Annotated in this window: 109 protein-coding genes and 6 tRNA genes (2 of these 115 running past the window's edge); 41 read left to right on the top strand and 74 right to left on the bottom strand. The window is 40.3% G+C overall.

What is annotated here, in order from left to right; genetic code table 11:
- Both rpoC and rpoB read right to left on the bottom strand, forming a co-directional pair.
- Positions 1-1965, bottom strand: the 5' portion of a protein-coding gene (gene rpoC / locus AC3IRX_RS08970; RefSeq protein ID WP_489209826.1) for a DNA-directed RNA polymerase subunit beta'. The gene continues 2301 nt to the left of window position 1, outside the view; only the first 1965 of its 4266 coding nucleotides appear in the window; the start codon lies at positions 1963-1965; the stop codon falls past the left edge of the window.
- Between the two features lie 89 nt (positions 1966-2054).
- Positions 2055-5891: a DNA-directed RNA polymerase subunit beta gene (gene rpoB, locus AC3IRX_RS08965; protein WP_459084677.1), complete on the bottom strand. Its 3837-nt coding sequence runs from the start codon at positions 5889-5891 to the stop codon at positions 2055-2057.
- Positions 5892-6562: 671 nt separating this feature from the next.
- On the opposite strand from rpoB, the gene AC3IRX_RS08960 reads away from it, so the two are divergent.
- Both AC3IRX_RS08960 and AC3IRX_RS08955 read left to right on the top strand, forming a co-directional pair.
- Positions 6563-7081 (top strand): TetR/AcrR family transcriptional regulator, encoded by a 519-nt coding sequence (locus AC3IRX_RS08960; protein WP_489209823.1) that lies wholly within the window; start codon positions 6563-6565, stop codon positions 7079-7081.
- Between the two features lie 80 nt (positions 7082-7161).
- Positions 7162-7752 (top strand): TetR/AcrR family transcriptional regulator, encoded by a 591-nt coding sequence (locus AC3IRX_RS08955; RefSeq protein ID WP_489209821.1) that lies wholly within the window; start codon positions 7162-7164, stop codon positions 7750-7752.
- Between the two features lie 70 nt (positions 7753-7822).
- On the opposite strand, the gene rplL is transcribed toward AC3IRX_RS08955, so the two are convergent.
- From rplL to rpsU, 15 genes are all read right to left on the bottom strand, one after another.
- On the bottom strand, positions 7823-8194 hold the full coding sequence (gene rplL, locus AC3IRX_RS08950; protein ID WP_489209819.1) for a 50S ribosomal protein L7/L12: 372 nt from the start codon (positions 8192-8194) through the stop codon (positions 7823-7825).
- Positions 8195-8242: 48 nt separating this feature from the next.
- A complete protein-coding gene (gene rplJ / locus AC3IRX_RS08945) occupies positions 8243-8815 on the bottom strand; it encodes a 50S ribosomal protein L10 (RefSeq protein ID WP_489209817.1) in 573 nt (190 codons plus the stop codon).
- 11 nt (positions 8816-8826) lie between these two features.
- Positions 8827-9519, bottom strand: a complete 693-nt coding sequence (rplA, locus tag AC3IRX_RS08940) for a 50S ribosomal protein L1 (protein WP_489209815.1) — start codon at positions 9517-9519, stop codon at positions 8827-8829.
- 11 nt (positions 9520-9530) lie between these two features.
- On the bottom strand, positions 9531-9974 hold the full coding sequence (gene rplK, locus AC3IRX_RS08935; RefSeq protein ID WP_459084685.1) for a 50S ribosomal protein L11: 444 nt from the start codon (positions 9972-9974) through the stop codon (positions 9531-9533).
- 307 nt (positions 9975-10281) lie between these two features.
- Complete coding sequence (gene nusG, locus AC3IRX_RS08930; RefSeq protein WP_459084806.1) at positions 10282-10824, bottom strand: transcription termination/antitermination protein NusG; 543 nt, start codon at positions 10822-10824, stop codon at positions 10282-10284.
- A 14-nt stretch (positions 10825-10838) separates the two neighbouring features.
- Positions 10839-11045: a preprotein translocase subunit SecE gene (gene secE, locus AC3IRX_RS08925; protein ID WP_459084686.1), complete on the bottom strand. Its 207-nt coding sequence runs from the start codon at positions 11043-11045 to the stop codon at positions 10839-10841.
- Between the two features lie 12 nt (positions 11046-11057).
- Positions 11058-11128, bottom strand: a tRNA-Trp gene (locus AC3IRX_RS08920).
- A 50-nt stretch (positions 11129-11178) separates the two neighbouring features.
- On the bottom strand, positions 11179-12366 hold the full coding sequence (tuf, locus tag AC3IRX_RS08915; RefSeq protein WP_459084687.1) for an elongation factor Tu: 1188 nt from the start codon (positions 12364-12366) through the stop codon (positions 11179-11181).
- Positions 12367-12637: 271 nt separating this feature from the next.
- Positions 12638-12709 (bottom strand) — tRNA-Thr (locus AC3IRX_RS08910).
- A 48-nt stretch (positions 12710-12757) separates the two neighbouring features.
- Positions 12758-12830, bottom strand: a tRNA-Gly gene (locus AC3IRX_RS08905).
- 71 nt (positions 12831-12901) lie between these two features.
- Positions 12902-12982 (bottom strand) — tRNA-Tyr (locus tag AC3IRX_RS08900).
- Positions 12983-13000: 18 nt separating this feature from the next.
- A tRNA-Thr gene (locus AC3IRX_RS08895) sits at positions 13001-13074 on the bottom strand.
- 101 nt (positions 13075-13175) lie between these two features.
- The gene (locus tag AC3IRX_RS08890) at positions 13176-13466 is read right to left on the bottom strand and encodes an HPF/RaiA family ribosome-associated protein (RefSeq protein ID WP_459084689.1); all 291 of its coding nucleotides are present in this window, start codon (positions 13464-13466) and stop codon (positions 13176-13178) included.
- A 42-nt stretch (positions 13467-13508) separates the two neighbouring features.
- On the bottom strand, positions 13509-14390 hold the full coding sequence (locus AC3IRX_RS08885; RefSeq protein ID WP_489209812.1) for a tyrosine-type recombinase/integrase: 882 nt from the start codon (positions 14388-14390) through the stop codon (positions 13509-13511).
- A gap of 72 nt (positions 14391-14462) precedes the next feature.
- Positions 14463-14660 carry a 30S ribosomal protein S21 gene (gene rpsU / locus AC3IRX_RS08880; protein WP_459084691.1) on the bottom strand — a complete coding sequence of 66 codons (198 nt, stop codon included), beginning with the start codon at positions 14658-14660 and terminating at the stop codon, positions 14463-14465.
- Positions 14661-14788: 128 nt separating this feature from the next.
- Here rpsU and AC3IRX_RS08875 point away from each other — a divergent pair, with 128 nt between their 5' ends.
- Positions 14789-17932: a UvrD-helicase domain-containing protein gene (locus tag AC3IRX_RS08875; protein ID WP_489209810.1), complete on the top strand. Its 3144-nt coding sequence runs from the start codon at positions 14789-14791 to the stop codon at positions 17930-17932.
- A gap of 68 nt (positions 17933-18000) precedes the next feature.
- On the opposite strand, the gene AC3IRX_RS08870 is transcribed toward AC3IRX_RS08875, so the two are convergent.
- The 7 genes from AC3IRX_RS08870 to folE form a co-directional block, all read right to left on the bottom strand.
- Positions 18001-18510, bottom strand: a complete 510-nt coding sequence (locus tag AC3IRX_RS08870) for a ferritin (RefSeq protein ID WP_489209808.1) — start codon at positions 18508-18510, stop codon at positions 18001-18003.
- A 217-nt stretch (positions 18511-18727) separates the two neighbouring features.
- The gene (locus AC3IRX_RS08865) at positions 18728-19198 is read right to left on the bottom strand and encodes a hypothetical protein (RefSeq protein WP_489209806.1); all 471 of its coding nucleotides are present in this window, start codon (positions 19196-19198) and stop codon (positions 18728-18730) included.
- 103 nt (positions 19199-19301) lie between these two features.
- Positions 19302-20285 (bottom strand): glycosyltransferase family protein, encoded by a 984-nt coding sequence (locus AC3IRX_RS08860; RefSeq protein ID WP_489209804.1) that lies wholly within the window; start codon positions 20283-20285, stop codon positions 19302-19304.
- A 110-nt stretch (positions 20286-20395) separates the two neighbouring features.
- The gene (locus AC3IRX_RS08855) at positions 20396-21433 is read right to left on the bottom strand and encodes a hypothetical protein (RefSeq protein WP_489209802.1); all 1038 of its coding nucleotides are present in this window, start codon (positions 21431-21433) and stop codon (positions 20396-20398) included.
- 142 nt (positions 21434-21575) lie between these two features.
- Positions 21576-24236, bottom strand: a complete 2661-nt coding sequence (locus AC3IRX_RS08850; protein ID WP_489209800.1) for a 4-alpha-glucanotransferase — start codon at positions 24234-24236, stop codon at positions 21576-21578.
- Between the two features lie 240 nt (positions 24237-24476).
- Positions 24477-25943, bottom strand: a complete 1467-nt coding sequence (gene cysS / locus AC3IRX_RS08845) for a cysteine--tRNA ligase (RefSeq protein WP_489209798.1) — start codon at positions 25941-25943, stop codon at positions 24477-24479.
- A gap of 11 nt (positions 25944-25954) precedes the next feature.
- The gene (folE, locus tag AC3IRX_RS08840) at positions 25955-26617 is read right to left on the bottom strand and encodes a GTP cyclohydrolase I FolE (RefSeq protein WP_489209796.1); all 663 of its coding nucleotides are present in this window, start codon (positions 26615-26617) and stop codon (positions 25955-25957) included.
- A gap of 188 nt (positions 26618-26805) precedes the next feature.
- On the opposite strand from folE, the gene AC3IRX_RS08835 reads away from it, so the two are divergent.
- Genes AC3IRX_RS08835 through pyk form a run of 5 tightly spaced genes read left to right on the top strand, consistent with a single transcriptional unit; the run spans position 26806 to position 30977 of the window.
- Positions 26806-27045: an acyl carrier protein gene (locus tag AC3IRX_RS08835; RefSeq protein WP_002976354.1), complete on the top strand. Its 240-nt coding sequence runs from the start codon at positions 26806-26808 to the stop codon at positions 27043-27045.
- Between the two features lie 33 nt (positions 27046-27078).
- The gene (gene fabF / locus AC3IRX_RS08830; RefSeq protein WP_489209793.1) at positions 27079-28323 is read left to right on the top strand and encodes a beta-ketoacyl-ACP synthase II; all 1245 of its coding nucleotides are present in this window, start codon (positions 27079-27081) and stop codon (positions 28321-28323) included.
- Positions 28324-28335: 12 nt separating this feature from the next.
- Positions 28336-29094, top strand: coding sequence for a ribonuclease III (gene rnc / locus AC3IRX_RS08825; protein WP_489209791.1), 759 nt, complete (start codon positions 28336-28338; stop codon positions 29092-29094).
- A complete protein-coding gene (locus AC3IRX_RS08820; RefSeq protein WP_489209789.1) occupies positions 29069-29539 on the top strand; it encodes an IPExxxVDY family protein in 471 nt (156 codons plus the stop codon). Before rnc ends, AC3IRX_RS08820 begins: the two co-directional genes overlap by 26 nt.
- Positions 29532-30977, top strand: a complete 1446-nt coding sequence (pyk, locus tag AC3IRX_RS08815) for a pyruvate kinase (RefSeq protein ID WP_489209787.1) — start codon at positions 29532-29534, stop codon at positions 30975-30977. The genes AC3IRX_RS08820 and pyk overlap by 8 nt, the downstream gene beginning before the upstream one ends.
- A 78-nt stretch (positions 30978-31055) precedes the next feature.
- Here pyk and AC3IRX_RS08810 read toward each other — a convergent pair whose 3' ends face one another.
- From AC3IRX_RS08810 to hutI, 3 genes are read right to left on the bottom strand one after another with little or no spacing between them, the layout of a single operon-like run.
- A complete protein-coding gene (locus AC3IRX_RS08810; protein ID WP_489209785.1) occupies positions 31056-32351 on the bottom strand; it encodes an aldehyde dehydrogenase family protein in 1296 nt (431 codons plus the stop codon).
- 28 nt (positions 32352-32379) lie between these two features.
- Positions 32380-33306, bottom strand: coding sequence for a formimidoylglutamase (gene hutG, locus AC3IRX_RS08805; protein WP_489209783.1), 927 nt, complete (start codon positions 33304-33306; stop codon positions 32380-32382).
- Complete coding sequence (gene hutI / locus AC3IRX_RS08800) at positions 33293-34531, bottom strand: imidazolonepropionase (RefSeq protein WP_489209782.1); 1239 nt, start codon at positions 34529-34531, stop codon at positions 33293-33295. The genes hutG and hutI overlap by 14 nt, the downstream gene beginning before the upstream one ends.
- 106 nt (positions 34532-34637) lie before the next feature.
- Between hutI and ruvB the strand changes: the two genes are divergently transcribed.
- From ruvB to coaE, 3 genes are all read left to right on the top strand, one after another.
- The gene (gene ruvB / locus AC3IRX_RS08795; RefSeq protein WP_459111839.1) at positions 34638-35660 is read left to right on the top strand and encodes a Holliday junction branch migration DNA helicase RuvB; all 1023 of its coding nucleotides are present in this window, start codon (positions 34638-34640) and stop codon (positions 35658-35660) included.
- 98 nt (positions 35661-35758) lie between these two features.
- Positions 35759-36625 (top strand): MBL fold metallo-hydrolase, encoded by an 867-nt coding sequence (locus AC3IRX_RS08790; RefSeq protein ID WP_489209780.1) that lies wholly within the window; start codon positions 35759-35761, stop codon positions 36623-36625.
- 83 nt (positions 36626-36708) lie between these two features.
- Positions 36709-37347: a dephospho-CoA kinase gene (coaE, locus tag AC3IRX_RS08785; protein ID WP_489209778.1), complete on the top strand. Its 639-nt coding sequence runs from the start codon at positions 36709-36711 to the stop codon at positions 37345-37347.
- A gap of 72 nt (positions 37348-37419) precedes the next feature.
- On the opposite strand, the gene AC3IRX_RS08780 is transcribed toward coaE, so the two are convergent.
- From AC3IRX_RS08780 to lpxB, 9 genes are all read right to left on the bottom strand, one after another.
- Positions 37420-38076, bottom strand: coding sequence for a DUF6048 family protein (locus AC3IRX_RS08780; RefSeq protein WP_489209776.1), 657 nt, complete (start codon positions 38074-38076; stop codon positions 37420-37422).
- On the bottom strand, positions 38042-38506 hold the full coding sequence (locus tag AC3IRX_RS08775; protein WP_489209774.1) for a DUF6452 family protein: 465 nt from the start codon (positions 38504-38506) through the stop codon (positions 38042-38044). The genes AC3IRX_RS08780 and AC3IRX_RS08775 overlap by 35 nt, the downstream gene beginning before the upstream one ends.
- A gap of 8 nt (positions 38507-38514) precedes the next feature.
- On the bottom strand, positions 38515-41034 hold the full coding sequence (locus AC3IRX_RS08770) for a zinc-dependent metalloprotease (RefSeq protein WP_489209773.1): 2520 nt from the start codon (positions 41032-41034) through the stop codon (positions 38515-38517).
- 39 nt (positions 41035-41073) lie between these two features.
- Positions 41074-42477, bottom strand: a complete 1404-nt coding sequence (gene rlmD / locus AC3IRX_RS08765) for a 23S rRNA (uracil(1939)-C(5))-methyltransferase RlmD (RefSeq protein WP_489209771.1) — start codon at positions 42475-42477, stop codon at positions 41074-41076.
- A gap of 315 nt (positions 42478-42792) precedes the next feature.
- The gene (locus AC3IRX_RS08760; RefSeq protein WP_489209769.1) at positions 42793-44289 is read right to left on the bottom strand and encodes a TlpA family protein disulfide reductase; all 1497 of its coding nucleotides are present in this window, start codon (positions 44287-44289) and stop codon (positions 42793-42795) included.
- A gap of 139 nt (positions 44290-44428) precedes the next feature.
- Positions 44429-45196 carry a succinate dehydrogenase/fumarate reductase iron-sulfur subunit gene (locus tag AC3IRX_RS08755; protein ID WP_489209768.1) on the bottom strand — a complete coding sequence of 256 codons (768 nt, stop codon included), beginning with the start codon at positions 45194-45196 and terminating at the stop codon, positions 44429-44431.
- A gap of 135 nt (positions 45197-45331) precedes the next feature.
- On the bottom strand, positions 45332-47344 hold the full coding sequence (locus tag AC3IRX_RS08750) for a fumarate reductase/succinate dehydrogenase flavoprotein subunit (protein WP_489209766.1): 2013 nt from the start codon (positions 47342-47344) through the stop codon (positions 45332-45334).
- 16 nt (positions 47345-47360) lie between these two features.
- Entirely contained in the window at positions 47361-48014 is a 654-nt protein-coding gene (locus AC3IRX_RS08745) for a succinate dehydrogenase cytochrome b subunit (RefSeq protein ID WP_489209764.1), read from the bottom strand.
- Positions 48015-48207: 193 nt separating this feature from the next.
- Complete coding sequence (gene lpxB, locus AC3IRX_RS08740; protein ID WP_489209762.1) at positions 48208-49326, bottom strand: lipid-A-disaccharide synthase; 1119 nt, start codon at positions 49324-49326, stop codon at positions 48208-48210.
- 423 nt (positions 49327-49749) lie between these two features.
- Here lpxB and AC3IRX_RS08735 point away from each other — a divergent pair, with 423 nt between their 5' ends.
- Entirely contained in the window at positions 49750-50268 is a 519-nt protein-coding gene (locus tag AC3IRX_RS08735; RefSeq protein WP_489209760.1) for a DUF2480 family protein, read from the top strand.
- 71 nt (positions 50269-50339) lie between these two features.
- A complete protein-coding gene (locus AC3IRX_RS08730; protein WP_489209758.1) occupies positions 50340-50990 on the top strand; it encodes a DUF937 domain-containing protein in 651 nt (216 codons plus the stop codon).
- Between the two features lie 23 nt (positions 50991-51013).
- On the opposite strand, the gene AC3IRX_RS08725 is transcribed toward AC3IRX_RS08730, so the two are convergent.
- Positions 51014-51184, bottom strand: a complete 171-nt coding sequence (locus AC3IRX_RS08725; protein ID WP_489209756.1) for a 30S ribosomal protein THX — start codon at positions 51182-51184, stop codon at positions 51014-51016.
- Between the two features lie 207 nt (positions 51185-51391).
- Here AC3IRX_RS08725 and aspS point away from each other — a divergent pair, with 207 nt between their 5' ends.
- Both aspS and AC3IRX_RS08715 read left to right on the top strand, forming a co-directional pair.
- Positions 51392-53140 (top strand): aspartate--tRNA ligase, encoded by a 1749-nt coding sequence (gene aspS, locus AC3IRX_RS08720; protein WP_489209754.1) that lies wholly within the window; start codon positions 51392-51394, stop codon positions 53138-53140.
- Between the two features lie 68 nt (positions 53141-53208).
- Positions 53209-55488, top strand: a complete 2280-nt coding sequence (locus tag AC3IRX_RS08715; protein ID WP_489209752.1) for a GH92 family glycosyl hydrolase — start codon at positions 53209-53211, stop codon at positions 55486-55488.
- An 89-nt stretch (positions 55489-55577) separates the two neighbouring features.
- Here the strand turns inward: AC3IRX_RS08715 and yajC are convergent, their stop codons facing one another.
- From yajC to nusB, 3 genes are read right to left on the bottom strand one after another with little or no spacing between them, the layout of a single operon-like run.
- Positions 55578-55907, bottom strand: a complete 330-nt coding sequence (gene yajC, locus AC3IRX_RS08710; RefSeq protein WP_459084734.1) for a preprotein translocase subunit YajC — start codon at positions 55905-55907, stop codon at positions 55578-55580.
- A 3-nt stretch (positions 55908-55910) separates the two neighbouring features.
- Entirely contained in the window at positions 55911-56354 is a 444-nt protein-coding gene (locus tag AC3IRX_RS08705; RefSeq protein WP_489209749.1) for a DUF1573 domain-containing protein, read from the bottom strand.
- Between the two features lie 5 nt (positions 56355-56359).
- Positions 56360-57268, bottom strand: a complete 909-nt coding sequence (nusB, locus tag AC3IRX_RS08700; protein ID WP_489209746.1) for a transcription antitermination factor NusB — start codon at positions 57266-57268, stop codon at positions 56360-56362.
- Between the two features lie 200 nt (positions 57269-57468).
- Between nusB and AC3IRX_RS08695 the strand changes: the two genes are divergently transcribed.
- Positions 57469-59118 (top strand): ABC transporter ATP-binding protein, encoded by a 1650-nt coding sequence (locus AC3IRX_RS08695; RefSeq protein ID WP_489209744.1) that lies wholly within the window; start codon positions 57469-57471, stop codon positions 59116-59118.
- A 125-nt stretch (positions 59119-59243) separates the two neighbouring features.
- Positions 59244-59579: a DUF3276 family protein gene (locus AC3IRX_RS08690; RefSeq protein WP_459084742.1), complete on the top strand. Its 336-nt coding sequence runs from the start codon at positions 59244-59246 to the stop codon at positions 59577-59579.
- Between the two features lie 72 nt (positions 59580-59651).
- Here AC3IRX_RS08690 and AC3IRX_RS08685 read toward each other — a convergent pair.
- From AC3IRX_RS08685 to AC3IRX_RS08620, 14 genes are all read right to left on the bottom strand, one after another.
- A tRNA-His gene (locus tag AC3IRX_RS08685) sits at positions 59652-59725 on the bottom strand.
- A gap of 36 nt (positions 59726-59761) precedes the next feature.
- On the bottom strand, positions 59762-60481 hold the full coding sequence (gene bshB1, locus AC3IRX_RS08680; protein ID WP_489209742.1) for a bacillithiol biosynthesis deacetylase BshB1: 720 nt from the start codon (positions 60479-60481) through the stop codon (positions 59762-59764).
- Between the two features lie 64 nt (positions 60482-60545).
- Positions 60546-62207, bottom strand: coding sequence for a tetratricopeptide repeat protein (locus tag AC3IRX_RS08675; RefSeq protein WP_489209740.1), 1662 nt, complete (start codon positions 62205-62207; stop codon positions 60546-60548).
- Between the two features lie 73 nt (positions 62208-62280).
- Entirely contained in the window at positions 62281-63159 is an 879-nt protein-coding gene (locus tag AC3IRX_RS08670; RefSeq protein ID WP_489209738.1) for a PstS family phosphate ABC transporter substrate-binding protein, read from the bottom strand.
- Positions 63149-63346 carry a C4-dicarboxylate ABC transporter gene (locus tag AC3IRX_RS08665; RefSeq protein ID WP_489209736.1) on the bottom strand — a complete coding sequence of 66 codons (198 nt, stop codon included), beginning with the start codon at positions 63344-63346 and terminating at the stop codon, positions 63149-63151. Before AC3IRX_RS08665 ends, AC3IRX_RS08670 begins: the two co-directional genes overlap by 11 nt.
- Positions 63347-63409: 63 nt before the next feature.
- Positions 63410-64252 (bottom strand): energy transducer TonB, encoded by an 843-nt coding sequence (locus AC3IRX_RS08660; protein WP_489209734.1) that lies wholly within the window; start codon positions 64250-64252, stop codon positions 63410-63412.
- 26 nt (positions 64253-64278) lie between these two features.
- Entirely contained in the window at positions 64279-64863 is a 585-nt protein-coding gene (locus tag AC3IRX_RS08655; protein WP_489209732.1) for an ExbD/TolR family protein, read from the bottom strand.
- 7 nt (positions 64864-64870) lie between these two features.
- Positions 64871-65470 carry an ExbD/TolR family protein gene (locus tag AC3IRX_RS08650; RefSeq protein ID WP_489209730.1) on the bottom strand — a complete coding sequence of 200 codons (600 nt, stop codon included), beginning with the start codon at positions 65468-65470 and terminating at the stop codon, positions 64871-64873.
- Between the two features lie 86 nt (positions 65471-65556).
- Positions 65557-66423: a MotA/TolQ/ExbB proton channel family protein gene (locus AC3IRX_RS08645; protein ID WP_489209728.1), complete on the bottom strand. Its 867-nt coding sequence runs from the start codon at positions 66421-66423 to the stop codon at positions 65557-65559.
- 257 nt (positions 66424-66680) lie between these two features.
- Positions 66681-69491, bottom strand: a complete 2811-nt coding sequence (gene leuS / locus AC3IRX_RS08640; RefSeq protein ID WP_489209726.1) for a leucine--tRNA ligase — start codon at positions 69489-69491, stop codon at positions 66681-66683.
- A gap of 87 nt (positions 69492-69578) precedes the next feature.
- On the bottom strand, positions 69579-70832 hold the full coding sequence (locus AC3IRX_RS08635) for a 3-deoxy-D-manno-octulosonic acid transferase (protein ID WP_489209724.1): 1254 nt from the start codon (positions 70830-70832) through the stop codon (positions 69579-69581).
- 12 nt (positions 70833-70844) lie between these two features.
- A complete protein-coding gene (locus AC3IRX_RS08630) occupies positions 70845-71558 on the bottom strand; it encodes a C40 family peptidase (protein WP_489209722.1) in 714 nt (237 codons plus the stop codon).
- A gap of 39 nt (positions 71559-71597) precedes the next feature.
- Positions 71598-72245 (bottom strand): O-methyltransferase, encoded by a 648-nt coding sequence (locus AC3IRX_RS08625; RefSeq protein ID WP_489209720.1) that lies wholly within the window; start codon positions 72243-72245, stop codon positions 71598-71600.
- A gap of 93 nt (positions 72246-72338) precedes the next feature.
- The gene (locus AC3IRX_RS08620; protein ID WP_489209718.1) at positions 72339-73172 is read right to left on the bottom strand and encodes an OmpA family protein; all 834 of its coding nucleotides are present in this window, start codon (positions 73170-73172) and stop codon (positions 72339-72341) included.
- 90 nt (positions 73173-73262) lie between these two features.
- Here AC3IRX_RS08620 and tilS point away from each other — a divergent pair, with 90 nt between their 5' ends.
- The 4 genes from tilS (at position 73263) to AC3IRX_RS08600 (ending at position 78051) form a co-directional block, all read left to right on the top strand.
- A complete protein-coding gene (gene tilS / locus AC3IRX_RS08615) occupies positions 73263-74594 on the top strand; it encodes a tRNA lysidine(34) synthetase TilS (protein WP_489209717.1) in 1332 nt (443 codons plus the stop codon).
- An 18-nt stretch (positions 74595-74612) separates the two neighbouring features.
- Positions 74613-76688, top strand: coding sequence for a protein-disulfide reductase DsbD family protein (locus tag AC3IRX_RS08610; RefSeq protein ID WP_489209715.1), 2076 nt, complete (start codon positions 74613-74615; stop codon positions 76686-76688).
- 69 nt (positions 76689-76757) lie between these two features.
- Positions 76758-77261: a hypothetical protein gene (locus tag AC3IRX_RS08605; protein ID WP_489209713.1), complete on the top strand. Its 504-nt coding sequence runs from the start codon at positions 76758-76760 to the stop codon at positions 77259-77261.
- A 13-nt stretch (positions 77262-77274) separates the two neighbouring features.
- Complete coding sequence (locus AC3IRX_RS08600) at positions 77275-78051, top strand: alpha/beta fold hydrolase (protein ID WP_489209711.1); 777 nt, start codon at positions 77275-77277, stop codon at positions 78049-78051.
- On the opposite strand, the gene AC3IRX_RS08595 is transcribed toward AC3IRX_RS08600, so the two are convergent.
- Complete coding sequence (locus AC3IRX_RS08595) at positions 78025-79050, bottom strand: DHH family phosphoesterase (protein ID WP_489209709.1); 1026 nt, start codon at positions 79048-79050, stop codon at positions 78025-78027. The two genes, AC3IRX_RS08600 and AC3IRX_RS08595, sit on opposite strands and share 27 nt — an antisense overlap.
- A gap of 221 nt (positions 79051-79271) precedes the next feature.
- Here AC3IRX_RS08595 and rpmH point away from each other — a divergent pair, with 221 nt between their 5' ends.
- Both rpmH and AC3IRX_RS08585 read left to right on the top strand, forming a co-directional pair.
- Positions 79272-79430 (top strand): 50S ribosomal protein L34, encoded by a 159-nt coding sequence (gene rpmH / locus AC3IRX_RS08590; RefSeq protein WP_459084761.1) that lies wholly within the window; start codon positions 79272-79274, stop codon positions 79428-79430.
- 146 nt (positions 79431-79576) lie between these two features.
- A complete protein-coding gene (locus AC3IRX_RS08585) occupies positions 79577-80290 on the top strand; it encodes a cell division ATP-binding protein FtsE (protein WP_489209706.1) in 714 nt (237 codons plus the stop codon).
- 52 nt (positions 80291-80342) lie between these two features.
- On the opposite strand, the gene AC3IRX_RS08580 is transcribed toward AC3IRX_RS08585, so the two are convergent.
- From AC3IRX_RS08580 to AC3IRX_RS08570, 3 genes are read right to left on the bottom strand one after another with little or no spacing between them, the layout of a single operon-like run.
- The gene (locus AC3IRX_RS08580; RefSeq protein ID WP_489209704.1) at positions 80343-81041 is read right to left on the bottom strand and encodes a tRNA1(Val) (adenine(37)-N6)-methyltransferase; all 699 of its coding nucleotides are present in this window, start codon (positions 81039-81041) and stop codon (positions 80343-80345) included.
- On the bottom strand, positions 81041-82495 hold the full coding sequence (locus AC3IRX_RS08575; RefSeq protein WP_489209702.1) for a sensor histidine kinase: 1455 nt from the start codon (positions 82493-82495) through the stop codon (positions 81041-81043). The genes AC3IRX_RS08580 and AC3IRX_RS08575 overlap by 1 nt, the downstream gene beginning before the upstream one ends.
- The gene (locus AC3IRX_RS08570; RefSeq protein ID WP_489209700.1) at positions 82482-83081 is read right to left on the bottom strand and encodes a riboflavin synthase; all 600 of its coding nucleotides are present in this window, start codon (positions 83079-83081) and stop codon (positions 82482-82484) included. Before AC3IRX_RS08570 ends, AC3IRX_RS08575 begins: the two co-directional genes overlap by 14 nt.
- Positions 83082-83139: 58 nt before the next feature.
- Here AC3IRX_RS08570 and pdxA point away from each other — a divergent pair, with 58 nt between their 5' ends.
- The 8 genes from pdxA to AC3IRX_RS08530 all read left to right on the top strand — a co-directional run bounded on the left by pdxA (position 83140) and on the right by AC3IRX_RS08530 (position 90403).
- Entirely contained in the window at positions 83140-84222 is a 1083-nt protein-coding gene (gene pdxA / locus AC3IRX_RS08565) for a 4-hydroxythreonine-4-phosphate dehydrogenase PdxA (RefSeq protein WP_489209698.1), read from the top strand.
- Positions 84223-84360: 138 nt separating this feature from the next.
- Positions 84361-84918, top strand: a complete 558-nt coding sequence (locus AC3IRX_RS08560; protein ID WP_489209696.1) for a YceD family protein — start codon at positions 84361-84363, stop codon at positions 84916-84918.
- 76 nt (positions 84919-84994) lie between these two features.
- Entirely contained in the window at positions 84995-85198 is a 204-nt protein-coding gene (gene rpmF, locus AC3IRX_RS08555) for a 50S ribosomal protein L32 (RefSeq protein WP_459084768.1), read from the top strand.
- Positions 85199-85309: 111 nt separating this feature from the next.
- A complete protein-coding gene (gene accB / locus AC3IRX_RS08550) occupies positions 85310-85792 on the top strand; it encodes an acetyl-CoA carboxylase biotin carboxyl carrier protein (protein ID WP_489209694.1) in 483 nt (160 codons plus the stop codon).
- Between the two features lie 71 nt (positions 85793-85863).
- Positions 85864-87219: an acetyl-CoA carboxylase biotin carboxylase subunit gene (gene accC / locus AC3IRX_RS08545; protein WP_459084770.1), complete on the top strand. Its 1356-nt coding sequence runs from the start codon at positions 85864-85866 to the stop codon at positions 87217-87219.
- A gap of 125 nt (positions 87220-87344) precedes the next feature.
- Positions 87345-88598 (top strand): ornithine--oxo-acid transaminase, encoded by a 1254-nt coding sequence (gene rocD / locus AC3IRX_RS08540; protein WP_489209692.1) that lies wholly within the window; start codon positions 87345-87347, stop codon positions 88596-88598.
- A 9-nt stretch (positions 88599-88607) separates the two neighbouring features.
- Positions 88608-89369: a glycosyltransferase family 2 protein gene (locus AC3IRX_RS08535; RefSeq protein ID WP_489209690.1), complete on the top strand. Its 762-nt coding sequence runs from the start codon at positions 88608-88610 to the stop codon at positions 89367-89369.
- A complete protein-coding gene (locus AC3IRX_RS08530) occupies positions 89351-90403 on the top strand; it encodes a WaaS/CpsH family glycosyltransferase (RefSeq protein WP_489209687.1) in 1053 nt (350 codons plus the stop codon). Before AC3IRX_RS08535 ends, AC3IRX_RS08530 begins: the two co-directional genes overlap by 19 nt.
- Here the strand turns inward: AC3IRX_RS08530 and AC3IRX_RS08525 are convergent.
- Entirely contained in the window at positions 90349-91314 is a 966-nt protein-coding gene (locus AC3IRX_RS08525) for a glycosyl transferase family 90 (RefSeq protein WP_489209685.1), read from the bottom strand. The genes AC3IRX_RS08530 and AC3IRX_RS08525 overlap by 55 nt on opposite strands.
- A gap of 81 nt (positions 91315-91395) precedes the next feature.
- Between AC3IRX_RS08525 and gltX the strand changes: the two genes are divergently transcribed.
- From gltX to trmB, 5 genes are all read left to right on the top strand, one after another.
- Positions 91396-92904, top strand: a complete 1509-nt coding sequence (gene gltX / locus AC3IRX_RS08520) for a glutamate--tRNA ligase (protein ID WP_489209683.1) — start codon at positions 91396-91398, stop codon at positions 92902-92904.
- Between the two features lie 50 nt (positions 92905-92954).
- Positions 92955-93911 carry an acetyl-CoA carboxylase carboxyltransferase subunit alpha gene (locus tag AC3IRX_RS08515; protein WP_489209681.1) on the top strand — a complete coding sequence of 319 codons (957 nt, stop codon included), beginning with the start codon at positions 92955-92957 and terminating at the stop codon, positions 93909-93911.
- A gap of 214 nt (positions 93912-94125) precedes the next feature.
- The gene (gene tsf / locus AC3IRX_RS08510) at positions 94126-94950 is read left to right on the top strand and encodes a translation elongation factor Ts (protein ID WP_489209679.1); all 825 of its coding nucleotides are present in this window, start codon (positions 94126-94128) and stop codon (positions 94948-94950) included.
- A gap of 185 nt (positions 94951-95135) precedes the next feature.
- Positions 95136-95945 (top strand): hypothetical protein, encoded by an 810-nt coding sequence (locus tag AC3IRX_RS08505; protein ID WP_489209678.1) that lies wholly within the window; start codon positions 95136-95138, stop codon positions 95943-95945.
- A gap of 21 nt (positions 95946-95966) precedes the next feature.
- Positions 95967-96647, top strand: coding sequence for a tRNA (guanosine(46)-N7)-methyltransferase TrmB (trmB, locus tag AC3IRX_RS08500; protein WP_489209676.1), 681 nt, complete (start codon positions 95967-95969; stop codon positions 96645-96647).
- A 344-nt stretch (positions 96648-96991) separates the two neighbouring features.
- Here trmB and rpsB read toward each other — a convergent pair whose 3' ends face one another.
- The 4 genes from rpsB to AC3IRX_RS08480 all read right to left on the bottom strand — a co-directional run bounded on the left by rpsB (position 96992) and on the right by AC3IRX_RS08480 (position 99350).
- On the bottom strand, positions 96992-97753 hold the full coding sequence (rpsB, locus tag AC3IRX_RS08495; RefSeq protein ID WP_459084783.1) for a 30S ribosomal protein S2: 762 nt from the start codon (positions 97751-97753) through the stop codon (positions 96992-96994).
- 187 nt (positions 97754-97940) lie between these two features.
- Complete coding sequence (gene rpsI / locus AC3IRX_RS08490) at positions 97941-98327, bottom strand: 30S ribosomal protein S9 (RefSeq protein WP_459084784.1); 387 nt, start codon at positions 98325-98327, stop codon at positions 97941-97943.
- A gap of 5 nt (positions 98328-98332) precedes the next feature.
- A complete protein-coding gene (gene rplM / locus AC3IRX_RS08485) occupies positions 98333-98788 on the bottom strand; it encodes a 50S ribosomal protein L13 (protein WP_459084785.1) in 456 nt (151 codons plus the stop codon).
- Between the two features lie 229 nt (positions 98789-99017).
- Positions 99018-99350: a hypothetical protein gene (locus AC3IRX_RS08480; RefSeq protein ID WP_459084786.1), complete on the bottom strand. Its 333-nt coding sequence runs from the start codon at positions 99348-99350 to the stop codon at positions 99018-99020.
- Positions 99351-99493: 143 nt separating this feature from the next.
- Between AC3IRX_RS08480 and AC3IRX_RS08475 the strand changes: the two genes are divergently transcribed.
- The 3 genes from AC3IRX_RS08475 (at position 99494) to AC3IRX_RS08465 (ending at position 104509) form a co-directional block, all read left to right on the top strand.
- Positions 99494-102874, top strand: coding sequence for a methylmalonyl-CoA mutase family protein (locus AC3IRX_RS08475; protein ID WP_489209674.1), 3381 nt, complete (start codon positions 99494-99496; stop codon positions 102872-102874).
- A 151-nt stretch (positions 102875-103025) separates the two neighbouring features.
- Complete coding sequence (locus AC3IRX_RS08470) at positions 103026-104138, top strand: serine hydrolase domain-containing protein (RefSeq protein ID WP_489209673.1); 1113 nt, start codon at positions 103026-103028, stop codon at positions 104136-104138.
- A gap of 89 nt (positions 104139-104227) precedes the next feature.
- Positions 104228-104509, top strand: coding sequence for a hypothetical protein (locus tag AC3IRX_RS08465; RefSeq protein ID WP_489209671.1), 282 nt, complete (start codon positions 104228-104230; stop codon positions 104507-104509).
- Positions 104510-104577: 68 nt separating this feature from the next.
- Here the strand turns inward: AC3IRX_RS08465 and AC3IRX_RS08460 are convergent, their stop codons facing one another.
- The 5 genes from AC3IRX_RS08460 to AC3IRX_RS08440 form a co-directional block, all read right to left on the bottom strand.
- Positions 104578-106008, bottom strand: coding sequence for an outer membrane beta-barrel protein (locus tag AC3IRX_RS08460; protein WP_489209670.1), 1431 nt, complete (start codon positions 106006-106008; stop codon positions 104578-104580).
- Between the two features lie 201 nt (positions 106009-106209).
- Positions 106210-106620, bottom strand: coding sequence for a hypothetical protein (locus tag AC3IRX_RS08455; protein ID WP_489209668.1), 411 nt, complete (start codon positions 106618-106620; stop codon positions 106210-106212).
- Positions 106592-107395 carry an HTTM domain-containing protein gene (locus AC3IRX_RS08450; protein ID WP_489209666.1) on the bottom strand — a complete coding sequence of 268 codons (804 nt, stop codon included), beginning with the start codon at positions 107393-107395 and terminating at the stop codon, positions 106592-106594. Before AC3IRX_RS08450 ends, AC3IRX_RS08455 begins: the two co-directional genes overlap by 29 nt.
- Positions 107396-107474: 79 nt before the next feature.
- Positions 107475-108077: a hypothetical protein gene (locus AC3IRX_RS08445; protein WP_489209664.1), complete on the bottom strand. Its 603-nt coding sequence runs from the start codon at positions 108075-108077 to the stop codon at positions 107475-107477.
- A 61-nt stretch (positions 108078-108138) separates the two neighbouring features.
- A complete protein-coding gene (locus tag AC3IRX_RS08440) occupies positions 108139-108459 on the bottom strand; it encodes a hypothetical protein (protein WP_489209662.1) in 321 nt (106 codons plus the stop codon).
- Positions 108460-108703: 244 nt separating this feature from the next.
- On the opposite strand from AC3IRX_RS08440, the gene ruvC reads away from it, so the two are divergent.
- Both ruvC and AC3IRX_RS08430 read left to right on the top strand, forming a co-directional pair.
- Positions 108704-109258 (top strand): crossover junction endodeoxyribonuclease RuvC, encoded by a 555-nt coding sequence (ruvC, locus tag AC3IRX_RS08435; protein WP_489209660.1) that lies wholly within the window; start codon positions 108704-108706, stop codon positions 109256-109258.
- Between the two features lie 124 nt (positions 109259-109382).
- Positions 109383-110495 carry a DUF4407 domain-containing protein gene (locus tag AC3IRX_RS08430; protein WP_489209658.1) on the top strand — a complete coding sequence of 371 codons (1113 nt, stop codon included), beginning with the start codon at positions 109383-109385 and terminating at the stop codon, positions 110493-110495.
- A gap of 71 nt (positions 110496-110566) precedes the next feature.
- Here AC3IRX_RS08430 and AC3IRX_RS08425 read toward each other — a convergent pair whose 3' ends face one another.
- The 6 genes from AC3IRX_RS08425 to AC3IRX_RS08400 form a co-directional block, all read right to left on the bottom strand.
- Positions 110567-111016: a DUF6759 domain-containing protein gene (locus tag AC3IRX_RS08425; protein WP_489209657.1), complete on the bottom strand. Its 450-nt coding sequence runs from the start codon at positions 111014-111016 to the stop codon at positions 110567-110569.
- Complete coding sequence (gene guaB, locus AC3IRX_RS08420) at positions 111017-112477, bottom strand: IMP dehydrogenase (protein WP_489209655.1); 1461 nt, start codon at positions 112475-112477, stop codon at positions 111017-111019.
- Positions 112478-112592: 115 nt separating this feature from the next.
- A complete protein-coding gene (locus AC3IRX_RS08415; RefSeq protein WP_489209653.1) occupies positions 112593-113129 on the bottom strand; it encodes a DUF4252 domain-containing protein in 537 nt (178 codons plus the stop codon).
- Positions 113130-113137: 8 nt separating this feature from the next.
- Complete coding sequence (locus AC3IRX_RS08410) at positions 113138-114379, bottom strand: DUF4252 domain-containing protein (protein WP_489209652.1); 1242 nt, start codon at positions 114377-114379, stop codon at positions 113138-113140.
- A 10-nt stretch (positions 114380-114389) separates the two neighbouring features.
- On the bottom strand, positions 114390-115073 hold the full coding sequence (locus AC3IRX_RS08405) for a hypothetical protein (RefSeq protein WP_489209651.1): 684 nt from the start codon (positions 115071-115073) through the stop codon (positions 114390-114392).
- Positions 115042-115343, bottom strand: partial view of an RNA polymerase sigma factor gene (locus AC3IRX_RS08400; protein ID WP_489209650.1) — the 3' portion only. Its footprint extends 214 nt past the window's final position; only the last 302 of its 516 coding nucleotides appear in the window; its start codon lies beyond the right edge, outside the window; its stop codon occupies positions 115042-115044. Before AC3IRX_RS08400 ends, AC3IRX_RS08405 begins: the two co-directional genes overlap by 32 nt.

Below are 115343 nucleotides of genomic sequence, written 5' to 3'. Positions count from 1 at the left end.
ATCTCCAAGGGAGAAGGACAGACCTCCTTTAAATGCATTCGCATATCCAAGGTCTTTCATATCGTCAAGGAATTGAACAGTGGTTGGGAAATCGGTTTCATCAAGAATACGACCAATTACGTTTCTTAAAGATTTCTTCGTTAAAAGTTCATTCACAAAACCAACTTCTTTTGGCACAATTTGGTTAAACAAAATACGACCTACGGTAGTTTCTGTTAAACGAGCCACGAGTTGATCTTCTTCTTTCACCGGCACACGACATCTTACTTTCGCATTTAACGAAACTTTTCCTTCGTTGTAGGCAATTTCTGCCTCTTCCGAAGAATAGAAAGCAAGACCTTCACCTTTTACAGGCTTCTCTTTTGTGGAAGCTAGTTCTTTGGTCATGAAATAGAGACCAAGAACCATGTCCTGAGACGGTACTGTAATTGGAGAACCGTTTGCTGGATTCAGAATGTTCTGAGACCCAAGCATAAGAAGTTGAGCTTCTAAAATAGCTTCCGGTCCAAGAGGTAAGTGAACCGCCATCTGGTCCCCGTCAAAGTCGGCGTTGAAGGCCGTCGTTACTAGCGGGTGCAATTGAATGGCTTTCCCCTCAATCATCTTAGGTTGGAAGGCTTGAATACCTAAACGGTGAAGAGTCGGTGCACGGTTAAGTAGCACAGGGTGACCTTTCATTACGTTTTCAAGTATATCATATACCACTGGCTCTTTACGATCAATGATACGTTTTGCAGATTTTACTGTTTTTACAATCCCTCTCTCAATTAGTTTTCTAATGATAAACGGTTTGTAAAGTTCGGCTGCCATGTCTTTCGGAAGTCCACATTCGTGCAGTTGCAGATTTGGACCTACGACGATTACAGAACGAGCAGAATAATCCACCCTTTTTCCTAAAAGGTTTTGACGGAAACGTCCTTGTTTTCCTTTTAAGGAATCAGATAAGGATTTTAAAGGTCTGTTAGACTCTGATTTTACCGCCGAAGATTTTCTTGTGTTATCGAATAAAGAATCCACTGCTTCTTGCAGCATTCTTTTTTCGTTTCTTAAGATTACTTCTGGTGCTTTAATTTCTAGAAGTCTTTTTAGACGGTTATTTCTAATAATAACTCTTCTATAAAGATCGTTTAAGTCGGAAGTCGCAAAACGCCCTCCGTCTAGTGGCACTAAAGGTCTTAATTCTGGTGGAATCACAGGAAGCACTCTCATGATCATCCATTCTGGACGGTTGATCATTCTTGTATTCGCACCTCTTAAAGCTTCGACTACGTTTAGTCTCTTTAAAGCCTCGGTACGCCTTTGTTTAGAACCTTCGTTGTGAGCTTTGTGTCTCAAATCAAAAGACAAAGCATCCAGATCAATTCTTCTTAGAAGTTCCTCAACAGCCTCTGCACCCATTTTCGCAATAAACTTATTAGGGTCCGCGTCGTCTAGGTAATTGTTATCTGGAGGTAGGGTCTCTAAGATATCAAGATATTCTTCTTCTGTTAAGAATTGCTTGTCTTCGAAATCAGATCCATCCGCGTTCTTAGCAATCCCTTGTTGTATTACCACATAACGTTCGTAGTAAATAATCATGTCTAATTTCTTAGACGGAAGTCCAAGAAGGTATCCAATTTTATTTGGAAGGGAACGGAAATACCAGATATGCGCTACAGGAACCACTAAATTAATATGGCCAATTCGCTCTCTACGTACTTTTTTCTCCGTCACTTCAACCCCGCATCGGTCACAAACAATTCCTTTGTAACGGATACGTTTGTATTTACCACATGCACATTCGTAGTCCTTGATAGGACCAAAGATCTTTTCACAGAAAAGTCCATCACGTTCTGGCTTATGCGTCCGGTAATTGATCGTTTCTGGCTTTAAAATCTCACCTCTTGATTCTTGGAGGATCGATTCGGGTGAAGCCAGACCGATTGTGATTTTGGTAAATCTACTTGATTTATTTTTATTTGACATTTGTTCGATTTTAGATTTTAGATTTTAATTTTTGACTATTCTCTTCTGACTTTTCTATCCGAAAAATCGGTCGTAGTTAAAATTTAAAATTATTCTTCAAGTCTTATATCCAGTCCTAACCCTTGCAATTCATGTAGCAATACATTGAATGATTCAGGAATTCCTGGTTCTGGCATGGCTTCCCCTTTGGCAATTGCCTCGTAGGTTTTCGCTCTACCAATTACGTCATCCGACTTCACTGTAAGAATTTCGCGAAGGATATTTGAAGCTCCAAAGGCTTCCAATGCCCAAACCTCCATCTCACCAAATCTCTGTCCTCCGAACTGTGCTTTACCACCGAGTGGTTGCTGCGTAATAAGAGAGTAGGGTCCAATGGATCTTGCGTGCATCTTATCGTCTACCATGTGTCCTAACTTAAGCATATAGATGATTCCTACGGTGGCTGGCTGCGTGAAACGCTCTCCAGTTCCCCCATCGTACAAATACGTATTTCCATAGGCTGGAAGTCCCGCTTGTTCAGTGTACTTCGTAATGTCCTCAAGACTTGCCCCGTCAAAAATTGGCGTCGCAAATTTAAGTCCTAACTTTTGTCCTGCCCAACCAAGAACCGTTTCGTAGATCTGTCCAATATTCATACGTGAAGGTACCCCTAGTGGGTTCAGTACGATATCGACTGGAGTTCCGTCTTCAAGGAACGGCATGTCTTCTTCTCTTACGATACGAGAGACAATCCCTTTGTTCCCGTGACGTCCTGCCATTTTATCCCCTACATTAAGCTTTCTCTTCTTCGCAATATAAACTTTAGCCAGTTTCATGATCCCTGCTGGAAGTTCATCCCCGATAGAAATTGCAAATTTCTCACGGTTTTTAACCCCTGTAATGTCATTAAACTTAATTTTATAGTTGTGAATTAATTGCTTAATTAGATCGTTTTTCTCAGAATCTACGGTCCAATCTGCACCGCTCACGTTTACATAATCTTCAACACTTTGAAGAAGCTTAGTCGAGAATTTAACTCCTTTTGCAATGATTTCTTCGCTCAAATCGTTATTCACTCCTTGAGAAGTTTTTCCATTTACAAGAGTTCCTAGTTTTTCGATCAGAGTGGCGCGAAGTTCATCGAATTTCACTTTGTAACCGTTCTCAATCTCTTCTAACCTCAGTTTCTCTTCTTGTCTCTTCTTTTTATCTTTGATATTTCTAGAGAAAAGCTTTTTGTTGATTACAACTCCTCTTAGGGATGAGTCTGCTTTCAAGGAAGCGTCTTTTACATCGCCTGCTTTGTCTCCAAAAATGGCACGAAGTAATTTTTCTTCAGGGGTTGGATCGGATTCTCCTTTCGGTGTAATCTTACCAATCATGATATCTCCTGGTTTTACTTCCGCTCCAATACGGATCATACCGTTTTCATCAAGGTCTTTTGTTGCCTCTTCTGAAACGTTTGGAATATCAGCTGTCAGTTCTTCCATACCTAATTTGGTATCTCTTACTTCAAGCGTATACTCGTCCACGTGGATCGAAGTAAACCAGTCCTCACGAACTACCTTTTCGTTAATTACAATCGCATCCTCGAAGTTATACCCTTTCCAAGGCATGAACGCTACGGTTAAGTTACGTCCAAGTGCAAGTTCTCCGTTTTCGGTTGCATATCCGTCGCAAAGCACTTGTCCCTCTTCTACAACATCTCCTACTCGTACGTTAGGTCTAAGAGTGATGGTTGTACTTTGGTTGGTTTTTCTAAACTTCGTTAAGTTGTATGTTTTCGTTCCGGATTCGAAACTCACAAGATCTTCGTTCTCACTTCGATCGTAACGAATTACAATTTTATCTGCATCTACATATTCTACTGTACCTGGACCGTCCGCGTTAATTAAGATTCTTGAATCTTTTGCTACTTGCTTCTCTAGTCCTGTTCCTACGACAGGAGCTTCTGGTTTCAATAGAGGAACTGCCTGACGCATCATGTTAGATCCCATTAGGGCACGGTTCGCATCATCGTGTTCAAGGAATGGAATTAATGAGGCAGAAATTCCAGAAATCTGGTTCGGTGCCACATCAATTAAATCCACTTGTCCTGGCTCTACAACCGGGTAATCTCCATCCAAACGAGCAATCACACGATCCGTGTCGATTGTTCCGTCTGCTTTTAATTCCACGTTTGCCTGCGCAATAACTTTGTCTTCTTCGTCTTCTGCATTTAAGTAAATAGGAGCAGAAGAAAGATCTACCTTCCCGTTCGTTACCTGACGGTATGGAGTTTCAATAAATCCAAGGGAGTTAATTTTCGCATACAACCCTAAAGAGGAAATAAGACCAATGTTCGGCCCTTCAGGCGTTTCAATTGGACAAATTCTTCCGTAGTGTGTATGGTGAACGTCTCTTACCTCAAATCCGGCTCTTTCTCTAGATAAACCACCAGGCCCTAGGGCAGACAATCTTCTTTTATGGGTAACCTCCGAAAGCGGATTGGTTTGGTCCATAAACTGAGAAAGCTGGTTGGTTCCAAAGAATGAATTAATTACCGAAGTAAGGGTTTTGGCATTCACCAAATCTACTGGGGTAAAGATTTCGTTGTCACGGACGTTCATTCTTTCACGAATGGTACGAGCAATACGAGAAAGTCCCACGCCAAATTGGCCTGCAAGCTGTTCTCCAACGGTTTTAATTCTACGGTTAGATAAGTGGTCAATATCGTCCACTTCTGTTTTAGAATTGGCAAGTTCGATAAGGTGACCTACAATGGCAATAATATCTTCCTTCGTTAGCACTTCCGTACCTTCTGGAATATTAAGACCTAATTTCTTATTTAGTCTATAACGACCTACTTCTCCTAGGGAGTATCTTTGTTCAGAGAAGAATAATTTCTCAATAATTCCTCTTGCTGTCTCCTCGTCGGGCGGATCTGCGTTTCTTAATTGACGGTAGATGTATTCTACCGCTTCTTTTTCCGAATTGGTAGGGTCTTTCTGTAACGTATTTTGAATGATTGAGAATTCATTTGAATTTTCATTGTGTACCAAAATCGTTTTCACACCGGCTTCAAGAATGATATCGATGTGTTCTTTTTCAAGAACCGTTTCACGTTCAAGAATGATTTCATTTCTCTCGATGGATACTACTTCTCCAGTATCTTCATCCACGAAATCTTCGAACCAAGTATTAAGTACTCTAGCGGCTAGGGTACGTCCTTCTACTTTCTTTAAAGCAGCTTTAGAAACTTTCACTTCTTCGGCAAGATCGAAAATCTGAAGAATTTCTTTATCAGACTCATATCCAATCGCTCTTAATAGCGTAGTTAAAGGTAATTTTTTCTTACGGTCAATGTACGCATACATTACGTTGTTGATGTCCGTTGTAAACTCCATCCAAGATCCTTTGAAAGGAATAATTCTAGAGTAATACAATTTCGTACCGTTGGCATGGTAAGTTTGACCAAAGAAAACCCCTGGTGAACGGTGCAATTGAGTTACAATTACACGTTCCGCACCGTTAATAATAAAAGATCCTGAAGGGGTCATGTAAGGTACAGGCCCTAAATACACATCTTGAATTACAGTTTGGAAATCTTCGTGTTCGGGATCCGTACAGTACAATTTCAATCGGGCTTTAAGAGGCACGGAATACGTTAACCCTCTCTCCACACATTCGTTAATAGAATAACGAGGGGAATCTACCAGGTAATCTAAAAATTCAAGTACAAATTGATTTCTCGAATCTGTAATCGGAAAGTTTTCCTGGAAAGTCTTATAAAGACCCTCATTCACTCTAGCTTCTGGCAGGGTATCTAACTGAAAGAAATCCTTGAACGATGCTAACTGCACATCTAGGAAATCAGGCGTTACGATTCTGCCTTGGGAAGAACTAAAGTTAACTCTCTCACCTGCTGGCAAGCTAACAGAGCTTTTAGTTGCTTTTGATTTACTCATAAAGTAATAAAAAAAGGTTGGTTAAAAAATATTTTGATCTTCAAAAAAAATATTAGAATAAAAGAGAAAGGATTAGAGTGTTATCCGTTACAATAAGTGATTCGTCCTCAATCTTTTGTATTCTTACTGCAACGCCGATATATCTTTTCACGGTGTAGTGCAAAATATCTTTTAATTCCTAAAAAAGTTTGGTTGATTGAAAATTCAGTAAATACAAATAGCCCTCCTACTTTAAGGTAAGAGAGGATTTAAGCACTTGCTATTAAAACTTTCGGAACAACGGATAACTTCAAAAGGACTGCAAAGATACGAAGAAAAACCAATAACTTCCAAGTACTTACAAAGAAATTGACTGGCGACACCATCCCAAAACTTGGCAATACGCCACAACATGGGAATTGACACCTTTTCAAATAAAAAAAGAAGATCGCTGGATCTTCTTTTCTCTTCATCATTTGTGTTGCAAATATTTAAATTTGCTTCTACAAAGATATATATAATTTTTCAGATATTATTATTTTATTTGGGAATTATATTACAGAATAACGATACTACAGGTAACTCTATCCCCGAAAAAGCCAATTTTGTTTAAATACCATATTAACGATCGTTAGTTTTTTGATCGTTCTCGTATCCTAAAATTCTGTATATTTGTTTGGTTGGGTAAAACGATGGACACCTTGCTTATGGACAAAAAGAAAACACAGATTCTCAAATCTTCCATTAAACTGTTTCGCCAGAAGGGCTATAAAGAGACGACCCTACGTGATATTGCGAAAAAAATGGGAGTGACCGCTCCGGCCTTGTATAATTTCATTTGCAAGAAAGACGAAATACTGGTATGGCTTTGTGACGAATTGGCCGTGCATTTCAATGCAATCCCTTTAGAATTGCAAGAATTCAAAGGAACGGATCTAGAAAAGTTCAACTTCTTCCTTAAAAGACATCTCGAAACGGTGTACAACCATTACGAACTGTATGAGACCGCCCTGCGTTACTGGGAAATTGCAGACGCAGAAGCAAATCAAAGGTTCTCCCGTTACATCCAGTTCTATCTTGGAACCTTTGAATCCTTAGCCAATCAAATTATCCCTAAAGCAAACCGGGACCAATATTTCAATCCCAATTTGTTTTCTCTTATTGTGATGCAGATCAGTAACCAACTTCCCAAATGGTTAGACAGTAGTTAAAAACCATTCGATTTTCATCTCATCGCGGGTCAACTTTCCACACGTCTACTCAATGGCTACAGCCGCTAGAATGAAAAGCTATGAATCTAACTCCCAAACAAGAAACCATCGTAGAAAAGTCACTCCATTTGTTTGGCCAGAACGGCTTCACGGAAACCTCGATGAATGACATCGCCATGGCAATGGACATGAAGCCAGCCTCGCTTTACAACCATATCGAGTCTAAGAAACAAATCTTACTCTGGATCTGCCAAAGAGTGAGCCGCCGTTTACAAGAACTCTTAATTGAACTTAAGAACAGTGATGCTCATCCGTTCGATCAATTTGAACTGTTTATCGAAAAGCACATAGAGCACACGACGAAGTACGCCTATGAATTCAAAATATTTTCACGCTATCGCAACCAACTCCAACGCGTCCATCGCGTGGAATTCTTAGAAGTTCATGAAGCGTATGTGGACCACTTGACCCATTTAAACAAGTTTGTCATTTCCCGGGAAAACAATCCTGATTACTTTCCACAAGACTACCAAGCGCAAATCCTCATTTCCATTTTGGAAAGAATTCCCAATTGGTCTGGCCATACGAAACAAACTCCGAAAGAGATTGCAAGGCAGATTGCTTATTCCTTCCTCCAAGGATTCACAAGTCCTTTAAGCACCCCCGAATAAATAGACAAACCCAATAAAATACAAAAAGTCCGCAATTGCTTGCGGACTTTCTATTTTTGTAAAGATTGAATTATTTCAATTCTACTTCAGCACCAGCTTCTTCAAGTTGTTTCTTAAGCGCTTCTGCTTCGTCTTTAGAGATTCCTTCTTTAATTGCAGTAGGAGCTCCATCAACCATATCTTTCGCGTCTTTAAGACCTGCACCAGTTAAATCTTTAACTAGTTTTACAACTGCTAATTTAGAAGCACCTGCAGCTTTAAGAATGACATCAAATTCAGTCTTTTCTTCTGCAGCATCTCCAGCACCAGCACCTCCTGAAACTACAACAGCAGCTGCAGCAGGTTCGATTCCGTACTCATCCTTAAGGATAGTAGCTAATTCATTTACGTCTTTTACCGTTAGGTTTACTAGCGTTTCCGCTAAATTTTTTAAATCTGACATTGTAATAATGTTTTTAGTGTTGAACGATTATAATTTTTTGAGTGTGTTTTATTCCGCAGCAGGTGCTTCTCCTTCAGCTGCTTCAGAAGCTGCTGGCTCCTCTGCAGGAGCATCCTGAGCTTCAGAAGTTTCTTCAGTAGAACCTTCTGACTTGTTCTGCAATGCAGAAACCAATCTTTGGATTGGAGATTGAAGAAGTCCGATGATTTCTCCAAGCATTTCTTCTTTCGATTTGATGCTTGCTAGAGTCTCAAGGTTCTCGTCTCCTACATAAACTGTTTCTTGCAAGTAAGCAGATTTAAGAGCGGGCTTCTCTTCTTTCTTTCTGAAATCTTTGATCAATTTCGCAGGTGCATTTGCAGTCTCCGAAAGCATCAAAACAGAGTTCCCTTTGAATGAACCGTACATTTCTGAGAAATCTACGTCCAATTGCTCCATTGCTTTTTGTAAAAGGGTGTTCTTCACCACCTTTACTGTAATATTGTTCTTAAATGCTTGTCTTCTGAAATCTGAGGACTTCTGAGCATTCAAGCCTTCAAGATCTGCTACATAGACCACTTTCGCGTCTTGTAAAAGGTCTTTTAATTCTTGTATTACTAGTACTTTATCTTCTTTAGTCATGTCTTCAGATTTTAGTTTACAGATTTAGAATCAATTGCAATTCCTGGACTCATGGTAGAAGAAAGATAAATGCTACGTACATAGATTCCTTTAGACGCAGTGGGCTTAAGCTTCACTAAAGTCTGAATTAATTCTTGTGCATTTTCTCTAATCTTGTCTGCATCAAAAGATACTTTACCGATTGCCGCGTGAACAATCCCGTATTTATCTACTTTGAAATCGATTTTACCCGCTTTTACTTCCGCAACCGCTTTACCAATTTCCATAGTTACAGTACCTGACTTAGGGTTCGGCATTAGACCTCTTGGACCTAAGATTCTACCCAATGGACCTAGTTTCCCCATAACAGCTGGCATTGTAACGATAACGTCTACGTCTGTCCAACCGCTTTTGATTTTTGCTAAGTACTCATCAAGTCCCACGTAATCCGCACCTGCTTCTTTCGCTTCGGCTTCTTTGTCTGGGGTAACTAATGCAAGAACTTTTACATCCTTTCCTGTTCCGTGTGGAAGAGAAACTACGCCTCTTACCATTTGGTTCGCTTTTCTTGGATCTACTCCAAGTCTAACTGCGATATCTACAGAAGCATCAAACTTCGCTGTGTTTACTTCTTTTACTAGAGCAGAAGCCTCTTCTAGGCTATATGCTTTTGCTTTTTCTACTTTACTTAAAGCTTCTTTCTGTTTCTTTGTCAATTTTGCCATTTCAATAAGATTTAAGCGTTCGTAGGTTTAGCTCCAGTCACTCTAATTCCCATGGATCTTGCAGTACCTGCTACCATAGTTAAAGCTGAATCCATTGTGAAACAGTTTAAATCTGTCATCTTATCTTCAGCAATTTTTTTAACTTGGTCCCAAGAGACAGACCCTACTTTGTTACGGTTAGGCTCGCCTGATCCGCTTTTAAGTTTTGCAGCTTCAAGTAATTGAATTGCAGCAGGAGGAGTTTTGATTACGAATTCAAAAGATTTGTCTTCGTACACTGTAATTACTACAGGTAAAACTTGTCCTGGCTTGTCTTGGGTTCTTCCGTTAAATTGTTTACAAAACTCCATGATGTTCACACCCGCGGAACCTAATGCAGGTCCTACCGGTGGAGAAGGATTGGCAGCGCCACCTTTCACCTGAAGTTTTACCATTTTAAAGACTTTTTTAGCCATTTTATTTGTTTGTTTTAATTTGAATAATTAATGAGTTTGGAAGCATTTATTATTCTACCTTCTGCTTATCTCACTTCGCAAATCGGTATTTCGGACTGCAAAATTATAAATAAAAATCCATCTGACCAATACCTAACGCACTAAATTTCAAAAAGATTTATCAAACCTAGGGATCAGCACAAGGTTGGGAATTGCATTCGGTCTTGAATCTTGCTAAAAACAAAGACCTAAGGAAACATCCCATTAAAAAAGCCGAAAGATATTTTCTTTCGGCTCTTATTCTTTGATTGAATTAAATAGCTTAATTCTATACTTTTTCCACTTGCATGAAATTCAGTTCCATTGGTGTTTTTCTTCCGAAAATCATAACGGACACTTCTAGTTTCTTTTTGTCTTCCAGAATCTTTTCCACTGTACCGTTGAATCCATTAAATGGACCGTCGATCACTTTCACGCTTTCTCCTATTACATATGGAATCGCCATGTCGGAAGCAAATTCAGATAACTCATCAATACGGCCTAGCATTCTATCCACCTCTACTTTACGCATCGGCACTGGATCTCCTCCTTTGGTTAAACTAAGGAAAGAAATCACACCTGGAATGTTTTTAATAACGTGTGGAATTTCACCCATAAGGTTGGCTTCCACCATTAAATAGCCTGGGTAATAAGGTCTTTCTTTTGGAACTTTCTTCCCATTTCTGATCTGAATCACCTTTTCCATAGGAATTACAACTTGTGCTACGTACTCGTCGTATCCTAAACGTTGGATCTCATTCTCGATATAGGTCTTAACTTTGTTCTCCTGACCACTAACAGCTTTTAATACATACCACTTTAAATCACTCATCATCCTATATTATACTAGTTAAACAGGTTAATTAATAAAGCTAAAGCATTTTGTATAAACTCGCTGAAAAGAGTATCTACTCCAAATAAAAATATAGCCAACAACACTGTTCCAATTGTAATTGCAATTGTCGAAGACTGTAGTTCTGGCCATTTTGGCCACTCTACCTTTTCCGTAAATTCAGTATATGAACCTTTTAAAAAACTTACAAATGAACTCATAATTCTGTTTTGCACGGGCACAAGGACTCGAACCCTGATCAACGGTTTTGGAGACCGGTATCCTACCATTGGACGATGCCCGTAGAAAAGGTTCCGTAAGGATCTTACGGAACCTCATTTATATAATACTAGACTATTCAGTGATTTCAGTAACCTGACCAGCACCTACTGTTCTACCTCCTTCTCTAATTGCAAATCTAAGACCTACGTTAAGAGCGATTGGTTGAAGCAATTCAACAGTGATAGTTAAGTTGTCACCTGGCATTACCATTTCAACACCTTCTGGTAAGAAGATCTCACCTGTAACGTCTGTAGTTCTTACGTAGAACTGAGGACGGTATTTGTTATGGAATGGAGTGTGACGTCCACCTTCTTCTTTTGAAAGGATATAAACCTCTGCTTTGAATTTTTTGTGTGGAGTTACAGAACCTGTTTTTGCAATAACCATCCCTCTTTTAATGTCGGTTTTTTCAATACCTCTTAAAAGAAGACCTACGTTATCTCCAGCTTCACCTCTGTCAAGAATTTTTCTAAACATTTCTACCCCAGTTACAGTTGATGTTAATTTTTCATCACCCATACCTACGATATCTACACCTTCACCAGAGTTGATTACACCCGCTTCAATTCTACCTGTTGCAACAGTACCTCTACCAGTAATAGAGAATACGTCTTCAATTGGCATCAAGAATGGCTTATCTTGGTCTCTTACAGGAAGTTCAATCCAGCTATCTACTGCATCCATTAATTCGTCTACAGTTGCAACCCATTTCGCTTCTCCGTTAAGTGCACCTAATGCAGAACCTTGGATCACTGGAGAGTTATCTCCATCGTATTCGTAAGAAGAAAGAAGATCTCTTAATTCAAGCTCAACAAGCTCAAGTAATTCTGGATCGTCTACCATATCTACTTTGTTCATGAAAACAACCACTTTAGGTACGTTTACCTGACGGCAAAGAAGGATGTGCTCTCTTGTTTGAGGCATCGGTCCGTCTGTCGCAGCACATACAAGGATCGCACCGTCCATCTGAGCAGCACCTGTAACCATGTTCTTAACATAGTCGGCGTGACCTGGACAGTCTACGTGAGCGTAGTGTCTACTTTCTGTTTCGTATTCAATGTGCGAAGTATTAATAGTAATACCTCTTTCTTTTTCCTCTGGAGCAGAGTCAATTGCAGAGAAGTCTCTCTTGTCAGCTAAACCTTTATCTGCTAATACTTTAGAAATAGCAGCAGTCAAGGTAGTCTTACCGTGGTCTACGTGACCAATTGTACCAATGTTTAAGTGTGGTTTGTTACGATTAAACGTTTCCTTTGCCATGATTTAAATTATTTTATTTAATTAATTTTAAAATTTCGGTGTGCAAATATAATGATTTTTTAAATATTAAAACCATTTTCATATAAAATTGTTTCAATATCAGTTTCAATTAGTTGCACCCTACTTTGAAGTCTTAAAAACGAAGGCTAAAATTACAAAAAATTTTCTTTTTAGAAAAACATCCTTCGATTTAATTGGCCGTCTTTCGCTAACACGTCCAAAAATGGTGCAATGAAAAATCCTGACGATTGATCAGGACTTTTTTACTTTGAGCCAACGATGAGATTTGAACTCACGACCTCTTCCTTACCAAGGAAACGCTCTACCCCTGAGCTACGTCGGCAAAATCTAAATAAAAAAATCACATCCCTGCGGTGTGATTTTTTTTTAGAGCGGAAGACGGGGGTCGAACCCGCGACATTCAGCTTGGAAGGCTGACGCTCTACCAACTGAGCTACTTCCGCATTGTTTGTTGGTAAACGGTTTGCAAATTTAATTAATAATTTGAAATCTACAAACATTAATTAAAAAAAAGTGGGGAGAGCAGGATTCGAACCTGCGAAGCCGAAGCAACTGAGTTACAGTCAGTCCCATTTGACCGCTCTGGAATCTCCCCAATCTTAAATTTTATCCGAGCCTCCAGAGGGATTCGAACCCACGACCCCGAGATTACAAATCACGTGCTCTGGCCAGCTGAGCTATGGAGGCAAATAGATTTCAAAAGAACGCTTTCTCTTTTTGCGAGTGCAAATATAAGGTTGTTTTTTTGAAATCTACAAATTATTTAGACACTTTTTTCTAAAAAAAAATTAAGCCATTTCTTTTTTCTTGATTAACAGCTTTTTAGCTGTATCAGCGCACTGATCTAAACTCTCTTCAAAACTTACTGCGGTCTTCTTTACCACTATATCATCACCCGGGACCACCAATCGGATCTCGGTCGTTTTGTTTTCTTTTGATGTTGTATTTTCAACTTTCAAATGCACTTGACATTCCAAAATCTGATCATAGAACGTACTTAATTTGCTAAGTTTTTTATCGATATGCTCTTCTAATGGTTCGTGTGGCGTTAATCCTATCGCCTGAATTGAAATTTTCATAAAATTGAATTTTTAAAATTAAACATTATCACGATACGTCCGTTACTTTTTCTTAGCTCTTGGATGCGCTTTTTCAAATACTTTTTTAAGCTGCGCAATATCCGAGTGGGTGTAAACTTGGGTAGAGGCTAAACTTGCGTGGCCCAATAAACTTTTCACCCTAGAAATTTCAGCCCCATTTTCTAAAACATGAGTCGCAAAACTATGTCTTAAAATATGAGGACTTTTTTTCTCTTTCGAAGTGACAAGACCAAGGTAGCTTTTTACCCCTAGATACACAAACTTCTCCCCTAGTTTTTCCCCTTTTTTAGAAAGAAAAAAATAGGCCTCGCTCCCTTCAGCAGCTTCCCTATCCTTTGCATAGGATTCTAATAGCTGACCGAGCTGCTTCGAGATGGGCAGCACCCGCATCTTGTTGCCTTTTCCATGCACACGAATCTCTAGTTTTGAAAAATCAACATCCTCTTGCTTCAAATTGCAAAGCTCCATACGACGCATACCTGTTTGATACAAAACTTCGACCAACAATGAGAAAAATTCCAATTTTAAATCGCCGTGATGGTCAATATTTTGTAAATCAGAGACTTCTTCTCGGGATAAGGGAATTTGTTTTTCAGGATAGAATTTAAGACTTGAGATACTTTCCAGAGGGGAAACCTCAATTTCTTGAATTTTTAAAAGAAACAAATAAAAACTACGCAAACTAGAAAGTTTCCGGTTAATGCTTCTTTTGGATAATTTTTTCTCACTTAAGAAAACCATGAAATTTCGAACTACCTTTTTACCGACCTTTCGCAAATCTTCCTCTCCTTCGGTTTCTCGGACAAAAGAATGAAAATCCCGAAGATCTTTCTTGTAGCTCTCTAAGGTGTGGGGAGAATACCGCCTCTCCACCTCTATATATTCTAGGTACTTCTCAATCATGAAACAAAAAAATCACTTTCCAAATATACAATTTAGAAAGTGATTTTAATATGTGTTTAAAAAAAACGAAGCTTAAGCTTGCTCCTCTTGGCTAGCAGCTCTTTGCTTGTAAGAAGCTTTCGCGTTCTTTGCTCTTTTCGTTACAGAAGGTTTAACAAACTGTTGTCTCGATCTAAGTGAGCGAACGACTCCGGTTTTATCAAATTTTCTTTTGTATCTTTTCAGGGCTCTATCAATAGCCTCTCCGTCTTTTACTGGGATAATTAACATAATTTACATCTCATTTTGGATTGCAAAAATAAAACTATTTTTTTACTTGACCAAATATATTAAATTGAAATTAATTTTCTCTTGTTTAAATCTCTACTCACTTTAAATTTTAAGTAAATTGCATCCCCATGGAAAACTCACAATACATCGCCGTAACTGCCTCTGCGGGATCGGGAAAAACCTATACGCTCGTTAAAAACTTCCTTGCACTTTGTTTGGCAAAGCCAAACAATCAGGAGGCCATTAAGCACATCCTAGCCCTCACCTTTACGAACAAAGCGGCGAATGAAATGAAAGCCAGGCTCATTGAATGGCTCAAACTCTTCACCTCCGACGCATACGCCCAAAGTCCTGAGCTTAAAGACATTCAGCAAAGTCTTGAAGAGGCCGGTATTAAAGTGAGTCTTGAGGAACTGCATTTTCGCAGCCAGAAAATTTTAGATTTTGTACTGCACCATTATTCCCTTCTTAGTATTGGAACGATTGATAAGTTCAACGCAAAATTAATCCGTAGTTTCTCCTACGAACTTGGACTTGCCCATCAGTTTAACCTTGAAATTAAAAGCGAACCGTTTTTAATCGAAGCGGTCGATTTCATGCTGGAGCAAATCGGAGAAAACAAAGAATTCTCAACGCATATATTGACCTACATTCAAAATCAGTTGGACGAAGACACAAATCCAAACTTAAGTGAATTACTTTATGCCAAGGCGAAAATCTACGACAGTGATATCCATGCAGGAGAATTAGAAAAGAACAAAGACTTCGATTGGAATGCGTACGAACAAATTGACAAACAGCTACGTGCGGAAGAAAAAGCCCATCGGAATAAGGCCGCTGAGATCGCAAAAACCTCACTCGCTTTAATGGAAGAGCAGGGCTTAAACACAAAAGATTTTTCGGGGGGAAACAAGAATGGACTTGGAATTTTCTTTGTGAAGAGCGAGCGGTTTTTCGCGAAGATGGCGCCGACTTTCCCTATTCCTGGAGATGAAGAAAAGGCTGTAGCGATTTTTGACAAACTAGCCGCAGCGACCAGTAAATCGAAAGAAGCAGAAATTGGCTTACTGGTTCCCAAATTAAAAGAAAATAGGCTTGAAATCATCGATCATTATATTCAATCTAAAAAAAAGGAGAAAATCAGAAGGGAGCTTCTTGGACTGAAAGTCAATTCGGAAATCCGACAGCAACTAGCTCATATTGAAAAAGAAAACGATTTGGTTCTTTTGTCCAAATTCAACTTGATGATTCAAGAGCACATCCGAAGTGAACCTTCCGCTTTTATTTATGAGAAGATTGGAACCCAATACAATCATTTTTTCTTTGATGAGTTTCAGGACACCTCTCGGATCCAGTGGAACAACATCTCCCCTTTACGGGACGAGGCCATCTCGAGCGAAAACCGCTCGTTTACTTTGGTAGGCGACCCGAAACAAAGCATCTATCGATTTCGGGGAGGGGATAGTGAACTTATGCTCGAAATTACAAGTGGGCAGGAAGGAATTCGCGATCTTCCTCTCTTAAAATCACTAGACACCAACTACCGGAGTGCACTGTCTATCGTCCATTTCAACAACGAACTTTACGATTTCCTCGCAAGGGGATTAAAGCCAGCGCATGAATTCCTTTTCTCGACTCAGGCCCAGCAAAAGGCTCATAAAAAAGAAAGGGGAAGAGTGAAAGTAAGTCTTAGTGAAGAATCTACCATTCCTCTGTTTTTCGAGGAATTAGCCCTGAAAATGCATCGCGACATTCAAGAAGGGCTTGACAATGGATTTTCTTTCTCTGACTTCACAATTCTTTGCACTAAAAACGCTCATATTATTTCCCTATCGGAATCGCTTGGATCCCTAGAGGTGCAGTACAGAGGAGAAAACACCTTGATTAAAACCATTTCTGACAACGGACTTTCTCTTGGTAGTTCTCTTACCCTGCAAGCTCTTATTCAATTTTTTAATTGGCAACTCAAACCCGAGAGCAAGCAGTATCTTGTCAACTGCTTATACCATTTAAATGAATTAGGCCGAATAACGATGTCAGATTTCTCTGCGGAAATCCTTCATCTTTTGTCGCTAGAGGAGACCCATTTGAAAGAGTACTTAAAAACTCAATACCATTTGAACCTAGACTCCACTCCCCTAAGCACTCTAAATCTATACAATTATATAGAAGCCTATACTCATGAGTTTGAATTAGATTCAAAAGAGACGAGCTATCTTTTGAATTTTTTAGAAGTGGTTTTTGCTTTTACGCAAAACCAAGGCATGGGTCTTTCCGACTTCCTTACCTACTGGGATCAAGAAGCAAATAAAACGGCCATTCAAACCAGTGAAAGCATTGACGCCATCAAGCTCATGACAATTCACTCGGCAAAGGGGCTTCAATTCCCCATTGTGCTGCTTCCTTTGTTGAACAAAAGTTCAGATAAATTTTCTCAGTGGTTTCCCCTTGAAAACTTAGGGCCGCTCAAAACGGTTAACCTCAATCATTTTGAAAAACCGCTACTCCCGTACGATCCTAGTATAAATAGCTTCAATGAGGAGAATTTTTACAAAAATGAAATAGACCGGCTTTGTCTTACCTATGTGGCAACCACACGACCGGAAGAACAGCTCTACATTTACCTTCAGAAGAAAAGAGCAAATGGAACGATTTCGGGCATTCATGAGTTCATTCAATCGAAAAACCCAGAAAACCTACTTGAGATTGACCTGTACCCTGAGGTAGAAAACTCTTACAAGAAACAATCAAAAAGAAAAGTGCTCTCTAGAAGCGAGCTTAAAATTGAGACTCTCAATTCCGCAAGAGCCTTAGAGCACAATATCAAAATTGCTACACCTTCCAAAAACTACCAGGCGACAAATCAAACGGTACGCGTGGGACTGTTTGTGCATGAAATTCTAGAACGCATTGAGCATAGCTCACAATTGGATCCCGTTTTAAACCGCTATTTGGTGGAAGGAATCATTACACAAGAAGAAAGGACACAAATCTCTGATAGACTTTCCTCAATCTTGCAAAACCCCAAGTATGCACCGTATTTTGAAGAAAACGCAAAGGTCCGAAGCGAAAAAGAAATTATGGTTCGAGAAAATGGACAACCTAAAACCTATCGAGTGGATCGGCTTATCGAAACCAAGGAGGGCCTCATTGTAATCGATTTTAAAACCGGATCACCAAGCCCATCGCATGAGAAGCAGCTTAGCCACTATCAAACCATTTTAGAGAATATCGGAGAGAGAGTTCTGAGAACCGAACTCATCTATCTATAAGAAAAAAGAGTTCATTTGGGGCCCTCAATTGAGAAACCTTAAATGAACTCCTATTTTTTGCCTGCCTATTAAGCTACAGTGGTGTCTACAAAAACTCTTTGCGCTAATTCTTGATCGAAAAGATAAAGTGCAGAGGTATTGTCTTTTACTCTTTTAATTTTCGCAACCAACAAAGCGGCAGAGGCTTCCTCTTCCACCTGTTCATTAATAAACCATTGTAAAAAAGATACGGTTGCAAAATCGCTTTCTTCAGTGGCCACTTTTGCAATCTCAAAAATACTTTTTGTTACCAATTTTTCGTGCGCGAGCGCAAGTTCAAAAACCTGTTGTTCATTGTCAAATTCAAAAGGCGGCTTTTCAATACCCTCCATTTGAACCTCACAGCCTACATCCAGAATGTAATCAAAGATTTTATCCGCATGCATCAATTCTTCTTTGCTTTGAACTCGGAAATAGTTTGCAATCCCCTCTAAATCTCTTGCATGAAACCAAGCAGACATGGACAGGTAGTATTGCGCAGCGTACTGTTCGTTAGCAATTTGTGCATTTAGCAATTGGGCAATTTTTTCACTTATCATAGTTTCTATTTTATTTAATATTTGAAAGTTTAAAGTTACTAATTCTCGTGGTATTTTCCCTCACGCAAATCGACTGCAATAATCCAAAAGTTTTCCAGGTCCTAAAAATCCACTTTTATTTGCGACTACTACCCTATAAAAAAGGGGCAGAAATCACTTTCTGCCCCTTCCCATTAAAACTAAAATTATGAACTTATTAGGTTCGACTTACACTGGATTATTTTGCAATATCTTTTTCTACAAAGACGGTTTTTTTATGGAATCCTCCTTTCCCGTCCATTGTTTTTTTTGTGGTTCTGTTTTGCATTCTTGCTTTGTGCGCATTCATTCTCTCTGCCTTCATGGCTTCCCATTTCGCATATTGCTCTTTGGAAAGAATGGCTTTCATTTCGGCATTTTTCACTTCCTGCTTCGCTTTATACTCTTGCATTCTTTGCTTACGCACTTCTTGCATTTTGCTTCTCTCCGCCATACGCTCCGCATTTTGCTTCTCGTTTAAGGCTTTGATTTGTTCTACTTGTGCCGCGGAAAGATCAAGGGACTTCTGCATTTGCAAATAATGATCTGCTTTTGCTTTTTTCATTTGCACTTCTCGACTTTGCTTGTCTTTCATACTTGGAACCTGAGTTTGTTGCGCGAACATCAAACCACTAGAAACCACAAGCGCACTAATAATTATTTTTTTCATCTTTCAATTGTTTACGATTAATAAAGTATTTGGCTTTTTATAGTTCTTTGATACGTTTTGAGAATCAAGGTTAAAGGTCCAAATCATAATATTATGTTAAACTTCAAACGGAATGTTTTCGAATTAACTCCGCCACAATTTCTGCAGTTTGATCCGGATAATCCACTTGGATTCGAGAATCTGAGTTTACCCAGCGAGCTAATTTTTCCTCAAACTCGGATTCGTGCCAAACGACCTCGACTCCCATTTCCTCTAGTGCCAAAGAATTGCACTGCTGTTCGTATTGGTTTTTCATCGGTACGCTTAAAAGCTTTTTCCCTAAATACAAACTTTCCGCCGGTCCTTCAAATCCACCTCCTGTCAAAAATCCTTCGGATAGCGAAAGGGATTTTAGAAATTCCTCATTGTGTATGGGAACTATTTTGATATGGCCTTTTGTATATCCCTGGGTTGCATGCTTCGAAAACACTTCCCAATTCACACTCGTATGTGAACTTAAAAGCTTCTCTATATAAGCATCACTGTAGGCGGGAAGATAAACCGTGTAGTGCCCTAAATTTTCAGGAACTAGGTCTCTAATTTCTTTCCGAATAATAGGAGTGTGAATGAAGCGATCGTAGGACTGAAAGTGAAATGCGATGGATTCCGTGGTCGGTGCGTAATGCTCTAGAATCAAACCTCCCCAATGAAAGCCTTTTAACCGAGGAGTAAGAGGTGACTTATATGCCGCCTGATGGGAGAGAGCGATGCATTTTTTCGCCCTATACTTGCAAGCCCAGGCACTGATGGGTTCGTAATCGCTTATAACCAAATCATACGATTCCACAGGTAAGGATTTGATGTCCAAAAGCAGTTGCCTGGTGCGCATGCCTTTCCAGGTTTCTCCAAGGTCTATACCTCCCTTCTTTCCAAACACAAAGCCCATTCCGCTCATGCGATAGGTGATGTCCTGCTGGAGACCTACTTCGGACTGCGTACCACTAAGTAAGACATCTACAGAACCGTGGTTTTGCAAGTGAGGAATTACCTCGCGAGCCCGGCTAACATGCCCATTTCCGGTCCCTTGAACCGCATACAAAATTCTCATACCAATCGTTTTAATTTGGATTGACGCAGGGGTCATGTAAATCTACAAAAAAGAAAAGGAAGGATCCTAAAACCCTTCCTAATCGTAACATTAACTTAAACTATATTTTTCTATCTGGACCCTCTCATTCCACTCGTTCTGCTTGAAGATCCGCTGGAATGACTAACTGCTTTGGAAGAGCTAGCCGTACGCTGAGAATTTCTCATTCCTGCAGACCGATTGCTTGTGGATCTACTTGGCGCTTTTGTAACGGCCGGTCTCGAAGTTCGAGCACTTGAAGACGATCGCACATTGGAATTGTTATTCGCTGTGTTTGTACGAAGTCCACTCGTTCTTTGTGGGGTTGCTTGCGTAGTTCTTCTTGGCTCAGTCCGCACACTTGTAGCCGTTCCCGTTCTTAGTCCACTTGCTCTTTGTGAAGAGGAAGAAGCGCTCGTCGAGGATTTGAATCCATTGTTTCGACTTGAAGTTGCCGCAGAACTATTCACAGAGGAATTCCTTAAGGTATTGTTCGAACCCGATTTGAATCGAGCATCGTTTGAATTCCTAGGTTGGTTCCAACCGTATTGGGTACCCACATTTCGGTGGTAATTCTTACGATTGATTTTATACAAATTGATGTTTACACTTCGGTAGCGTGGCACCACGTAATGAGAATAATAGCGAGGTCTGTAGTTGCTACGCCAATAATTCACATAAAACTGTACGGGACTACGTCCGTTATAATAATGGCTCTGATAGATCGAAAACGCTCTTGGACCCAATATCTGCTCTAAAGCGTAAAAACGGTCGTAATACCAACGGTTGGGGTTACTATGGTAGTAGGAATTCCAAGAATAATAATCTGGAAACTGTCTGTTTAGATCCATTACCATATTCGCTTGCCACGAATTCAATCGAAGCTCTCGAAACAAACGATTCCAATTGACGCGGGTAATACTTTGACGGTAGTCATTGTAAAAACTACGGTAATAATCATCCACATAATAATCGTCTGGATACTCATAATAGTAATCCTCATCGAAATAATGGTCCTCATCTCCATACCATCCACTTTCATATTGTGAATTCCCTCCACCGGATGGATAGTATTGTGCACTGCTTAGCCCAAAGAGGCCTAGGGCAACGGTTAGTAATATTTTTTTCATTTTACTTTGTGATTTGGTTAATATGCAAGAAGCTCATCTCGACCTTCTCTGTATTTATAGATACAAAAACAAAAAAGAAGTTAAATCCTAAGTCTAACTTCTTTCCTTTTCTATTGATAATCAATCTTATAAATAAGTTCAATTACACCGATTTTCGTCCCGAATCTTGAATCCAAAACGCTATTTTCGAATTAAAGGAGTCCTGTTCTCCTAGGAATTCGAGGGTCAAATGCATCCTATAACGCCAATAGTGTGGGAACTGTGCGGGATCGTTAATTCGCTCAAGTTCCTGATTTGGACTGCGTAGCTCACGATCTGTTGCAAAGAATTCTTGTATAGGAAAAATCGAAAGCATCGCCTCATTATACAAATGTTGCAACATGATGATTTCGGCCAATTCGGGCTCAAGAGTATCGGGCGCGCTGCCCCATTGATTCAACTGCTCGTTATAGTACTTTTGAGTTAAATGAGAATCTTCGCTCCACCATTGTCTTAAGGTGGAACTATCGTGAGAGGAAGCGGTAACCACATTCATATACCCCGCATTTTTTGGATCGTACCAAAGAATATCCTCCGAGGGCATACGCTGTACTTTAAGAGCAGTGATAGCCAAAGAATCCATTACTTCAGGAACGCATTTAGGCACCATACCTAAATCTTCTCCGCAAATCAGCATTTCTGTTGAATTTAAAATCGCGGGAAGTTTTTCCATGGCACTTGCGGACCACAGCGCTTCTTGACGATGGAAAAAATAATCGGAATACAACTCTCTAATGGCCCGTTGCATAGAACCCTCCAAATGTTGGAATGAGGCGGTCTTCTCTACTCCGAATCGAGGATGGTACACCAATTGCCCTTCCTTTTGCTCTTCTAGAAATAGGACATTTGCGCACAAAGTAAGGAGTTTCTCTTCAATCCACCCCCACGGGTTATCCTTAAAGAAATCGCTAAGTTTTCGCTGCGTATCAAATTCGGGTTTAAAATGAAAGCTGCCGTTAGACTGTACGTTCATAAAGAAATCAGAAACGCTACGGTTTTCAGAACCAAAGAAATCCCAAAGAATCTGCTCGTTTACAAAGGGGCGAATAAATCGATCCCAATCAAACCCAATCCCTCGGCTTTGAAATTCTTCGAGCGTCACTGGAATGGCAGGATAAAAATACCCTAAGATCCCCTGAGTCGCTGAAATGGGCATGCGCCAAATCCGGAAGAATCCAAGAATGTGGTCAATCCTCATGGCATCGAAATATTTTTCTAGCGCCTTAAAACGACTTTTCCACCAGCGGTAACCGTCGTCCTTCATCGCTTCCCAATTGTAAGTAGGGAAACCCCAGTTTTGACCAATATCTGTAAACTGATCTGGTGGTGCCCCGGCTTGAAAATCCATTCCATAAAGCTGCGGCTCGGTCCATGCTTCTACAGAATATCGATAGATCCCAATGGGAAGATCCCCTTTTAAAGAGATTCCAATGGAGTGAGCATAGTCCACTGCTTCTGTCAATTGCAAATGCAGTTGGTATTGCACCCACAAGTGAAGCATTGCGGTGTCATAGAACTTATGACCCGCCTGGAACAAAGGAGCGATTTTACCTGCCACATACTTTCGGTGGGTTTTCCATTCTTCAAAGTTGGGCGTCTTATTTTGATCTCGAAGGATGCAAAAGGCTGCATAAGGATGGAGCCAGTCCTTGTTTTCATTTTGGAATTTTTTAAAGCCTCTGTCTTTCAAAATCTCCTGTTTGTTTTGTTCAAACAAAAGAGTGATAAAGTGCCACTTCCTTTCGATTACCTGTTCATAATCCACAAGATCGAAAGAATTTAGTTCCGCTTTCTTCGCTAAAAACTCAAGTGCTTCTTCTTCACCAAGTCTGAAGGGTAATTCTTCAATACTAAGGTAGATTGGGTGCAAAGCGTATAGAGAAATTGGAGCATAAGGATAAGAATCGGTCCAGGTATAATTTGCGGTCGTATCGTTAATGGGCAGAGTCTGCACCACCGAGAGATTGGTTTTTTCAGCCCACTTTGCTAATAATTTCAAGTCACAGAACTCACCTACTCCAAAGCCCTTTTCACTACGAAGAGAAAAGACGGGCACTGCAACTCCTGCAGCATGGTATAAATCCTCTGCTTTGAAACGAAAATAGTGATCGGCTTGAATTTGCAGAACCTGAGGCTCAAGATTTGAAAGTGCCCAGCGGTTTTTGCCATATTCGACCTCGAATACATCGCCCGTGGTTTCATCTAAAATCCCATACTTATATTGAATAAAGTTCTCTTGGGCAATTTCCACTGCTACCTCCCACACGCCGTAAGCCGTTTGAGCCATAGGCACAGTCTTTAAATATTCCCAAGAGCCTAGTTCAGGTGGGCTACCCAAAAGAACCAATCGCTGGTTTGCTTTGTAAATGGGAGCCTCCATTCGAAACAAATGGGTATGCCTTTTTAGAATCTGTAGTTTTTCAGGTTCAAATTCCCGACGCGTATTTTTTAGAATTTTATTGTTTAGATAGTTCTCAGGGAAATTCTTAAGATTCCAAACATCGTATACTTTGTATTCGCTATAGGTATGAACCAATTGCAGCTGATGAAAAGAAAACTCGGTTTTCAAAAGCGTTCCGTCCTCAGTCACTAATTGGTATTGATAACAAAGGTCTCTTGTGAAATAATCCACCTCCACACTCCAATTCCCATTATCGGTATACTGCAGGGGGTAAATTAACTTCTCGTCTTGTTTCTCAAATAATACAAGTTGAATTCTCTCCCCAATTTGGGTGTTAAAATGAATATTAAAAATTATCTTCATGCCAAATAGTAGTCATTAAATTACTTCGTGGTAGTCTTTTGTATAGAGCGTTTTGCTTATGCTTGCATCTGCATCTAATTGCGATGCAATTTAAAAAAATAAAAGCAATTTACCCTGCTTTAATTCGACAAAAAAAAGACTATGATTTTACAGCTTACTATTTACTATTCAGCATCTTACACAAATGGAGCTCGGGTTAAACCCAAGCTCCATTTGTGTATTGAAAAGGAATTCCTTTTGTTAGCTAATCAGATAGGAGGTTCCCTCGCGTGAATCTTTAAGTTCAATTCCTTCCGCTAGAAGTTTATCTCGGATTTCGTCAGAGAGCGCCCAGTTTTTCGCCTGTCTTGCTTGATTGCGAAGATCAATTAACACTTGGAGCGTGGAATCTAGCTTATCCGAATGCTGCTTTGCAACCTCTTCTAAACCTAGCACATCAAACACATAGGCTTGAAGCGAAGTTTTTAATAACTCCAGATCGTTTTGGCTAAGACTTTCTTTCCCGTCCTTAATTGCGAAAATCACTTTTACAGCCTCAAACAAATGAGCAATTAAAATCGGAGAATTAAAATCATCCAGTAGAGCCTGATCGCATTTCTGTTTCCAAGCAGACACGTCAAAGGATTCTTTGCTCGACTCTGATGGCTCGATGTCTCGAAGGAGTTCAAGCGCTTCCATTAATCGAAGATAGCCTTTCTCACTCGCCACTAAGGCCTCGTTTGACAAATCAACTACACTTCGGTAGTGAGCTTGTAGGAAAAAGAAACGAACGACGGTGGGCGCAAACGGTTTTTCAAAAAAGGTATTGTCCCCCGTAATTAACTCCATCGGTAAAATCGTGTTTCCCGTCGACTTACTCATCTTTTGACCGTTTAAAGTGAGCATGTTCGCATGCATCCAATAATTCACAGGTGAGGTCCCGTTGCAAGCAGTTCCTTGTGCAATTTCACATTCATGATGCGGAAATTTAAGGTCCATCCCACCTCCGTGAATATCAAATTTCTCCCCTAAATATTTAGTGCTCATGGCCGTACATTCCAAATGCCAACCTGGAAATCCTTCTCCCCAAGGGGAAGGCCATTTCATGATGTGAGCCGGCGAAGCACTTTTCCAAAGTGCAAAATCTTGTGGGTTTTTCTTCTCGTCCTGCCCGTCTAGAATTCGGGTGTTGGCATAGAGTTCCTCAATATTTCTTTTGCTTAGCTCTCCGTAGTTTCCTCCCTTTTCATTGTAAGCATGTACATCAAAATAGACCGAACCTCCCGTTTCATAAGCGTATCCTTTTTCTAACAAAAGCTTTGTTAGTTCTAACTGCTCTAAAATATGCCCCGTGGCAGTCGGCTCAATGTTAGGAGGTAGCAAATTAAACTGCTGCAAAACTTTGTGAAAATCGACCGTGTACTTCTGTACAATTTCCATGGGTTCTAGTTTTTCTAACCGGCTTTGTTTTACAAACCGATCGTTGTCAACGGTTCCATCGTCCGTTAAATGCCCGGCATCCGTAATGTTTCTTACGTACCGTACTTTGTATCCTATATAAAGGAGTGTGCGGTATATAAAATCGAAGGACATAAAGGTCCTTACGTTGCCCATATGCACATTGCTGTAGACGGTAGGTCCACAAACATACATTCCTATATTTCCTTCTAAAATCGGTTTGAATGTTTCTTTTTGTCCCGTGAGAGAATTGTATATTTTTAGTTCCATTGATTTACGTATTAGTCAATTTTAGCATGGCTCCCCACGTAGTGAAGAAATTCTTGTCTTGTAATCGGATTGGTTCTGAAGATCCCGCTTAATTCGGCGGTGATCGTAGAACTCGCCGTGTCTTTAATTCCACGACAATTTACACACAGGTGCTTTGCATCAATGATGCACGCCACATCCTTTGTTCCTAAAGCTTGTTTTAAGGCGTCCACGATTTGCATCGTCAAACGTTCTTGAACTTGGGGTCTTTTCGCATAATAATCGACAATTCGATTAATCTTGGAAAGTCCAATGACTTCTCCATTGGATATATACGCGACATGCGCTCGCCCAATAATCGGTAGAAAATGATGTTCACAAAAGGAATACACCGTAATGTCTTTCTCCACGAGCATTTGGCGATACTTGTATTTGTTGCTAAAGGTAGAAATTCGAGGCTTGTTTTCAGGCAATAACCCTCCGAAAATCTCATTCACATACATTTTGGCAACTCTCCTGGGAGAATCCTTCAAGGAATCATCCTCCATGTTTAACCCAAGGGCTTCCATGATTTGTCCGAAAAGCACTTCAATTCGCTCCACTTTTTCCAAAGGAGTTTTTTCAAAAGCATCGGCTCTTAAGGGTGTATGCTCTTTGCCTGTAAAAACATCGTCGTCGTTGTCAAAATCCGTCATAGTGTATTGATTCTTAGAATGGCAAAAATAAGGAAATATCCTTTGAAATCGAATTTTTCGGACTGCTTCTATCGCAGACCTTTTTTTGACACGTTACAAATTCCTTAAAATATACTAAAAAAAGGATAATTGATTAAGTTTTTTTTATATTTGCACCAATTAAACAATAATTAAAAAATACTATTATTATGTCAGACATTGCATCAAGAGTAAAAGCTATCATCGCTGATAAGCTTGACGTTGAAGAAACAGAAGTAACTCCAGAAGCTAGCTTCACTAACGATCTAGGAGCTGATTCATTAGACACAGTGGAACTTATCATGGAGTTCGAAAAAGAATTCAACATTCAGATTCCTGACGATCAGGCTGAAAAAATCACAACTGTAGGTCATGCAATTGCATACATCGAGGAAGTGGTAAACAAATAATCTGAATCTATTCGTTAGATAATTAAAAAATTTATGGAATTAAAAAGAGTAGTTGTAACAGGATTTGGTGCACTAACACCGATTGGTAATAATGCGAAAGAATACTGGGAAAGCCTTACCCAAGGTAAGAGCGGTGCCGCTCCGATTACTCTTTTTGATGCCACAAATTTCAAAACGAAGTTTGCCTGCGAGATCAAGAATTTCAACCCTTTAGACCACTTTGAAAAGAAAGAGGCGAAAAAAATGGATAGAAATACTCAGCTCGGCTTAGTAGCAGCACGTGAAGCTGTTGAGCATTCTGGCATCCTGAATGGAGAATTGGATCGAAATCGAGTGGGCGTAATCTGGGGCTCAGGTATTGGAGGTCTTGAAACTTTCGAGCATGAAGTCTTAGGATGGGCGAACACAGACATTCCTCGATTCAACCCTTTTTTCATTCCGAAAATGATTGCGGACATTACGCCGGGTCACATTTCAATGGAATACGGATTTCACGGTCCAAATTACACCACAGTATCGGCTTGCGCTTCTTCAGCCAATGCTCTAATTGATTCAAAAATGTTGATTCAATTAGGGAAAGCAGACGTGATCGTCTGTGGAGGTTCTGAAGCCGCAGTTACGGCCAGTGGAGTGGGCGGATTCAACGCTATGATGGCTCTATCGACCCGTAACGACAGTCCGACTACGGCCTCTCGTCCTTTTGACAAAGACCGTGACGGTTTTGTTTTAGGAGAAGGCGCGGGAAGTATCATCTTAGAAGAATACGAGCATGCGGTAAAACGCGGGGCTACCATCTACGCCGAGTTAAAAGGCGGAGGAATGAGTGCCGATGCGTACCACATGACGGCTCCCCACCCAGAAGGACTAGGAGCGTATCTTGTAATGAAAAACTGTTTAGAAGATGCAGAGGTTGATGCGAACGAAGTAGACCATATTAATATGCACGGAACTTCTACTCCCTTAGGTGACATCGCAGAATCCAATGCCATTTCAAAACTATTAGGGGACCACGCATTTGACATTCAAATCAACTCTACAAAATCGATGACCGGGCACCTGCTTGGCGCCGCAGGAGTTGTAGAAGCAATTGCTGCGATTCACACAATCATTCACGGAATTGTGCCTCCTACCATTAACCACTTTACTGACGACGAAAGAATCGACGAGCGACTAAACTTCACCTTTAACCATGCGGTTAAAAAACATGTGGATGTCGCGATGAGCAACACTTTCGGATTTGGCGGACATAACGCCTGTGTACTATTTAAAAGAATCTAAAGGTCCAAAAAGGTGGAGTTACAGAAGTACATTTCTAAATTCCTAGGTAAAAAAAGCAGAAATTATTCTGAAAAAGAACTTGCACTTAGCTTGGGTATATCCAAAATTATTGGACAACCTGTTGGGCGAATAGAAGTGTATCAAGAGGCATTTACATTAAAAATGTCTTCAAAAAAAGTAAAAAACTACGAGCGTCTTGAGTTTTTAGGCGACTCTATCTTAGGTTCAGTAATTTCTTGTTATTTGTTCGAAACCTACCCCAAGGCAAACGAAGGATACCTCACGCAGATGAAATCCAAAATTGTCAACCGTAAGAATTTGAATAAAATTGGAGACGACTTAAAGCTTACGAGTCTGATCCAAAATAAATTTTCTTCTGCACTGGGCGAAAACATTGCAGGGAATCTGTTTGAAGCGCTTATCGGTGCTGTTTATCTCGACATCGGGTATGAAGCTTGCCAAACCATTATTCTCAACAAGCTTTTGACCCCAAAAGAAATTGGCAAATTAGAAAATAAAGTCGTAAGTTATAAGGGACTCCTATTAGAGTGGTCACAAAAGCAAAAGCTGGCCCTTCGTTACGAAACCACGGAAGAAGAGCAGCCCAATCACACCACGGTTTTTAGAACCACCGTATGGCTCACAAGCGATAAAGTTTCAACCGCCACCGAGTCCTCGAAGAAAAAAGCAGAAGAAAAAGCCGCACAACGCGCTTTTTACACCTTAAATAAAAAAGAGCATATTCTTGAAAATTCAAAAACTCTTTCTTGAATCTGAACGCGACGACGATCTCACTCTCGGGCTGGTACTTCTTACAAAACACCTACCAGACTACGAACTATTCTACCACATCAACAAAGCAAACGATTCGGATTTCACACGAATGAAAGATTTAGTGAAATGCGCCGAATACCACGACTATTACCACAATCGGTTTGAAGCCTATCATCAGGAAACGCAAACTTGCTTTCAATTTATTTCCAATTCTTCTTATCAAAAAATTCAAAAAAAACAAGTCCTTGAGTTATTCTCAGACGAGGAACATGTTAATTTTTTGTTACCAAATCATAAAGAAGTGGACTACTTAATTAAAACCAGCGATGCATATGCCGATTTTTCCTTAATTTTGCAGCCGGAAAACCTTATGTTTCCGATCCAGCAATTTCTATTGAGTTCTAACGAGGAACTCTTTCAATTAATTCAATATTATGAATAAGCATCTAAAGAAAACTAAAATCATAGCGACGCTCGGTCCAGCCTCTTCTAAAAAAGAAGTGATGGCAGATCTTATAAAAGCGGGAGTAGACATCTTCCGTATCAATTTTTCCCATGCAGACTACGACCTAGTGAAGACCCATGTACAGTCCATTCGTGAACTCAACAAAGAGCTTGGTACTTCTGTGGGAATCCTAGGTGACTTACAAGGACCTAAATTACGTGTTGGGGTTGTCAAAGAAGGCTCTTATTTGAATCCGGGAGACATCCTAACCTTTACCAACGAAAACATAGAGGGAAACTCTTCTCAAGTATACATGACCTATACAGAATTTCCGCGCGACGTAAAGGTTGGCGAGAGAATTCTGATTGACGATGGAAAATTAGTACTTCAAGTGACAGAAACCAATGAAAAGGATATGGTCAAAGCCGTAACCATTCAAGGGGGACCTCTAAGTTCTAAAAAAGGAGTAAACCTTCCTAATACAAATGTTTCACTTCCTGCATTAACGGAAAAGGACATCAAAGATGCGAACTTCATCTTGGACCTCGAATTAGATTGGATCGCTCTTTCCTTCGTAAGACATGCGCAGGACATCATAGATTTAAAGAAGATCATTTCAAGTCACCCGACCAATAAGCTTAAAACTCCAATTATTGCGAAAATTGAAAAACCGGAAGGAGTTAAAAACATCGATCAGATTCTATTGGAATGCGATGGTTTAATGGTGGCTCGTGGAGATTTAGGTGTAGAAGTTCCTATGGAGGAAGTTCCTGCCATTCAAAAACTTCTAGTTGAAAAAGCAAGAAGCTTTGCGAAGCCTGTAATTATTGCGACTCAAATGATGGAGACGATGATCAGTAGCCTCACACCTACCCGCGCAGAAGTAAACGACGTGGCCAACTCGGTTTTAGACGGGGCGGATGCGGTTATGCTTTCTGGTGAAACTTCTGTAGGGAAATATCCCGTGGACGTTGTGAAAAACATGAGTAAAATTGTTAAGAACATTGAAAACACGCATTTTTACCAGTCGAAAGTCAGTCCAATTGAAAAAGAATTCAATTGCATTGACGCGCGCTTTATCACCAATAGAATTTGTTTAGCCGCTGTGAGAATTGCAAAAACAACGGATGTGCAAGCGATCATCACTCTTACGTACTCAGGCTATACTGCGTTCCAGATATCTGCGCATAGACCGAACTCAAACATTATCGTCTTTAGTGCAAACAAACGCGTAATTACGATGCTTAACCTTTTATGGGGTGTAAGAGCTTATTACTACGAAGGTTCAACGGGTACCGATGAAACCATTATAGAAGTAAACAAAATGGCAAAAGAATTAGCCTACGTCGAGGAGGACGATTTCGTAATCAACCTAAATGCGACGCCTGCTGAGCAAGGAGGCAAAACGAACACACTTCGATTAACTAAAATCTAAATCGAACCCAAAACTAAAAACCCTGCAAATTCACTTTTGCAGGGTTTTTAGTTGCCTTTGGCTTGAACTCTCTAGTGTCTACACGCTCCCAATAACCGACTTTCGAATCGTAAATTCATGAAGGGTTGCGCCTGACAATTCCACGCCATATCCTGAATTCTTTCTTCCCCCGAATGGCATTCGCCAGTCGGACCGGAATATTTGGTTAATGGCTACACTTCCGACTTCAAGTCCCTCTGCGAAATATTGAGCCCTCTTTTTATCTTTTGTATACACAGCACTCGCAAGTCCAAACATCGTATCGTTTGCAATGCGTAGGGCATCTTTATCATTTTTTGCTTTAAAAACCATCCCTAAAGGACCAAAAAGTTCTTCGTTTACAATCGGATTCCCAGGGTTGACTTCAATCAGACCTGGTTCGAAGCCCATTTTTCCGACCTTTTGGAGTGGACTTATGATTTTCGCGCCGCCTTTAAGCGCCGCTTTGTATTGACGTACTAAATCTGAAGCTAAATCCGCTCTCGCCATTACGCCCATCACCGTATCTTTTGATTCGGGATCCTTAGACTGGTATTTTGCATACTCGGCGATGAATTGGTTCATGAACTTCTCATAAATCTTCTCATGAATGATAAATCGTTTGGCTGCCACACAGGTTTGCCCACAATTTTGCAATCTTGCCGAAGCCGCATCCTTTGCCGCCTTTTTGATGTTCGCATCGTCTAGAACGATAAAAGGATCACTTCCTCCGAGCTCTAACACGCATTTTTTTAGATTTTCTCCGGCTGTTTTCGCAATGGCACGTCCTGCGCCTTCGCTTCCCGTTAAGGAGACCGCCTTAATCATAGGATCCTGAATTAACTCCTCGACTTCTTGATGTCCGATCTTAAGATGGGTAAAGACTCCTTTTGGAAATCCTGCCTTTCTAAATAATTTTTCAATTGCATCCCCACTTTTTTCGCAGATGGAGGCGTGCTTTAAAACCACTGTATTTCCGGCTAAAATAGTAGGAATAGCAAAGCGAAGCACTTGCCAAAAAGGATAATTCCACGGCATGACGCCAAGGATTACTCCCATAGGTTCAAAATGAACCTCCGAAATTTTCATCTCCGTCTTCACTTTCTGAGTTTGGAGTAGAGGACCAAGTGTCGCATAGTAATGAGACATGCCTGCACATTTCTCGATCTCTGCAAGGGATTGAGAAATGGGCTTATACATCTCTTTCGTGATAAGTTTTGCATGCTGAAGCTTCTGCTCTAAAAGCAAAGCTGATAGATTTTCAAGCAAGGCTTGTCTTTCTTTAAAATCAATCTGCTTCCACGCCATAAAAGCTTTGTTCGCAGACTTAAGTTTTTTATTAATAATTTCTTGCATACCGTAAAATTACAAAAATTAAGGCTATTTAACTTGTCGCTAGAAACCATTCGTTGACTAAACTTGCAGCCAAACGACTGGTGCGGTCGTCTGGATCGTAAGTGGGATTCACTTCGGCCACGTCCATAGATACAAGCTTATCTGAACTTAAAATCTCGCGCAAAATACGCATCACGCAAACCTCAGCAAAGATCCCGTTGTAAGCGAGCGCGGACACGCCCGGTGCAATGGCCGCGTTAAAAACATCCATGCAAACGGTTAGATAGAGAATGTCTGCTTCACTTGTAAATTGCCGAATTCTTTCTTTTAGCACAGCCAAATTTTCGAAATAGAGTTCTTCTGCTAAAATATACTGCATTCCAAGGGAGTGCGCTGTATCAAAAAGCGCTAGGGTATTGGAATTCCGCTGAATCCCGATGTGAAGTGAATGAAGCGGCTCCTTTTGTGCAATTTGCCAAAATCCAGTCCCAGAGCTTCCCAGCCCATTACTAGCCGGCTGTCGATTGTCAAAATGGGCATCTAGATTCAGAATTCCAATCTTCTTATCTGGGAAGGCAGACCGAATTCCGTTGAAATGCCCTAAAGTAATTTCATGCCCGCCCCCCAGCACAATGGATCTTGCGCCCGTACGAAGGATATGAGAAACCGTTTCGCTAAGCCTCGCTTGAGCCTTTTCTAAATCTCCATCCTCACAATCGATGTTGCCAAGATCATGGAGGAGCAAGGATTGTCTATTGACCGGGAAATTAGCCAGAGCAGTACGAATCTTGTTAGGAGCATGCCGAGCTCCCACTCTACCCTGATTGCGCAAAACGCCTTCGTCGACTTCGAATCCGACTAGCGCATATCCTTTCGAATTCATAGGCAAGGTAAAATCCACGGCTTGAAACAACCGTTTTGCAAGCGGACTGTCTCCGTCGTTTCTTCCTTTCCAAAAGGTCTTATAATTTTCCATATTGCAGTTCTCCGTTTACAAAGGTGGCACTTGGAGAAAGTGTCCCTTGGCGGTATAAAATATTTTGATAATTGTCGGTGTCAAAAAGAACAAAATCGGCTCTTTTTCCTTCTTCAAGAAGGCCACGATCCTCAAGTCCTAAGGCGTGCGCTGCACGAAAAGTAATTCCTGCCAGGACCTCGGCTGTACTTAGCTTCTCGTAAGTGGCGAGAATACTTGCCTGCGTGAGCAAATTGCCCATCGGGGCAGAACCCGGGTTCCAATCACTTCCAATGGCGAGTATCGCTCCCTCATCAAGTAACTTGCGAGCAGGGGTGAAAGGCTCTCCAAGTCCTAAACTAGCTCCGGGCAGTGCCACCGCTACGGTATTCGACTTGGCTAAGACCTCAATATCCTGCTGACTACTTGCCTCTAAGTGATCTGCAGATTTTGCACCCACCTGTACCGCAATTTGTGAACTTCCAGGTGTAAACTGATCTGCATGCACAGTCAATTCGAACCCTAGTGCTTTCGCTTTTTCCAGATATTCGAGACTTTCCTCCGGTTGAAAGGCGGATTTTTCAATAAAAATATCAACTCTACGCGCTAAATCTTCTTTTTTAACGATCGGCAATATTTCCTCTAGAACATACGCTAAATACGATTTTCCGTTATGATTGTCTTCTTCGTAATCTTTGGGCTTCATATGTGCTGCAAGACAGGTTGAGATAAGTGTAATACTTGTTCGAGTCCTTGCCTTTTGAATCACACGAAGCATCTTTAATTCGTGCTCTAAATCAAGCCCATATCCAGATTTAATCTCTATGGTGGTTATCCCGATCGATTGAAGGTATTCGATACGTTCAAGCATCGATTCTAGCAACTCTTTCTCATCAGCCTCTCGTGTATGCTTCACAGAGCTCCAAATTCCCCCTCCGCTTTGAGCGATCTCTAAATACGTACGTCCTGCGTTACGCATTGCAAAATCATTTGCTCGGTTTCCCGAAAAACAAAGATGAGTATGGCAATCGACCAGTCCAGGCAGAAGAACTTTCTCCCCCTGCACCTGCTCCACACGACTCGCTTCCTTCTTAAGGAACTCAAAATTACCAAGCTTTTTAATGACCCCGTTGTCGATTAGGACACCGGCATCGGAAAGGACCTCAAGACTTTGGTCTGCAATCGCGCCGCGCAAAGGAAGACCTCTTAAGGTAACAATTTGTTTAAATGGACCTATTAATTTCATGAAGGTAAATTTAGACATTTGAAATTACGGAAACAAAGTTTTTGTACTCTCGGGGCTGTATTCTTTAAAAAAGCTTAAATTTGAAAAGACAAACAACGATATTAAAATGCCAGACTTCCTTCATCCTGATAAAGAAAACTATTCTTTTGAGGAGCTCTCTCAAGAAGAGACGATCCGTCCTCAAAGTTTTGATGATTTCGCAGGTCAACAAAGGACATTAGACAATTTGCAGGTTTTTGTCGCAGCCGCAAAAAACCGTGGAGGAGCTTTAGACCACGTCTTGCTACACGGCCCTCCAGGGCTTGGAAAAACGACGTTGGCTCACATTATCGCCCATGAACTAGATGTAAGCTTAAAGGTCAGCTCTGGGCCTGTTTTGGACAAACCTGGAAGTCTTGCCGGTCTACTAACCAACCTGGAGGAGAATGATGTACTGTTTATTGACGAAATTCACCGACTCTCTCCCATCGTGGAAGAATATCTTTATTCTGCCATGGAAGACTACAAAATTGACATTTTACTAGAAACGGGACCGAATGCCCGAAGCGTGCAAATCGCACTAAATCCTTTTACTTTGATTGGCGCAACGACTCGAAGTGGAATGCTCACCAAACCCATGCTTGCCCGTTTTGGTATCCAAAACCGTCTTGAATATTACAACACAGAACTCCTCTCTACAATCATTCAACGAAGTGCTCGGGTTCTCGGCATCAAAATCTACGAAGATGCAGCCATTGAGATTGCAAGACGTAGTCGAGGAACCCCCCGTATTGCCAATGCACTTTTGAGAAGAGTCCGTGATTTTGCAGAAATTAAAGGCAACGGAGAAATTGAACTTAAAATTACAAAATTTGCCTTAGACTCCCTTAATGTAGATGAAAATGGACTTGATGAAATGGACAATAAAATAATGCGCGTCATGATTGAAAATTTCAAAAGCAAACCGGTGGGCATTTCGGCTCTGGCCACCTCCTTAGGTGAAAATCCAGAAACTTTAGAAGAAGTATACGAACCCTTTCTTATTCAAGAGGGGTTCATCATCCGAACCCCTCGAGGCCGAGAAGTAACCAAAAAAGCCTATTTGCACTTGAAGCTAAACCCACCCTCTAATCCAGGATCTCTTTTCTGAAAAAGGGTCAATTGTTTAAAAAGCGCATCCTAGTCCGCCTTAATTTGCTTAAATTTAGGCATCAAATTCAAGTATAATAGAATCAAATTCCAAACTATATGAAACTCTATCCTATTCAATGTGGAAATTTTAAACTCGACGGTGGTGCCATGTTTGGCGTAGTTCCTAAATCCCTTTGGGAAAGAACCAATCCCGCAGACGAGCGAAATTTGATTTCCATGGGAATGCGTTCCCTTTTAATCGAAGACGGAAAAAAACTTATTCTAATTGACTGTGGTCTTGGAGACAAACAAAATGAAAAATTCTTCAGCCATTACTCGCTTTTTGGAGACGAGAGTCTTGAAAAAAATCTAGCGAAATACGGTTTTGTGAAAGACGACATTACGGATGTCTTTTTAACCCACCTGCATTTTGATCATTGTGGGGGCGCCATAGAATGGAACGATGAGAAAACCGGTTATCGTCCCTCTTTTAAAAACGCGACCTATTGGAGCAATGAAAACCATTGGGATTGGGCAGTAAACCCGAACCCAAGAGAAAAAGCAAGCTTTTTAAGTGAAAACATTCTCCCCATTCAAGAATCGGGACAACTTCAAATGCTCCCCTTACCTTCCCAAGGGAATTATGGATTTGCCCCTGAATTAAAGATGGACGTCATTTTCGTGGACGGTCATACCGAGAAACAAATGTTACCCGTACTTCAATACCAAGGCAAAACCATCGTTTTTGCGGCGGATTTAATTCCTACAGCTGGACACGTTCCTCTGGTTTATGTCATGGGCTACGACACGAGACCTCTTCTCACAATGGAGGAAAAAGATCGTTTCTTAAAACAGTGCATCGACAATGACTATCTCTTGTTTTTGGAACACGATGCTTACCATGAGCTTGCAAGTCTCAAGATGACAGAAAAAGGAGTTAAACTGGATCAGACCTATAGTTTTGATGAAGTTTTTGGGTATTAATTTATTCCAAAGCAACCATTTCTTTTAATTCTATCTTCTTGCGTTTAGCAAATTCTTTATCTTTGAACTTTAATTAAAAAATTATGGACATTTCAGAAGAAGGCGATACGAGTACGCCTGAACCCGAGCCGAAGGTGATCGGTTTAACTGGAGGCATTGGCTCCGGAAAAACCACTGTGGCAAATTATATTGAACAAATGGGATATCCCGTTTACAATTCCGATCAAAGAGCAAAAGAGATCGTAAATATCGATCCTCTACTCAAAACAAAAATCATAGAGCTACTAGGCCCAGAGTCCTACAATACAGAAGGAGAATACAACAGAGCTTTTGTTTCAAGTGTTGTATTTGAAAACGCCGAGCTACTCACTTCCCTAAACCATCTGATTCACCCTGCCGTGAAAAAAGATTTTGAAAACTGGACTCGAAATCAATCGGCCCCTTACATCTTCAAAGAAACAGCCCTACTCTTTGAATTAGGACTGGACAAAGAATGTTACAAATGCATTCTAGTGACTGCCGAAGACAATATACGAATCAAACGGGTGATGGATCGTGATTCCAAAACCTACCGCGAAGTTGAAAACGTAATGGATCAACAAATGGCAGAGAAAGACAAGGTTCGAAAAACCTCCTTTATTATTTACAATAATGAAGATCTGGCAGAACTAAAAGAACAAACCACAAGCGTGCTTGAAAAACTTTTTGCTAAGGAAGATTAGCACTTCGATTCCTACTAACAAACAAATCCCACCATTGCGGGTGGGATTTGTTTGTTATCTATATAGAAGCGTCTAAAATTTATAGGCAATGTTCCATGCGAACCCTACATTAAAATTGGACGATGACTTCCCAAAACCGGGAACAATCATAGGCACAATTTCCTCTTGCTTTGTGCTGTAAATCAAATAACGTGGCTGTAAATTTACATCGACGTAAAACGAACTTCTAAAGAGCTGAACCCTTCCTCCGATAGCTCCTTCAATCCAAACACTGGTCTGATTAGAAGGATCGAATCCCACAAAAGAATCCCCTCCTTGACTGCCTCGAACGGGCACTTTTACGTAATGCTGTTCATACATAGAGGCGGCTAATTTAGGCCCTGCATAAAATCCATTGAATTCATTCTCTACGTCTTTCATCAGCATGTAAAACCCACCCGCTTTTAGATAAGCACCTTTGGCATAAGCCTCATACCCATTCTTGTCGTAGAGATTATCCTCATACCCCAACTCGGCGATCAAGTGAAGGTCCTTCTTCAAATGCGTTGAAATAAACCCTTGATATACTTTTCTATCGGAGAAAAAAGAAATGCCTGCATTAAGCAAATCCCCTCCTACCATAAAATTGGGTTGATATTTCTTTTTGATTTGCAAAGAGTCTTGCTCTTGAGCAAAACCACTTATAAATGCAAAACTAAAAAACAAGATAAAGGTGCGTAGGAAATTCATCGGTAACCGTGGTTTGTGTTTGCTCAAGTCGTATAACCTCAGCGCTAGTTTCTAATTTACTCTCTAAATCGTGATACAATTTTTTTATTCCGCATGCGGGTGACACGTACTTGGACTCCGAAGTGTATGAAATCCGAATTTTACTTGCACTCGCCTCGGGCGAAGTTCGAACATACAAATCTGTAAAATTCTGATTGTCTACGCGTAGAGGAACCATTATAGAATCCACCCTTTGCATGTCTATGACATTCTTAGGTCCGTCGCCATAATCGACATCCAAGATCAATCGAGAGACTTGCAAATCCTTAGTGCCCTCCTTAAATTTGATTTTCAGTCTAGGTGTGGCTTCTCCGCTGACGCAGATGTCGTCATCAGAACCACAGGAAAAAAGGAAAAGCAAACTTAGAAGGGAACCAAAGATATATTTCATAAAAAGTATTATTTCGGATCTAACGCCTTTTCGATTTGATAATCGAGGTCAGCAAAATGATAACGTTCCATGCGGTCAGCACTAGAGCTTGCTCGTCCTTTTGCTTCTTTTTGGATTTCCATCAGCACTCCTCTAGCGACTGCAGTTACATCAGAGTTAGAAGACATACTGAAAGAAGAACCTCTTGCTGCAGAACTTGCTGCACTAGGTTTTGCAGAAACAAGCGATACTAATGTGTTTACATAGTTACGCTGTAAGTTACGCTCATATAAATCAGGTGAGGAACTATTCCATACGTATCCTTTCAAATCTTGCATATACTCATCTAAGGAATACGCATTCTTATCAACCGATTGAGAAGTGTACATTTTTTGAAGAATCATCGGATTTAAAATACGACTAAGTACATTCTTTTGAAGCCCTTCCACCACGCTCACAGGAGATTTATTTGTGTTTTCAAATACTTCCTTCTTCATGAGCCATTCTGGCGTTTTGAAGATCTGTTCGTTAAGGAAACCAAGCGCTTCTTTTTGTTCTTGTTTTGAAACCACTTCGTAGACAGGACCTCTCTGTTCAATCGTTTTTGGAGTTTCTAATTCCCCTCCAATGTATTTAGAGACATGCCCTAAATAACGATTGAATTGACTTGTAACTTGATCATACATGGTAGACAAATTCGAGTAATCTTCATTGTCCACATGAGTCCATTTGTCTAGGTCTTTCATGATCCTTTGCAAGTTCTTAATTCCGTAGCTACTTCCTACCATTGCATTATCTCCCACTTGCTCGCTTTGCGATCTTGGGTCAAAGGGATTGGATTCCGTACCGAACCAAAGTCTTTTGTTCTCAAGTTCTTTCATTACCCATTTGTTCAGGTAAGTCTTTTCTGCATCGGGAGTTTTAAATTGGTCGAATCTTCTGTAACCCCATTCAATTGCCCATTTGTCATAATCTCCAATTCTAGGCATAATACCTAAATCTCCCACTTTATCCTCTGGCTGTGCTACGTAATTGAATCGAGCATAGTCCATGATGGAAGGGGTATGTCCATTTTTCTCTAACCACTTTTTGTCTCTTAACTTCTCTACAGGAACTGTAGAAGAAGATCCAAAATTGTGACGCAAACCAAGGGTATGCCCCACTTCGTGGGAAGAGACAAATCGAATCAACTCGCCCATCAACTTGTCGTCAAATTCCATGGTACGAGCTCTTGGATCGTTTGGTGCCGCTTGCACAAAATACCAGTTTCTTAGAAGAGACATTACGTTGTGATACCAATTGATATGACTCTCCATGATTTCTCCAGTTCTTGGATCTGAAATAGAAGGACCTGAGGCATTGGGTACATCCGAAGGCTTATATACGATTGCGGAAAACCTTGCGTCTTCCAAACTCCATTCTGGATCCGTTTTGCTGTTAGGCACTTTGCCTACAATAGCATTTTTAAATCCAGCTTGCTCAAAGGCTACTTGCCAATCGTTTACTCCTGCCACTAAGTAAGGCACCCATTTTTTAGGAGTTGCAGGATCAATATAGAATACAATTTGTTTTGCAGGTTCAACTAGTTCTCCTTTGTTGTAACGTGCCACGTCTTGTGGTTTTGGTTCGAGTCTCCATCTTTTAATTACAGAAACACGCTTCACACCTTGAGGATCTAGATCAAAATCTGTATACCCTACAGTGAAATACCCAACACGAGGATCAAAATAACGAGCCTGCATTTTATTTTCTGGTAAAAGAACCAGAGAAGAATTGATCTCAACCGTATAGTTTCCACTAATAACTGGACGGTTCGCAGCACTGACGCTCGGGTCTACTCTCCCTGCAGTTCTAGCAAACGTTTTGGTTGTATTAATTTCAATATTGGTTGGGAATGACTTAACGTAATTTGTAAAGGATTTGTCTTTTTGTAACGCTCCAACACGGTAAGAGTTCTTTCTTGAAGCCGAGAAACTAACAAGTTCGTTATCGGCATTGATTAGGTCGGTAATCTCCACGACTGTGGACTTCTTCGTAGGTCCATAGGCTTTGACATCAAAGGCATGTACAATTGCATGCGTGTTGTTTCTAATCACAGAATTATACATCGAAGCTGTTGAATCCTGAACATAATCCGCATAGGATATGGAACGAATAAAGAGCTTATCAGAAGGCCCTTTCTCAAAAGACACGACATGCTGCGCAATTTGATCGCCTGCATATCCAGTGGTTCCTGTTCTCATTCCGGCGGCTGCCTTGGTCAGTCTGCTAACCAGTAGGAATTCCTTTTTTAAAACGGAATCTGGGACTTCAAAAAAGTATTTGTCGTCAATTTTGTGGACGGTAATAATGCCCTGATCGCTTTTGGCTTTGGCCGTAATCACGTCTTTATAAGGCTTGATTTTTACAGGCGTTTTAGCCGCCGCTGGCGTTGCCGATTTCGCTTTCGCGGAGTCGGTCTTGACCTTTGCAGAATCACTTTGTGCTTGCATTAGTCCACCGGAGACTTGCAATGCAATCACGACAAGGAAAATACTGATTTTCTTCATGGAGTTTAAATTTTGCTAAAGATAGCAAAATTATCCTTCTCAAAGTCTTTCTAATAGGGCGATATTTTCAACATGATGGGTTTGAGGAAACATGTCAACCGGCAGAACTTTTACCACTTTATAATGGTCTTTCATAAGTGCAATATCTCTAGCTTGCGTGGCAGAATTACAACTCACATAGACAATTCTCTCAGGTGACAATTTGAGAATTTGTTCCACTACTTTTTGATGCATCCCATCTCTTGGTGGATCCGTAATAAGCACATCCGCTTTTGGGTGTGACTCCAAAAAAGAATCGGTGAATACTTCTTTCATGTCACCGCAGTAGAAACTACAGTTCTCCAGCCCGTTTAATTTTGCATGAGCTTTCGCAGCATCGATGGCTTCTGGCACCGATTCAATACCGATCACTTGCTTTGCATAACGCGCAACGTACTGGGCGATTGTACCCGTCCCTGTATAGAGATCATACACCACCTCATCGCCTTTTAAGTCCGCAAACTCTAAGGTTTTACGGTAGAGCTCCAAGGCTTGTTTGTAATTGGTTTGAAAAAAAGATTTGGGCCCAATCTTAAATTCAAGACCGTCCATTTGCTCCATTAGAAAACCACTACCGTAATACGTCTGAATGTCTAGATCGTAAACGGAATCGTTCCCCTTAGAATTAATTGCAAAGAGTAAAGTTGATATTTTTGGGAATTTTTCAAGTAAATAGTCAAATAGGGGTTTTTGATTTTCAGGTTCTTCTCTATACAATTGGAACAAAACCATCCACTCGCCACTTGAATTTTGTCTTAGCATTAGGGTTCTTAAAAATCCTTCTTGATTTCTAGGGTCAAAGAACTCAAGTCCTTGCTCTATTGCGTAGTCGCGCACGGCAAGTCGAATTGCATTGGAGGGATCCTCTTGCAAGTGGCATTCGCTTAGATTCAATATCTTACTCCACATTCCGGGAATATGGAAACCTAAGGCATCACGAGAACCTAAATTCCCTGACGAATCGATCTCCTCTTGGGTAAGCCATCGGGAATTTGAAAAAGAAAATTCCATCTTGTTGCGATAGTAATAGGGCTCATTGCAACCCAATATCGGCAAAGCATCAAAATTATCAACACCACCAATTCGACGAAGATTATTAAGAACTTCAGACTCCTTATACTCTAATTGCTTTTCGTACGCGAGATTTTGCCATTTGCATCCTCCACACACTCCGAAATGAATGCATTTTGGTTTCACTCTATCTGGAGAAGCCTGAACTAGCTCCTGTACTTGTGCTTCGTAATACTTACTTTTAGACTTCTTCACTCTCGCATGAACCACGTCACCGGGAACTGCGCCAGAAACCAAAACAGTTTTTCCTTCCGAAGTTTTTCCTACGGCGACTCCTTTAGCACCTGCAGAAGTTAAAGCAATGTTTTCAAGAATAAGGGTTCTTTTTTTCATTTGGCAAAAATAAGCTTTTCCGATGTAACAATAAACACATAATTGACTTACAAACTGAGCTTGGTTTAAGTGCCTCCCCACCAGTCAGCGCACTAGTTCAATATAAATTTGGTAATTAATCGGTAAAATAGGAGTATGATTGCAGAAAATTCTTAAAGACTTTGAGAAAAGTCCAATACCATAAACCCCGCAACTGCGGGATATATTATTTAAAAAACGCTTTCAATTTACATGTGAGCATATCGCTCGTTCTTTGAGATAAAAAAAACCTCGCAATTAGCGAGGTTTTCTGTTCTATAAAATTATACTCATCATTTATTTTGCAGCCTCTGCACCGGCTACTGACTCCGCTGAAGGAGCGGATACCACTTCTGGCGCAGGTTGCTTAATACCTGATAGTTTTTCCATGGACTCTCCAAATTGTGGATCTTGTAGACTGAAGAAAGGTCTAGCGAATAGCTTCCCGTCTTTGTCTAGTAACACATAACTTGGAATTTTAAATCCGTACAATCCAAAATCTGTCGCGGCCTTCGCGTTAATACCGCCTTCTACCCAGTACTGAGTCCCAGGGAAATCTTTAAATAAAGCAGTGCTTGTTTTTTGGAATTGATCCTTCGTATCGTCCAAATTGACGAACACATAATTCACTTTATCGCCATAGGTATCTGTCACGGCTTTGATTGCAGGAACTGTCGACACTGCGATCCCTGGATTCCAAGACGCATAAAAGACAACAAACGAAGGTTTCGTTTTAAGGTCGGATAAAGCCACAGTTTTTCCTTCTTTGTCCATCAATTTAAGCTCTGGAGCTTGTCCTTCTTTATGACCCATTAAAACCATTTGAAGTTTTTTCAAATCCGTTTTAATCTTTGAATCGCTAACCGTTTTGTCTATCAAAGCTGTAATGCGATCATAATTTTTGCTATTCATAAAGTTTAAGTCTCCTTGAGTCAAGACGTAGGAGAAAAAATAATCCTTTGCTGTAGCAGAGAGATCTTTTCTTGTTTCCAGGTAGTTTGCAAACGTTTCGGAAACCAGTTCTTCTCCTGGTGCTTTGGCAGGCAAAGTTGCACGGTATTTCTGAAAGTCACCATTCAATTGATTCAATTGATACTCTCTAAACATCGGGTAATCGCGAATCATTTGATCGCTATTGCTTAACATCTGGTCCTTAACCTTTTTGAATTCAGCACCCGTTTTGAAATCCGCTTTCTGAGTGGCTTGTCCATGCATTTGTGCATATCCGTCTAAAACACCCAAAAGTCTTGCTTTCGCCTCTTGCTTTTTGAAATCTAACACATCTGAATCGGCTTTGTGCTTTTTAGCACTAGCCTCAAAAATTGAGTACACAGAATCTTCTATGGATTTAAAATCTTTCAAGAAGGCGGCTTCGTCCTTTTTAATTAACTCTTCCATATTAATTTTAAGTGCGTAGGTTTCAAATCCTGTCTGCGCATCTTTTAGGAAGTCATTGTTGGGTTTAGCATCCCCCTTGATCACATAGTTCGTTGGGAAGCTAAGACCTACGCCTTCAATTTCAAGGGTCTGTCCCTTTTTAAGGTACACCACGTTTGATGCTCCTCCATAGGTAATGACGTAAAGTCCATTTTTCTGGGCATCAAACGAGCCTGAAAATTCTCCTTTGGCATCCAAGCCCATATTGAGCAGCGGAAGTGTACTAACACTTGAGGTTTCAATAATCTCAACGCGTTCTAAAGGAGATCCACCGGTCAATTTTCCTTTGATTTCTACTTTTTTTGAACACGAGACAGCAAAAAGCGCCATCGCAAATACTAACAAATATTGTTTCATGATTAATCTTTTCAAACTGCGCAAAATTAAGCTATTGCCTACTTTCAGAGAAATATATTTCACGAATTTATGAAAAGTTTAACCAAAAAAAATATCGTCCCACTTTTGTGGGACGATATGGGATATAAATAATTTGAATTTATCCTTTGTTTGTAAGAGCACCCATGTATTCACGGTTCATTCTTGCAATGACTTCAAGAGAAATTCCTTTTGGACATTCCACCTCACAAGCCCCTGTATTGGAACAGTTTCCAAACCCTTCTTCGTCCATAGTCTCTACCATGTGAAGAACACGTCTTTTCGCCTCAACGCGTCCTTGAGGAAGGAGCGCGAATTGAGAAACTTTGGCACCTACAAATAACATTGCAGAACCGTTTTTACAAGTTGCTACACAAGCACCGCATCCAATGCATGCCGCTGCATCCATCGCTTTGTCGGCGTCCTCTTTCGGAACTGGAATTGCATTTGCATCTAGGGTGTTTCCAGAGGTATTCACGGAAACAAAACCTCCAGCAGCCATAATCCTGTCAAAAGCAGAACGGTCTACTACAAGGTCTCTAATTACAGGAAACGCAGCACTTCTCCACGGTTCGATTGTAATGGTTTCCCCATCTTTGAACATTCTCATGTGCAACTGACAAGTTGTAATTCCTGTGTCAGGTCCGTGGGGACGGCCGTTAATGTATAACGAGCACATACCACAAATCCCTTCTCTACAGTCGTGGTCAAAAGCCACCGGCTCTTTTCCGTCAATTACTAGGTTCTCGTTTAAGATATCGAGCATTTCTAGGAAGGATGAATCTGTAGATACATCAGAAATTTTATATACTTCGAATTGTCCTTTTGTTTTATTGTTCTTCTGTCTCCAAATCTTCAGAGTCAGATTAAGTCCTTTTTTTGCACTCATTTTCTTTACTGTTTAGGAGATGAATTAAATTTCTCAGTACGACCACATGGACTACCAATGGTTACGGGTTTCCATGAAGTCTTCACGCTGCTCACCTTACGTAAGGTAAAAGTTTTTAATCCTTTCATATCTTACTTATTTGTAGCTTCTTTGTTTAACTTCGATGTTCTCGTATTCTAGCCCTTCCTTATGCATTATTTCTGCATTGATGTCTTGGCCTTGATACTCCCAAATAGCAGCATACATGAAATTCTCGTCATCTCTTTGTGCCTCACCCTCTGCGGTAGAATGGTCTACTCTGTAATGGCCTCCACAAGATTCTTTTCTTTCTAACGCGTCTTTCGCCATTAGTTGTCCTAATTCTAAGAAGTCCGCAACACGGAAAGCTTTTTCTAATTCCATGTTCATGGAATTGGCTTCTCCTGGAACTTTCACATCTTTCCAGAACTCGTTTCGTACTTCTTCAATTTCTCGAATTGCTTCTTGCAAACCTTCCGGCGTTCTTGCCATACCCACTTTGTTCCACATGATGTGACCCAATTTCTTGTGGAAATAATCGACAGAGTGTGTTCCCTTGTTGTTAATAAAGAAATCGATTCGATCTTGTACTTCTTTCTCTGCTGCATCAAAATCTGCAGTCTGAGTTGGGATTTTACCTGTGCTAATGTCTGCAGACAAATAATCGGCAATCGTATAAGGAAGAACAAAATAACCGTCTGCGAGACCTTGCATAAGAGCCGAAGCTCCTAGGCGGTTAGCCCCGTGGTCTGAGAAGTTTGCTTCTCCAATAACGAAGCAACCTGGAATTGTAGATTGCAAGTTGTAATCTACCCAAACACCTCCCATGGTGTAGTGAACGGCAGGGTAAATTCTCATTGGGGTTACGTATGGGTTGTCTGCTGTGATTTTTTCATACATGACAAATAAGTTCCCATACTTCTCCTCTACCCAGGCTTTTCCTAGATCATAAATCTGTTGATCGCTCGGGTTATGAATATTTTTTTCAATGGCAGCTTCTTTTCCTTTCTTCGTGATTTCCGTAGAAAAGTCTAAGAATACACCTTCTTTCGTGTCGTTATTTTCAATTCCGAATCCTGCATCGCAACGTTCTTTCGCTGCACGCGATGCCACGTCTCTTGGAACTAAGTTCCCAAAGGCAGGATAGCGCCGCTCTAAGTAATAGTCTCTATCTTCCGCTTTAATATTTTCGGGTTTCAGTTTCCCTTCTCTAATCGCTTGCGCATCTTCAATCTTCTTCGGCACCCAAATACGTCCGGAGTTACGTAAAGACTCAGACATTAAGGTTAATTTCGATTGTTGCGTCCCGTGAACCGGAATACAAGTTGGGTGAATCTGTACATAGCAAGGGTTTGCGAAGTAAGCTCCCTTCTTATGTATCTTCCAAGCAGCAGAAGCATTTGATCCCATTGCGTTCGTAGAAAGGAAATAAACATTTCCATATCCTCCCGATGCAATGACAACCGCGTGAGCAGAATGTCTTTCAATTTCACCTGTCACCAAGTTCCGTGTAATAATTCCTCTCGCTTTGCCATCCACTAAGACCAAATCCATCATTTCATGACGATTATACATCTTAATTCTACCTTTACCTATTTGGCGACTCATGGCTGAGTAAGCACCAAGCAAAAGTTGCTGGCCAGTCTGTCCTTTTGCGTAGAAGGTTCTCTTTACTTGAACCCCACCAAAAGAGCGGTTATCAAGTTGACCTCCGTATTCTCTCCCAAAAGGAACCCCTTGAGCGACACATTGGTCAATAATATTGGCAGAAACCTCCGCTAAACGATAAACGTTTGCTTCTCTTGAACGGTAATCTCCTCCTTTAATCGTATCGTAAAAAAGACGGTAAGTGGAATCTCCATCTCCTTGGTAGTTTTTTGCAGCATTAATACCTCCCTGTGCAGCAATTGAGTGCGCACGACGAGGAGAATCTTGGTAGCAAAATGCTTTCACATTGTATCCTTGCTCAGCCAAAGTCGCAGCGGCCGACCCTCCTGCGAGACCCGTACCTACCACAATAATATCAATTTTATCGCGGTTGTTTGGCGAGACCAAGTTCATATGATTTTTATGATTTGTCCATTTGTCCTCAAGCGGACCTGCTGGAACTTTTGAATCTAATTTATTCATATCTACTTTGATATTATTATGTTAAAAAATGAAATAACGCAACAAAGATGAATCCTGCTGGAATTAGTATAGAGTACCAATTTCCGATGGCTTTGATGGTTGGCGTGTATTGTGGATGCCTTGCACCAATGGATTGGAATGAGGATTGGAATCCGTGAGCTAAGTGAAGACCCAGTAAAACAAAGGAACCCACATAAAGAACCACTCTCCATAATTCAGAGAACTGAACTCTTAAATGATCAAAGTCGGTACCTGTACTTTCAGCCCCTAAGTAATTTTTTGAAATAGTAGGAAACCAAAAATCAAGCAAATGAACTCCTAAGAACACCAGGACTACGGCTCCAGAAATAATCATATTCCGTGACATCCATGTGGAATTCGCGGAAGCACCATTCACAGCGTACGAAACTGGTCTTGCCTTTCGATTCTTAATTTCGAGAACAAATCCCATAATGAAGTGGAACAAAACGGCCAATAATAAGATCGGCTGCATTAAGAACTGAATTAAAGGATTACTTCCCATGAAGTGAGATGCCTCATTAAACGCATCGGCACTTATAACGGACAAAAAGTTGACTGCCAAGTGCATGATGAGAAAAATCAACAAAAACATTGCCGACAATGCCATTGCATACTTTCTACCAATTGTAGAACTAGTTAAACCTCCCATATAAAAATGTTAATTTGAATTTTGACAAAGTTAAAAAATTGTTAAGGGCAAAGCGAGTGAGAAAAATCACAATCGCCTAGTTTATAATATTTCTAAATAGTAACCCTTAATACTTAAGCACTTAGAATGAAATAAGGTGATAAATCAATCAAAAACTGAAAAGAAATCTTCCAAAGTAGTCCTTATTATCCATCTAATTTCCGTTTACAGCAGTCGTGATTAGCTCGGCTGCTTTTTCACTTGCTCCACTTCCTCCTAGAAGCCCTCGAAGCTCTTGGTAGTCCTTAAGAACCTGCTCACGCTTAGGTCCACTAAGCATTTTGTTTAACTCAAGGACGAGAAGTTTTTCGTTCAATTCATCCTGAATTAGTTCTTTAACCACCTCTCTTCCCATAATTAAGTTGACCAGACTAATGTACTTAATATTTTTCAACAGTCGTTTTGCAATTTCATATGAAACTCGACTCCCTCGATAACACACCACTTGCGGCACTTTCAAAAGAGCCGTCTCTAGGGTGGCTGTGCCCGAGGTCACTAATGCTGCGTGCGAAACTCTCAGCAAATCATACGTTTGATTAGAGACAAAATGTACTTTCGAATCTGTGAATTGCTCATAGAAACTTGGGGCAAGGCTTGGCGCACCTGCAATTACAAACTGATAATTTGAAAAATGAGATCGTACGGATAGCATGGTCTTAAGCATTTTCTGAACCTCTTGTTCTCTTGACCCAGGCAGAAGGGCAACAATAGGTTCTTGCCCTAGTCCATTGCGCTCCAAGAAAGAATCTCGGTCCACTGGCCCGAGTTTCCCCACCGCATCGAGCAAGGGATGCCCTACGAACTCCACTTGAATACTGTGCTTTTCATAAAACTCTTTTTCGAAAGGTAGGATCACTAACATTTGATCTACATCTTTTCGAATTGATTTGACCCGACCTTCTTTCCAGGCCCACAATTGGGGAGAAATGTAATAGACAACCCGAATCCCTAATTCTTTTGCAAACTTTGCTATTCTAAGATTAAATCCAGGGTAATCGATCAAGATAAGAACATCAGGCTTGTAGGATTTAATGTCATTTTTGCAAAATCGAATGTTGGTTAAAATAGTCTTGAGATTCAAAACCACTTCTAGAAACCCCATAAAAGCAAGTTCTTTAATATGCTTTACGGGCTCAACCCCGGCTGCTTGCTCCATAAGATCTCCTCCCCAAAATCGAAACTCAGCATTGGAATCTTTTTGTATAAGTGCCTTGATTAGATTAGAGCCGTGCAAATCCCCTGAGGCTTCTCCCGCAATAATATAATATTTCATGAGTATCTGATGATTTATGATGTTGGCGAAAACCCCTAAATAAATGGCAAGCTCCTCGCGATTGCAATTTACAACTAAGGTTTCAAAGTTATTGCTAATTTTTGATATTTCTGTAAACCTGATCTCAGAGCCTGCTTTTCAAGTCCACGCTATCCATTTTGTTAGAGCGCTTTCTCGAAAACCTATTTCCTCCAACCTTTAAAATCAACTCCCTTTTTGAGGCCTCAAATGGCAAAAATTGAATGTCTCAATCCATTCTTGATTTTGTATCTTTGTAAAGCAAAAAGAACGGAACTTTTTAAGTTCCAAATCACACTGCATTAGGATGCTTAGAAGGTCCTTATTCCGATTAATGGAAATTGCAGGCATTACCAACACCCACTGGCGCTTTAAAAAGCACCCACAAGTTTAAAAACTGAAAAGATGGCAGAAACATTTGAAATCAAAAATAAAATAGCAGAAAGTGGACTCATTAACTTTGATATCGCTTCACTCGTGCCCCTAGGAAAACGGGTGGGACTCGATATTAAAGATTTTTTAATTGAGGAGTTAATCTTAAAAGAGAAAGATTTTCGTGAGAAAGTAGAAAAAATAGATCCTAGTGAATTCCAAGACACTTATGTATATGTTTACAATTCAGTGGATGCGATTGTTCCTTTATGGGCTTATTTTTTGATTGCCTCGAAACTGACAGGGCACGCAAAGAAGGTGATATTTGGAAACGAAAAAGATTTGGAGGTCCTCCTACTTCATGAAGCTATCGAATCCACCGACTTTAGTACGTATGAGGGAAAAAGAATGCTCGTTAAAGGATGCAGTGATTTTGATATTCCAGAAAATGCATACATAGAGCTCGTTCAAAAACTCAAACCCATTGTAAAATCTATGATGTTCGGTGAAGCCTGCTCAAATGTGCCGATTTTTAAAAACAAAGCGGGGTAAAGCTTCATGCTTGTGGAAAGGTAGGTACAATATTTGATAGTATCCTTTTCTAATCAAATACCAAATCAACTATGAGCTTACTAGATTTAATCGCTGGAAATGCAGGGAATCAAGTCGCGCAGCGCGCGGAAAACAAATTCGGAATTTCTAAAAATCAAATTATTGCCTTGCTCGCTGTAGCCGCACCGGTGGTAATTTCCTATTTAAAAAACAAGACGAAGGACAAAGCAGAAGCGGAGTCTTTAAGCAATGCTTTAGCCAAAGATCATGACGGAAGTATTTTAAATGACCTTTCGCAGATCGACGCAAGAGAACAAGAAGGATCTTCTATTTTAGACCATATTTTTGGCTCGCAAAAGACACAGGTTGAAAACCAACTGTCTCAAAACACAGGGATATCAATGGACAAAATTGGCCCTATTCTCTCGATGCTAGCCCCCGTAATCATGGGCTACATAGGAAACCAGAAACAAACGAACCATGTGGATTCAGGAGGCATTGGGGACCTTCTCGGTGGAATCTTAGGCCAAGCTCAACAGCAGGCTCAAGGAGGAAACAATCCACTGAGCGATATTTTAGGCCAAGTACTAGGATCTTCGTCACAAAACTCTAGCTCGAATCCATTAGAAGATTTGCTTGGAGGGGTATTGGGATCCGATACGAAAGAACAAAACAAAGGCGGACTTGGAGGACTTCTAGGAAGTATTCTCGGACGAGGCTAAACTCAACAAAAAAAAACCGAAGATTATTCTTCGGTTTTTTTCTTTTTCGCTGCCTTCGGCTTCTCCGCTTTCGGTTCTTCAACTTTCTCTACCACTGCCTCAGCCGTGGTGGTCTTTCCTTTTCTTGGGCGTGATTTGCCATAACTCCCTGCGATTCGTTTTCCTTTGGTTGTTTTTTTATCTCCTTTTCCCATATAAACTATTTTTTTGGTTGTTATCCAAAGTTACAAAATATTTAATGAACATCATTTGCCTAGTGTGCGAAAATCCAATACCGCCTCGAGAGCTCGTGAATCTTCCAAACTCCAATTTTCTCAATTCTCACGAAATACCGTATCTTTGCCCGCGAAAACTTTCGCTTTATTTTAGAAGTTTATCCCTTTAAATTAAGACCCACTTTTATGTTCAGAACGCACACTAACGGAGAGTTAACTCTAACGAATCTAAACCAGGAAATAACGCTATCCGGATGGGTACAAACCATCCGAGACAAAGGTTTTATGGTTTGGATCGATTTAAGAGACCGATACGGCATCACGCAATTGGTTTTTGATCAGGAGCGTTCTACAGAGGAATTAATGGAGAGTGTAAAGAAACTCGGCCGCGAGTATGTGATTCAAATTAAAGGCACCGTGATTGAACGAGCCTCAAAAAACCCAAAAATCCCGACCGGCGAGATTGAAATCTTAGTGAAAGAATTGCAAATCTTAAACGCCTCCGAACTCCCCCCTTTTACCATTGAAGATCAAACGGACGGAGGAGAGGAACTTCGAATGAAATACCGCTATTTAGACATTCGAAGAAATCCGGTTAAAAACAAATTAATTTTCCGCCATCAGATGGCTCAAAAAGTAAGAAACTATCTTACGGATAAAGAATTCATTGAGGTGGAAACCCCTGTACTTATTAAATCAACGCCTGAGGGTGCAAGAGACTTTGTCGTCCCAAGCCGGATGAACCCTGGTCAATTTTACGCACTTCCTCAATCGCCTCAAACTTTTAAGCAGTTATTAATGGTGGGCGGTATGGACCGCTATTTCCAAATCGTGAAATGCTTCCGAGATGAAGATTTACGTGCCGACAGACAACCTGAGTTCACGCAAATTGACTGTGAGATGGCTTTTGTTGAACAGGAAGAAGTACTGGAAATTTTCGAAGGCTTAACGGCAAAGCTCCTTCAAGACATTACGGGTAAAACCTTCGGTTCTTTTCCAAGGATGACCTACCAAGAGGCAATGACCCGTTACGGTAATGACAAACCTGACATCCGGTTTGCGATGGAGTTCGTGGAACTAAATGAAGAAATGAAAGGCAAAGATTTTCCGATCTTCGACCAGGCTCCCCTTGTGGTAGGAATCAACGTAGAGGGCTGCGCAGACTACACACGTAAGCAAATTGATGCGTTAGTCGAATGGATCAAACGTCCCCAAATCGGAGCCACGGGAATGGTCTGGATTAAATACCAATTGGACGAAACCTTAACCTCGTCTGTCAACAAATTCTTTACTCCAGAGGATTTAAAACAAATTGCCCATAAGTTCGGTGCGAAACCGGGAGATTTAATGTTAGTGCTAAGCGGCGAACACCAAAAAGTAAGAACCCAACTTTCCGCTCTTCGAATGGAACTCGGAAATCAACTTGGTCTTCGTAAGCCGAATGAATTTGCACCCCTATGGGTCGTGGATTTCCCACTACTAGAATGGGATGAAGAATCCAATCGCTACCATGCGATGCACCATCCATTCACCTCTCCAAAAGCGGAAGACATTTCTCTTTTAGAAAGTGCACCCGAAAAGGCAAGAGCAAACGCATACGATTTGGTTCTTAACGGAAATGAAATCGGTGGGGGATCCGTACGAATCTTTGATCAAAAATTACAAAGCAAAATGTTTGATCTTCTAGGGTTTACTAAAGAACAAGCACAATCACAGTTCGGATTCTTAATGGATGCCTTTAAATATGGAGCCCCTCCCCACGCAGGCTTAGCCTTTGGCTTCGATAGACTAGTGGCCATTTTGGATGGAAATGAAGTGATTAGAGATTACATCGCCTTCCCTAAAAACAATTCAGGTCGAGATGTAATGATTGATGCGCCGAGCCTTGTATCGGATCTTCAACTAGAGGAATTGCATTTAAAAATTTCAGAATAAAGAAATATAAATCCCTAAGAAATCCCAGTCAATGACTGGGATTTCTTATTTTTGAACAAATTTGTTCGATGAAATTCATAAAATTACTTCCCATTTTATTTGTTAGCCTAATGATCCAAGCGCAATCACTGACATCTTATGTAAATCCATTTATTGGAACCAAAACTATGGGACATACGTTTCCAGGGGCTGCAGCGCCCTTTGGCATGGTCCAACTCTCCCCAAGTACAAACCAGCAGCCGTATGCGCTGGACGGAAAGTACAACCCACTCACCTACCGCTATACAGCGGGATACCAATACGAGGATTCAACCATTTTTGGCTTTGCTCATACCCATTTCAGTGGCGTAGGCCATAGTGATTTGGGCGATTTCCTAGTCATGCCCACCACCGGAGAGCTCCAACTAGAACCTGGCGAGGTGGATAAGCCTCGAAGCGGTTACCATTCCCAGTATGATAAAGGAAGTGAAAAAGCAAGTCCTGGTTATTATACGGTAAACTTAAAGGACTATAATATTAAAGCAGAACTTACTGCCTCAGAGCGCGTAGGATTCCATAAATATACGTTTCCCAAAACCGACAAAGCGCATCTGATTCTAGATTTGATGCACAATATCTACAATTTTGAAGGAAAAAATGTTTGGACCTTTGTTCGAGTAGAGGACGACAACACCGTTGTGGGGTATCGAGAAACGACAGGCTGGGCAAGAACCAGGAAAGTGTATTTTGCGATGAAATTTTCACAACCTTTCACCAGTTATGGTAGAAAACGCTACGACACCCCCGTCTACAATGGTTTTTATCGAAAATTCAATGAAAATGAAAACTTCCCTGAATTCGCAGGCAGAGAAATTCGGGCCTACTTCAATTTTGACACGAACGAGAATCCAGAACTCAAAGTTAAATTTGCACTTTCGAATACATCCACTGCCGGTGCACTCAAAAACCTAGAACAGGAAATTCCAGGATGGGATTTTGAAAAACAAAAATTAATCACAGAAAAAAAGTGGGAAAAAGAACTCTCGAAAGTGCAAGTCACTAGTTTAACCCAGCAGGATAAGCGAACCTTCTATACAGCACTCTACCACACCATGCTTTCTCCGATCGTCTATGAAGACGTCGATGGGACTTATCTTGGTCTAGACCAGAATTTGCATACGAGCGAGGGCTTTACCAACTATAGTATTTTTTCACTTTGGGACACGTACAGAGCTTTGCATCCTTTGTACAATTTGATTCAACCAACTCGTAACAACGATATGATGCATTCGATGATGGCTCATTATGATCAAAGTGTTCATAAGGCTTTGCCCATATGGTCTCATTACGCGAATGAAAACTGGTGTATGATTGGATACCATTCTGTATCTGCCCTAGCAGACGCCCTTAAAAAAGGCACAACTAATCTAGACCCTAAACGAGTGCTAGATGCCGCGATCCATTCCTCAAATCTCCTCTACTATGATGGAATTGAGTCCTATTTAAAATACGGTTATGTGCCGGAAGACCTAAGCAGTGCTTCTGTATCGAAAACATTAGAATATGCGTACGACGATTGGGCGATCGCCCAAATTGCGCAATTGGCTGGCGATAAAAATGCCGAACAAACCTATTTAAAAAGAGCGGAAAGCTACCAAAATGTTTACAACCCAGAGACCGGCTTCATGCATCCACGTTTAGCCAATGGGCAGTTCAAAAAAGAGTTTGATCCCATGGACACGCACGGGCAAGGATTCATTGAAGGAAATGCCTTTAACTATGGACTGTATGTTCCACAGAACATTCCTCACATGATCTCCATGATGGGGGGCAAAAGCAAATTTGCCACTCACCTCGATGAAATCTTCACCACAGAAATTGCGGATAAGTACATCGAAAAGAACGAGGATATTACACGTGACGGAATCATAGGGAATTACGTGCATGGGAATGAGCCTGGTCATCATATCCCGTATTTGTACAACTGGACGGATCAACCTTACAAAACGCAAATGCGTGTGCGAGGAATTCTTCGTACGATGTATAACGATCTACCTGACGGTCTTTGCGGAAATGACGATGCGGGACAGATGTCTGCGTGGTATATCTTTTCCTCACTTGGTTTTTATCCCGTCTTGCCAGGATCTGACGAGTATGCCCTGGGCAGCCCTCTAGTGAAATCGGCGACATTGAACTTTGAAAATGGAAAAACCTTGCATATTCAAACTGAAAATCAATCGGAAAAGAATGTCTATGTGAAAGAAGTCTTATGGAACGGGAAAAAGATAGAAACCCCTTTCGTGAATCACAAGCAATTGTCTCAAGGGGGCATTTTGCTATTTAGAATGAGTTCTAAACCGAAAGTGTAGCCTAGCGGGTGTAGCCACCCTAAATGGAGAAATGAAAAAAGCCTGCAAAGAGTTACTCTTCGCAGGCTTTTCAATTTCTATAGATCAAACTATTTCGTTTTCACATCTCCCGGTTCTGGGAAACGAGCCGCAGTAAATTCACGAGAAACAGCAGATTTTTCAAATTTAAGTTTACCGGAAAGAGTCTCAATTACGATTCCATCTTCCTCTACTTGAGCAATTCTTCCGTGCATTCCTGAAGTGGTTACAATGCGCTGTCCCACTTTAAGAGAGCCTTGAAAATTTTGCTCCTTCTTTTGCTTTTTCATTTGTGGGCGTAGCATCACAAAATACATAAAAACAAAGAAGAGTCCGAACATCACCAAAGTAGGCATCATAGAGCCTTCCCCTGGATCTGCTTGTAAAAATACATTCAACATAAATTAAGGTTTTGTAACGTTAGCCGTAAAAGAAATAATAACTGGCGAATTTTCTACGTTTGCAAAAACTTGTGCTTGTTTGTTTTGAAACCCTTCAAAGCTTGAAGAATCAAATCTTAGCATCACTTGCCCTTTTTCTCCAGGAAGAATTGGTTCTTTAGTGAATTCCGGCGCAGTACAACCACAACCTGGAACAACCTCTGAAATAATGAGTGGATTATCCCCTGTGTTGGTAACCTCGTATACGTGGTCAACAGATTCTCCTTTTTTCACATCTTTAAAGTCCCAATGCGCTTCTGACAAAGCAAGGCTTGTCAGAGGACCAGCGGGCGCGGCCACTTGAGCTTCAGTTTCTGCGGTTGTTGTTAATTGTTCTGGTGTTTGGTCTTTTTTACAAGAAGCTAAACCCAAAAGTAATACCATCGGAATTAAAATACTTTTTTTCATTTTTCTTAATTTATTCGGTTCGTATCTTTTGAATATTTATCTAATATTCCATTTATAAATATATGGGATTTTTCAGAGCCATAAACTTTGGAAATCTCAACGTATTCGTTGATAATTATCCTTGAAGGCGTAGCTTTGAAATAATCGAACTCCGTGATTCCTGCGACGATAATGATTTTATCCATCAAGGATATCCGTTCTAAATCCCAATTTTCCAGTCTGTCTTTAATCTTCTGCTCTGTCTGCTCCCACTTGTTTATCGCTTCCCATAGGATCTTACGTGCAAAGGATTTGTCTTGGTCATCCTTTAGCATCTTTATAAGCGTATGGCTTGGCTGATCTGCCTTCAAAAACCCAAGGGTCTTTTGCACCATAGAATTCGCAATATGAAAGTCATCGGCCCAGCTCATTTCCTTTTCTTCTAAGCGATCGTGAAAATCTTCATTTTCTGCTACATAGCGAAGGAATAGTTTTCCAATGAACTTTTGATCGTCCTCAAAACTATGCGTATCCAAACTCATGAAATCTTGGTATCGCTTTCCCGCCGTCATCCTTTGGAAGGTTTTCACAAGCAAATCGTCGTGTAACTCCCACTGCAACTCTTGATGCTTCGAAGTGAAATTCAATCTTTCTGTATTTTCTTCAATAAGACCAAGTATGCGGTTGTTTACAAATTTTTGATTGGGATTCAAATCATTTGCGGACTTGATATACTTGTTTTTCCCAATTTCAATTTGCTTTTCTGCTAGACTTTTGAGTGCTACCAAAAAATTCAACTGATACACGTACAAATTGAAAATCTTTTCAATTTCAGAAAACATATTTTTCTCCAAAACTTCATATTGAATCGGGTTTTGCCGATATGAATAGAGGTTTTCTACTACTTTTTCGCGAATTTGCCTTCTTCCTAACATTCAAAGAACTTTTAATTTGCAAAGATAGAAAAAAGAAGCGGATTTCTCTTGTCTTTAAAGCAGTAATTCCTACGATGGCTCGGGATCCAAATGGCTCAAATACCCAGGCTGTTCTACTTAGGACTTACCGATTTTATGGGTTTAGACTGAACGAACCATTTATTTTTGTTTATTTTTGCATTCCTAACTAGGTAAAGAAAATGAACGCACTTAAAACCTTAAACCCTTATTTCTGGAAGCACCGCGTGCTTTTGTTTTGGGGCTTTCTTTTTATCATTGCTAGTAACTTCTTTAATATTTTCAAGGTTCAATTCGTCGGTAGATCCGTGGATGAGATCTCCAGTACGGGTAGTTTAGGATTCAATAAACAAGTATTAATCTATGTGGCCATCATTGTAGGATCTTCCCTTCTAACGGGGTTCTTCACTTTTATGATGCGACAAACGATCATTGTCTCCTCACGCCGAATTGAATTCGAATTAAAAAACAAAATCTATCGTCATTACCAGGAATGGTCCCTCACGGATTTCAAGACCTCGACCATTGGAGACTTAATGAATCGATTAAGTGAAGACGTTGTGGCCGTACGGATGTATTTAGGACCGGGCGTCATGTATGTGGTCAACCTGCTTGTACTTCTTGTCATAACAAGTATCTATATGCTTCGAACCGATGTTCAAATGACGCTATGGACCCTCATCCCCCTTCCTATTCTGTCCGTTGTCATCTACAAGGTTAGCTCAATCATCAATAAAAAATCAAAAGTAATGCAGAAAAGCCAATCTGCTATTTCCACTTTTGTACAGGACAGTTTCTCGGGTATTCGTGTGGTAAAGTACTTTGCGAAGGAGAGATATATTGATCAAAAATACGGAGTTAAGGTTAAAGACTACCAAGACAAAGCCTTAGACCTTGCAAAAACAGAGGCCTATTTTTTCACCATTATCTTGCTTGTGATTGGTCTTCTAAATGTAGTCATCCTTCTTGTCGGAGGACAAAAATATTTAGCCGGGGAAATCTCAGTGGGTAAGATTGCGGATTTCTTTCTATACATTAACATTCTAATCTGGCCTTTCTCAATGGTAGGTTGGGTGGTTTCGGTTAACCAAAGAGCGGCTGCTTCCATGAGCAGAATCAATGAGTTTCTCGAGAAAAAATCAGAGATTACCAACTTAAATTCAGAAAAGTATCCGATTCGAGGAGACATCGAATTTAGAAATGTATCGTATACGTACCCAAACACGGGCATTGAAGCGCTTCACAATCTATCTTTTCACGTGAAAGCAGGCGAAAGCCTAGCGATCATGGGCAAGACTGGAAGTGGAAAAACAACCATTGCGCTTTTGCTCGCTAGATTAATTGACCCCACAGAGGGAACCATTTTAATAGATGGAAAGGATTTAAAGCAGCACAACTTAACCAACTACCGAGATCACATCGGTTTAATCCCTCAAGAAAGCTACCTGTTTTCAGACACCATCTTTCAAAACATTGGATTTGCAGTGGACAATCCCACCCAAGAGCAGATCGAGGAATATGCAAAAAAAGCAGACGTCCATAAAAACATCAGCGGTTTTAAAAACCAATACCAAACCCTGGTCGGAGAACGTGGCGTCATGCTATCAGGTGGACAAAAGCAAAGAATTTGCATTGCCAGGGCTCTTATTAAAGAACCGGAAATCATCATCTTTGACGATTCCCTTTCCGCCCTTGATACAGAAACCGAACAAAACATTCTTCAAAATATTGAACGGGATTTAAAGAACTGTACCTCGATCCTTATTACCCATCGTGAGAGCAGCGCAAGACGTGCAGATCACATTCTAGATTTAACCCCACCGCTGGAGTAATCCCCCCTCATACTAAAGCCTAAAGGGGTTTTTCGACTAAAAGGAAGCGCCCAAAAAAAATATTTTCAGATTAAAAGAATTCTTTTATATTTGCTTCACTACATTTTTAAAAAAAACATCTGACAATGAGTGATTACAAGGAGCGCCACGAGAATGAAATATTTACAAAGGTGTTAAAGGCAGGAAGAAGAACATACTTTTTCGACGTACGCGAAACGAAAGCAGGAGATTACTATCTTACGATTACCGAAAGCAAAAAGAACTTTGGAGAGAATGGAGAAGCGAGCTTCGAAAAGCACAAAATTTACCTTTACAAAGAGGACTTTAAAGCTTTCCAAGAAATGTTTTCAGAATCAACAGATTTTATTATTGGAGAAAAAGGCGAGGACGTCATTTCTGACCGTCATGAAAAGGATTTCAAACCTCGTTCCTATACCATCGACACACCAGAGGATTTATAAGATTTGAATTTAAAATTCTAAGCAAATCCCTAAAAATAAAAAGCGTACTTGAATTTAAGTACGCTTTTTTTGGGTGGATGATGGGTTTCGAACCCACGACCTTCGGAACCACAATCCGACGCTCTAACCAACTGAGCTACAACCACCGTTTTGTGGGTGCAAATATAATGCTTTTACCACAATTACAAAATTATATTATCAAAATTTTTAAGTCCTAGTAATTTTTCGCTTGTAAAGCCTTCCGCGTAGTCGACGCCCGAGAGTCTTCCTAGGTTCTGCGCCCTATAGGTAAGGCTTTCTAAAAAATCTTTCGTGGCTATAGGTGTCATGGGTTGATTAGAATCCGGATCAAAAAATTGCGTTTTATACGCGAGACACGCCTCAATTTTCTTTTCCATCTGAGAGGTAATATCAATCACAAAGTCAGGTGTAATTTCTTTCCACTGAATGTAATGGAAAACTTGCTTTGGTCTCCACGGCTTTTGCATCTCATTATCAAGGTTGGTTTCAATTTTGACAAGACCTGATAAGAAACAGGCATCCGATGCTAATTTAGCCCCTTTTGCATGGTCGGGATGACGGTCCTCAATCGCATTGGCAAGAACAATTTCGGGTTGGAACTTTCGAATCATTTTCACCATCTCTAGTTGGTAGTCTTTGATGTTCTCCAAAAAGCCATCTGGCAGTCCTAAGTTGACCCGCTCTGAGATGCCTAGTATTTTTGAAGCATTCGCTGCCTCCTCAGCTCTTGTTTTGTCCGTCCCACGAGTTCCTAACTCTCCCTTGGTGAGATCCACAATTACCACTTTCTTTCCCTGCTCTACGAGCATGGAAAGGGTTCCTCCACATCCCAGTTCTACATCGTCAGGATGGGCGCCAAAAGCTATAATATCTACTTTCATTTGTCAAATTTAAGAAAAAAAAATCCCTCTTCGTACGGAAGAGGGATAATCTATGTGCTCAGTTTTATTCTTTCTCAGAAAGAGCCGTCTGAAGAGAAATCGCATCTGTATAGGACGGATTAATCTGGATAGCTTTTGCTGCATAGTCTTTTGCTTTTGCCACATCTTTATCTTGGTTATAGAATGCCACTAAATAGTACGCATACGATAAAGTTTCTTTACTTTGCGCTTGTTCTTCTGGAGTTTGCCCAAGGACAAGGTTAATGTAATTTTGGTAAGATCTCTCTGCAAGTTCATGGCTTCCTAGTTGTTGGTAAGCTACTCCTTTTGCATAGTAAGAATAGGCCCACTCAGGAGATAAGGCAATCATTCGATCCCAAGTAATTACAGCTCCGTCCCAGTTTTGAACTTCTTGGTATGCGGCACCTAAAGCCACCAAGGATTCAGCATCCTGAGGATTGCTTGCGACTTTCGCTTTTAAACTTTGAATCTGAGGAGAAGTGGGTCCTGAATCCGCTGCCGCTTGGTTTGCACCACCGCCGCCTTGTGCTTTAATCAATTCCACGTCCCAATCCATTGTTTGGTCTTCTGCCTTTTTAGCAATGGCAATCTTTTGCTTCGCTTTCGCTAGTAAGTCTGCTTTTTGTGCAGGATCTTCTGTTTGTGCACTTTCTGCCGCATACAATAACCCTTGCAATCCTTCGTCTGCAGGTTGGATTCTAGACTTGTCGGTAACTGTAGTGACAAACTTGGTTAAGTTTTCTTGTGCACTTGCAATGTTATTGTCTGCACCATAATCTAGATAAGCACGTAACTTATATTTGATAGGGTCTTCCACTTTGTCAAAAATCTTATTTAAGACTTCTTTAGCGTTCGCATAGTCATTATTGATGAAATACAATTTAGCAATTTCCAATTGAGTATAAGGATCCTCGTCCGCATACTTCGTATAATCAATTAGGTTCTTTGTAACTGCCGCGTTGTTTCTAAAACGAAAGTTAAAAGCGGCACTTGCTTTATAGGCCGGCGCATAGGTTGGATCTACAGCCAATGCTTTGTTAATATTGGTTTCTGCTTGTTCCCACTGGTTTGCTGCCATCCAAAGTGTCGCCATTCTAGTGAAGACGGAAGCTTTATTTTTTGCCACAGCCGATGCTTTGTCATAAGCAGACATGGCACTACCTGGATCTTTTTTCAAACGGTAAGCATCTCCGAGTGCATAATAATAATTCGCTGGAACTCCTCTTTTCGATCTATCAATCGCCTTGTTCAAATAATCAATGGCTAAATCAGGTGAATTTAACACTTCAAACATAGTTAAGGCTTCAGCAGCACGATATAAAACTTCAGCATCCTTTTCTCTCGTATCCGAAACTACTTTCTGGATATCTGAGATGCCAGATTTATCACCTTTTGCTACCTTAATGGAAGCAAGACCAATCTTATTCAAATGACTCTTGCTATCGATCTCAAGACCTTTTTTAAAGTACTCTGCAGCCGTGTCAAAGTTGGGATCGAACTGAGAAAGGTAAGAATTTCCTAAGTAGAAGTAATTTGCCCCTTCTTTCGGTTCGTTTGCAATAAGTGCGTTAAAAATTTCTTTTGCCTTTGCGTATTTGTGACTATCCACATTCACGATACCCTCTTCAAGCGTTTGTCCAAAAGTCATGTTTGCCATAAGCAATACTCCTGCACCTAACGCAATTTTCTTCGATATTACAATCATATTTTTCATTTACTATTTCTATTTTTAAAAAGTTTCGAGTTCATTTACACAATTTTCGTTCCAAAATTGTATGCTATCTCATTTCCACCTCACGTTTGAAAATAAAATAAGGCTGTAATCCTTCTTTGCTGACTACAATTTGCCCTTTTTGAGAGGAGGCAAACCTCATAAGTCCATTTGCCATTCCAAAGGTATTCTCCCCACTCAACATATAAATGAGTCGAGTAAAAGGATAGTCTAAACTTTGAATTGCCTTCGGACTTGGAAGTAGACTTCTTTTGCCATCGTTGATTTTTAAAATCTTCACCATAGAGCGAAGCTCCTGCGCCTCTGGTGAATAGGGTCTACTAATCGTATTTAAGCTAATGACTCCAATTCGATCCCTATGTTTTGCTAATTCACGAATCACCTGTTCATTTCCGCTAATTGTTGAAAATTTAAGATCTTTTGGGGCTTTTTTAAAATAATGCGCAACAAAATTTAAATTGCCAGAATTGGTTCCGTCGAAGATTAAATTCTTCTTATCGGAACTTAATTCACTCTCAATCTCATCCAGAGTGATCTCTGTTCTAGGAGAGTTCTTATCCACTATAAAAACCACGGCATCCGCGGCTATATACGCTGGATTGTATTTAATCTCGAGAGCACGCTCGTATTCCTTAATTTCCTCCTTTGAAAGAATCCTTGACATTACGGCTAGCTTGGATCTACCCTTTAGCACCTCTAAGAAAGCGAGGTCTTCTTTCTCTATTCTAACCTTTACTTTCGCTTCTGTATAATTGATAGAATAAGCATCTGCAAGAGCTTCTGTAACACTTTTAAAGGAATCGTCCGTAAGAATAGTGATTTCTCCTTGATGGTAACTATTCACTTGCGGCTCCTCAACCTTTTCCTTCTTTTTACATCCTAAGACCGTTAAAAGAATGCAAAGAACTACTATACTATACTTCATCTTTGCTTTTTTGAAGCTTTTTAAATCCACGATACGTTCGAAAGAGTCCATACACAATGAGTATGGCACCTAAACCATAAGCCACGTTTGGCTCTAAGTAAATGACAAAAAATTTATAAATAATGACAAATACGCCTAAAATAACGTAACAAAGTCCAGTTGCTAAAGAAAGCCAATTAAACACCATAGGAGCAAAAATATAAAAAAAAAGAGAAGCAGTGCTTCTCTTTTTTCAATTTATTAGTAGAGACTACTCAAAATTCATACTTAAAGGCAATCTAAATCTATAACGAACGTTTTGGCCATTAATTTTGGCTGGTTTCCATTTGTTACGGATCGATTTTACCGTTCTTTCTGCTTCACGGTTGAAGTCTGAGTTTGGACCATTTGCCTTTACTTGCGTAAGAGATCCATCTCTTTCTACAACAAACGTGATTTCCGTTTTCAGAGTTCCTTCTCCACCTGACATTACAGACGTATCGAAGTTACTACCTACACGGTTACGGAATGAGTTAATCCCGCCAGGAAATTCAGCTTGCTGTTCAACTTCACTATAAACTTCCGTTGTACTTGGTGCTGGTTTCGCCTCTACCGTAGCTGCTTTTGTCCCTGTGGACGGCGGCGGCGGAGGTGGCGTATAACTTGGCGCTTTCACTCCTTCTTGATTCTGGAGCCCAGTGGTTGTTTCCAATTGTTTCGTAATTGGAGGTGGAGGTGTCTCCACTTTCGGAGCTCTTTTGGGCTCAGGAACCACATTCTGAATCACTTCAATTTTAGGCTCCTCTTTCGGTGGTGGTGGTGGGGGAGGTGGTTCTTCCTCTTTCGGTTGCTCTATTATCAATTCCTCCGGTTGAATGTCAATAAGATTTGCATTTACTTCTTGTTTTTCAACAGCGTTCATTTGCTTAATCTTCATGACAACGAAAGGCGTAATAGCACCCACACAGAATATTACGGTTCCTAACACGAAAGCCTTTGTTAAGTTTTTCGCGTAGCTCTTACGAAGGTTATAGGCACCGTAGCTTTTATTTCTGTTCTCAAATACAATTTCATCTAAACTTAGACTGTCATTGTATGCGTTTTCATCTGCCATTTAAATATTCATTAAGAATTAAATAATTATTGTTGATCCGCAGCTGGAGTCTGCTCTGCTCCTGCAGTTGCAGCTCCTCCTACTTTCTGATCGTATATAGCTTGCTCCCAAGTTCGAATATCGGTAATACCGTATTGTTCACTCTTCGTAATTGCCATTTCGTCCAACATATCAACAAAATTCTTGTATAAAGCTTCATCCGTAGGCTTGATGATAACCGTGAATTTGGTCACATCTTCTGCTCTGGCTTTCGCTTGCTGAATTACTTTTCTAATTCCTTCTCTATCAAGCGTTGTTTCCTCCATAGTGGAAACATTCAACCCTGCTTGGTCTTGCTGATGATAGAAGATTCTATTGTCCTTCCCAATAATTATGGAAATTGAATTGCTTAATTTAATTTCCGTATCGGGGCTCTTTTGGTCCTCTTTTGGTTTTGCAGGTAATCCTAAATCCATTACATTCGGTTTGTTGAATGTTGTTACCAACATGAAGAATGTAATCAAAAGAAAGGCCAAATCCACCATCGGTGTTAAGTCTACGTGTGGTGGCTGTTTTTTCGAACGAACTTTGCCGCCCTTGCCACTCTGATCTTTAACTTGTACTTCTGCCATTTCTTTATTAATTAGCTACTTCCTGATTTGTAATTAACCAAAACTTAAGAAAATCAATATCTCTTAACCCCTCGAACAGACCTTTAATTCTGTCATACTTGGTATTGGTGTCTCCTTTAATTGCCAATTTATAGTCTGAATTAATCGCTAAACTTTGTTGAACCCAATCAATTAGTTCCTTTTTCTCATCCGACATTGGAATCCCAGGAGCCTTGAAGGCTTTTTGATCTTCCACAGATAAATTAAGATAACCTTTTAACTGGCTCATTGGCACTCCTATCGCTTGTACTTTTGTAAATGCAGCTTTCTCTGCATTAGTGAAAGTAGTTCCGTACTTCTTCGCCATATTATCTAAAAGCTGAATTCTTTCAGTCCCATTTTCAACAGGGGTGAAAAAAAATCTCCCGTCCGTAGTGCTTAATACACTCATTAAACTCGCATCTGGAAGCAGCTTTTCAGAAATTGAAGATGGCGTCGTGATGGTCTCCACGTCCGGTTTTGCAAACTGGGCGGTGAGGATAAAAAACGTCAGTAGTAGGAACGACACATCGGTCATGGCCGTCATATCTACGCGTATATTATGTCTCTTTGGTTTGACTCTCGCCATTATATCTTTATTATTTATTAAACTTCTAAAAAAATCAATTGATTAACACATGCTGTAACGCATCATAGTGTCAATCACACACCTTATTATTGGTGCTCAGCGAATGACTGTTGGATAGACATTGCAATCTCATCGATTTTGAATGTCATACCGTCAATCTTAGAAGTAAAATAGTTGTAGAAGATAATCGCTACCGCTGAAGTACCAATACCTAATGCGGTGTTAATAAGGGCCTCAGAAATACCAACAGATAGTTTGGCTGAATCTGGAGTTCCTCCTCCTTCTCCTAATGCGCTAAACGCAGCGATCATCCCCATTACGGTACCTAATAACGCTACTAGGGTTGCAACGGTACCTAAAGTTGAAAGGATCATCATGTTCTTTTCTAACATTGGCATCTCAAGCGTTGTCGCTTCTTCGATTGATTTGTTAAGCGCAACCATTTTTTGCTCTTTTGTCATTGTTGTGTCGTGAGATAGAGCTTTGTATGAAGTTAATCCTTCCTTCACAACGTTTCCAACAGTTCCTTTTTGTCTGTCGCACTCTTCCATTGCCTCATCAATGTTTCCGTCATTAAGAAGTCTTCTGATTTTAAGTACAAACTCGTCTAGATTTCCTTTTCCTTGTGCTTTGTTTAGCATAATTGCACGCTCAATTGCAAATACAAATACAATAAGCATAAAAGTAATTAATATAGGAACAATTACTCCTCCCATATAAATAATTCCTAGAAACCCATCTGGGCTCAAGTCTGCTCTTTCAATATCCGTAAAGGCGACAGAACTAGCACCATCAATTCGCGCGTCTGGTTTAAAATTACCAGTATTCCCTAGTACGAAAAAATAAATACAATATCCGATCACGAATAGAATAGGAATAATTAACGCAGGTTTTAACCCTCCTGCTTTTTTAGCAACTACTTGCTCCTCTGTGTTTGAAACATTCATTTCCATATTTAACTAAATTATAATTGTTTATTATTTTAATTTTTCGAGCGGTAAAATAAAGGCAAATTTTTTACTAATGCAAGAGTTTCGTTCAAAGTTCACAATTTTTTTTTCTTTGTTAATTTAAATTAACATTGAGAATCTCACAATTTTAATGCTATAAATTATGATTAATCTTTAATTTGAATGGATTACTTGATTATTTGAAAACCTCAAACTTTATTTTTCCGAAATTATCAATTTATTATTGTATAATTTGATAATTAGACTACAATATTAATAATTTTTTTCGGAACGATAATCACTTTTTTGGGTGAATTTCCAGCCAATTGTCCTTGTGTTCTCGAATCTTCTAATACAAGGTTTTGAATCTCTTCAGTGCTAAGTTCTGCATCCAGAGACATTTTGAATCGCATTTTACCATTAAAACTAACCGGATAGTCAATCTTGTCCTCGATTAAATAAGCCTCGTTCAATTCTGGGAACGCTTCAAATTCAATGCTTGTCGAATTTCCTAACAACCTCCAAAGCTCTTCACATAAATGGGGAGCGTAAGGCGAAATAATCACAGCTAAAGGACCTAGTATGTCCCTTTTGTTGCATTTTAATCGATTCAGCTCATTCACAGCAATCATAAACTGGGACACAGAGGTATTAAAAGAGAAGTGCTCCAAATCATAATTAACCTTTTTCAGTAGGGTGTGAAGAATTTTAAATTCTTCCTTGCTTGGCTGCTCGTCACTTACATTAAAGTCATCTCCCGTGAAATACAAATTATAGAATTTCTTTAGGAATCCATAGACCCCAGAGAGCCCCTGTGTATTCCATGGCTTACTTTGTTCTAGAGGTCCTAAGAACATTTCGTAAAGCCTAAGAGCATCTGCCCCGTATTCTTCACATATATCGTCCGGATTCACGACGTTGAATTTGGATTTGGACATTTTTTCTACCTCTCTTTCTGTCCAATATTTCCCGTCCTCTAATAAAAAATCCGCATTGTGAAAGTCCTTTCTCCACTCTTTGAATTTTTCAATATCCAATTCATCGCTGGTTCCCTTCAAAAGGGAAACGTCCACATGAAGTTTTTGCGTGGTATACTGGGACGCCAAATTTTTAGAAACGAACTGGTTCGTTCCTTCAATTCGAAACACAAAAGCGCTCATTCCAAGGATCATGCCTTGGTTAATCAATTTTTTAAACGGTTCCTCTGCCACGGCCCACCCACGATCGTACAAAAACAGGTTCCAAAAGCGGGAATACAGCAAATGCCCAGTGGCATGCTCGCTTCCTCCAATATACAAATCCACTTGCCCCCAATAGTTGGCAAGCTTTGGATCTACAAATTCCTCTGTGTTCGAGGGATCCATATAGCGAAGGAAATACCAAGAACTTCCTGCCCATCCTGGCATTGTGGAAAGTTCTAAAGGAAAAATGGACTCGTGATCTATCCTATCCGTTTCAACCACTTTCTGATTCTTTTCGTCCCAAGCAAAGAAAGGGGCATTTCCTAAGGGAGGATCTCCCTCGGGCGTCGGCAAATACTTATCCACCTGAGGAAGTGCTAGGGGAAGCGATTCTTTTGGAAGTGTATAAGGAAGTCCCTTCTTATAATAAATAGGAACAGGTTCTCCCCAGAAACGCTGTCTAGAGAAAATAGCATCTCGTTGCCTATAGTTTGTCGTTCCTTCTCCGATTCCTCTCGATTGGATTTCTTCAATCATTCGATTCTTCGCTGATTCAAAATCGAGTCCATCCAAAAACTGTGAATTCTCACAAACCGAATCTTTCGAGTCGAAGGATTCTTCATTTATATCGAGATCATTTTTGATCACACTTACAATGGGAAGTCCAAAGGCTTTTGCAAAGCGATGGTCTCTTTCATCGTGCGCAGGAACAGCCATCACAGCTCCCGTTCCGTAACCCATTAGCACATAATCTGAAATATAAATCGGCATTAATTCGCTCGTAAACGGATTCGTCACATAACTGCCTGTAAAGGCTCCACTGACATTTTTAACTTCCGTCATACGGTCTCTCTCCGTTTTTTTCTGCGTATGACTTACGTACAGGTCAATTTGCTGCTTATTTTCCTGTGTCGTAAGTTTCTCTACCAAAGGATGCTCTGGGGCTAAAACCATAAAGGTCGCACCAAACAAAGTATCGGGTCGAGTGGTAAAGACCTCAATGGTTTCGCCGCTTTGAGTCGAAAACCGAACCTTTGCCCCTTGCGATTTTCCAATCCAATACGTTTGGGCATCCTTTAGCGGCTCTGGCCAATCTAGCGAATCTAAACCGCTAAGCAAACGTTCGGAGTACGCAGTAATTCGCATACTCCACTGCATCATCTTCTTTTGATAAACGGGGAATCCGCCTCGTTCTGACTTGCCGTCCTTCACCTCATCGTTGGCAAGCACGGTTCCAAGTCCAGGACACCAGTTTACTGTGGTTTCTGCTCTATAGGCGAGTCTATAATTGAGTAAAATGTCTTGTTGATCTTGCTCTGTAGCTTCGTTCCATTCATGCGCCGTAAAGCTAAGAACCTCACCCTGCTCCGCATTTAGGGAACTTGTCCCAAACTGCTCAAAGTGCTGGATTAGACTCTGAATGGGTTCCGCTTTGTTTGTACCAAGGTTATACCAAGAATGAAAAAGTTCAATAAAGATCCATTGTGTCCAGCGGTAGTACTCAGGGCTAGAAGTTCTAAGTTCTCGGCTCCAATCAAAGGAGAACCCTAAGCGCTTTAGTTGTTGTTCGTAACGCTCAATATTATTCTCCGTCGTAATTGCGGGATGCTGCCCTGTTTGAATTGCATACTGCTCTGCCGGAAGCCCAAAGGAATCGTATCCAATGGGATGGAGCACGTTAAACCCTTGGTGTCTTTTGTAACGCGCATAGATATCGGAGGCAATATAACCTAGTGGGTGCCCTACGTGGAGCCCTGCACCGGATGGGTAAGGGAACATATCCAATGCATAAAATTTTGGTTTTTGAAAATCCGCACTGGGTTTGTAGGTTTGGTTATCACGCCAATAGTCTTGCCATTTTTTTTCAATGGCCTGATGATCGTAGAACATTATGCTTTTTTAAATTAAATTATACTTGAATTGTGCAAGCTACAAATTTAAGATTTTGAATTGAAAAAATAGACTCTCTTTTTAGGGCTAAGACTTACTGGTTATTTCTTCTATCTTTTCTAGAATAAGAGTCACACTCGAAGGCTGAGCATCGACAAAATTGCCTGCATTTCGTCCCATAGCCTGAAGTCGATCGGAGTCCCTTAGTAGCTGCGATATAAATTGTTGAGCTTCCTCTACAGTAGAAAACGATCGGGCAGCCTCCGCTTCAATTAAGGCATCCGCTTCCGGATTCTCTCTATATTGATCCCCGAAAAATACAGGAATGCCAAAGGCAGCTGCTTCCAAACAATTATGAAGACCCTTGCTATGAAATCCTCCTCCCACGACCGCAAGATCTCCATACCCATAGACTTTAGAAAGCATGCCAATCGAATCCAAAACCAAAATGCGAGCGTCTCGGCATTTCCTACTATTTTCACTTGTAATCTCTGAGTAAAAAAGTGCATCTGGCAGTAGCGTGCGAAGCTTTTTTAAACGGGCGAGATCGTGGGGTGCAATTAATACCTTTGCTTCCGGGTGCAGTTGACCAATCTCAAAGGCTATTTTTTCCTCCACCTCCCAACTGCTTCCAAAAATAAGCAAGGGATGCTCCCCTTTAAACTCCGGAATAAAAGGGATCGAAACTGCTTGTCGCACATTTTCTTTCACTCGATCAAATCGCGTATCTCCACTCACAGAGCCCTGAGTTAGCCCTAAGGAATCAGCTAAGGAAAGAGACTCAGGTGTTTGATGAAAAAACCAGTGAATCCCTTTTTTAAGCTTTTCCACCAAAGGCTTTCCGATGGGTTTAAAAAACACTTGGTTTTTATAGAAAAGAGCAGACACAACAAAAAGTTTAGTTGAGCGCGCATTTAACTGCTTAATTAGTTCATACCAATAATCGTATTTCACCGTGAAAAAAATCTGGGTGTTTAGACTATTCACAAACGGAGACATTTTACTTTTTAAATCAAAAGGCAGATAGCACAAAACGCGATCTGGATTTGAATTCTTTCTTTCTACGACTTCGTATCCAGAGGGGGAAAAAAAAGTGATTAAGGTTTTGTATTGAGGATACTGTCTTTCGAGGAGTTCAAGAACAGGAAGTCCTTGCTCGTATTCCCCTAAACTGGCGGCATGCATCCATAGTACAGGTTCTTCCAAGGAAATGCGTGAGCGAACTATTTCAAGACTCTTTTCTCTGCCTCGAAGTCCAAGTCTTAGTTTCGCATTGAACAAGGCTCCAATTTTGAACCCAAGAATAAGCAACCGAATAAAGAAGGGATAGAGTACAGACATAAAAAATTCAATTTAGTCAAGAATTCTCTTGATGAACCTAAGTTTATGAGAATGCATATTGAGCTCAGAATTAAAGATTCCAGAGGAATCTAGGCAATCCATTCGCACATGCCCGTATACGTGCACTATTTTCTGATTCTCCATCATAATGCCGGCATGCACAATCTGCCCTTCCGCATTTTCAAAAAAAGCAACATCCCCTGCCTGCGCTTCCTCCACAAAGGACAGCACCTCTCCTCTCTCAGCTTGGTCTTTTGCATACCTTGGTAAACGCAATCCTATGGCTTTAAAAATAAGCTGAACGAAGGCCGACCCGTCTAGCCCAAAGCTACTTCGGCCGCCCTCAAGATAGGGGGCTCCCACCATCTCCTTCGATAGATTTTCGATTCTCGAGCGTTTTGAATCTAGGTCCTCCGGGTCGTTAGACTCAATTTCTGATCCTAGGGAAAGTACAAGTGTAGAATCTTCTTTCTTTAATTGCGTAAATCTCTTAGAGAGGCATCTCGAAGAACTCTTGAGCAAATCTTCAGATTCTGAAATGGCAATTTGTGTCAGATCGATCCAACCTTGAACTCCGTCATAGTCCATCTCAATCTTAGCGCTTTGTTTGCGGGTTTCTAACACCGTCATGGTTTCCCCGTAAAGGGCTTGACTTACCATCGCAACTCCTTTCGAATCTTCCTCGCGAATTGAAGCCACGCTCTCCATACAAATTGCCTTTCTCATAAAAATAGATTTTGTCATGTCCCCAAATAGAAGGGCACTTTATTTTTTTATTGCCACATGAACTCCGTCGCGCAAAGGTAAAATAAGATTTTCAAACCCCTCATCTTTAGCAATTAAATCGTTTAGTTGCTGAATCACTTTTGTCGATTTTAGCGCAGGTTCTTTTTCAAGAACTTTCCCGTACCAAAGCACATTGTCAAACAATAGAATAGCGCCTGGATTTAGTTTGGGTTTAATTAGTTCGAAGTAGGTCACATAATTCTCTTTATCTGCATCAATAAAAACCAAATCAAATGTTTGGTCCGTATTCCTTAAGTACTCTATTGCATTTTCGAGGCGAAACTCAATGCGATCTGCAAGTTCGCTTTGCTCGAAATAGGATTTAGGCAGATACGCTAGATCTTCGTTAATATCAAGGGTCACAATTTTCCCTTCAGGAGCTAGGCCTTCCCCAAGACACAAAGTTGCGTAGCCGGTAAAGGTACCTACCTCTAAAATAGTTTTGGGCCGCTTTAGTTGTGAAATCATCGAAAGAAAACGGCCCTGCTGATACCCTGAAATCATATGCGGCTGCGTAGTCTTCTGGTAAGTCTCACGACGAAGGCGTTTTAAAAGTGCAGGCTCCGTGGAGGCATGGTCCTCCAAATAGCGATCCATTTCGGGTAAGTTTTCTTCAAAATAACTCATAATCTAAAACTTTATTCAAAATTACGATTTTTCATACAAAAAAGCCTACCCTCTTAAAAAAGGAGTAGGCTTTATAAGGCAAGCAAAGAACCTTTAGTTCTTCGGTGCAATATTCATTAACTTCATAAACTCATCGAGTTTCGGCATAATGATAATCTCTGTACGTCGGTTTTCAGAACGTCCTGAAACCGAGGCGTTGGTTGTTTTAGGATTGTACTCACTACGTCCACCTGCCGTCATACGACTTGGATCTACACCAAACTCATTTTGGAGAATTTTCGCAATGGAAGTCCCACGAAGGGCCGATAAATCCCAATTGTCTCTAGGAAGGTTCATTGAGTTCAAAGGAACGTTGTCTGTATTCCCTTCAATTAATACGGAGTACGTGTCGTAATCGTTTACGACCGCAGCCACTTTTCCTAAAACTTCACGAGCTTCTGGAAGCACTTGGTAGTCTCCGGTATTGTAAAGCATTTTGTCTGAAAGGGAAATCATAACCACTCCTTTCAGAACTTTAACCTGTACATCTTGATCCGCAATGTTATCCAGAGAACGTTTTAACTTATTCGAGAGAGCAAGGTTTAAACTATCGTTCTTCGCATTGCTTGAAATAAGTTGTTTTATGTACTGGTTCGAGGAATTAATTTGACCAATTAAATTGTCAATATTTTGTGAACCTTTCCCTGCATTGGAAAGACAGGCATCGAGAGAAGATTTAAGTGCGTCTTGCTGACCTTTTAGTAAATTATTTTCACTACCCAGTTGCAGATTTTTAGCTTCGAGCTCCTTATTCTGGAGCTGGCTTTGAGTTAGCTGCTCAGCGGTTTGCTCGTAGTTTGTATTGAGTTCATCGTACTGCTTTCTACTAATACAGCTGCCCAAGATAAGAGCCACCATACCAAGGCTTAACCATTTAAATACTTTCATACTGTTTTTCGTTTTAATTAACTTAATAAGAGCAAATCTACAAATTCATAAACGAAAGAAATCCTATCTTTGTCCTGTTTAACGGACTTTATGAGTTATTTAACAAATCCTTTAACAGTTTCTCTTTTTGAGAAGTCCCTGCTCACATTAGTTCCTAATTTGAAGGCTGAACGCTATTTACTAGCAGTGAGTGGTGGGGTGGACTCGATGGTTTTAAGCAGCCTTTGCCTTAAGGCAGGACTTGATTTTGAGATCGCTCACGTGAACTATCATTTAAGAGAGGAGCAGTCTGAACGGGACCAAATCGTTGTTGAAGAGTTTTGCGAAACTCACCAAATTCCCTTTCACCTTTACTCGGTGGGGCCTAAGGACCAAAAGCCAGAAGGCTCTATTCAATTGTGGGCGCGAACGCTGCGTTATGACTTTTTCAAAAAAGTGCAAAACGAAAGAAACCTTCCGCTGCTTCTAACTGCACATCACATTGAAGACCAGCTAGAAACTTTTTTAATTAACCTCTCTAGGGGGAGTGGATTAAAGGGACTGAGTGGAATGCCTAAAAACCAGAATGGAATTTTAAGACCTCTACTGTCTTTCTCAAAAGATCAGATTTATGAGTTCGCTGAGCAAAATAAAGTGGCCTACCGCGAAGACCAAAGCAATCAATCCGACCATTATTTACGAAATCGGATTCGTCACCACATTATTCCTCCACTAAAGGAAACGAATGAAAGTTTTCTAGCGAATTTTCATAAGAGTCTTGAAATCATAGCCCTCGCACAAGACTACCTTAGAGAAGAAGGGGAACTATTTTTAACCCATCATGGATCCTATAGCAGCTCAGGAGCACTTCAATCCCTTGACTTGCAAGCGTTAGGTGAGATGCCGGAAGCCTTGCAATACGAAGTTTTGAAATCGATTGGTTTTTCTAGCAAAGAGGAGATGCAAAAACTCTTCACTAGCAAGTCAGGAAGTTCGTTTTCTCTGGGCTCACAGCATGCAATCTTGAACCGAAAAGAATTGCTTTTAACGAAAAACCCTGCTAATCTTGAGAGAGAGGAACAGGAATTTCAAATTACCGACTCAAAGGGAAACCTTTCCCTTCCTTCTCATCTAAAAAGCGAATTTGAATCTTTTGGAGCTTTAAAATGGCATTTTAAGGCCGATCAAATTGAGCTTCCACTTAAAATTCGACATAAAAAAACAGGTGATTTTTTCTATCCTATAGGCATGATAGGCAAAAAGAAAATCTCAAAGTTTTTTAAGGACGAAAAATTCTCTATTTTAGCAAAATCTAAAATTTGGATTTTATGCGATGCGCAAAATCGAATTTTAGGCGTCTTACCCTTCAGACAAGATCGCCGCTTCAGGGCGGAAAACCATCATAATAACGTTTATTCATTTTTGATAGAAAGTGAACATTAAATCCACAACACTACCACAATGCAATTAAAAACTTGGTTAACGCTTGTACTAACCTTTCTTTTAACAACTGTTTCGGGACAAATTAAAGATCCTGTCCATTTAAAATTTAACATTGAATCTCTTGGCGACAACCTCTACGAGGCTACGCTAGACGCCACGTTAGAACCGAACTGGCACATTTATTCAAAAGACCTTCCGCCGGACTCCGGCATTCCCACGGAACTTATCGTTTCTTCACCACAAGGTATTGAACTCGTGGGAGGGGTAAAGGAAGTCGGTAAAAAATTTGATGAATATTCCGAAGCCTTTGGAACTCAAATCGTATACTATTCCAACAAAGCGCTGTTCAAACAGAAATTCAAACTTAAAAACCCGAGCAAGTCGGCCACGATTGTCGCGGAATTCACCTACCAAACTTGTGACGATCGAGTTTGTTTAGCGCCGAATACCGTCGAGTTTGAAAAGAAACTACAGCCCTCCACTTCGGTTGCGACCTCAGCACAAGAGCCTGAAACTACGCTCCCAACTGAGGCCCAAAGCGATAGTTTAGTACAAAGTCAAGAGGTGGTTACTGCTGCGGTTCCTTCAAGTAGCACCGCTTCCTTAGTGGATCCCACAAATTTAAAAGTAAGCACTTTAGATTATAAAAATCCGTTAACGGATTGCGGAAATGCAATAAAAAGTTATTCCGAGAACTATTGGACCTATTTGCTCCTTGGTTTCATTGGGGGAATGATTGCACTTCTTACCCCGTGCGTATTTCCAATGATTCCTCTGACCGTTTCTTTCTTCACAAAAGGAGCGAAAAGCAAAGCGAAAGGCAGAAGAGATGCGGGTGTTTACGGTTTTTTCATCTTTTTGATATTCATCCTTTTAAGTGTACCTTTCCACTTAGTGGACGGCATTGCAGGCAATATTTTCAATCAAATATCCACCTCAGTCTGGCTTAACTTGACTTTCTTCGTAATTTTCATGGTTTTTGCCTTTAGCTTTTTTGGGTATTTTGAAATTATGCTTCCAAGTTCCATTGCTAATAAATCCTCCCAAGCAGAAGAAACAGGCGGATTTATAGGAATCTTCTTTATGGCCCTAACGCTTGTGATTGTTTCCTTCTCTTGTACGGGTCCTATTTTAGGCTCCTTATTAGGAAGTGCCGTCACAGGATCTTCCGATGTTCCCATGCTACTCACATTCGCCTTAGGTGGCTTTGGTTTGGCTTGGGCTATCGTCTTTGGACTTCTGGCTCTTTTCCCACAAGCACTTCAAAGCCTTCCAAAATCTGGAGGATGGATGAACACCGTAAAAGTGGTTTTAGGATTTATCGAAGTAGGACTTGCTCTAAAGTTCCTTTCGAAAGCCGATTTGGTTTCAAAAACCTTCCTTTTGAAAAGAGAATTGTTTATCGTTTTGTGGATTTTAATTACCCTTGCCCTTGTGCTTTATCTATTTGGTAAGATTCGATTCCCACACGATGACAAGAACCCAAAAATATCCCTCGGACGAAAACTCTTTGGAGTTCTTGGAATCGGATTTTTGATTTATCTGGTTCAAGGCCTAATTCCAGCGGAACGACCAAAACTGCAAATGCTTTCCGGCATCCTTCCCCCGTTAAATGTGAGTTACTTACATAAAGAAGGGGACGGAATTCTGGGCATGCACCCTGCGCATGATTACTTTGAAGCAATTCAGTTAGCGAAAGAGCAAAACAAACCTATTCTTATCGACTTCACCGGGTACGGTTGTGAAAACTGCCGTAAAATGGAAGAATTCGTATGGACTGAGCCCGATATTCTTCCTATTCTACAAAACGAGGTTGTGTTAGCTTCCCTCTACATTGATGACAAAGAAGAACTTCCTTTAGAGCAGCAAACTCGAATTGATATGGGAGGTGGAAAAATGAAGAAAATAAAAACCATTGGGGATCGTTGGAGTTTATTTCAACAGATTAACTTTAATAACAATTCACAGCCTCATTATGTGATGGTTACCCCAGAGGGCGAAGTAATTAATCATCCTATCTCCGGGTATATGCCAAAAGAAGATTTTAAAAAATTCTTGGAATGCGGAGTCCGCTATTTCAAGCAAAATAAATAAACGGTCTTTCACTTCCTAAAGAAGAGTACTATCATTTAGTGCTCTTTTTTTCTATCTTTGAAAAAAAAGATGAAAAATAGAGTCCCTGTCTTTTTCGCTTTTGCCCTACTTCTAGTGGCCTGCGAGAAGAAAAACACGTTATCCCCACTAGAGGTAGAAAACCAACGCATTGACTCCCTAAATATCGAGCGCCAAAAACACAATGAACAAATAGAGGCGCGCAATAAACAGAACCAATTTCCAAAGCTTAACTCGGAGGCTACCCTTTCCTTTCAAAGCGATGAGGCGAACTTCAAAGGCCCTATCAAGCTTGAAAATGTAGGGAGGGACTTATACAAAGTCTCGGGGAACATTACTCAGGGCAAACAAAGCCTCAAGATTAATGGGGAGCTTCAAAAGGTTTCCGCTAAATATATAAATTTCGAAGGGGAAATTAGCCAAACCCTTCCCAATTCATCCTACCGAAGAAATAAGAAAATGACTTTTGCTAGGGAAGGCAAACAAAATTATTATCGTCTACAAGACAAAGTCGGTGGCCAGGGTTTTGTAGAGTATATTGATATTCACTTTTAAAACTAAACTTCGTATGCTACATTTCACTCAACAGGGGGAGGGCCCTCAAACACTAGTCTTGCTCCATGGGTTCATGGAAAGCACTGCGATTTGGCAACTTATGTCCCCTTTTTTAAGCAAGGAATTCACGGTGGTAAGTATCGATTTGCCGGGTCATGGCGAATCTCAGCCACTTCACGAAGTAAACTTGATGGAAAAGATGGCCAAGGACGTGATGGAAGTCCTGATTCATTTGCAAAGGAAACGGGTGCACCTCCTAGGGCATTCCATGGGTGGATACGCTGCCCTTGCCTTTGCGGAACTCTACCCTCAATCCTTGAAAAGCTTAACTCTGTTCTTTTCCAGTTATTTTGAAGACAGTGCAGACAAAAAAGACCAACGTACAAGAAGTCTAAGAGTCATTTCAGAAAACTACAAATCCTACGCAAATGCAGGGATACCACCCCTATTTAGCCCGTATGAATTGAAGGCATTATCAGGTCCTATCCAACTCGCAAAAGAGGTGGCGCTCGCCACTCCTGTGGAGGGAGTTCTCGCTAGCGTAAAAGGAATGATTGAGCGTCCTAATAGGAAAGCTGTAATCGAAGAATTAGATTGCAAAATCATGTTTATTCTTGGTAGACACGATCAGGCGATTGAATCCGATAAGCTCTACAAGGACCTTCCTCAAAAGGCTAATATCAAAGCCTATGTTTTAGATTGCGGACATAACGGTCACTTAGAAATTCCTGAGGTTTGCGCACAGGTCATAAATCATGAACTCTTAACCAATACCGCTATCGCCCCATGATTCGGACACGATTAGATTCTTGAATTTCTCAATGGTCTTTTGAATGGTTTCATCATATCTTCCGCCTGCAGCATTGATGTGACCTCCCCCATTAAAATGAGCACGTGCAAATTTGTTCACATCCACATCGTCTTTCGATCGAAATGAAATTTTAATGAAGTCTTCGTACAGATCTTCCATGAAAAATACCGCCATTCTAGATCCTAAAATACTTAACCCATAGTTTACAAATCCTTCGGTATCCCCTTTCTCAAACCCATAGGATTTCAATTCCTCTCGGGTCAAGTATAAAATGGCAACTTGTCCGTCTTTTACCATCTCCATTCTTCCCAACACAAGCGATAGAAGTTTTAAACGAGACACCGAATTCGTGTCCCAGGTTTGACTGGAAATTAAGGATGGATCTGCACCATGGTCGATTAAATTGGCAACGATTCGGTGGGTGGTTGCGCTCGTTGAGCGGAAACGAAATCCTCCTGTATCTGTCATAATCCCACAATAGAGACACTGCGCAGCCTCTACTTGAATCAAGCTTTCCTGCTCCAAGGCCTCAATAAAATGATAAATCATTTGCGAGGTGGCCGGCACCTTCGTATCCGAATACACAAAATCAAATTCATCCGGTTGCTGATGATGATCAATTAAAATTTTAACACCCTTTGCTCTGTCAAGCCAAGGACCCACAAGATTGCCTAATCGGTGAGAAGCATTGAAGTCAAGAATAAACAAAACCTCTGCCTCTGCCACAAGATCCCATGCTTTTTTGCGTTTGTAATCCGCAATGGTTATCTTTTTCGCCTCCGGCATCCATTTCAAAAACTTAGGGAAATCATTCGGTACAACCACCTCAGATTCAATTCCACGAGCTCGTAAATAATGCTTAAGCCCTAAGGAAGAACCGATGGCATCACCATCTGGATTGTAGTGCGTTAAAATCACGATTTTCCTTTCGGGAGTTAGTAAAGTATGAATATCGAGAAGCTCGGAGGGTGTAAACATAGACTAGGTTTTTTGCAAAGGTAACATTTTCTTAATTCTAAATTTAAGTGAGACAGGGCAAGAAAATGAGTCTATAATTCAATTCGTGCTCCCGAGCGCTCTCTCCTTAGTGGCTAGCTAGAATTCTTTTCTTTTTTCAAATAAAGTTTGTAGGGTATAAAATAATTTGTATTTTTGCATTCTGAAAATCAAGAGATAGTTTTACACTAAAGATATTAGAAATGAGCAAAAGAACATTCCAACCATCAGAAAGAAAGAAAAGAAACAAGCACGGTTTCAGAGAAAGAATGTCTACTCCAAACGGTAGAAGAGTTTTAGCTGCAAGAAGAGCTAAAGGTAGAAAGAGCTTGAGCGTTAGCTCGGTTCGTGCGAAAAGATAATTCTTTTACGATTCACATACTTATGCTTGAAAAAGAAATTTTTCAGGCATTTTTTGTTGTTAATTTTTCCTAAAAACTATAGTAAATTTAGAAGTTTTCTCTATTTTTGACGAGCTAAGTTTACCAACCTCAGCCCCAATAATAAAATGCCACACAGTAACCTATCCGGAGACAATATTATTAGTCTAAGCCGCGCAAGAATTGCACAAAAGAGTTTTACCGTTTTAAGCGACGTCAACCTGAACATTAAAAAAGGAAGATTCTGCTACCTAATTGGAAAAACAGGATCTGGAAAAAGCTCCCTTTTAAAGACTCTGTATGGACATATTCCTTTGCAACAGGGCCAGGGCAACGTGGCGGGCTACAACTTGGAAGAACTGAAGACTTCCCAAATACCGGATTTAAGAAGAAAATTAGGGATCGTATTCCAAGATTTCCAATTGCTTCCAGATCGAACGGTAGAAAAAAATTTAAAGTTTGTTCTTGAAGCTACCGGCTGGAAAGAAAGCAGTGCTATTCAAGACCGAATTGACGAGGTCTTAAGCAGCGTGGGAATGAAAAGCAAAAAGCATAAAATGCCCCACGAACTCTCGGGTGGTGAACAGCAGCGGGTTGCTATTGCCAGAGCCCTTCTTAACCATCCTCAGTTAATTCTTGCGGACGAACCCACAGGAAACTTAGATCCTGAGACGTCCAATGAAATCATGACGCTTCTTAAGCGCGTCGCAATGGAAAACAATTCTGCTGTGGTTATGGCCACTCACGACTACCACATGATTCAAAATTTTCCGGGAGAAGCAATCAAATGCGAAGATGGAGAAGTAAGCGTGATGGACACTACAGAATTATTTGAAGCCTAAGGTTCAAAGTTTTTCGTTGTTAAGGCTATTTTTTCGAAATAGATAGCTTTTTTTAATCTCGATTAAATAGATGAAACTCTTTTGTAAGTTCAAGGTACTGCTTTGAAAATACGCGTGGCTTTTCTTCTACGGTTAGATTTTCCTTGATGAGATTTTGTTTTTCAAATTTAAATTCGAGAACGACTCTTACGATAGGACCGCTAGATACTCCTTGAACCGAAACCATTCGCACTAAGTGCAGACCAGCCTGAGTAGCAGACTCAGTGAACTCGGTAGTAAATTGACTTGGAATCACCACACTAAAGATTCCGTTGGGAGACAGATGCCTTCTGACCCCTTCAATTAATTCCGGAAAATTAAGATTTACAGTTTGCCGTGCAACTCTGTCCTTGATAGAGTCATTAGGTGAAAAATAAGGCGGATTTGAGACAATCAAATCGTACAGAGTCTCCTGAGATAATTCTTTGAAATCCTTGTGCTGGACGCTTAATCGCGCGGAGAAACTCGAGGCCTGAAAATTCTCCTTCGCGAGAAGTGCTGCCTTCGGATCAATATCGATAGCCACTATTTTCAATTCTGAATTACGCTGCGCAAGCATTAGTGAAATAAGACCTGTGCCTACGCCTACTTCCAAGGCATTTTCACTCTGGGCGACACTCACTAAAGCTCCAAGCAACACCCCGTCTGTCCCCACACGAAAAACCTCACGCGACTGTTTAATCTCAAATTTTTGAAAACGGAAAGGCTTCATTAAAGATTCGTAGGTAAAGTCACAATAAAACGGCTAAACTTTCCAAGCTCTGACTTCACATGAATCTCACCCTTGTACTCCTCCACCATTTTTCTGACCATGGTTAAACCAAGACCCATCCCTGAATTTTTAGAAGTGAAGTTCGGTTCGAATATTCGGTCAAACATTTCCTTTGGAATCCCCACTCCATTGTCCTCAACGGAAATGGTGATACGCTTTTGAATTTGCTCCAGATCTACATTAATTATGGAGCGCCTTTCATCGTCTGCAGCTTGTCTCGCATTAGTGATTAAATTCGTTACAATTCTATTTAAATAGATTCGATCCATTTTCACTTGAATATCCTCGCGATTGGCATGGACGAAAACATTATCGTCATTAAAGATGCGTATAATGCTATGAATCTCCTTGTTGAGACTAAATACCTCGTCGTGCTTATCCGGCAATTGCGCAAATTGTGAGAAAGCTGAAGCGACCGTAGCGACCAAATCAATTTGTTCGACCACCGAATCGCTCATTCGCGCTACTTTCTCCACGATGTCCGGATCATTAGGATCAAATTTGCGGCGAAAATTCTGAATGGTAAGCTTCATGGGAGTAAGAGGATTTTTCACTTCATGAGCCACTTGCTTTGCCATTTCTCTCCAAGCTCTTTCCTTCTCCGTGAAAGAAAGTCGTTCCTTTTGCTCTTGAATTTTAAGAATCATCTTGTTGTACGATTTCACAAGAGAACTTAATTCGTCATTTTTATAATATCGAATCGGCTTCAGATCTTTTTCAAAAAGCGTAAGCTTGTTGATCAGTCCTGAAAATTTGGTTAACGCCTTGGTTAAATTCTTAGAAATTCCCCAACTGAGCCACAGCGAGAAAAGAATAATAAAAATATTAACGAGTAAAATGTACTTCGCGTACTTGTACATTACATTTAAATAGGCAGAATCGCTATGATAATATGGGAAATAAACAATCCCGATAGGCTCTAATGTATTGTTCTTAAGTATCATATAAGACGACACGACATTCGCCTTGATTCGGTTGTCAAAAGTAGTGAAATCCACACGTCGGTCCGCTGCAAGTACGGCATTCAAAATAGACAGAGGCAAACGCTCATTTTTGACACGCTCACTGTCTTTATTGGAAACCAAGTATTGTCCCTTAAGATCGTAAATGATTATATCCGCTTTATTAATATCTGAGATCTCATAGATCTTATTGCCCAGTACTCGAGGTAAATCTTCGGAAAAAAACTGTTGATGACTTACAGCGTAGTCCAGCGAAGCCATCAGGGCATCCGATTTTGCTTGTTGCTCTGTCAGATTCTGCTCAATCGCATTGTTTTTCAACAGAACAAAGGAAAGGATGGATGAGGCGATGCTACTCATCAAACAAACGATCATAAAGCCCCAAAAAACTCGATTTCGTAAACTATATCCTTTGTATTTACTTAATGGCATTCTGTCTTGAAATTAATTTAGTCACGTATTTTCCAATGATATCAAATTCAAGATTAACCTTTTGTCCCACCTTTAATGTATGCATGTTTGTAAACTCCCATGTATAAGGAATTAGCGCTATAGAAAACTCAGAATCCATACTTCGAGCGACCGTCAGACTAATTCCATTCACCGTGATAGAGCCTTGCGCCACGGTTAGAAACCCAAAGGATTCGTCGTAACCAATCCGCACTAAATAACTACCCTCCACATCTTCTATGCCTAAAACGGTTCCGGTTTGATCCACATGACCTTGCACTATATGTCCATCAAGACGTCCACCTAATACAGTGCAACGTTCTAAATTCACTTGCGACCCTAATTCCCACTCTGCTAACTTGGTTTTTGTAAGCGTTTCCTCAATCGCGTTCACGACATAGCGATCCTCCTCAATGGCTACCACCGTCAGGCAACAACCGTCATGAGCCACGCTTTGGTCTATCTTTAACTCCCTTGTAAAAGGGGAGCTCAGAGTGAAATCCACGTTGCGCCCATTGCTTTGTATTTTCTCCACTCGACCAAGACCTTCAATTATTCCCGTGAACATATCGTACTTTTTGTTAATTTTGTATCTTTCAAATTCTTTTCAAAGATAATAATAAACTATGAGTTCTAAATATCCAAAAGTGCGAGTCGGTATATCGGTAGGCGATTTTAATGGGATCGGCCCCGAAATTATCATGAAAACTTTAAATGATAAAAACATCACCGAATTTTTCACTCCGGTCATTTTCGCCTCAGGAAAGCTTTTCACGTATCAGAAAAACATTTTCAAGCTACAAGTCAATTTCAATTACATCACGGAAGCCTCCCAAGCCCAGGAAGGCAAATTAAATATGGTGAACCTATGGAAGGACAATGTCAACGTCCAGTTAGGCACCCCCACCGATGAATCTACAAAAATGGCCATTGACTCCTTGGAGGCAGCCACTCGCGCCTTAAAAGAAGGAGATATTGATGTTCTTGTCACCGCTCCTATAAATAAGGACGAAATGATTAAGCACGGCTTCGCCTATGCAGGTCACACCCCGTACCTAGAAGCACAAATGGACAAAAAAGGCCTAATGTTTCTCGTGACGGAAGACCTTAAGGTAGCCGTATCCACTCATCACATACCCCTTTCGGAGGTGGCTCAAAAACTTTCCAAAGAGCTCCTAAAAAAGCAGATTCGTATTTTGAACCAATGCTTAATAGAGGACTACCAAATACAAAAACCCAAGATTGCGGTACTCGGACTAAACCCACATGCGGGTGACGGTGGCACCATTGGATCCGAAGAAATAGAAATCATTCAACCTGCGATTAACGAAATGTTCGAGAATGGAATCTTAACCTTTGGTCCCTTTCCTGCAGACAGTTTCTTCCAGCCTGAGAAATACAGACACTACGATGCCGTCTTAGCAATGTATCACGATCAGGGTCTCGCTCCTTTCAAAACCATTGCCTACGAAACAGGAGTTAATTACACGGCCGGACTTCCTTTCATTCGTACTTCACCGGACCATGGAGTTGCTTACGACATTGCAGGGCAGGGCATTGCGGATGAACGTAGCTTCACTGAAGCCGTTTTTACTGCGGTAAAACTCTTCAAGAACAGAAATGAATATAACGACCTCATGTCAAACCGATTAAAACCTAGAAGTACAAATAAAGACCATGGAATTGACGAAGATGTTCCTAGTCATTAATCCTTGCAAAGGCAGTAAAAAGCAGGGATACAGCACAGGCAAATTAATAAATTTGAAGCCCTCAGTCTCAAAAAGAGTATTTGCCACTAAATATATTTGCTAAATCAAAAAAAATGCATATTTTTGCAACCTCATTTTATGGACAAATTTAGAAACTACGAAGTAGTCTTTTCCGGACTGAAAAACGGAAAACATAAGTTCCAATTTGAGATAGATCAATCGTTCTTTGAACTACATGAAGCGGAACAAGAGTTTACTAATCCAAGATTAGTAGCAGAAATCCTAATGGAAAAGCACACCACTTTTCTTGAATTTTGGATCGAAGTCCACGGGCCAGTCGCCTTAGAGTGCGACATAACAGGCGAAATATTCGACTACGAAATCAACCCTGAGTTGAAATTGCTAGTGAATTTCGGTGAGACCTACGACGATAGCAACGAGGAAGTCATTACGATTCCATCGAGCGACCACGCCCTTAATATGGCGCAAATCTTATACGAGATGGTCGTGCTTTCGATTCCAATGAAGAAAATCTCTCCTTCGATTGCGCAGGAAGATTGGGAACTTGTCGAGCGTTATGCATTGTTTGGTGAAGAAGAAGCGAAAGAATCAGAGCAGAAGGAAATAGAAGAAAGTGAGCCGCAAGAAGTAGACCCTAGATGGGCAGCGCTCAAAAAATTGAAAGACAAAAATTAAAAATAAATATTTTAAATAGATGAGATGAGATACGATAGTCCTCTCTCATCACTCATCAATTAAAAAATAATTAGAAATGGCACATCCAAAAAGAAGACAATCCAGCACAAGAAGAGACAAAAGAAGAACCCATTATAAAGCAGTCGTTCCTCAATTGGCGAAAGACGCAACCACTGGTGAAATGCACTTATACCACAGAGCACACTGGCATGAAGGGAAACTTTACTACAGAGGTAAAGTGGTAATGGAAAAAGAAACCGAAACTACAGAAGAAAACTAGTCGCCAAAGCGATAGTTCTTCAATTTTATACAAAAACCACTCATTTTTATTAAAAATGAGTGGTTTTTTGTTGTTTTTTTGTATTTTTGGACAATATTCAAATAACAAGTTATGGACATTAAAGACATACAAAATCTGATCAAGTTTGTGTCAAAATCGGAAGTATCCGAAGTGAAGTACAAAACGAAAGACTTCGAAATTACTATCAAGACTCCTCTTGGTGGAAATGAAAATGTAGGATACGCAGTGCAACCGCAAATGTATCAACAGCCGGCCCCTGCACCCGCAGCGCCAGCCCCAATTGCAAACAGTGCACCCGCGAGTGAGCCTGCTGCAAACACTGAAGACAGTAAATATGTCACCATTAAATCGCCAATGATTGGTACCTTCTACAGAAAACCTTCTCCAGATAAAGAAGTATTCGTGAATGTAGGAGACGCGGTTACAGAAGGCAAAGTCGTTTGCGTCATTGAAGCCATGAAACTTTTCAATCAAATTGAATCCGAAGTTTCCGGAAAAATTGTCAAAATTTTAGTAGACGATGCCACTCCTGTGGAATACGACCAACCTTTATTTTTAGTGGATCCATCTTAAGGAATCATTTAGACTTTATCGATCGAAATTAAAAAAGATCGGAAATTACTAACTTAAATTATTCAAAAAAGATGTTCAAAAAAATACTTATCGCAAACCGAGGAGAAATTGCCATGCGCATCCTTCGGACTTGCAAAGAAATGGGAATCAAAACGGTCGCCGTTTATTCCACGGCGGACAAAGATAGTTTGCATGTACGATTTGCGGACGAAGCGGTTTGCATCGGACCTGCAATGAGCAAGGATTCCTACTTGAAGATCCCCAATATTATTGCGGCAGCGGAAATCACCAATGCCGATGCAATCCATCCTGGGTATGGGTTCCTTTCTGAAAACGCTAACTTCTCACGTATTTGCGCTAAAAACAACATCAAGTTTATTGGTGCGACTCCAGAGCAAATCGAAAGAATGGGAGACAAAGCAAATGCGAAAGCAACCATGAAAGCAGCAGGGGTTCCTTGTGTTCCTGGATCTGACGGACTTATTGACTCCTACGAGGATGCCGTTCGAATTGCAAAAGAGACCGGTTACCCTGTCATGATTAAAGCGACTGCCGGCGGCGGAGGAAAAGGAATGCGCGCAGTATGGAAAGAGGAAGACCTAAAAGAACATTGGGAATCTGCGATTCAAGAAGCGGTTGCCGCCTTTGGCAACGGAGGAATGTACATGGAGAAACTCATTGAAGAGCCAAGACATATTGAGATTCAAATTGCGGGCGATCAATACGGAAAAGCCTGTCACCTTTCGGAAAGAGACTGCTCTATTCAGAGAAGAAATCAAAAATTGGTAGAAGAAACACCTTCTCCTTTTATGACCGATGAATTGCGAAACAAAATGGGGGATGCGGCCGTTAAAGCTGCAGAATTCATTGCGTATGAAGGAGTGGGAACGATTGAATTCCTGGTGGATAAGCATAGAAATTTCTATTTCATGGAAATGAATACGCGTATCCAAGTGGAACATCCCATTACAGAACAAGTAATTGATTACGATTTAATTAAGGAACAGATTTTACTTGCGGCGGGCACACCCATCCAAGGAAAAAATCACTTCCCTAAATTGCATTCCATCGAATGCCGTATAAACGCAGAAGATCCCTATAACGAATTCAGACCAAGTCCAGGAAAAATCAAGGGCCTAAACATTCCAGGTGGACATGGGGTAAGAATGGATACACACGTGTATTCAGGTTACTCTATCCCTTCGAATTACGATTCCATGATTGCAAAACTTATTACAACCGCACAAACCCGAGAGGAAGCGATTGCTAAAATGAAGCGCGCATTGGATGAGTTTTACATTGAAGGAATTAAAACCACCATCCCTTTCCATCGTCAACTTATGGACGATCCTGCATTTTTAGCTGGCGAATACACCACTAAATTCATGGAATCTTTTGTGATGAGCAAAGAATACGAAATGCAATAAGAGTTCCTTGTGAACCCAAAGCAATTTCAATCCATACTTTAGAACATAGGCCGGCAATCCCTTATAGGAAGCCGGCCTTTTGTTTACTACTCAATAAAATAATTAATCTGTAAAAATAGAAACCCATGTCCGAAAACACTTCTCCAAAAAAGAATTCACAGTATTACATCGATCTTGAAAACCAATACGGTGCTCACAATTACCATCCCCTACCGGTGGTTCTTGAAAAGGGAGAAGGTCCGTATGTCTGGGATGTAGAAGGTAAAAAATATTACGATTTTCTCTCTGCTTACTCTGCCGTAAATCAAGGGCACTCTCATCCTAAAATCGTAAAGGCCCTAGTAGACCAGGCGCAAACTCTTGCCCTTACTTCTCGCGCTTTCTATAACGATCAATTGGGTCATTATGAAAAAACAATTACCTCACTCTTAGGATACGACAAAGTGCTCCCAATGAATTCCGGAGCAGAAGCCGTGGAAACGGCCGTAAAAATAGCTAGGAAATGGGCTTACGAGAAAAAAGGAATTAGTCCAAACCAAGCGAAAATCGTGGTTTGTGAAAACAATTTCCATGGACGGACCACAACCATTGTTTCGTTTTCAAACGATCCCGATGCATTCACAAATTACGGTCCATTCACACCCGGATTTCTCAAAATACCCTACGACGATATCGAGGCTTTGGAAAAAGTACTTTCCGAGCAGGGTGATTCCATTGCCGCTTTTCTAGTGGAACCTATCCAAGGAGAAGCCGGAGTTTATGTACCTAAAGACGGATACTTAAAAGCGGTTTCAGAACTTTGCAAAAAACACCGTGTACTTTTTATTGCAGACGAAGTCCAAACGGGAATTGCTAGAACTGGAAAATTAATTGCTTGCCACCATGAGGACGTTCAACCGGACATCCTTGTTTTAGGAAAAGCACTTTCTGGCGGAATGTACCCCGTTTCCGCTGTACTTGCTGATAATTCCATTATGGAAGTAATCAACCCAGGACAGCACGGAAGCACCTTTGGAGGAAATCCAATTGCCTGCGCCGTGGCGGTGGCAGCACTTGAAGTGGTTATAGACGAAAAACTTTCCGAGAAAGCGCAAAGTTTAGGAAACTATTTTAGAGCAGAAATTCAAAAACTAGTGGAGGAGTCTGATTTGCTTACCGCAGTACGAGGCAAAGGACTCTTAAATGCCATCCTAATCAACGATACGCCCGATTCTTCCACCGCATGGGATTTATGTGTAGCCCTTAAAGAGAATGGACTCCTCGCAAAGCCTACTCACGGGAACATCATCCGTTTGGCACCTCCTTTGGTGATTACAGAGAAACAATTGGATGAATGCATGGAAATCCTTAAAAAGACGGTGCGCGAATTCAAAGCATAGTATTTAAAAATGAGCGAAAAAATCAGTGGCCTCATTATCACTTTTAACGAAGAAGCAAATATCAAAGAAGTTTTAAACTCTTTTGATATATGCGATGAAATTTTGGTCATTGATTCTTTCAGCTCTGACAAAACCGTGCAATTCGCTAAGGAGCACCCCAAAACGAGGGTGATTAGCCATTGCTTTCAAGACTTTTCTTCTCAACGTAATTTTGCCCTGTCAGAGGCAAAACACGATTGGGTCTTATTCCTCGATGCAGACGAGCGTATTGCGCCCAATTTACGCGCTGAAATTCTAGACACACTTCAAAGCCCAAATAAAAAAGACGCCTATTATTTCTATCGATTGTTTTTCTTTGAAAACAAACCCATTCGGTATTCGGGCACTCAAAAGGATAAGAATTTTCGATTGTTTCGAAAATCCAAATGCCATTACATTTCAGAAAAATTAGTTCATGAGACCCTTCATGTAGAAGGAGAGATCGGAGTATTGCATAACAAACTACTTCATTACTCTGTACGAGATCTAAAGACCTACAGAGCTAAAATGGCGCATTACGGGCAGTTGAAAGGCAAAGAACTTTTTCAAAAGCAAAAGCGATACAATCCTTTTATTCAGGGAATAAAAACTGCTTTTCGGTTTTTCAAAATCTATGTACTGAAGTTAGGATTCCTAGACGGAAAAATAGGCCTTAGAATCGCACAGTTACAAAGTAAATATGTCTACCAAACTTACGAAGCTCTTCGAAACGAATGGAAAAACAAAAAGTAATCATTTTCGGCGCCCCTACCGCTTACAATGTAAGTAACGAAATCAAAAAGAACTTAGACCATTTAGGGTTTAAGGTCATCGACATTTCCTTTCCTCAGGAGTTTACTTACAAAAGCAAGATTCAAAAACTTAGTAACTTTATTCGTAAGACCTTATTTCAAGACCGGGATTACAAAAACAGATTAAGGTTTAAACCTTTCAAAGCGAAGTTTGAAGCAGAAATTAGCAATCTACCGCAAAAAGCCGATTTTGCACTTTTTATTCGACCTGACTGCTTTCCAATCGGGTTTCTAAAATGGACTTTAGCGCATTGCGTAACCACGTGCGCTTACCAATGGGATGGCATTGATTTGTTCCCCCAAGTAAAGCTATACATTCCCCTATTCGATCGGTTTTTTGTTTTTGACCCTGCAGACCTAAAAAAAACGAAGAATATACTTCCCGCCACCAATTTCTATTTTGATTATCACTCCCCTTTCCAAGGAGAAGCAGATCCTAAGGTGGTTTACTTTGTAGGAAGTTATTTCAAAAACAGAATGGATCCGATCGAGAAAATCATCGAGCGAATCCTATCCGCGGACTTTGTTCCCAAAATCCACCTTCTGACAAAAAACAGTTCCATTGTGCAGCAATACAAACACTGTGGAGCTCTGTTTATAGATTCCTTTATAAGCTTCGATCAAAACCTAGAAAATGTAAAGAAGGCTGGAGTTCTAATAGACTTTGTGAACGGGAGACATGATGGGCTTTCTTTCCGAACTTTTGAAGCCATTGGCCATGAGAAAAAACTAATTACGAACAACGCTGAGGTCAAAAAATACGAATTTTATCATCCCGATAATTTCTTTGTTTGGGAAGAGCATTCCCATTTTGAGGGTCTGGAAGAGTTTTTAAAAAGACCTTACCGTACTCTAGATCCAACTCTAAAGCAAAAATACAGTTTTACCAACTGGATTCATTACATTCTTGAGTTACTTCCTTATGAGGCGATTGAACTTCCCGTTTTATCCTTGGGCAAGCACAGTTCAAAATAACGCTGCAATACCAGTAGATTACACAAATCTTCACTTTTCGAATTCAGGAATTGAGCACTATGCAATTGGGCTTTCTCTAAGATCTTCAGGCAGTCCGCTGGGTTTTCGATGTAATAGGTGAGCTTCTCTATTAAATCGGAATAATCGTCCTTTATCTCAATATAATGCACGCCTCCAATTAATTTACCTTCCATAAACCAGGTTTCGTATTTGGGTCTAGGCATCACCGCAATCGAATTTGACGACATGATCCATTTTAGATTGGTTGCCACGTCATTCCCTTCTAGACTAAGAATGAATTTAAAATCCAGATGGTCTTTAATCGAAATTTTAGGTCCTACCCAATTCGGATTTCCTCCAGTTCCATTCACTTGTCTTAAATCCGTTAAAGGATGAGCAAAATACTTCTTAAAAAACGCGTAGCGATGCTCTTGGAAGATTGCGCATCGTCCGATGAGAAGATCCTTTTTCTCAAGAAAAGGCTTGTCATTTTCCACATGAATAAAATGCCTTGCTCGATTTAGCTTTAAAAGAACACTATTTTGATTGTCCCCTTGGATGGGTCGGCTCTTGACCACAGAGGGAGTACTTGGCACTTCAATGACATCTCCAAACACATAATCGATAAACCGATCCAGTCCAAAATACCGCGCATAGCGATACGTATCAAAAAAATACGACTTCGGGGTTCTTGGTTTCAACAAATCTCTCACCTGGGTTTTCCCTTCAATCGTCTTTGGTTTATCGATACGATTGTAATACGCAACCCTTTGTTCAATGGCAGCAAGCTGGCTCTCAGAAAAGCCAAATTTAAGCCCTGAAATTTTAGCACTAGCCTTCCTAGTGGGCAAACGATCGGTTATAAATCCCCTAACGTAAAACAAAAATTTATTTTGTTTGTGAATTTTCATGTGCAAAAATTGAAATTGTGCAAAGCTACCCAATTTTTTACAAGCTTAAATTAGTAAATTTGCAACTTAACATTATTTCTCATGAATAAAGTAAGAGTGCGATTTGCACCCAGTCCCACAGGCCCGCTACATTTAGGAGGTGTACGAACGGCTTTATACGATTACCTGTTTGCGAAAAAAATGGGAGGCGATTTTGTTCTTCGAATTGAAGACACAGATACCGCTCGCTATGTACCCGGTGCCGAGCAATACATTCTCGAGGCCTTAGAATGGTGCGGTCTAATCCCAGACGAAAGCCCAAAACACGGGGGTTCTTATGGTCCTTACCGCCAAAGCGAACGTAGAGAAATATACGATAAATACACAGCTGAAATTCTGAAAACAGATTACGCATACATCGCTTTTGACACGCCAGAAGAACTCGATGCCGTCCGTAGTGAATACGAAAGTCGTGGGGAAGTCTTCGCTTACGATTACTTTACAAGGACGCGACTCAAGAATTCTCTTTCGCTTTCTGAAACGGAGGTTCAAGATCTTTTGGATCAAAACACTCCGTATGTCGTTCGATTTAAAATGCCTGTTGACCGAATCTTGCAACTAGACGATATGATTCGAGGTCGATTTGCTGTCAATACAAACACATTGGACGACAAAGTACTTGTGAAGAATGATGGTATGCCTACCTATCACTTCGCAAATATTATTGACGACCATGAAATGAAAATATCGCATGTAATTCGTGGAGAAGAATGGCTGCCCTCTTTAGGACTCCACACTCTACTCTACGAAGCCATGAATTGGGAAGCGCCCAAATTCGCCCATCTATCTCTCATCCTAAAGCCAGAAGGCAAAGGAAAACTTAGCAAGAGAGATGGTGATAAATTTGGATTCCCGGTTTTCCCAATGGACTTCAAAGATCCCACCACAGGTGTGGTCTCAAAAGGCTACCGAGAAGAAGGGTATTTCCCCGAATCCTTTATCAATTTCCTTGCTCTGCTGGGATGGTCTGCAGCCGATGATAAAGAGATTCTATCCTTAGAGGATCTTGTCCAAGAGTTTGATCTTGAAAAAGTCCACAAAGCAGGAGCACGTTTTAGCAAAGAAAAAGCAGAATGGTTTAACCATCAATATCTACAGATCAAATCAGAACTGGAAATCCTTACCTACTTAAAGGCACTACCTGAAGTCAAAGAAAGTGAACTTCCAGACGATAAGCTTCTCAAAATAATTAACCTTATGCGAGAAAGAGCTACGTTTGTGAAAGACATCTATCATAACGGTCAGTTCTTTTTTGAAAAACCAACAGAATACCAAGAAAAGGCACGCAAAAAAGCTTGGGGCGAACAAAGCAGTACTTTACTTAGTGGACTACACCAGGAACTTGAGGGGCTTGAATTTGATTCCCAAAGCCTGAGTGCCGCTTTGCATTCCTACGCGGAAACCCAGCAAGTGGGCATGGGCAAACTCATGATGCCACTTCGCTTGGCACTTGTGGGTGAATTAAAAGGACCCGACGTTCCAGACATCATGGAGATCCTAGGGAAGGCAGAAACCAGAGCTCGAATCCAGCATGCTTGCGAGACCCTATAGAAAAGTCCGCATTATTTCTTACATTTGACGATAAATTGAGTACAACTTAAATGGAATATTTAGAATTTGAACAGCCTATAAAAGAACTGATGGATCAATACCAAGCTTGCGCCCTTTTAGGGGAAGAAAGTGGTGTAGATGTTCAGGTTGCTTGTGGCCAAATCGAGGAAAAAATCCTTGCTAAAAAGAAAGACATTTACGAGAATCTTACTCCGTGGCAGACGGTACAGCTCTCAAGGCATCCGGACCGCCCCTATTCACTTGACTTCATAAATGGAATTGTAGACGAAGGATCTTTTCTAGAACTTCACGGGGACCGCGGATATGCAGACGACCTCGCTATGGTGGGTGGACTCGCCAAAATAGACGGCAACAGTGTAATGATTATAGGTACCCAGAAAGGACGCACCACCAAAGAACGTCAACAAAGACGTTTCGGAATGCCTAATCCAGAAGGATACCGCAAAGCACTTCGTTTAATGAAGCTAGCTGAGAAGTTCAGCATTCCTGTCATCACTCTACTCGACACACCCGGAGCCTATCCTGGACTAGAAGCGGAAGAGAGAGGCCAAGGAGAAGCGATCGCAAAGAACATTTACGAAATGGTTCAACTTAAAACGCCTATTCTCACGTACGTCATTGGCGAAGGTGCGAGCGGCGGAGCCTTAGGAATTGGAGTGGGCAATAAAGTGTTTATGTTACAGTATACATGGTACTCTGTTATCGCACCGGAAAGTTGCTCTTCTATCCTATGGAGAAATTGGGAGCACAAAGAAGATGCGGCCAATGCTTTAAAGCTGACTCCAAAAGATATGCTCAAAAACAAAATCATTGATGGAATTGTAGAAGAACCTTTAGGGGGAGCGCAATACGACCCAAAAATGGCTTATCAAAATTTAAAATCCTCTGTTCTTGAAAACCTTGCTTTCTACAAACACATGACTCCGAAAGAGCTTGTGAATCAAAGACAAGACAAGTTCGTAGAAATGGGAGAATGGAAGGGATAGCCTTCAATAAATAAACAAATTGTTCAAAGCCGAAGAAATCTTCGGCTTTGTCTTTTTCTTGGCCGGGCGCTCTACAAAATCAAAAAAACAACTTTTTAACACCTTGAAATTAACCCCATAAGCGCCTATATTTTTTGCAGATAATTTCTTATCTTTGCAACGCTCTAAAACAGAGCTCTATTTTACTTATTTTTTAAAATAAAACCGTAAACATATGTACACACCAGTAGCTGCAGACGTAGCAAAATTAAGAAACACCACCGGTGCCGGAATGATGGATTGCAAAAAAGCTTTAGTGGAAGCAGAAGGCGACTTCGATAAGGCAATTGATATCTTAAGAAAAAAAGGACAAAAAGTAGCTGCAAACAGAGCAGACAGAGAGTCTACTGAAGGTGCAGTAATCGCTAAAGTAAACGAAGATGCAACACTTGGTGCTATCATTTCATTGAATTGCGAAACCGATTTCGTTGCTAAAAACGAAGCGTTCATCTTGCTAGCAAATGAATTAGCAGAACAAGCAATCTTCTATTCTACAAAAGAAGAATTCTTAGCCTCTGAATTCCATGGTTTAACCGTTGCTGACAAATTGATCGAACAAACCGGTGTCATCGGAGAAAAAATTGAAATTGGTGCATTCGAAAGAATTGAAGGACCATTCTTAGGAGCTTATATCCACGCTGGAAACAAAATCGCTGCGATCACTTCTCTATCTGCGAATGTAGAAGGAGCTGCAGAAGTTGCGAAATCCGTTTCTATGCAAGTAGCTGCAATGAACCCAATTGCACTTGACGAAACAAAAGTATCTCAAGATACCATCGAAAAAGAATTAGAGATTGAAAGAGAACTTCTTGTGAAAGAAGGAAAACCTGAAAACATTATCGACAATATTCTTAAAGGTAAAATGCAGAGATTCTACAAAGACAATACTCTTGTTCACCAAGCGTATATCAAAGACGGAAGCCAATCGGTTGCCACGTATGTAAAATCAATCAATGCAGACCTAAAAGTATTAGGATTTGTAAGAATTGCATTAGGATAAATTCGGAAGATTTTCGAGAAATTTTAACTCTGCCAAAAATGGCAGAGTTTTTATTTTGTTATCTTTGAATACTACGCATAGCAAAAAAAGAAAGGACCAATTGCAGATAATTTTTGAGTTTCTATAATTAACTTTCGAGCTCAAAATCAATCTAAAATGACATCCACTAACCCCTAACTGTTCTAATGTACAAGACCCTACTTCTCTCTTTTCTATTTGCCTTTTCCTTTGTGCAGGCGCAAACGTTCAAGGGTCAGATCTTCATGCAGGAAAACTCTGCGATCTACTTAAACCAAGTGTATGTGACGAATCTAAACGATCAGCATTCGGTACTTTCCAATTACAACGGCGAATTTGAAATCGAGGCAAAAATTGGCGATTTAATTCGTTTCACTTCCATTCTCTCTGAAAGAAAAGACATCACCATGGATGCTCGCACCTTGAGTTCCGGATTAAATATCATACAGCTCTCTCCTATGTACCATACGATTCAAGAAGTTATCATTGGTTGGAAACCCACAGGTAACTTACGTCGTGATGTACTTAGCTTAAAAGAGAACGAAAAGAAACTGGCCATTCAAAACATGCTAGGACTCCCTACCCCTAAACCGCAAAAGGGTCCTGCCCTCGATCCCATTGCAGGTTTTTCAGGAGGTGGACTCTCCTTTAATTTAGGAAGCGTTTACGAGCTTTTCTCTGGGGATCGTAAGAAAAAGCAAAGACTCTATGATTACGAGAAAATGATGGTAGGAATTAAGGATATAAAAAACTACTTAGGTCAAGACTATTTTACACGAATGAAGATACCTGCAAACATGATTGATAATTTTCTTCAGTTCGTCTATTCCTCAGACAATCTAATCCCTTTCATTGAAACGGGCAATTTAGAGTCCACGAAAGTCTACATCGAAAAATACCTGCCGATCTATCAGAAAAGGCTTAGAGATTCAAATTTATCGAAGTTCACTGATGAGAAATCTTTACAATCTTCTTAAATTTGCACACGAATATAAAACATGGGTAAAAAAAACAAACAGGCACGTTTTGCCGAAAATAGAATTCTTCCAAATGTATTTCAACCCACAAGAGAAGAAGCGCTAGAAGGCTATAAATTAAAAGGAAAATGGAGAGAGCAAGTCTTCAAAAATGACAATCCACTCGTTTTAGAGCTGGGTTGCGGAAAAGGAGAATACAGCGTAGGACTGGCCAAGGCATTTCCAGATAAGAACTTCATAGGAATCGATATTAAGGGTGCTAGATTTTGGTTTGGCGCTAAGGAAGCATACGAGACTGGACTCTCCAATGCTGTTTTTCTAAGAACTCAAATTGAACTGATTGATGGGTTCTTCGAAGAAAATGAAGTGGATGAAATCTGGATCACTTTTCCAGACCCTCAAATCAAATATAGAAGAACGAAGCACCGCATGACTCATCCTGAGTTTTTGGAGCGTTACAAAAAAATTCTAAAAAAGGACGGCATCATGCATTTGAAAACCGATTCAGAGTTTCTGCACGGCTATACTTTAGGTCTTCTCCAGGGGCAAGGACATGAAATTCTCACAGCACATCATGACATCTATGGTGCACCAGAATATGAACCCAACACGCCCTTACTACGTGAAATCCAAACTCATTACGAACAGTTATTTTCGGCCAAAGGAAAGACCATTACGTACATTAAATTTAAAATTCATTAGATCGAATTCTATCTAAGAGAATTAAATAAAAGAAGCCGTCTCAAATTGATTTTGAGACGGCTTTCTATTTTATTATTGTGAGTACCATCCTAAGTCATGTCTTAGGCTACTGAATTTTGAGATCATTGTGGGTGATTAACACAGGTGAAATCTCAGGAAAACATGAAGACCAAAGCACATTGGTATATCATGCAAAATGAGTGAGCTTCAGCTAAATCCTATTCCAAAAAGGATCACACTTTCCGACACGAATAAGAAATAAAAATATCGACTGCAAAGTCTCTACAAATAAAAACCGTCTCAAAATTATTGAGACGGTTTCGTATACTCAGAAAATCAAATTCTTACTTTGCATCAAAGTCAGTGTCTGCATCAGCAGAAACCTTTGCGCCTTCTTCTTTTGATTTTTCTTTCTCTGCTTTTCTTTGAGATTGCCCTTCTTTGATTGAATCTGCAACTACTGATAAAAGCATATCAATAGATTTAGAAGCATCATCATTTCCAGGAATAACGAAGTCAACTTTTCTAGGATCAGAGTTTGTATCTACGATACCAAACACAGGAATACCTAATTTTTTAGCTTCTGTTACTGCAATGTGCTCTCTCATGATGTCCACTACAAATACTGCAGAAGGTAGTCTCACCATATCAGAAATTGAACCTAAGTTCTTTTCTAAATTGGCTCTTTGTCTATCAACTTGAAGTCTTTCTTTTTTAGATAAAGTTTCGAAAGTACCATCTTTCTTCATTTTATCAATGTGGTTCATCTTCTTAACAGCCTTTCTAATGGTAACGAAATTCGTTAGCATTCCTCCAGGCCATCTTTCTGTAATATAAGGCATATTAAGTTCCGCCGCATGTTTTGCTACGACTTCTTTCGCTTGCTTTTTAGTTGCTACGAAAAGAACTTTTTTACCTGCAGAAGTGATTTTTTCTAAAGCGCTACACGCCTCGTCTAATTTCACTGCTGTTTTATGTAAGTCTACGATGTGAATACCGTTCTTCTCCATAAAAATGTATGGAGCCATATTTGGATTCCATTTTCTGGTCATGTGACCGAAATGTACACCTGCCTCTAAAAGGTCTTTAACATTTGCTTTTGCCATGTCGCTTTCTTATTTTTAGTTTACATTCCGCTATTTTGCAATCAACAACACTTTAGATGGGAGTGAAGTTTGGGTGCTAAACTAAACGGGGCATTTATTAATAATAAATAAATTGCTTAGGTTCTGAAATTTCCATCGGAAACCAAAAGGGTTCCTTGAAAAATCCCATAGGGCTAAGGCTTGAAAATTAACGTTTAGAGAATTGGAATCTCTTTCTTGCTTTCTTCTGTCCTGGTTTCTTTCTTTCGACCATTCTTGCGTCTCTAGTAAGAAGACCGTGAGGTTTAAGAGCAAGTCTGAACTCTGCGTTAATTTCGCAAAGAGCTCTAGATACACCTAAACGAACAGCTTCCGCTTGACCGGTATTTCCTCCACCAAATACATTTACAGTAACGTCGTACTGTCCTGCAGTTTCGGTAAGTAAAAACGGTTGGTTCACTTTGTAAACCATAACATCTGTAGAGAAGTATTCTTTAGCATCTTTTCCGTTTACGATGAAATTACCAGAACCTGGTTTCACATAAACTCTAGCTACTGAAGTTTTTCTTCTTCCAATTTTATGAACTGTAGACATATTAATTATTTAAATTCGTTAACATTAATAGTTTTCGGCTGTTGAGCTTCGTGCTTATGTTCAGTCCCTTCATATAGATAAAGGTTCTTGTAAATAGCAGAACCCAATTTGTTTTTTGGAAGCATTCCTTTTACGGACTTCTCCAAAACTTTCATTGGATCTTTCTTTAATAGCTCTTCAGCTGTCTGCGACTTTTGTCCACCTGGATAACCTGTATGCCAGATGTAGGTCTTATCAGCCCACTTGTTTCCTGAAAGGGTAATTTTACCAGCATTCAAAACAATTACGTTATCTCCACAATCAACGTGGGGAGTAAAGTTTGTTTTGTGCTTACCTCTCAAAATCTTTGCAACCGTCGAAGCTAGTCTTCCTAACGGTTGTCCTTCAGCGTCTACCACAACCCATTCTTTATTAGCGGTAGCCTTGTTAGCTGAAACGGTTTTGTAACTTAATGTATTCACACTTTTTCGTTTACGATTAAACATATTTATCCCTTTACGGGTGTGCAAAGGTACACTATTTTTTTAAAATTGGAAATATTTTATTGAATGCATTTCAAGAAATAACTTGAAATTTAAGACTCTAGGTCATTTCAACCCTTTTGAAGAGCACTACACCGCATCTCAATTCAAAAGTGAGGAGAAGAACTCAGCAGCTTCCTACCCTTTCTATACCTTGTGAGCCCCAGAATTAGTTTCGTAGCGACTTGCTCGGTCGAAAACTAGCAATTAAATAGTAGGCAACAAAGACGGTCGAAAATTTAATCACAGATGGAACCGCAATTTCAAAATCAAAGAATATAAATCCAAGTGCAACAAGGAGTACAATCCCAACAAGGGAAAGCCCTAGTTTTTTTGCGAGCGGCCAACTTGGTCGATCTACAAAGTAGGCCATAGCCCAACCCAGTCCAAACGCAAACGCATTGTACAGTGCAATACTAAATTCTGTATTCCCTAGTAAATAATAGTTAAATAGAAAACTTACCACGGTACCAATGAATAGGCATGCAATCGTATTTCGCATAGATTTATTTTTACAAAGATAATACTATTCTTCTAGAGGCTCCAACACTAAATTCTCAGTTTTGAATCCTATAGAAACTGGAAATTGCGGCTTTACTCCTGAATTCATATCTTTGAAGCATTGACAAATCGTTTAGATTATATATGGAAAACAAGCAATACCAACCGAAAAATAAAGTTAGAATCGTGACCGCGGCCTCCCTCTTTGATGGGCACGACGCTGCGATTAATATCATGCGCCGAATGATCCAAGCCACGGGATGCGAAGTCATTCACCTTGGACACGACAAGTCTGCGCAAGAGGTCGTAAGCACAGCAATTCAAGAAGACGCAAACGCAATCGCTCTGACATCCTACCAAGGAGGCCATAACGAGTATTTCAAATACATTTACGATCTGCTTCGTGAAAAAGGATCTCCCCAAGTGAAGATCTTTGGCGGAGGTGGAGGTGTGATCCTTCCAAGCGAAATCAAAGACCTAGCAGACTACGGAATCGATCGTATTTATTCTCCAGACGACGGGCGGGAACTCGGACTTCAAGGAATGATAGACGACCTAGTATCGAAATCAGATTTCCCAACGGGTGAATCCGTAGAGGTTAGAGATCTTGAATCTCTTCAATTCGAAGATTCAAAATCCATCGCTCATATGATTTCTGCGGTCGAGAACTTTTCGGACCAAAAATCTGATCTTGTTGCAGCCTTGAAAGAAAAAGCAAAAACGTGCGAAGTTCCCATTTTAGGAATTACAGGAACAGGGGGAGCCGGAAAATCGTCTCTAACCGATGAAATTGTAAGACGCTTTTTGCGAGCAAATCCGGAGCAAAAGATTGCCATCATTTCCGTAGATCCATCCAAAAAGAAAACAGGCGGCGCTCTGTTAGGAGACCGAATCCGAATGAACTCCATTCACGATTCGCGCGTATACATGCGTTCCATGGCCACAAGAGAGAATAACGTGTCTGTTTCCCCATATATCCATTCCGCTATTGATGTTCTTAAGATCGCAGGACCAGATTTAATCATCCTCGAAACTTCTGGGATTGGACAAAGCGGATCTGAAATTACAGAAATCGCAGACGTTTCGCTCTATGTAATGACGCCTGAATACGGAGCTTCTACACAGTTAGAGAAAATAGACATGCTTGACTATGCAGATTTTATTGCCTTAAACAAATCGGATAAGCGAGGAGCGCTCGACGCTCTACAAGCCGTTAGAAAACAATACCAACGCAACCACGTGCTGTTTGATAAACCATTAGATCAAATGCCTGTGTACGCAACCAAAGCAAGTCAGTTTAACGATTGGGGAATCACCCAGCTCTTTAATGACCTCATTGAAAAACTCAATTCGAAAATTGACGAACTCTATCAAAACCACGACACTAAATTCAGCCCTTATATCGAGCATAATCACGTACAGGATTCCGTAGTGATTCCTCCAAGCCGTGTGCGCTATCTTTCCGAAATTGTGGAGAACAACGATAGATTCGAAAAGGAATTACAAGAACAGGCCGAGATTGCAAAAAACCTCTACGTTCTAGAAGAGACCAAATCGTTACTAATAGACGATGCAGAGACCCAAGAAAAGCTCCAAACCCTTCAAGACATAACGAGAAAAAATTTGCTTTCGGAGAACCATGAGTTTTTAGAGAACTGGGATACCTTCAAAAAAGAAATGGACCAAGATTCATTCACTTACCTTGTTAGAGGGAAGGGCATCACCGTAGAAACAAAATCCAAAAGTTTATCAGGACTTGACATACCTAAAATTGCGCTTCCTAAATTTAAAGATTGGGGAGATCTTATTTGGTGGAAAGGAAAAGAAAACGTCCCAGGGAAATTCCCTTTCACAGCGGGAATCTATCCTTTTAAAAGGACAGGAGAAGACCCGACAAGAATGTTTGCCGGAGAAGGAGGGCCAGAAAGAACCAACCGTAGATTCCATTACGTTTCTGCCGAAATGCCAGCGAAAAGACTTTCAACTGCATTTGACTCGGTAACTCTTTACGGACAAGATCCGGCTTTACCTCCTGACATTTATGGAAAGATCGGAAATGCAGGGGTATCGATTGCCACCCTTGACGACGCTAAAAAATTATACTCCGGATTTGACCTGGTGGATTCTCTCACGTCAGTCTCCATGACAATCAACGGTCCCGCACCGATGTTGTTATCTTTCTTTATGAACGCTGCAATTGATCAAAACTGTGAAAAGTACATCGAGGAAAACGGACTTTGGGATCTAGTCGAACAAAAATTGAAGGCCAAATTTGATGACCAAGGACTAAAAAGGCCTTCTTATGAAGGTCCAATCCCAAAGGGCAACAATGGCCTAGGACTAAAACTTCTTGGTCTCACTGGCGACGAGGTTTTAGAGAAAAAACAATACGAGCAAATTAAGGCACAAACCATTGCCCAAGTACGTGGAACCGTGCAGGCTGATATTTTAAAAGAAGACCAAGCACAAAATACTTGTATTTTCTCCACGGAATTTGCTCTTCGACTTATGGGAGACGTGCAAGAATACTTCATTTCCGAAAAGGTGAGAAATTTCTATTCGGTTTCTATTTCAGGGTATCACATCGCAGAAGCAGGTGCAAATCCAATTTCGCAATTGGCCTTTACCTTAGCTAATGGATTTACTTACGTAGAGTACTATCTATCACGAGGTATGGACATTAACGCCTTTGCGCCGAACTTATCGTTCTTCTTTTCTAATGGAATCGATCCGGAGTACGCCGTCATCGGAAGGGTGGCAAGACGAATTTGGTCCAAGGCAATGAAATTAAAATACGGAGCAGACGAGCGTTCACAAATGCTCAAATACCACATCCAAACTTCAGGTCGTTCCTTGCATGCACAGGAAATTGATTTCAACGATATCCGTACTACCTTACAGGCCCTATACGCGATCTATGACAATTGCAACTCACTGCATACCAATGCCTACGACGAAGCGATTACAACCCCTACGGAAGAGTCCGTGCGTCGCGCTATGGCCATCCAATTAATCATTAACAAGGAACTAGGACTTGCCAAAAACGAAAATCCACTTCAAGGTTCTTTCATTATAGAAGAATTGACCGATTTAGTAGAGCAGGCTGTTTATCTTGAATTCGACCGCATTACGGAACGAGGAGGAGTGCTTGGCGCTATGGAAACCATGTACCAACGTTCTAAAATTCAAGAAGAATCTATGCATTACGAATGGTTAAAGCATACTGGGGAATACCCACTCATTGGGGTGAACACCTTCTTAGGCAAGGACGGATCTCCTACGATTCTCCCAAGAGAAGTGATTCGTTCCACAGAAGAGGAGAAGCAGCACCAAATTGAGAATTTGGAGGTTTATCAAAAATCCAATGAATCTCAATCGGGAGAATGGTTAGAAAAACTTCAAACGGCAGCCATCAATCAACAAAACCTCTTCGAGGTGATGATGGAAGCAGGCAAATATTGCTCTCTTGGTCAGATTACAAATGCTCTATTTGAAGTAGGTGGAAAATACCGTCGTAACATGTAAAACCTTATAAGTAGGTTTTATCTTAAAAGCTATCCTTCAGGGGTAGCTTTTTTAGTTGAAAACGTTTCATGCCTGAAAACAATACGCTTTTATGTTCTCCAGGCGATCAGTTTCGTTGTATTTTTAGTACATTTAAAAAAAGCAAACACAAATGAAACTATTTAAAAAGCCTACTGTCTACTTTGTAGTACTTTTACTCATGCTTGGCGCTTGTGAATCGAAGAAAGCGGACGTTGCACCCACTGAAAAATCGCAAGAATTCACTCTAGTTGATTTTCAACGTGCGCTGTATGAGGTCCAACTTGATTCTCTGCTTGATGTAAGAGATTTTAACGGTATCGTTTCCATTATGCAAAACGGAGAACTCTTGTATCAAAAATCGAAAGGATTTGAAAATTTCAAAGAAGGAATCCCAATTTCAGATTCTTCTGTGTTCGCAATCGCTTCTGTAAGCAAGCAGTTTGCTGCCTCGCTAACTCTGCAGTTCGTAGAACAAGGAAAACTAAAGCTAGAGGATTCTTTAAGCAGCTACCTCAGCGAATTCAATAAGCCGAAATGGAATCAAATCAAAGTGTCACAACTTCTAAATCACACTTCGGGAATCGTTGATTTTGCGCCAAATTTACGATCTACTCCCGGTCAAAAATACCATTACTCCAATAAGGGGATTAATTTCATTGGAAAGCTATTAGAAACTGTATCCAAACAAAATTTAGAGGATTCACAGTCCCAATTATTCTCTCAATTAGGTCTTCAAAACACGTACCCCGCATCCCATACTATACCAAGAAATTTCGCATCTGCATATACGGGGCCATTCGGTTCACCACAAGTCGTACCAAATATGCCTCAGAGACTTATAAATGAACAAATTGGACTTGCTGCAGGTGGAATTCTATCTACAGCGAAAGATCTTCATAAATGGAATCAAACTCTTTATTCAGGAACTTTCCTTAGCAAAAAGTCTGTAAAAAGTATGCAGAACACAGTGACAAAGGCAACGCACCCCATCTTAGGAGAAATCTACTATGGTTATGGTCTCATGAAATCCCGTCAACAGCCCGAAAGTTATTTCCATACAGGCTATGTAAAAGGATCGGCTTCACTCCTGCTCTACTATCCAGAATCGAAAACTTCGGTCGTTATCCTTTCCAATCAAGCCGATGAACGACAAGGTAAACAAGCCATTTTTAAGTACCATAAAGAAATCAAAAAACAAACTGATCAGATTGAACTTGCTCTTGAGCAAATGAAAAAAAATTAAAGCAAATCATAGACAGCAAAAAGTAAAATAAAAAAGTTATCTTAGACTCATTACTAATGAATCAAACTCGGAATAAAAAAACCATTCTTATGAAAAAATTCATAGCCATTTCTTTGCTTTCCCTATTGGCAATGTGTACAGTTAGCACCAAATCCGATCGTTTATTATCGGTTTCTAATCTCTTAAAAATGAATTCAGAACAAATTGAAGGTCTAAAATCCATCTCCATAGAAGAGCACAATGGGTTCAAATATTTCAAGAATGAGGTGAAAACAAAAGTTTTTAGTAGCGTAAGTAGCACATCCACCTCCTCTTCTTTGAATAAAGGGGATGAACAAAGAATATTAGAAGTGATCAAAAAATACCAGTAATCGAGCAACCAAATAGCGCACGGCTTTCCTTTTAACTCGACCTCTTTTTAAAACGTCATGCCTTACTACTAAAGTCTATCTAGTGTTTCATCGGAAATTTCTTCCACAGGTTGGCTCTTAAATTTCTTAGATACGACATTCCACCGTAGGGAAAGACCTAGGACTCGGTTATCATTGTAGCTATCGGATTGGACATAGAATAAGGAATTGTCTACAATCTCCCTTTCTCCCATCCCTTTAAAGACATCATAAAAGTAAAGTATCGCATCAAAATTCTTAAATCGCTTAGTCAGTACCAAATTCAATTTGCTTGTCGATAAATGGTTTATCACGCCATCATTATAGTTGGAAACCCAAGTGAAATTCGCATCAAAACTCGTCGTCTTTCCCAATTTGAATTTATTATTATAATTAAGGGTAAAACGAGGTGTGCTGCTTTTAATTATCCCTTTATACGCATCGTCCTTAAGTTTAAAGTACACACCCTCCATGGTTAACTTTGAATTCCAATACGGCAGAATATTCATACTGTATCCGCTAGTTAAGGTACCAACGTAAGAAGTATTGAAATTCTTATATGTAGTCACTAATGAGTTGTGGGAGGTAGAATAAAAAGTAGATAAAAAATCTTCAATGTACATTCCTTGCGCAGAGAAGAAAAAAGTCTTGTGAAAATATTCATATCCAGCCATGTAATATTTTGTCGGCCTAATATCCTGATCCCCTACGAATCCAATCACATCATTTTGAACTTCAAAACGATTTAGATAACTGTAATTCGGTCGCTGAATCGCTTTCTTAAAAGATATTGTACTCCCTTTTTTACTCTCCATGTTATAAGAATGCAGAGCAATATTGTAGAGCAGATGGTTAAACTCTCGATTTAATATATGAGAATTAGAATCAAATGCCTCTGCCAATGTACTTTCAAATCGAACGCCAGCCGATAGGGTTTTGCTAGGGGAAAGTTGAACATTCTGATTTACAAAGGATGCGATCGTCTGCTCTTTGTACTGAAAAGGATTAAGAACTCCTTGGTTAAAGTTCAAACTCTCTGATTTAATACGATTTAATTTAATCCCTACCATCGTTTTGCCAAGAGTGTTTGTACTAGTGTAATCTGCGAAGTAATTAAATATAGGCACTTTTGTTTCCACACGTTGTTCCACTGTGCTGTTATTGAAATCACTATTTGGAAGCGCCTGTTGCGCACCAATTTTCAGCTCATTACGCTTGTTGAACTTATGGTAGAAAACCTGCGAAAACTTCAGCGTTTGCGCATCCGTCGACAAATTCAAGACCTGTGGCTGGTTCTCTATTGCTATTTTATTTTCAGAGTTAGAAAAGTTAAGATCCTGCATGAGGACCAGTTTTGATTTGGGAGACAAATCCCAACTAAAGTTTGATATGAGCTGATGTACCTTTAGGTTTCTATTGCTTTGTGAGTAAAGCTGATTCTCAAAACTTGGTTCGTTAGCATGAAAAATCTTGTAATCCAATTCCGAAGTTTTGACCGGTTGATAAAAATCAAAACCGTAGCTAACATAAGCACTTATTTTTTTATAATTAAGGTTTGAGGAAATATTGCTATTTGTAAATGCCTTCTCACGTATCCCAGCAATCGAGGAAATTCCAATTTTGTAATTGTCTATCCTCGAATGTAGGATAACGTTAACCACAGCTTGGACCTGGGAATCATACTAAGCATTGGGCACATTTACAATTTCAATGGTCTTGATGTCTTTAGGATCAATGTTTTTTAGATAGTCTTCTATATCCGCAGAACTCATTTGCATAAGAACTCCATTAATTTCAAGATGAATAGTCTTGTTAAATAGATAAACTCCTTCATTATCTTCGACACGCAAAATAGAGATCGTTTTTAAAGCTTCCCAAGAATTGGTTTGATCCTGAAAGTCAGTTCCATTTACTTCGACAGAATAGCGATCATCCTTCTGAGTAATTTGCACGACTCGGCTCTTACTAAGTTTCACCTCTTCTATTTTAGCGGTTTGCACAGAATCGGCTTGCTGCGCATTGAAATACACGGCAAAAAAGCTCAGAAAAAACAATAGGTTAAATTTAAGATTCAATGGGTAGTTTAGTTTCATTCGTTTCTATAAAATAAATTGTAAGATTCCAGACGATCATAATCGCGGAAAAAAAATATAAATTTAAAAATAAGGCAATTCCTAAATGCAAAGCAATAATAGCAATCAATCCCACTCCTCGGCTTACCTTAAAGTTCATATAAACAGGATATAGCATTTCAATTAGAATCGTGAGCCACCCAGCTACTATAAAAATGATAGGAAATGCTCCTAATTGATCGACATTCAAATCGAAATCATTACTGAAATTGGGCAAATGTAGGGCTTTCCAAACAGATTCCCCATTTCTCCAATTCACTCCAGAAAGCTTCTCAACTCCCGAAATGAAATAGATAAAATTGAGATGCAACCTTTGCAATTCAAAAAATGGATAAACTTGAGTAGGCTTCCTTTTAAAAAGCAGTGCAGCAACTGAAAAAGTGCGATCTGAGGGATGCAAAACAATATATAAAAGAGATAGGGAGGTGAAATAATCTGCGCCGTATGAAAAGTAGTAGGCCGACTTCACTAATCCAATCTGTAAAATCAGGAGTGCAATTGCCCAAAATCGGGAACCAAACCCTAGCACAATGAACAAACATGCCGCAAAATAAAGAGCCTTAAATAGGAATACAGCCCCTTGTACGTCGGGCGCAATTAAAGTCAGCCACCCGATGATATCGTCATACAAATATAAACTATGCAAATAAACGGTCTGAATATCCGCAGGGACAATTGCATTCGCACCATACAAGAAATCAAAATCCTTTTGAATCGACAAAAAATGAAGAAACATCAGAAGTCCTATTGAAATTCTAAAAAAGGCGACCGCCCTGCCCGCCTGTATCGTACCAAAGAAATACTGGTGGACGCTGTTAATTAGTTGTGGAATGAACCTGCTCAATTTGAATAAGTTTAGGACGAACAATTGGATAATTCTTCAAAGTGGGGAAATGGTATAGAAAAAGTTTTGTATTGACAGAATCTGCATTTTCATATTCCAGTTTTTGATCTCCAAAACGTTTAAGGATAAGTTTTAGATAGTCTTGATTCAACTTTTGGAATTGACTGAGTGGCTGCCCATTCTCTTCTTTTTGTTTACTATCTAAATAGTCCATAAAGACAGAGTTTATATTCGCAAATCGTAAAGTCCCTTCTTTTGTTTGCAATTCGGAACTAGAAACATGATTAGATTTTGCACCATCAATGAAAACTTCATGTACAACCATAAAATCACTTGCCACATTAGGGGAAAAAAAACCGTAGCCTGTATCTAGGCCCGTATATTTAAAAAATGGATATAACAACCTCTGATTTGCAATGCGATTTAATATTTGGTCGACCTTATCACTAGAATGCAATTCATAAAACGAAATATGACTATAATATGCTGTTCTGCAAGCATTAAATATAAATGAAAAAATTAGCAAAAATATAATTGCATATACAAAACCAATCCTCAACAGATCTTTGCTCATAAATACTGAATTAAAGAAAGACTCTACCCAAAGGCAAAGTCTTGTATTGTATGTGGGGGGGTTAATTATATTTATTAATTATTTCCAATAATTGTGCGGGAAGTTTATCTTTAGGAGGTTCGGGATTAGTAGTTTCATTAACTGCAACTGTTTCTTTCACAGTACCATCTCTAGCAGACTCATGAAAAAATATTGTTTGCTTAAAAATACCATCTCCGTTATAAGTTTCCGTGTTATCAAGGAGATAATTAATATCAGCATCCGTCATATTCTCGAAATTGATTTTGACATTCCCACTTGAGTCAATCTCAACCGATTTTGAATTTTTTGGAGCAAATGATAATGTGGCAAGCAAAACTGCTCCACCACCAAAAAGTAACAATTTATTTCTCTTAATAATTTAGTTTATACGTCGAAAGTACTTATAAATTATGAAATGAGCAAATTTGTTTTAAACTTTCAGAGCAAATTATTCAATATTTGCAAATTTCAACCGGTATTATTTGTCCATTTCAATTTTTCAATCACCTTATTAAAAATATTTATCAACATTTTAAGGTCAACTAAATCGTTTGAAAAAGAGTACATCTCCCTATTTCAAATAATAAAAGCCTTACTTTTGTACAGTGAACACGCAGCGAATTATACTAGGAATTGACCCAGGAACAACCATCATGGGATTTGGAATCATCTCCGTGGAAAAGGAGAAGATTCAACTTGTCTCCATTCATGAACTTATCCTTAAAAAATATCCAAATCACGAAACTAAACTAAAGCACATTTTCGAAAGAACCTTGGCCCTTATCGACGAATACCATCCAGACGAAGTGGCCTTAGAAGCCCCCTTTTATGGGAAGAACGTGCAATCCATGTTGAAACTTGGCCGAGCGCAGGGAGTTGCAATGGCAGCCTCTCTTTACCGTGACATTCCAATTAAAGAGTATTCTCCAAAAAAAATCAAAATGGCGATCACCGGCAATGGAAATGCCAGCAAAGAGCAAGTTGCTGCTATGCTCAAGACTTTACTCAACCTAAAGGAATTTCCCACGAAATATCTGGATGCCTCCGATGGACTCGCCGTCGCCGTCTGCCATCATTACAATTCCAATGCGGTTCAAGTAGACAAATCGTATAGCGGATGGGATAGTTTTCTAAAACAAAACCCCGACCGAATTAAATAACTACCTAATTTTCAGCTCTCTTGAATTGTAAATACATTTTACAATCAATTTACTTGGTTAAACCTAATACTATCTGTAACATTGTTGTGAAAAACAGCACTTATTAATTTTAGTCACACTTGTTATGAACAAACCACATCACAATACAAAACCATCAAACCATTCGATGAATTGGTTTCAGAAATTTCTAATCCTATGCTCTGGGGGAAACCTTATTCTACTAAAAAAGTCTCCAAGCGAATGGAATAAATTTGCAGGCATTGGCGGGGTCATCTTATTTACGGCCGCGTTCGCCACACTATCAGCGGGGTATGCTCTTTATACTGTCTTTGATAACTTTTGGGCAGCGAGTGCATTTGGCCTACTTTGGGGTTTAATGATTTTTAATTTAGACCGCTATATCGTTTCTTCTATAAAGAAAACGGGGACATTTTGGAATCAATTTTTCATGGCCATGCCAAGAATTCTGCTCGCTACTTTCCTGGGTATTGTCATTTCAAAACCATTGGAACTAAAGGTTTTTGAAAAAGAAGTAAACAAGCAACTCAGCAGTATCATTCAGCGAAACAAAGCTCAACTGCAATCCGAAATGAATGCGAGAATCTTAAAGCAAAACAGTCCATTCGAAGAGGAAAAGAAACAAATTGCAGATAAAACGGCTAGCCTCAGAGCCTCCTACGATTCCGCTTCTGTCGAACTGGAAAAAGAAATCCTTGGAACCAAAACGGGACTTACTTCTGGTAGAGAAGGGTACGGCCCCAATGCAAAACGTAAGTCGGAACTAAAGGAACAAAGGCGTATTGATTTGGACAATTACCAAAAGAGTGTAGCACAGCGGACCGAATATTTGGATCAGGAAATTTCAAAGGTCTACCAAAACTTGGAGACAGAACGTAAAAAAACAGACGTTTTTGAAGAAGGCTTTAATGGATTTGCAGCGAGACTTCAAGCTCTTGACGAGCTCGGGGAGAATTCCAAGATCATGGCACTCGCTTCGCTTTTCATCATGGGTCTTTTTATTGCCCTTGAAATTTCTCCGGTGCTTGTAAAACTGATCTCGCCCATTGGACCCTATGACTATTTGCTCGAAGAGCACGAGCATAGTTTTAAACTCTATTCAAATGAAAAGATTGAAAAAGGAAAACTCGCAAGTGAGTGGCGACTTAAAAACTATCCTCAAGAACTAGAGGACTTACTTTCTAAAACAAAGGATCCTACGAGAGATCCAAATCAATAAACCGAAACCTATAGGTCAAAAAAATACTGCATGCGAGTCGCATGCAGTATTTTTTATCTTTAAGAAAGAACTTATTTTCCTTCCATAATTCTCAAAGTTGAGCTTTGAGTAAACTCTTTATTTCGATCGTAAAACGCGTGGCAAAGTTTCCCTTTCAAGGTGTAACTGCCTTTCTCAAGAACAATGAAATTTTTATCTCTTTTGTAAATCGGCAAATTGTACGTTGCCGTCCCTGTAAATCTCAAAATCAAATCGCAATTGGATTCGTTGTAGACAATGAGTGAGATTTTTTCCCCTTCATTTGAATTAAGCAATATATCCAATGATTCCGCTGCCGTTTGATGTTTTGCAATGGAATCTCGCTCCATCAAAATCTCAAATTCAGTCCGAATGACTTTCTTGGGTATCACTTTAGGTTTTGGCTCTACTTCTGTCTTTACGATTTGCACCCGTGGGGCACAAGAAAAAGTAAATAAAAGAAGAAATAGTCCCAGGAGAAGGACCGCACTGTTCTTTTCCATTTACAATGAATAATTTGGAGCTTCCTGAGTAATGATTACATCATGAGGATGCGACTCTTTCAAACCAGATCCTGTAATTTGAACCATTTGCGTATCGTTTTGAAGTGCCTCAATGTCTTTCGCACCACAATAACCCATTCCAGCTCTTACGCCCCCTGTTAATTGAAACACCACGTCTTCAATCTTTCCTTTGTGGGGAACTCTCCCTTCAATTCCTTCCGGTACAAATTTTTTCGCTTCGCTTTGGAAGTATCTTTCTTTTCCGCCTCGTTTCATGGCAGAAAGACTTCCCATTCCTTGGTAAGATTTAAACTTACGGCCTTGGAAAATAATTTCCTCACCGGGAGCTTCGTCTGTTCCGGCAAGCAAAGAACCTAGCATCACAGCACCGGCACCACTAGCGATTGCTTTCACAATGTCCCCAGATAGTTTGATCCCACCGTCTGCGATGACAGCCACATTTTTCGTTTTTGCATACTCAAACACATTGTAGATAGCAGAAAGCTGTGGAACTCCCACACCGGCTACCACTCGGGTCGTACAAATCGAACCTGGGCCCACTCCCACTTTAAGAACGTTTGCTCCTGCTGCAATAAGATCTTCGGCTGCTTTAGCGGTCACAATATTTCCTCCTACAATGTCAAGTTCAGGGAAATTAGAGCGAATTTCTTTTACTTTATCTAGTACACCTTTGGAATGTCCATGGGCGGAATCAACTGCGATAATATCCACACCTGCATCCACTAGGGCTTGAACACGGGCAATGGTATCTTCTCCGATTCCGACTCCGGCGCCCACTAGTAAGCGTCCACTTTCGTCCTTATTTGCATTCGGGTATTCAAGTTGATTGTCAATGTCCTTTATGGTAATTAGACCTACGAGTTTAAATTTCTCGTCAACGATCGGTAATTTCTCGATTCTATTTTTGAGTAGAATTTCTTTTGCATCTTCAAGAGTCGTGCTTTTGTCAGAAGTAATAAGATCCTCTTTGGTCATTAACTCCTCTACTTTCGCGTCAAGATTCTCTTGGTATTTCACATCACGGTTCGTGATAATTCCAATTAAAGTATTATCAGCGTCTACCACCGGAAGTCCAGAAATTTTGAATTTTGCCATTAAATCTCTTGCTTCTCCAAGAGTATGGTCTTTTGATAAAGTAACAGGATCCGCAATCATTCCATTCTCAGAACGTTTTACGCGGTTCACTTGACCCGCCTGCTCTTCAATGCTCATGTTTTTATGAATAAACCCTAAGCCTCCGATACGAGCTAGAGCAATTGCCATGTCCGCTTCCGTCACGGTATCCATTGCAGCAGATACGATGGGAACATTGAGCGTAATTTTATCAGAAAGTCTTGATTTTAGAGAGACCTGGTTAGGTAGTACTTCAGAATAAGAAGGAATAAGAAGAACGTCATCGAAAGTGATGGCTGTCTCCACGATTTTGTTATGTATAGACATCTTTTACTTTCTGTGCAAAATTAAACCTTTTATTTGAAAAGTAAAAATTTTCTCCAATATGTTACTGAAAATTAACACAAATCGTGAAATTCGGTTTTATCTATCAACACGAAATTTATAAATTTCGAGTACGAGAAATGGCTTTCGTTGCATCGTGACTTCTGGAATAATTAATCAAATCCGAAAGATCCTTCTCCGTGAACTTTCCACTTACATCAATGTAGACAAGTTCTGCATCAGATTTCACCGCAATTAAAAATTTGCGAATTTGATTGGATTTTCGCTGCACGCTAAAATCGATTGTTTCAGAATCTTTTTTAACACTAACCCAGGGTTCAAGGTCTCTTTGGTTCATAAATCGAGCAAAACTACGGTTTAACTCTTTACTCGAGTTTTGGACTGTAAAGATTTGAACGTCTGATATTTTCTTTAGAAGAGCAATCAGTGCGGGTCCATCGGGCTCATCTCGCAGAGCAATTTTTACGACAGGCTTCGCAAGCCACATAGGAACATTTACCTTGACGTAGTTCGCATCCGAAAAGCCGGGAGTATCTTCATTGAAAAAATTCACGTTTTGCTTTTTCGAAACCATACACGATTGTAGCACCGCTCCGAAAACAAGAAGTAAAAAAAAGGTTTTAAAATTTTTCATGGTGGTTCTTAAAATGATTTATAACTGCCTGCTGATTTTAATGTCACTTGGGAAGCGGGTTTTGGATTGGAACGGTATCTAACCGATCCACTAGAACTCACCTCGCCCTCTACACTCTTCGTAGCATTAATCTTCAAATTCCCCGCAGAAGAGACATCGACTCGTACGACCTCCGATTTGAGGTCTTGCGCATTGATTGTCGCTGCACTGGATACTTCATATGCGGCAGCCGTAGCGAGTCCGTTTAAGGATACGTTCACTCCGCTAGAGGCTTTTACATCGAGAGACTTTGTGTTCACATTTAGAGCTCCGTTTGAGCCTGAGCTTGCGTGCAAATTCACACTGTCGGTGGCATCAAGGTCTAAGGATAGACGAGCACCTGAAGAGATCTTTAAATCAAAATTTCTCCCTGACACGCGATTTAGACCATTAAAGTTTGCCCCTCCCGCTACATTGACATCCGTTATGTTGGGCGCGGACACTTCCACGTGCAAGTTCTTAAAGGAAATTCCTTTCTTGTTTGGAGATTCGATAAAAACTCTCAAAATTCCACTCGCAACTTCTGTTTTAACATATTGCAATTTGTCTCCATCTGCGCTGACCGTCACCTTTTGCTCTGGGCTTTGGGTAAACGACACCTTCACACCCGAGCTCGCACTAATTCCAGTAAACTTTTCTACCCTACGAACTTCCCGAGTTAAAATGCTAGAATTTGAACTACGGGTTTCGCTTTGTTCAAGACTTGAATTTAGAGAGGACTGACTTTTCGTGGCTAAATTGTTCACATCTTCCATCGAAATCTTCCCATCAAGAAGCATGAACACCATATTGTCCCCATTACTCACACTTAAAAGTAAATCGCTTAGGGTATCCCCTTTCGTATCCGCTGCCAAAAACCGCACTTTGCTATCGTTACTGTTGACCGTAATTAGTTCCTCGTAATGAAGATTCTGAATCGATGAAATTAAGCCTTGACGCAAGTTCGAAAGCGATTGTGCTTTGCCCTCAGAAGATTCCAAAATGAGTATTCGAATTCCGTCGATCTTCCCTAGCATAGGTTGAATCGTTTCCAGTTCGGCATCTTGTAAATCCAATTGACTTAAAAGACTAAACATAGGCTTGGCAATCTTAATTGAAGTAATGCCCTCGGTATTTTGATACCGATCAAAGAGCTCTATGATTTTTGTTTTTTGTCCAAATACATTGAGAACAGATCCCAAGAACAAAAAACTAAGTATTATTTTTTTCATTGCTTTGTAATTAAAATTCAACATTTTCAAATGTGGCGTCAGCCTTAGCTACGGTTTGGGAAACTTTGTCAGACAAAATTCTTAACGAGTATTTTGTAATATCAATGGCTTCGGCTTCATTTTCAATCTTCTGACCATTGATTATGACATAATTGTCTTGGTATTCATTCTTCGTCCCCCCCGAGCTTTTCTTCGATTCCGAAGTTTTCACCTCCTTAGGTTCATTTTGTACATAACGGACTTTCCCGTGTTTCTTAATTCGACCTCTAGTAGGTAATATCGTATTGAGTACCTCTTGCTCCGAATTTGAGGCTTGCTTATTTTTTCCGATCGAATCTGGTGCCGAATTAGACTCCTGCTCCGTCTCTACCTTCGCTTGGGCCTGATTCTCCAATTCAAAACTTTGTTTTTCTGATAAGATCGCTTCCTTCACCTGTCTATCGGCAAACTCCACGTTTGTTTCCGATGGGGACTTCATGAAATAACCCACCCCTAAGGCTACCAGCAGTGTCACACTAGCGGCCACAAGAAAATAAGGTCTAGAGTTTCTCTTTCTTGAATTCCCAACTACGAATTCTTTCTTAGGCGCACTTTGAGCCTCTTCTATAAAATCTTTGAATTCCCATTCAAGTGAATCGTCTTTTAAGTCTTTTAAAAGATCTTTATAGGTCTGTGGATAGTTCTCTTTTTTCATAATTCATCAGTTCTGTAATTTTGAAGCGTAGCTTTTCGCGGGCCCTATTTAAGTTTACGCGCACGGCATTGGCTTCCATTTGCAACACTTCACATATTTCTGATACTTCGTATTCTTCTACATCCTTTAGGTGAACGACCAATTTCTGTTTCTCAGGCAACTGATCAATAAACTTTAGTATGTGCTCTTTTAAATTGTTAGGCTCCGCTTTACTAGGTTCACTTCGGCGCAAGGTAAAACTTGCAAACCCTAATTTTACATCCTCATGTT

The organism is Epilithonimonas sp. KH_059 (assembly GCF_057838485.1).
The sequence above is the reverse complement of the archived record's forward strand: the minus strand, read 5'-3'. Positions and strand labels throughout refer to the sequence as shown.

Excerpts from the sequence above, each read along its gene's own strand:
- rpoB (WP_459084677.1), bottom strand. The coding sequence starts at position 5,891 with ATGAGTAAATCAAAAGCAACTAAAAGCTCTGTTAGCTTGCCAGCAGGT.
- AC3IRX_RS08960 (WP_489209823.1), top strand. The coding sequence starts at position 6,563 with ATGGACACCTTGCTTATGGACAAAAAGAAAACACAGATTCTCAAATCT.
- AC3IRX_RS08955 (WP_489209821.1), top strand. The coding sequence starts at position 7,162 with ATGAATCTAACTCCCAAACAAGAAACCATCGTAGAAAAGTCACTCCAT.
- rplL (WP_489209819.1), bottom strand. The coding sequence starts at position 8,194 with ATGTCAGATTTAAAAAATTTAGCGGAAACGCTAGTAAACCTAACGGTA.
- rplJ (WP_489209817.1), bottom strand. The coding sequence starts at position 8,815 with ATGACTAAAGAAGATAAAGTACTAGTAATACAAGAATTAAAAGACCTT.
- rplA (WP_489209815.1), bottom strand. The coding sequence starts at position 9,519 with ATGGCAAAATTGACAAAGAAACAGAAAGAAGCTTTAAGTAAAGTAGAA.
- rplK (WP_459084685.1), bottom strand. The coding sequence starts at position 9,974 with ATGGCTAAAAAAGTCTTTAAAATGGTAAAACTTCAGGTGAAAGGTGGC.
- nusG (WP_459084806.1), bottom strand. The coding sequence starts at position 10,824 with ATGAGTGATTTAAAGTGGTATGTATTAAAAGCTGTTAGTGGTCAGGAG.
- secE (WP_459084686.1), bottom strand. The coding sequence starts at position 11,045 with ATGAGTTCATTTGTAAGTTTTTTAAAAGGTTCATATACTGAATTTACG.
- tuf (WP_459084687.1), bottom strand. The coding sequence starts at position 12,366 with ATGGCAAAGGAAACGTTTAATCGTAACAAACCACACTTAAACATTGGT.
- AC3IRX_RS08890 (WP_459084689.1), bottom strand. The coding sequence starts at position 13,466 with ATGAAAATTTCAATTCAGGCGATAGGATTAACGCCACACGAACCATTA.
- AC3IRX_RS08885 (WP_489209812.1), bottom strand. The coding sequence starts at position 14,390 with ATGATTGAGAAGTACCTAGAATATATAGAGGTGGAGAGGCGGTATTCT.
- rpsU (WP_459084691.1), bottom strand. The coding sequence starts at position 14,660 with ATGTTAATTATCCCAGTAAAAGACGGAGAGGCTATTGATAGAGCCCTG.
- AC3IRX_RS08875 (WP_489209810.1), top strand. The coding sequence starts at position 14,789 with ATGGAAAACTCACAATACATCGCCGTAACTGCCTCTGCGGGATCGGGA.
- AC3IRX_RS08870 (WP_489209808.1), bottom strand. The coding sequence starts at position 18,510 with ATGATAAGTGAAAAAATTGCCCAATTGCTAAATGCACAAATTGCTAAC.
- AC3IRX_RS08865 (WP_489209806.1), bottom strand. The coding sequence starts at position 19,198 with ATGAAAAAAATAATTATTAGTGCGCTTGTGGTTTCTAGTGGTTTGATG.
- AC3IRX_RS08860 (WP_489209804.1), bottom strand. The coding sequence starts at position 20,285 with ATGAGAATTTTGTATGCGGTTCAAGGGACCGGAAATGGGCATGTTAGC.
- AC3IRX_RS08855 (WP_489209802.1), bottom strand. The coding sequence starts at position 21,433 with ATGAAAAAAATATTACTAACCGTTGCCCTAGGCCTCTTTGGGCTAAGC.
- AC3IRX_RS08850 (WP_489209800.1), bottom strand. The coding sequence starts at position 24,236 with ATGAAGATAATTTTTAATATTCATTTTAACACCCAAATTGGGGAGAGA.
- cysS (WP_489209798.1), bottom strand. The coding sequence starts at position 25,943 with ATGGAACTAAAAATATACAATTCTCTCACGGGACAAAAAGAAACATTC.
- folE (WP_489209796.1), bottom strand. The coding sequence starts at position 26,617 with ATGACGGATTTTGACAACGACGACGATGTTTTTACAGGCAAAGAGCAT.
- AC3IRX_RS08835 (WP_002976354.1), top strand. The coding sequence starts at position 26,806 with ATGTCAGACATTGCATCAAGAGTAAAAGCTATCATCGCTGATAAGCTT.
- fabF (WP_489209793.1), top strand. The coding sequence starts at position 27,079 with ATGGAATTAAAAAGAGTAGTTGTAACAGGATTTGGTGCACTAACACCG.
- pyk (WP_489209787.1), top strand. The coding sequence starts at position 29,532 with ATGAATAAGCATCTAAAGAAAACTAAAATCATAGCGACGCTCGGTCCA.
- AC3IRX_RS08810 (WP_489209785.1), bottom strand. The coding sequence starts at position 32,351 with ATGCAAGAAATTATTAATAAAAAACTTAAGTCTGCGAACAAAGCTTTT.
- hutG (WP_489209783.1), bottom strand. The coding sequence starts at position 33,306 with ATGGAAAATTATAAGACCTTTTGGAAAGGAAGAAACGACGGAGACAGT.
- hutI (WP_489209782.1), bottom strand. The coding sequence starts at position 34,531 with ATGAAATTAATAGGTCCATTTAAACAAATTGTTACCTTAAGAGGTCTT.
- ruvB (WP_459111839.1), top strand. The coding sequence starts at position 34,638 with ATGCCAGACTTCCTTCATCCTGATAAAGAAAACTATTCTTTTGAGGAG.
- AC3IRX_RS08790 (WP_489209780.1), top strand. The coding sequence starts at position 35,759 with ATGAAACTCTATCCTATTCAATGTGGAAATTTTAAACTCGACGGTGGT.
- coaE (WP_489209778.1), top strand. The coding sequence starts at position 36,709 with ATGGACATTTCAGAAGAAGGCGATACGAGTACGCCTGAACCCGAGCCG.
- AC3IRX_RS08780 (WP_489209776.1), bottom strand. The coding sequence starts at position 38,076 with ATGAATTTCCTACGCACCTTTATCTTGTTTTTTAGTTTTGCATTTATA.
- AC3IRX_RS08775 (WP_489209774.1), bottom strand. The coding sequence starts at position 38,506 with ATGAAATATATCTTTGGTTCCCTTCTAAGTTTGCTTTTCCTTTTTTCC.
- AC3IRX_RS08770 (WP_489209773.1), bottom strand. The coding sequence starts at position 41,034 with ATGAAGAAAATCAGTATTTTCCTTGTCGTGATTGCATTGCAAGTCTCC.
- rlmD (WP_489209771.1), bottom strand. The coding sequence starts at position 42,477 with ATGAAAAAAAGAACCCTTATTCTTGAAAACATTGCTTTAACTTCTGCA.
- AC3IRX_RS08760 (WP_489209769.1), bottom strand. The coding sequence starts at position 44,289 with ATGAAACAATATTTGTTAGTATTTGCGATGGCGCTTTTTGCTGTCTCG.
- AC3IRX_RS08755 (WP_489209768.1), bottom strand. The coding sequence starts at position 45,196 with ATGAGTGCAAAAAAAGGACTTAATCTGACTCTGAAGATTTGGAGACAG.
- AC3IRX_RS08750 (WP_489209766.1), bottom strand. The coding sequence starts at position 47,344 with ATGAATAAATTAGATTCAAAAGTTCCAGCAGGTCCGCTTGAGGACAAA.
- AC3IRX_RS08745 (WP_489209764.1), bottom strand. The coding sequence starts at position 48,014 with ATGGGAGGTTTAACTAGTTCTACAATTGGTAGAAAGTATGCAATGGCA.
- lpxB (WP_489209762.1), bottom strand. The coding sequence starts at position 49,326 with ATGAAATATTATATTATTGCGGGAGAAGCCTCAGGGGATTTGCACGGC.
- AC3IRX_RS08735 (WP_489209760.1), top strand. The coding sequence starts at position 49,750 with ATGGCAGAAACATTTGAAATCAAAAATAAAATAGCAGAAAGTGGACTC.
- AC3IRX_RS08730 (WP_489209758.1), top strand. The coding sequence starts at position 50,340 with ATGAGCTTACTAGATTTAATCGCTGGAAATGCAGGGAATCAAGTCGCG.
- AC3IRX_RS08725 (WP_489209756.1), bottom strand. The coding sequence starts at position 51,184 with ATGGGAAAAGGAGATAAAAAAACAACCAAAGGAAAACGAATCGCAGGG.
- aspS (WP_489209754.1), top strand. The coding sequence starts at position 51,392 with ATGTTCAGAACGCACACTAACGGAGAGTTAACTCTAACGAATCTAAAC.
- AC3IRX_RS08715 (WP_489209752.1), top strand. The coding sequence starts at position 53,209 with ATGAAATTCATAAAATTACTTCCCATTTTATTTGTTAGCCTAATGATC.
- yajC (WP_459084734.1), bottom strand. The coding sequence starts at position 55,907 with ATGTTGAATGTATTTTTACAAGCAGATCCAGGGGAAGGCTCTATGATG.
- AC3IRX_RS08705 (WP_489209749.1), bottom strand. The coding sequence starts at position 56,354 with ATGAAAAAAAGTATTTTAATTCCGATGGTATTACTTTTGGGTTTAGCT.
- nusB (WP_489209746.1), bottom strand. The coding sequence starts at position 57,268 with ATGTTAGGAAGAAGGCAAATTCGCGAAAAAGTAGTAGAAAACCTCTAT.
- AC3IRX_RS08695 (WP_489209744.1), top strand. The coding sequence starts at position 57,469 with ATGAACGCACTTAAAACCTTAAACCCTTATTTCTGGAAGCACCGCGTG.
- AC3IRX_RS08690 (WP_459084742.1), top strand. The coding sequence starts at position 59,244 with ATGAGTGATTACAAGGAGCGCCACGAGAATGAAATATTTACAAAGGTG.
- bshB1 (WP_489209742.1), bottom strand. The coding sequence starts at position 60,481 with ATGAAAGTAGATATTATAGCTTTTGGCGCCCATCCTGACGATGTAGAA.
- AC3IRX_RS08675 (WP_489209740.1), bottom strand. The coding sequence starts at position 62,207 with ATGATTGTAATATCGAAGAAAATTGCGTTAGGTGCAGGAGTATTGCTT.
- AC3IRX_RS08670 (WP_489209738.1), bottom strand. The coding sequence starts at position 63,159 with ATGAAGTATAGTATAGTAGTTCTTTGCATTCTTTTAACGGTCTTAGGA.
- AC3IRX_RS08665 (WP_489209736.1), bottom strand. The coding sequence starts at position 63,346 with ATGGTGTTTAATTGGCTTTCTTTAGCAACTGGACTTTGTTACGTTATT.
- AC3IRX_RS08660 (WP_489209734.1), bottom strand. The coding sequence starts at position 64,252 with ATGGCAGATGAAAACGCATACAATGACAGTCTAAGTTTAGATGAAATT.
- AC3IRX_RS08655 (WP_489209732.1), bottom strand. The coding sequence starts at position 64,863 with ATGGCAGAAGTACAAGTTAAAGATCAGAGTGGCAAGGGCGGCAAAGTT.
- AC3IRX_RS08650 (WP_489209730.1), bottom strand. The coding sequence starts at position 65,470 with ATGGCGAGAGTCAAACCAAAGAGACATAATATACGCGTAGATATGACG.
- AC3IRX_RS08645 (WP_489209728.1), bottom strand. The coding sequence starts at position 66,423 with ATGGAAATGAATGTTTCAAACACAGAGGAGCAAGTAGTTGCTAAAAAA.
- leuS (WP_489209726.1), bottom strand. The coding sequence starts at position 69,491 with ATGTTCTACGATCATCAGGCCATTGAAAAAAAATGGCAAGACTATTGG.
- AC3IRX_RS08635 (WP_489209724.1), bottom strand. The coding sequence starts at position 70,832 with ATGTCTGTACTCTATCCCTTCTTTATTCGGTTGCTTATTCTTGGGTTC.
- AC3IRX_RS08630 (WP_489209722.1), bottom strand. The coding sequence starts at position 71,558 with ATGAGAAAGGCAATTTGTATGGAGAGCGTGGCTTCAATTCGCGAGGAA.
- AC3IRX_RS08625 (WP_489209720.1), bottom strand. The coding sequence starts at position 72,245 with ATGAGTTATTTTGAAGAAAACTTACCCGAAATGGATCGCTATTTGGAG.
- AC3IRX_RS08620 (WP_489209718.1), bottom strand. The coding sequence starts at position 73,172 with ATGAAAGTATTTAAATGGTTAAGCCTTGGTATGGTGGCTCTTATCTTG.
- tilS (WP_489209717.1), top strand. The coding sequence starts at position 73,263 with ATGAGTTATTTAACAAATCCTTTAACAGTTTCTCTTTTTGAGAAGTCC.
- AC3IRX_RS08610 (WP_489209715.1), top strand. The coding sequence starts at position 74,613 with ATGCAATTAAAAACTTGGTTAACGCTTGTACTAACCTTTCTTTTAACA.
- AC3IRX_RS08605 (WP_489209713.1), top strand. The coding sequence starts at position 76,758 with ATGAAAAATAGAGTCCCTGTCTTTTTCGCTTTTGCCCTACTTCTAGTG.
- AC3IRX_RS08600 (WP_489209711.1), top strand. The coding sequence starts at position 77,275 with ATGCTACATTTCACTCAACAGGGGGAGGGCCCTCAAACACTAGTCTTG.
- AC3IRX_RS08595 (WP_489209709.1), bottom strand. The coding sequence starts at position 79,050 with ATGTTTACACCCTCCGAGCTTCTCGATATTCATACTTTACTAACTCCC.
- rpmH (WP_459084761.1), top strand. The coding sequence starts at position 79,272 with ATGAGCAAAAGAACATTCCAACCATCAGAAAGAAAGAAAAGAAACAAG.
- AC3IRX_RS08585 (WP_489209706.1), top strand. The coding sequence starts at position 79,577 with ATGCCACACAGTAACCTATCCGGAGACAATATTATTAGTCTAAGCCGC.
- AC3IRX_RS08580 (WP_489209704.1), bottom strand. The coding sequence starts at position 81,041 with ATGAAGCCTTTCCGTTTTCAAAAATTTGAGATTAAACAGTCGCGTGAG.
- AC3IRX_RS08575 (WP_489209702.1), bottom strand. The coding sequence starts at position 82,495 with ATGCCATTAAGTAAATACAAAGGATATAGTTTACGAAATCGAGTTTTT.
- AC3IRX_RS08570 (WP_489209700.1), bottom strand. The coding sequence starts at position 83,081 with ATGTTCACGGGAATAATTGAAGGTCTTGGTCGAGTGGAGAAAATACAA.
- pdxA (WP_489209698.1), top strand. The coding sequence starts at position 83,140 with ATGAGTTCTAAATATCCAAAAGTGCGAGTCGGTATATCGGTAGGCGAT.
- AC3IRX_RS08560 (WP_489209696.1), top strand. The coding sequence starts at position 84,361 with ATGGACAAATTTAGAAACTACGAAGTAGTCTTTTCCGGACTGAAAAAC.
- rpmF (WP_459084768.1), top strand. The coding sequence starts at position 84,995 with ATGGCACATCCAAAAAGAAGACAATCCAGCACAAGAAGAGACAAAAGA.
- accB (WP_489209694.1), top strand. The coding sequence starts at position 85,310 with ATGGACATTAAAGACATACAAAATCTGATCAAGTTTGTGTCAAAATCG.
- accC (WP_459084770.1), top strand. The coding sequence starts at position 85,864 with ATGTTCAAAAAAATACTTATCGCAAACCGAGGAGAAATTGCCATGCGC.
- rocD (WP_489209692.1), top strand. The coding sequence starts at position 87,345 with ATGTCCGAAAACACTTCTCCAAAAAAGAATTCACAGTATTACATCGAT.
- AC3IRX_RS08535 (WP_489209690.1), top strand. The coding sequence starts at position 88,608 with ATGAGCGAAAAAATCAGTGGCCTCATTATCACTTTTAACGAAGAAGCA.
- AC3IRX_RS08530 (WP_489209687.1), top strand. The coding sequence starts at position 89,351 with ATGGAAAAACAAAAAGTAATCATTTTCGGCGCCCCTACCGCTTACAAT.
- AC3IRX_RS08525 (WP_489209685.1), bottom strand. The coding sequence starts at position 91,314 with ATGAAAATTCACAAACAAAATAAATTTTTGTTTTACGTTAGGGGATTT.
- gltX (WP_489209683.1), top strand. The coding sequence starts at position 91,396 with ATGAATAAAGTAAGAGTGCGATTTGCACCCAGTCCCACAGGCCCGCTA.
- AC3IRX_RS08515 (WP_489209681.1), top strand. The coding sequence starts at position 92,955 with ATGGAATATTTAGAATTTGAACAGCCTATAAAAGAACTGATGGATCAA.
- tsf (WP_489209679.1), top strand. The coding sequence starts at position 94,126 with ATGTACACACCAGTAGCTGCAGACGTAGCAAAATTAAGAAACACCACC.
- AC3IRX_RS08505 (WP_489209678.1), top strand. The coding sequence starts at position 95,136 with ATGTACAAGACCCTACTTCTCTCTTTTCTATTTGCCTTTTCCTTTGTG.
- trmB (WP_489209676.1), top strand. The coding sequence starts at position 95,967 with ATGGGTAAAAAAAACAAACAGGCACGTTTTGCCGAAAATAGAATTCTT.
- rpsB (WP_459084783.1), bottom strand. The coding sequence starts at position 97,753 with ATGGCAAAAGCAAATGTTAAAGACCTTTTAGAGGCAGGTGTACATTTC.
- rpsI (WP_459084784.1), bottom strand. The coding sequence starts at position 98,327 with ATGTCTACAGTTCATAAAATTGGAAGAAGAAAAACTTCAGTAGCTAGA.
- AC3IRX_RS08480 (WP_459084786.1), bottom strand. The coding sequence starts at position 99,350 with ATGCGAAATACGATTGCATGCCTATTCATTGGTACCGTGGTAAGTTTT.
- AC3IRX_RS08475 (WP_489209674.1), top strand. The coding sequence starts at position 99,494 with ATGGAAAACAAGCAATACCAACCGAAAAATAAAGTTAGAATCGTGACC.
- AC3IRX_RS08470 (WP_489209673.1), top strand. The coding sequence starts at position 103,026 with ATGAAACTATTTAAAAAGCCTACTGTCTACTTTGTAGTACTTTTACTC.
- AC3IRX_RS08465 (WP_489209671.1), top strand. The coding sequence starts at position 104,228 with ATGAAAAAATTCATAGCCATTTCTTTGCTTTCCCTATTGGCAATGTGT.
- AC3IRX_RS08455 (WP_489209668.1), bottom strand. The coding sequence starts at position 106,620 with ATGAAACTAAACTACCCATTGAATCTTAAATTTAACCTATTGTTTTTT.
- AC3IRX_RS08450 (WP_489209666.1), bottom strand. The coding sequence starts at position 107,395 with ATGTTTCTTCATTTTTTGTCGATTCAAAAGGATTTTGATTTCTTGTAT.
- AC3IRX_RS08445 (WP_489209664.1), bottom strand. The coding sequence starts at position 108,077 with ATGAGCAAAGATCTGTTGAGGATTGGTTTTGTATATGCAATTATATTT.
- AC3IRX_RS08430 (WP_489209658.1), top strand. The coding sequence starts at position 109,383 with ATGAACAAACCACATCACAATACAAAACCATCAAACCATTCGATGAAT.
- AC3IRX_RS08425 (WP_489209657.1), bottom strand. The coding sequence starts at position 111,016 with ATGGAAAAGAACAGTGCGGTCCTTCTCCTGGGACTATTTCTTCTTTTA.
- guaB (WP_489209655.1), bottom strand. The coding sequence starts at position 112,477 with ATGTCTATACATAACAAAATCGTGGAGACAGCCATCACTTTCGATGAC.
- AC3IRX_RS08415 (WP_489209653.1), bottom strand. The coding sequence starts at position 113,129 with ATGAAAAATTTTAAAACCTTTTTTTTACTTCTTGTTTTCGGAGCGGTG.
- AC3IRX_RS08410 (WP_489209652.1), bottom strand. The coding sequence starts at position 114,379 with ATGAAAAAAATAATACTTAGTTTTTTGTTCTTGGGATCTGTTCTCAAT.
- AC3IRX_RS08405 (WP_489209651.1), bottom strand. The coding sequence starts at position 115,073 with ATGAAAAAAGAGAACTATCCACAGACCTATAAAGATCTTTTAAAAGAC.